88 protein-coding genes (1 of these 88 only partly in view) are annotated in these 97,770 nt (G+C 61.6%); 51 read left to right on the forward strand and 37 right to left on the reverse strand.

Annotated elements, in window-relative coordinates; all coding sequences use genetic code 11:
- Positions 1-93 carry the 3' portion of a glycine--tRNA ligase subunit beta gene (gene glyS / locus G533_RS0110860; RefSeq protein WP_027949971.1) on the forward strand. Its footprint begins 1,995 nt before the window's first position, so only the last 93 of its 2,088 coding nucleotides appear in the window; its start codon lies beyond the left edge, outside the window; its stop codon occupies positions 91-93.
- Positions 94-147: 54 nt separating this feature from the next.
- A complete protein-coding gene (locus G533_RS21615) occupies positions 148-1,449 on the forward strand; it encodes a DNA recombination protein RmuC (RefSeq protein WP_084638932.1) in 1,302 nt (433 codons plus the stop codon).
- On the opposite strand, the gene G533_RS0110870 is transcribed toward G533_RS21615, so the two are convergent.
- The 11 genes from G533_RS0110870 to G533_RS0110920 form a co-directional block, all read right to left on the reverse strand.
- Positions 1,450-1,785, reverse strand: a complete 336-nt coding sequence (locus G533_RS0110870) for a hypothetical protein (RefSeq protein ID WP_144079855.1) — start codon at positions 1,783-1,785, stop codon at positions 1,450-1,452.
- A gap of 270 nt (positions 1,786-2,055) precedes the next feature.
- The gene (locus G533_RS0110875) at positions 2,056-2,439 is read right to left on the reverse strand and encodes a hypothetical protein (protein WP_027949973.1); all 384 of its coding nucleotides are present in this window, start codon (positions 2,437-2,439) and stop codon (positions 2,056-2,058) included.
- A 1-nt stretch (position 2,440) separates the two neighbouring features.
- Entirely contained in the window at positions 2,441-5,638 is a 3,198-nt protein-coding gene (locus G533_RS21620; protein ID WP_027949974.1) for a hybrid sensor histidine kinase/response regulator, read from the reverse strand.
- A complete protein-coding gene (locus tag G533_RS0110885) occupies positions 5,628-7,763 on the reverse strand; it encodes an Hpt domain-containing protein (protein WP_027949975.1) in 2,136 nt (711 codons plus the stop codon). Before G533_RS0110885 ends, G533_RS21620 begins: the two co-directional genes overlap by 11 nt.
- Positions 7,756-8,865, reverse strand: a complete 1,110-nt coding sequence (locus G533_RS0110890) for a methyl-accepting chemotaxis protein (RefSeq protein WP_027949976.1) — start codon at positions 8,863-8,865, stop codon at positions 7,756-7,758. Before G533_RS0110890 ends, G533_RS0110885 begins: the two co-directional genes overlap by 8 nt.
- On the reverse strand, positions 8,862-9,422 hold the full coding sequence (locus G533_RS0110895; RefSeq protein WP_027949977.1) for a chemotaxis protein CheW: 561 nt from the start codon (positions 9,420-9,422) through the stop codon (positions 8,862-8,864). The genes G533_RS0110890 and G533_RS0110895 overlap by 4 nt, the downstream gene beginning before the upstream one ends.
- 1 nt (position 9,423) lies before the next feature.
- A complete protein-coding gene (locus G533_RS21630; protein ID WP_084638934.1) occupies positions 9,424-9,834 on the reverse strand; it encodes a response regulator in 411 nt (136 codons plus the stop codon).
- A gap of 105 nt (positions 9,835-9,939) precedes the next feature.
- The gene (locus G533_RS0110905; protein ID WP_027949978.1) at positions 9,940-10,575 is read right to left on the reverse strand and encodes a hypothetical protein; all 636 of its coding nucleotides are present in this window, start codon (positions 10,573-10,575) and stop codon (positions 9,940-9,942) included.
- On the reverse strand, positions 10,568-11,824 hold the full coding sequence (locus G533_RS0110910) for an AAA-type ATPase lid domain-containing protein (protein ID WP_027949979.1): 1,257 nt from the start codon (positions 11,822-11,824) through the stop codon (positions 10,568-10,570). The genes G533_RS0110905 and G533_RS0110910 overlap by 8 nt, the downstream gene beginning before the upstream one ends.
- A gap of 6 nt (positions 11,825-11,830) precedes the next feature.
- Positions 11,831-12,538 carry a TSCPD domain-containing protein gene (locus G533_RS0110915; RefSeq protein ID WP_027949980.1) on the reverse strand — a complete coding sequence of 236 codons (708 nt, stop codon included), beginning with the start codon at positions 12,536-12,538 and terminating at the stop codon, positions 11,831-11,833.
- Between the two features lie 14 nt (positions 12,539-12,552).
- Positions 12,553-15,825, reverse strand: coding sequence for a ribonucleotide reductase barrel domain-containing protein (locus G533_RS0110920; protein ID WP_051230212.1), 3,273 nt, complete (start codon positions 15,823-15,825; stop codon positions 12,553-12,555).
- 377 nt (positions 15,826-16,202) lie between these two features.
- Between G533_RS0110920 and G533_RS0110925 the strand changes: the two genes are divergently transcribed.
- Together G533_RS0110925 and G533_RS21635 are read left to right on the forward strand one after the other, a co-directional pair.
- Positions 16,203-17,414 carry a thiolase family protein gene (locus G533_RS0110925; RefSeq protein ID WP_027949982.1) on the forward strand — a complete coding sequence of 404 codons (1,212 nt, stop codon included), beginning with the start codon at positions 16,203-16,205 and terminating at the stop codon, positions 17,412-17,414.
- Positions 17,415-17,416: 2 nt separating this feature from the next.
- Positions 17,417-17,818: a Zn-ribbon domain-containing OB-fold protein gene (locus G533_RS21635; RefSeq protein ID WP_035527717.1), complete on the forward strand. Its 402-nt coding sequence runs from the start codon at positions 17,417-17,419 to the stop codon at positions 17,816-17,818.
- 1 nt (position 17,819) lies between these two features.
- Here the strand turns inward: G533_RS21635 and G533_RS0110935 are convergent, their stop codons facing one another.
- The 6 genes from G533_RS0110935 to dnaA all read right to left on the reverse strand — a co-directional run bounded on the left by G533_RS0110935 (position 17,820) and on the right by dnaA (position 25,442).
- Positions 17,820-18,593, reverse strand: a complete 774-nt coding sequence (locus tag G533_RS0110935) for a sulfite exporter TauE/SafE family protein (RefSeq protein ID WP_035527654.1) — start codon at positions 18,591-18,593, stop codon at positions 17,820-17,822.
- Complete coding sequence (locus tag G533_RS21640) at positions 18,590-19,078, reverse strand: MOSC domain-containing protein (protein ID WP_205622600.1); 489 nt, start codon at positions 19,076-19,078, stop codon at positions 18,590-18,592. Before G533_RS21640 ends, G533_RS0110935 begins: the two co-directional genes overlap by 4 nt.
- Positions 19,079-19,119: 41 nt before the next feature.
- The gene (gene gyrB, locus G533_RS0110945; RefSeq protein WP_027949984.1) at positions 19,120-21,537 is read right to left on the reverse strand and encodes a DNA topoisomerase (ATP-hydrolyzing) subunit B; all 2,418 of its coding nucleotides are present in this window, start codon (positions 21,535-21,537) and stop codon (positions 19,120-19,122) included.
- A 166-nt stretch (positions 21,538-21,703) separates the two neighbouring features.
- A complete protein-coding gene (recF, locus tag G533_RS0110950) occupies positions 21,704-22,810 on the reverse strand; it encodes a DNA replication/repair protein RecF (RefSeq protein WP_027949985.1) in 1,107 nt (368 codons plus the stop codon).
- A 9-nt stretch (positions 22,811-22,819) separates the two neighbouring features.
- Complete coding sequence (dnaN, locus tag G533_RS0110955) at positions 22,820-23,926, reverse strand: DNA polymerase III subunit beta (RefSeq protein WP_027949986.1); 1,107 nt, start codon at positions 23,924-23,926, stop codon at positions 22,820-22,822.
- Between the two features lie 25 nt (positions 23,927-23,951).
- Positions 23,952-25,442: a chromosomal replication initiator protein DnaA gene (dnaA, locus tag G533_RS0110960; RefSeq protein WP_027949987.1), complete on the reverse strand. Its 1,491-nt coding sequence runs from the start codon at positions 25,440-25,442 to the stop codon at positions 23,952-23,954.
- Between the two features lie 529 nt (positions 25,443-25,971).
- Here dnaA and rpmH point away from each other — a divergent pair.
- The 34 genes from rpmH (at position 25,972) to G533_RS0111130 (ending at position 61,909) form a co-directional block, all read left to right on the forward strand.
- Positions 25,972-26,106, forward strand: a complete 135-nt coding sequence (gene rpmH / locus G533_RS0110965) for a 50S ribosomal protein L34 (protein WP_027949988.1) — start codon at positions 25,972-25,974, stop codon at positions 26,104-26,106.
- A gap of 15 nt (positions 26,107-26,121) precedes the next feature.
- Complete coding sequence (gene rnpA, locus G533_RS21645) at positions 26,122-26,526, forward strand: ribonuclease P protein component (protein WP_051230213.1); 405 nt, start codon at positions 26,122-26,124, stop codon at positions 26,524-26,526.
- Entirely contained in the window at positions 26,526-26,753 is a 228-nt protein-coding gene (yidD, locus tag G533_RS0110975) for a membrane protein insertion efficiency factor YidD (RefSeq protein ID WP_027949989.1), read from the forward strand. Before rnpA ends, yidD begins: the two co-directional genes overlap by 1 nt.
- Positions 26,754-26,770: 17 nt before the next feature.
- The gene (gene yidC / locus G533_RS0110980) at positions 26,771-28,501 is read left to right on the forward strand and encodes a membrane protein insertase YidC (protein WP_027949990.1); all 1,731 of its coding nucleotides are present in this window, start codon (positions 26,771-26,773) and stop codon (positions 28,499-28,501) included.
- Positions 28,502-28,546: 45 nt separating this feature from the next.
- Positions 28,547-29,908, forward strand: coding sequence for a tRNA uridine-5-carboxymethylaminomethyl(34) synthesis GTPase MnmE (mnmE, locus tag G533_RS0110985; protein WP_027949991.1), 1,362 nt, complete (start codon positions 28,547-28,549; stop codon positions 29,906-29,908).
- Positions 29,909-30,402: 494 nt separating this feature from the next.
- Positions 30,403-32,301 (forward strand): tRNA uridine-5-carboxymethylaminomethyl(34) synthesis enzyme MnmG, encoded by a 1,899-nt coding sequence (mnmG, locus tag G533_RS0110990; RefSeq protein WP_027949992.1) that lies wholly within the window; start codon positions 30,403-30,405, stop codon positions 32,299-32,301.
- 1 nt (position 32,302) lies between these two features.
- A complete protein-coding gene (gene rsmG / locus G533_RS0110995; protein ID WP_027949993.1) occupies positions 32,303-32,956 on the forward strand; it encodes a 16S rRNA (guanine(527)-N(7))-methyltransferase RsmG in 654 nt (217 codons plus the stop codon).
- A gap of 25 nt (positions 32,957-32,981) precedes the next feature.
- On the forward strand, positions 32,982-33,785 hold the full coding sequence (locus G533_RS0111000; protein ID WP_027949994.1) for a ParA family protein: 804 nt from the start codon (positions 32,982-32,984) through the stop codon (positions 33,783-33,785).
- 12 nt (positions 33,786-33,797) lie between these two features.
- Positions 33,798-34,691: a ParB/RepB/Spo0J family partition protein gene (locus tag G533_RS0111005; protein ID WP_027949995.1), complete on the forward strand. Its 894-nt coding sequence runs from the start codon at positions 33,798-33,800 to the stop codon at positions 34,689-34,691.
- A gap of 210 nt (positions 34,692-34,901) precedes the next feature.
- A complete protein-coding gene (locus G533_RS21650) occupies positions 34,902-35,300 on the forward strand; it encodes an ATP synthase subunit I (protein WP_158413413.1) in 399 nt (132 codons plus the stop codon).
- 3 nt (positions 35,301-35,303) lie between these two features.
- Positions 35,304-36,182, forward strand: coding sequence for a F0F1 ATP synthase subunit A (gene atpB / locus G533_RS0111015; protein ID WP_027949996.1), 879 nt, complete (start codon positions 35,304-35,306; stop codon positions 36,180-36,182).
- A 39-nt stretch (positions 36,183-36,221) separates the two neighbouring features.
- A complete protein-coding gene (gene atpE, locus G533_RS0111020; protein WP_027949997.1) occupies positions 36,222-36,458 on the forward strand; it encodes a F0F1 ATP synthase subunit C in 237 nt (78 codons plus the stop codon).
- A 72-nt stretch (positions 36,459-36,530) separates the two neighbouring features.
- Entirely contained in the window at positions 36,531-37,001 is a 471-nt protein-coding gene (locus tag G533_RS0111025; RefSeq protein WP_027949998.1) for a F0F1 ATP synthase subunit B, read from the forward strand.
- Positions 37,002-37,014: 13 nt separating this feature from the next.
- A complete protein-coding gene (locus G533_RS0111030) occupies positions 37,015-37,551 on the forward strand; it encodes a F0F1 ATP synthase subunit delta (protein ID WP_027949999.1) in 537 nt (178 codons plus the stop codon).
- A 16-nt stretch (positions 37,552-37,567) separates the two neighbouring features.
- Positions 37,568-39,112, forward strand: a complete 1,545-nt coding sequence (atpA, locus tag G533_RS0111035; protein ID WP_027950000.1) for a F0F1 ATP synthase subunit alpha — start codon at positions 37,568-37,570, stop codon at positions 39,110-39,112.
- Positions 39,113-39,127: 15 nt separating this feature from the next.
- Positions 39,128-39,991: a F0F1 ATP synthase subunit gamma gene (gene atpG, locus G533_RS0111040; protein ID WP_027950001.1), complete on the forward strand. Its 864-nt coding sequence runs from the start codon at positions 39,128-39,130 to the stop codon at positions 39,989-39,991.
- A gap of 77 nt (positions 39,992-40,068) precedes the next feature.
- The gene (atpD, locus tag G533_RS0111045) at positions 40,069-41,466 is read left to right on the forward strand and encodes a F0F1 ATP synthase subunit beta (RefSeq protein WP_027950002.1); all 1,398 of its coding nucleotides are present in this window, start codon (positions 40,069-40,071) and stop codon (positions 41,464-41,466) included.
- 23 nt (positions 41,467-41,489) lie between these two features.
- A complete protein-coding gene (locus G533_RS0111050; protein ID WP_027950003.1) occupies positions 41,490-41,918 on the forward strand; it encodes a F0F1 ATP synthase subunit epsilon in 429 nt (142 codons plus the stop codon).
- Between the two features lie 175 nt (positions 41,919-42,093).
- A complete protein-coding gene (gene glmU / locus G533_RS0111055) occupies positions 42,094-43,461 on the forward strand; it encodes a bifunctional UDP-N-acetylglucosamine diphosphorylase/glucosamine-1-phosphate N-acetyltransferase GlmU (RefSeq protein ID WP_027950004.1) in 1,368 nt (455 codons plus the stop codon).
- Between the two features lie 3 nt (positions 43,462-43,464).
- A complete protein-coding gene (gene glmS / locus G533_RS0111060; protein WP_027950005.1) occupies positions 43,465-45,294 on the forward strand; it encodes a glutamine--fructose-6-phosphate transaminase (isomerizing) in 1,830 nt (609 codons plus the stop codon).
- A gap of 173 nt (positions 45,295-45,467) precedes the next feature.
- Positions 45,468-46,253: a metalloregulator ArsR/SmtB family transcription factor gene (locus G533_RS25360; RefSeq protein ID WP_035527658.1), complete on the forward strand. Its 786-nt coding sequence runs from the start codon at positions 45,468-45,470 to the stop codon at positions 46,251-46,253.
- A gap of 146 nt (positions 46,254-46,399) precedes the next feature.
- Positions 46,400-47,437 carry an ACR3 family arsenite efflux transporter gene (gene arsB, locus G533_RS0111070; RefSeq protein WP_027950007.1) on the forward strand — a complete coding sequence of 346 codons (1,038 nt, stop codon included), beginning with the start codon at positions 46,400-46,402 and terminating at the stop codon, positions 47,435-47,437.
- 61 nt (positions 47,438-47,498) lie between these two features.
- Complete coding sequence (locus G533_RS0111075; protein WP_027950008.1) at positions 47,499-48,500, forward strand: ArsJ-associated glyceraldehyde-3-phosphate dehydrogenase; 1,002 nt, start codon at positions 47,499-47,501, stop codon at positions 48,498-48,500.
- On the forward strand, positions 48,501-49,730 hold the full coding sequence (gene arsJ / locus G533_RS0111080) for an organoarsenical effux MFS transporter ArsJ (protein WP_027950009.1): 1,230 nt from the start codon (positions 48,501-48,503) through the stop codon (positions 49,728-49,730).
- A 69-nt stretch (positions 49,731-49,799) separates the two neighbouring features.
- A complete protein-coding gene (locus G533_RS0111085; protein ID WP_027950010.1) occupies positions 49,800-50,483 on the forward strand; it encodes a response regulator transcription factor in 684 nt (227 codons plus the stop codon).
- Positions 50,473-51,747: a sensor histidine kinase gene (locus G533_RS0111090; protein ID WP_084638936.1), complete on the forward strand. Its 1,275-nt coding sequence runs from the start codon at positions 50,473-50,475 to the stop codon at positions 51,745-51,747. Before G533_RS0111085 ends, G533_RS0111090 begins: the two co-directional genes overlap by 11 nt.
- Before the next feature lie 119 nt (positions 51,748-51,866).
- A complete protein-coding gene (locus G533_RS21655; protein ID WP_084638937.1) occupies positions 51,867-53,549 on the forward strand; it encodes a phosphoethanolamine transferase in 1,683 nt (560 codons plus the stop codon).
- A gap of 38 nt (positions 53,550-53,587) precedes the next feature.
- Positions 53,588-55,540 carry an LTA synthase family protein gene (locus G533_RS0111100; RefSeq protein ID WP_027950012.1) on the forward strand — a complete coding sequence of 651 codons (1,953 nt, stop codon included), beginning with the start codon at positions 53,588-53,590 and terminating at the stop codon, positions 55,538-55,540.
- Positions 55,540-55,941 carry a diacylglycerol kinase gene (locus G533_RS0111105; RefSeq protein ID WP_051230215.1) on the forward strand — a complete coding sequence of 134 codons (402 nt, stop codon included), beginning with the start codon at positions 55,540-55,542 and terminating at the stop codon, positions 55,939-55,941. The genes G533_RS0111100 and G533_RS0111105 overlap by 1 nt, the downstream gene beginning before the upstream one ends.
- Before the next feature lie 138 nt (positions 55,942-56,079).
- A complete protein-coding gene (locus G533_RS0111110) occupies positions 56,080-56,472 on the forward strand; it encodes a disulfide bond formation protein B (protein ID WP_027950014.1) in 393 nt (130 codons plus the stop codon).
- A gap of 118 nt (positions 56,473-56,590) precedes the next feature.
- On the forward strand, positions 56,591-57,421 hold the full coding sequence (locus G533_RS0111115) for an enoyl-CoA hydratase/isomerase family protein (RefSeq protein ID WP_035527661.1): 831 nt from the start codon (positions 56,591-56,593) through the stop codon (positions 57,419-57,421).
- Positions 57,422-57,432: 11 nt separating this feature from the next.
- The gene (locus G533_RS0111120) at positions 57,433-59,064 is read left to right on the forward strand and encodes an acetate--CoA ligase (RefSeq protein WP_084638938.1); all 1,632 of its coding nucleotides are present in this window, start codon (positions 57,433-57,435) and stop codon (positions 59,062-59,064) included.
- Positions 59,065-59,107: 43 nt separating this feature from the next.
- Positions 59,108-60,925 carry an acyl-CoA dehydrogenase gene (locus G533_RS0111125; protein ID WP_027950017.1) on the forward strand — a complete coding sequence of 606 codons (1,818 nt, stop codon included), beginning with the start codon at positions 59,108-59,110 and terminating at the stop codon, positions 60,923-60,925.
- A 69-nt stretch (positions 60,926-60,994) separates the two neighbouring features.
- Positions 60,995-61,909: a hydrogen peroxide-inducible genes activator gene (locus G533_RS0111130; RefSeq protein ID WP_027950018.1), complete on the forward strand. Its 915-nt coding sequence runs from the start codon at positions 60,995-60,997 to the stop codon at positions 61,907-61,909.
- Positions 61,910-61,964: 55 nt separating this feature from the next.
- Here the strand turns inward: G533_RS0111130 and G533_RS0111135 are convergent, their stop codons facing one another.
- Positions 61,965-62,333 carry a hypothetical protein gene (locus G533_RS0111135; RefSeq protein WP_027950019.1) on the reverse strand — a complete coding sequence of 123 codons (369 nt, stop codon included), beginning with the start codon at positions 62,331-62,333 and terminating at the stop codon, positions 61,965-61,967.
- A 73-nt stretch (positions 62,334-62,406) separates the two neighbouring features.
- Positions 62,407-63,429 carry an SPOR domain-containing protein gene (locus G533_RS23530; protein WP_027950020.1) on the reverse strand — a complete coding sequence of 341 codons (1,023 nt, stop codon included), beginning with the start codon at positions 63,427-63,429 and terminating at the stop codon, positions 62,407-62,409.
- A gap of 127 nt (positions 63,430-63,556) precedes the next feature.
- Here G533_RS23530 and uvrD point away from each other — a divergent pair, with 127 nt between their 5' ends.
- Both uvrD and G533_RS0111150 read left to right on the forward strand, forming a co-directional pair.
- A complete protein-coding gene (gene uvrD / locus G533_RS0111145; RefSeq protein WP_027950021.1) occupies positions 63,557-65,707 on the forward strand; it encodes a DNA helicase II in 2,151 nt (716 codons plus the stop codon).
- 89 nt (positions 65,708-65,796) lie between these two features.
- Positions 65,797-66,966, forward strand: a complete 1,170-nt coding sequence (locus tag G533_RS0111150; protein ID WP_027950022.1) for a TRAP transporter substrate-binding protein — start codon at positions 65,797-65,799, stop codon at positions 66,964-66,966.
- On the opposite strand, the gene G533_RS0111155 is transcribed toward G533_RS0111150, so the two are convergent.
- Genes G533_RS0111155 through G533_RS0111165 form a run of 3 tightly spaced genes read right to left on the reverse strand, consistent with a single transcriptional unit; the run spans position 66,967 to position 69,279 of the window.
- Positions 66,967-67,359: an acyl-CoA thioesterase gene (locus G533_RS0111155; protein ID WP_027950023.1), complete on the reverse strand. Its 393-nt coding sequence runs from the start codon at positions 67,357-67,359 to the stop codon at positions 66,967-66,969.
- Positions 67,360-67,405: 46 nt separating this feature from the next.
- Positions 67,406-68,767, reverse strand: coding sequence for a TRAP transporter large permease (locus tag G533_RS0111160; RefSeq protein ID WP_027950024.1), 1,362 nt, complete (start codon positions 68,765-68,767; stop codon positions 67,406-67,408).
- Positions 68,767-69,279 (reverse strand): TRAP transporter small permease subunit, encoded by a 513-nt coding sequence (locus tag G533_RS0111165; RefSeq protein WP_027950025.1) that lies wholly within the window; start codon positions 69,277-69,279, stop codon positions 68,767-68,769. Before G533_RS0111165 ends, G533_RS0111160 begins: the two co-directional genes overlap by 1 nt.
- A 101-nt stretch (positions 69,280-69,380) precedes the next feature.
- On the opposite strand from G533_RS0111165, the gene yaaA reads away from it, so the two are divergent.
- Together yaaA and G533_RS0111175 are read left to right on the forward strand one after the other, a co-directional pair.
- Complete coding sequence (yaaA, locus tag G533_RS0111170; RefSeq protein WP_027950026.1) at positions 69,381-70,160, forward strand: peroxide stress protein YaaA; 780 nt, start codon at positions 69,381-69,383, stop codon at positions 70,158-70,160.
- A 42-nt stretch (positions 70,161-70,202) separates the two neighbouring features.
- On the forward strand, positions 70,203-71,666 hold the full coding sequence (locus tag G533_RS0111175) for a flavin-containing monooxygenase (protein WP_027950027.1): 1,464 nt from the start codon (positions 70,203-70,205) through the stop codon (positions 71,664-71,666).
- A 6-nt stretch (positions 71,667-71,672) separates the two neighbouring features.
- Here G533_RS0111175 and G533_RS0111180 read toward each other — a convergent pair whose 3' ends face one another.
- Genes G533_RS0111180 through G533_RS0111190 form a run of 3 tightly spaced genes read right to left on the reverse strand, consistent with a single transcriptional unit; the run spans position 71,673 to position 74,380 of the window.
- Positions 71,673-72,851 carry a GNAT family N-acetyltransferase gene (locus G533_RS0111180; protein WP_240472415.1) on the reverse strand — a complete coding sequence of 393 codons (1,179 nt, stop codon included), beginning with the start codon at positions 72,849-72,851 and terminating at the stop codon, positions 71,673-71,675.
- Positions 72,848-73,720 (reverse strand): 4-hydroxybenzoate octaprenyltransferase, encoded by an 873-nt coding sequence (gene ubiA / locus G533_RS0111185; RefSeq protein WP_027950029.1) that lies wholly within the window; start codon positions 73,718-73,720, stop codon positions 72,848-72,850. The genes G533_RS0111180 and ubiA overlap by 4 nt, the downstream gene beginning before the upstream one ends.
- 33 nt (positions 73,721-73,753) lie before the next feature.
- A complete protein-coding gene (locus tag G533_RS0111190; protein ID WP_027950030.1) occupies positions 73,754-74,380 on the reverse strand; it encodes a chorismate--pyruvate lyase family protein in 627 nt (208 codons plus the stop codon).
- Positions 74,381-74,612: 232 nt separating this feature from the next.
- Between G533_RS0111190 and G533_RS0111195 the strand changes: the two genes are divergently transcribed.
- Both G533_RS0111195 and G533_RS0111200 read left to right on the forward strand, forming a co-directional pair.
- Positions 74,613-75,983 carry an FAD-dependent oxidoreductase gene (locus G533_RS0111195; protein WP_027950031.1) on the forward strand — a complete coding sequence of 457 codons (1,371 nt, stop codon included), beginning with the start codon at positions 74,613-74,615 and terminating at the stop codon, positions 75,981-75,983.
- 11 nt (positions 75,984-75,994) lie between these two features.
- Positions 75,995-76,558 (forward strand): DUF1415 domain-containing protein, encoded by a 564-nt coding sequence (locus tag G533_RS0111200; RefSeq protein WP_035527665.1) that lies wholly within the window; start codon positions 75,995-75,997, stop codon positions 76,556-76,558.
- A 6-nt stretch (positions 76,559-76,564) separates the two neighbouring features.
- On the opposite strand, the gene recG is transcribed toward G533_RS0111200, so the two are convergent.
- The gene (gene recG / locus G533_RS0111205) at positions 76,565-78,652 is read right to left on the reverse strand and encodes an ATP-dependent DNA helicase RecG (RefSeq protein ID WP_027950033.1); all 2,088 of its coding nucleotides are present in this window, start codon (positions 78,650-78,652) and stop codon (positions 76,565-76,567) included.
- Positions 78,653-78,809: 157 nt separating this feature from the next.
- Between recG and G533_RS0111210 the strand changes: the two genes are divergently transcribed.
- Positions 78,810-79,688, forward strand: a complete 879-nt coding sequence (locus G533_RS0111210; protein ID WP_027950034.1) for a Rossmann-fold NAD(P)-binding domain-containing protein — start codon at positions 78,810-78,812, stop codon at positions 79,686-79,688.
- Between the two features lie 6 nt (positions 79,689-79,694).
- Here the strand turns inward: G533_RS0111210 and G533_RS0111215 are convergent, their stop codons facing one another.
- The 9 genes from G533_RS0111215 to G533_RS23535 all read right to left on the reverse strand — a co-directional run bounded on the left by G533_RS0111215 (position 79,695) and on the right by G533_RS23535 (position 88,318).
- A complete protein-coding gene (locus G533_RS0111215; protein WP_027950035.1) occupies positions 79,695-80,078 on the reverse strand; it encodes a RidA family protein in 384 nt (127 codons plus the stop codon).
- On the reverse strand, positions 80,075-82,228 hold the full coding sequence (spoT, locus tag G533_RS21665) for a bifunctional GTP diphosphokinase/guanosine-3',5'-bis pyrophosphate 3'-pyrophosphohydrolase (RefSeq protein WP_051230216.1): 2,154 nt from the start codon (positions 82,226-82,228) through the stop codon (positions 80,075-80,077). The genes G533_RS0111215 and spoT overlap by 4 nt, the downstream gene beginning before the upstream one ends.
- 35 nt (positions 82,229-82,263) lie before the next feature.
- The gene (rpoZ, locus tag G533_RS0111225) at positions 82,264-82,524 is read right to left on the reverse strand and encodes a DNA-directed RNA polymerase subunit omega (RefSeq protein ID WP_027950036.1); all 261 of its coding nucleotides are present in this window, start codon (positions 82,522-82,524) and stop codon (positions 82,264-82,266) included.
- Between the two features lie 117 nt (positions 82,525-82,641).
- Positions 82,642-83,262 carry a guanylate kinase gene (gene gmk, locus G533_RS0111230; protein ID WP_027950037.1) on the reverse strand — a complete coding sequence of 207 codons (621 nt, stop codon included), beginning with the start codon at positions 83,260-83,262 and terminating at the stop codon, positions 82,642-82,644.
- Between the two features lie 110 nt (positions 83,263-83,372).
- The gene (locus G533_RS0111235) at positions 83,373-84,362 is read right to left on the reverse strand and encodes an LLM class flavin-dependent oxidoreductase (RefSeq protein WP_027950038.1); all 990 of its coding nucleotides are present in this window, start codon (positions 84,360-84,362) and stop codon (positions 83,373-83,375) included.
- 25 nt (positions 84,363-84,387) lie between these two features.
- Positions 84,388-85,617, reverse strand: coding sequence for a sulfotransferase family protein (locus G533_RS0111240; RefSeq protein ID WP_027950039.1), 1,230 nt, complete (start codon positions 85,615-85,617; stop codon positions 84,388-84,390).
- 32 nt (positions 85,618-85,649) lie between these two features.
- Entirely contained in the window at positions 85,650-86,483 is an 834-nt protein-coding gene (locus G533_RS0111245) for an SDR family NAD(P)-dependent oxidoreductase (RefSeq protein WP_027950040.1), read from the reverse strand.
- 39 nt (positions 86,484-86,522) lie between these two features.
- Positions 86,523-87,719, reverse strand: a complete 1,197-nt coding sequence (locus tag G533_RS0111250) for a DUF1214 domain-containing protein (protein WP_240472417.1) — start codon at positions 87,717-87,719, stop codon at positions 86,523-86,525.
- Positions 87,716-88,318, reverse strand: coding sequence for a TetR/AcrR family transcriptional regulator (locus G533_RS23535; RefSeq protein ID WP_051230217.1), 603 nt, complete (start codon positions 88,316-88,318; stop codon positions 87,716-87,718). The genes G533_RS0111250 and G533_RS23535 overlap by 4 nt, the downstream gene beginning before the upstream one ends.
- Positions 88,319-88,546: 228 nt before the next feature.
- Between G533_RS23535 and G533_RS0111260 the strand changes: the two genes are divergently transcribed.
- Both G533_RS0111260 and G533_RS0111265 read left to right on the forward strand, forming a co-directional pair.
- Positions 88,547-89,437 (forward strand): transketolase, encoded by an 891-nt coding sequence (locus tag G533_RS0111260; protein WP_027950042.1) that lies wholly within the window; start codon positions 88,547-88,549, stop codon positions 89,435-89,437.
- On the forward strand, positions 89,437-90,417 hold the full coding sequence (locus G533_RS0111265; RefSeq protein WP_051230219.1) for a transketolase family protein: 981 nt from the start codon (positions 89,437-89,439) through the stop codon (positions 90,415-90,417). The genes G533_RS0111260 and G533_RS0111265 overlap by 1 nt, the downstream gene beginning before the upstream one ends.
- A 75-nt stretch (positions 90,418-90,492) precedes the next feature.
- On the opposite strand, the gene G533_RS0111270 is transcribed toward G533_RS0111265, so the two are convergent.
- Both G533_RS0111270 and G533_RS0111275 read right to left on the reverse strand, forming a co-directional pair.
- On the reverse strand, positions 90,493-91,650 hold the full coding sequence (locus G533_RS0111270; RefSeq protein WP_144079858.1) for a helix-turn-helix transcriptional regulator: 1,158 nt from the start codon (positions 91,648-91,650) through the stop codon (positions 90,493-90,495).
- A gap of 93 nt (positions 91,651-91,743) precedes the next feature.
- Positions 91,744-92,595 carry an SDR family NAD(P)-dependent oxidoreductase gene (locus G533_RS0111275; RefSeq protein ID WP_027950045.1) on the reverse strand — a complete coding sequence of 284 codons (852 nt, stop codon included), beginning with the start codon at positions 92,593-92,595 and terminating at the stop codon, positions 91,744-91,746.
- A gap of 479 nt (positions 92,596-93,074) precedes the next feature.
- Here G533_RS0111275 and G533_RS0111280 point away from each other — a divergent pair, with 479 nt between their 5' ends.
- The 4 genes from G533_RS0111280 to G533_RS23980 all read left to right on the forward strand — a co-directional run.
- Positions 93,075-95,567, forward strand: coding sequence for a TonB-dependent receptor (locus G533_RS0111280; RefSeq protein ID WP_027950046.1), 2,493 nt, complete (start codon positions 93,075-93,077; stop codon positions 95,565-95,567).
- Between the two features lie 26 nt (positions 95,568-95,593).
- Positions 95,594-95,779 carry a hypothetical protein gene (locus G533_RS24540; RefSeq protein ID WP_144079859.1) on the forward strand — a complete coding sequence of 62 codons (186 nt, stop codon included), beginning with the start codon at positions 95,594-95,596 and terminating at the stop codon, positions 95,777-95,779.
- Entirely contained in the window at positions 95,766-97,361 is a 1,596-nt protein-coding gene (locus tag G533_RS0111285) for an FAD-dependent oxidoreductase (protein ID WP_027950047.1), read from the forward strand. Before G533_RS24540 ends, G533_RS0111285 begins: the two co-directional genes overlap by 14 nt.
- A gap of 136 nt (positions 97,362-97,497) precedes the next feature.
- A partial coding sequence (locus G533_RS23980) for a helix-turn-helix domain-containing protein (protein WP_144079860.1) occupies positions 97,498-97,770 on the forward strand: 273 nt, incomplete at its 3' end.

The following is a 97,770-nucleotide window of genomic DNA, read 5'->3' on the forward strand; positions in this document are numbered from 1 at the left end:
CGCAGCAACCGCCTGAACCTGCTGCACAGCCTGCGCGAACGCTTCCTGCGCGTGGCAGATATCTCGCTGCTGGCGGTGCCGCGCCAGAGCTAACGGAGGTCGCCCATCAGCCCCCTGGAAAGCCCCTGGTTCCTGCCCGCTGTCGGCATGCTTGGCGGCTTGACGGCAGGCCTGATTGCGGCGTTACTGTGGCGGCTGCGCCTGCACCGCCAGCAGCAGGCGGAGCAGGCACAACAGCTGGCCCAACTTGGCCAGCGCCATCAGAGCCTGCGTAGCGAGTACGACCGCCTGCTCAGCCGTCAGCGGGAGCAGGCACGCCAGCACGCCGCACAACTGGAACTGCTCAACAACAACCGGGAACAGTTGAAGCTGGAGTTCGAACACCTGGCCCACCGAATCTTCGAGGCGCGCGGACGTCAGTTCAGCGACAACAGCAAGGCGGAGCTGGGGCAACTGCTACAGCCCTTTCGCGAACAGATCAGCCACTTCCAGCAGCGCGTTGACCGCGTGCACTCGGAGTCCGTGCAGGGGCAGGCGGCCCTCGAGGCCGAGTTGCGCAAGGTGCTGGAGATCGGCCTGGCCATGAGCACCCAAGCGAGCAACCTCGCCTCGGCGCTCAAGGGCGACAAGAAAACCACCGGAAACTGGGGCGAGGCGCAACTGGAGCGCACGCTGGAAGCGGCTGGGCTGTTACCCGGTGAACACTACGTCCTGCAGGCGGCACTGCGCGACGAACAGGGTCGGCGTCGACTACCCGATGCCCTCATCCTGCTGCCCGACAGCCGCCATCTGGTGGTGGACAGCAAGGTGTCGTTGGTGGACTACGAAGCGGCGGTTGCCGCAGACACCGAGGCGGAGCGCGACGCGCGTCTGAACGCCCACGGGCGTGCGGTGCGCCAACACATCGACGATCTCGCGGGCAAAGAGTACGCCAATCTGCCGGGCCTGGGCAGCCCGGATTTTGTGCTCATGTTCATGCCCATTGAACCCGCCTGGATTGAGGCGATGCGGCACAACCGCGACCTCTTCGGTTACGGCTACCAGCGGGGCGTGGTGCTGGTGTCGCACAGCACCTTGATGCCGGTGCTGCGCACGGTCGCCAACCTGTGGATTGTGGAGCGCAGCAACCGCGAGGCACAGGAAATCAGTCGCAGTGCCGGTGACCTGTACAACCAGGTCTGTACGGTGGCCGAACGCCTGCAACGCCTGGGTAACACGCTGCAAACCGCAGCCAATCAATACAACAGCACGGTCTTGGGCCTTAGCGGGCGGCAGGGTCTGGCGGGCAAGGTCGATCGTTTCCAGCACCTGTCCACAGCCACCAGCAAGACGATGCCAACGCTGGACCCGCTGCATCTGGATATCGACGTGGACCGGCTTACCGCTATCGACCGCGGCTCACGCACGGATGACACGGCACCGGAAAACGGCGATGAGACCGCGGGTTAGTCAGGCCGCATCGTCCGCCGGGCGGCGCTCACCATTGCGAGCCACCATACGAATGGTGCGCTGACAGGTTTCCAGCCAGGTAGCCGCCGGCTCGGTTTTCAGTACCCGCACGCAGCCACGCTCCGTAACGCAGGCAATACTCGTTTTATTCGGGGTCCAGTCACCTTCGGAGAGGCGCGGTTTCCGCTTGCTGTAGAACCAGAGTCCGCGACGATCCTGCATAACATAGCGCGCGTCTTCAGGCAGGAAGACCTTGCGCCCGTCAATCACCGCAAAGACTTCCAGGTCATCCCGCTGGCTGGACCCCAATGTGGCCGTAGGTGTGATAGTAAACATGGCTGCGCCCCCCGCAATGAACTGAAATTCCTTCCAACGCTGCACAAACTGCCGACAGACTCCCCAGGCCGGCCCGGCCGCGTCGCTGCACAATGGCAACGCGCCCAGTTATAGGCAGGCAACCCGGACCTGACAATGCGCGGAAAAGCGATCTTTCGTCACATTTGGAAAAATGTGGCATTTTTCGCCCATTTCTTTACGTAGGAGGGATTTTTGACGAGGAAAATGGGGTGTTATCGTGCCATTTTTTTACATAGCGCTGGAGTGCACTCAGCCTACTCGCGGCAGATCTGACTCCGCCGCAAGCAGGTCAGGCACCTGGCAGCGCCGTTCATCGATCACGGCCACAAGCACCGCGTCTTCGGTCAATTCATCGGTCAGCTGGTCTGCAGTCAGGCGACGATACACCAGCGGCAGAGGGGCCAGCGGCAGGGCCCAGTAGCGGACATCCTGCCCCCGCAACACCGCACAGGCCCGGGCCGACTGGGCGGGGCCGAGCACTGGAATCGGCTCGCCGCGCCAGACCACTGTCTGCGAGGACAGCTCGGGCACCGCTATTACCTCTGCCAGGCAATTCAGCGGCAGCACCCAGGTGGTGCCATCGGCACGCGGCAGCAGCACACTGGGTACACCGTTGTCGGCCTGCGTCTCCATATCAGGACAAGCGCAGCGGGTAGCCGGTCAATTCCGCAATCTGCTCAACCAGCAGTGGGAAGTTGAACGGTTTACCCATGTAACCGCTGCAGCCCGCCTGTTCGGCGAGCGCACGGTGTTTGGGCCCGGTGCGCGAGGTCACCATGATCACGGGGATGGCCTGCAGCCGCGGGGAGCGGCGAATCTCGCGCAGAGTCTGGATGCCGTCTTTCAGGGGCATCTCGATATCCAGCAGAATCACATCCGGCAACCGGTGCAGGCCCGTCAGCAGCTCAATCGCGGCGAGACCATTTTCCGCCGTGACTGTCTCCACGCCGAGGCTTTGCAACTGGCTGGTTGCCACCATGCGCTGGGTGCGCGAATCGTCCACCACCATCACCAGCAGGTTGACATCGGCCACCGGCTCCAGCGACAGGGCAGGCACCGATTCAGCGGCCTGTCGGGTCACCAGCTGATTGAGGTTGAGCGCCACAATGGCCTTGCCGTCGGCACTGGTGGTGCCACCGACAACCCAGGGCAGGTTGGCAAACTGGCTACCGAGCGAACGGATCACCAGCTCCAGTGCCTCCTCGACCCGATCTACTGCAATGGCCATATGCCGTTGCCCCGCGCCCGCGACAATAACCGGTACCGTGGCACCCCAGTTATCGCGGTCTGGCAGCGGCACACCCGAGCACAGCCCCGCCAGATACGCGGGTTCGCAACGACGCCCCAACAGGGGCAGGTCGGTCTGCTCCTGCACTGCCTGCAGAAATTCATCCACCGGTACATGCTCAACGCCAATCAGGCCGTCGAAGGGAATGGCGTAAGCCGTGTCGGCAACCGTTACCAGCAGCGCACCGTTGACGCTGATATTGGAGGGCATGCGAATGCGGAAGGTAGTGCCGCGGCCGAGGTTGGACTCGATCTCGATATCGCCACCAATACGCTGCAACTCGCCCATCACGATATCCATGCCCACACCACGACCGGAGATCTCGCTGATCTTGTCCGCCGTGGAAAAGCCGCGATGGAACACCAGGCGCTGGGCCTCGCGGTCGCTCAGGCTGTCTACATCCACGTCCAGGCCCTTTTTCCGCGCCTGTTCACGCATGCGCTGCGGGTCGATGCCGCGGCCATCGTCGCTGAGGGACACCACATAGTCCGTGCCCTGTTTGCGCACATCAATGCTGATGACGCCGGTGTCCGACTTGCCGGCACTGATGCGCTCCGCGGGGGGCTCGATACCGTGATCCAGCGCGTTGCGTACCATGTGTTCGAGAATGATCTGGCAGCAGGCGTGGCTGTCGCGGTCGAGCTTGCCCGCTTCGCTGATAACCCGGAAATTGACCGCCTTGCCCAGCTCCGCACTGACCGTGCGCACGATGCGGCGCAAGCCGGGCATCAGTCGGGACACGGGCACCACCCGCGCCGCGCGGATGGACGACCCCAAGGAGGCGACCATGCCGGCCTGCTGTTTCAGCAGTGCTTCCGCCGCCGACGTATGCCGCCCCGCCAGTCGCGCCAGTTCATCGAGGTCGTCCACCGCTTCCCGCAGGATGCTCGCCGCCTCATGGATGTCGGAGTACTGGTCCATTTCCAGTGCATCGAGTTCAGCATCAGGCCCGCTGCGTGTGTCCGTGGCGCTGAGCAGTGCGCGATCGGAGATACGCCCGATGTGGGTGCGCAGCGAACCGAGCCGGCTCAACAGCTCGCCGGTGGCGCGCTTGCTCTGCAAGGTGCTCTGGGAGGCGCGCACACCGAGCTTCTGCACCTCGTTGCCCAGGTTGAGCAGGTAATCGAGGGCGTCGGGGCTGATGCGGATAGTCTGCTGCGCGCCGAGGGCCTGGGCGCCGGCATCGGCGATTTTGCGGTCCTCCCGGCGCTGACCGGGTGCCAGTGGCTGCAGCTGCGCCGCGCCGCTGCTTGCGCTGCCGCCGTCGCTGGCGGCTGGCGCAGGCGCGTCCTGCTGCAGCGGCAGCTCGCTGGCAACGTCGTTGCGGGTGTGCTGGATATGATCATAACCACGCACTGTCGCGTCCAGCCAGGCGTTGATAATGCGAAAGTACTGCACCTCACCGCCGGACTCACAGGGCAGCCGGTCGAGCAGGGTTTCGAAATTGTGAATCAGCGTACCGTAGCGTTGCAGGCCCACACCCTTGGCGATGCCCTTGAGGGTATGCAGGACCCGGGATACCTGCCTCGGCGCATCGGCCCCGGCCGGCTCGCGCTCCCAGGCGCCCAGCCCGTCCTCCAGTTTCTCCAGCTCGGTGCCGGCTTCTTCAATGAACGCATCGAGAAAATCCTGGAACAGTTCGCTGCCACCGCGTGTGCTGAAGTTGAAGGTGATATCCCGCGGTACGCACCAGGACAACTCCGGCGACGCCGGATCGATGGGCTCGGGGACCGGCGCTGGTTCTGAGGCCGCTTCCGGTTCGTGCTCCAGTTCTGACTCCACTTCCGGCTCCAGTTCCGGCTCCAGTTCCGGCTCCGAGTGTGGTTCCAGCTCCGGTTCCGGCACGGGCTCGGCGGCGGCCGGTGGCGGCGGTGGCGCAAACTCTGGGGCAGGCGTTGGTGTCGATGGTTCGGCGGCAAACGCCGTCACAGCGTCCGGCTCCGCTTCCTGAGTTGCGGGCGGCACGGCCTTTACGTCCTGCTCGACGGCAACGGCAGCGGACTGTGGCGAAGCCGGCGCGCCGGATGCCTCCACCGCAGCCGACAAATCAGCCTCGTCGCGCTGTATCGTACTGGGCAGGGCAGGGGGCGGCCCCAGGTTCAGGACGTCGGCCCCTGCCAGATGCGCCAGTGCAGCGCTATCCGCCAGTGGGTCGGCACCCCGGGCGTGGCGCACGGCAATAAACTCCTGTCGCGGCGCCTCGGATCGCCCGGCACCGCTGTCTCCGCCGCGACCGCCGTAGATGCCACTGGAGTCACTGACCGAGGTCAATACAATTTCTTCTTCGATGAAGTCCGAGAGATCATCCGCTACCGCGCCACCCATCATGTGACGCGCGCCCAGCTGGGCTTCCTGATCGCTGAGCGCGGCACCCGGTCGATGCAGGCGCTCGCCGGCCACGGCAAACAGTTTTTCCTCGGGCTCATCCAGGCGCCGGCTCAGCAGCCAGCGCAATGCATGCTCGCCCCACTGCGCGAGCAGCGGCTGTGTCCAGGGTTCCCGGAGCAGCTCCTCGACTGTGGGCTCGTTCTGCTTATTGTCCATCCGCGCCCCCCCGGCCAAGGTTCATACAGCGATTGCGTAAATCGCGCACCCGCCACGCATCAAAATCGCCGGCACCGCCGCAGGTGGCGACCAGCTCCGGCAGTGCCTCCAGCACTTCCTCGAGCAGGCCCGGCAGCGCGGGATCCATGGGATGCTGGCCTTCCAGAACCCGATCGAGAAGATCCTGCACGTCCCGGCCCAGGTCACCGAGGGTAAACAGGCCGACGGCGTTACCGTTGCCCTTGAAGGTGTGGAAATGGCGACGGATTTCCCGCAAGCGATCGTCGCGTGCCGGCGCTTCCACCCAGGCTGGCAGCTCGCTCTGCAAACGCGCGATAATCTCCTGCGACTCTTCCAGAAACACTTCGCGGAAGGCTGCGGGGATAGTTTCAGTCGGTTCTTCAGGCGCAGGTTCGGCGCTCGGTTGTGACGGGGCGGCGTCTGCCGCTTCCCGCGCGGGCTGCAGACAGCCCGCCTCGCGCTCCGCGGCGTCCAGCAGGTTTTCGTGCAGTTCGGGGGCCGCCGCCTGATCCAGGCCAAGGCGTTCAAAATACAGCGACAGCCAGGCCAGTGACTGCGCAAAGTGCATGGCTGCCGGCTCATCAGTTGTGAAGGGTTCGCGCGCAACAGCCAGCCAGCGACCCAGCAGGCCGGCTACAGCGGCCGGTCGCGGCATACCCTGCAGCGCCAGCGCCTGCTCCATACTGTCGAGGTCGCCCGCCGCCGCCTGTCGCAGCTCATCGTCATCGCCTTGCTGCAGCTGCTCCTGCAGCTGGTCAAGGCGGGCAGACGTGGCAAATATCAAAGGCGCCTGTACGGCGAACGAAGGCGCGACGCTCGATTGCTCGCCGTGCAACAGCACGCGCCTGGACACCGCAAGGTGTGTCTCCACCAGGGTCCGCGCCAGGGTCAACACAGCCTGCCGACAGCGCCCGGGGTGCTCGGCAAGGCGCCCGGCGCAAAGCTGCTCCAGGAGGTCGCCCGCACCGCGCAGATCCTCGGCGAGCTGCTCCTCGCCCGCCGCGATCAAGCGCAGGCGGATGCCTTGCAGCTGCCCGACCGCCTCCTCGGGACGCGGTGCACGCCCCGTGGCAACCGCCTCCATGTCTGCCTGCTCCAGCGTGTCAATCAACCCGGCAAGCCGCGCGGCTGCCGCGTTGCAGGCGGCCAACAGGGCGTCGCTGTGAATCAGGCCGCGTTGTGCATCGCGCAGGGTGTGCCCGGTCAGGCCAAACACCTTCCACACGTGCGCCACATAAAGGGGCTGTACCGGGCAGGCGGCCATGTAATACAGCCCCTGTTGTATATACGCGGGGTAATCCATCGCCGGGTCCGCCGCGCTGCCGTGCTCCCGCGCGTATTTCACCATGAAGGCGCCGGCCTTGAAGATCTGCGCGATGCTCTCGTCCGGCTCGGCCAACTCCGCGGCCAGCGCTTCACACAGCGCAATCAGCAACAGCCAGAACGGCTCCTGCACAGTGCCCCTCATGAATCCATGCATTTTTTGCGCGATGCGCGCCAGCGTGCGCGCACTCTCTGCACCGGGTCGCGAACCCAATACACCCTTGGCGCCCTGCAGGTAGGGGGCCAGCATCACATCGGCGCCGCGCCGGATTGCCTCTTCGCCCGGCCGCTGCGCGTTGCTGGCGATACCGCAGTCGACCGGCAGCGGAAAATGGAAAAACAGGGCCGGGGGCCGCAGCACTTCCCCGGCCCAGCGGCGCAGGTCATTGACGCAGGGCTCCAGGCCGCGCCCACTGTCCAGGCGCAGCTGCTCAACGTGGTCGAAATAGGCGGGCAATGTTTTGATCGCCCGCATCAGGCCACCCATGACCAGGTTGCGGCGCTCTGCAACCACGTCACCGCGTAACAGGCGCAGGAACCCGCGTTCCATCTCCAGTGCGAGCATCTCCGCCTTGTGCAGCCGCAGGGCACCCAGTGCCGCCGTTATATGGTGTACCGACCACAGGCAGTGCAGCAGGGGTTCGCGACGCTGGATATCGCGGCTGTAGTCGATCAGCGCCGCCTCTGCCGCATCCAGCGACGTCTGCAGTGGCTCGCGCAAGCGGCGCAGATCCACCCGGTCAATGCCCTGGCGCGCGGTGTTTGCCTGCTGCTCAGACATTCAGGGCACTGCCCGCGCTGTCAACGCGCAACCGGGCCAGGTTGCGGCCGAGGGTAGAGAGTGTCTGTTGCAGTGTGGCAATCCCCTGCTGGGTGGCCTCGGCACCTTCACGCAGGGCACGGTTCTGCTCCCGCACCTCACCCAGCAGTCCGTGCAGGCGCCGCACGGTATCGGCAGACTGCTGCGTGGTATTGCCGAGCGAGTCGACCTGATCGAGCAGGTAGGCGGCGCCATGGTTGATGTCTTCCAGCGATGCATCAATACGCTCCACAAACTCGAGGATCGTGACAACGGCGCCCACCGTGTGCTCCAGGCTGTTCAGGTTCTCCGCCGACAGGTTCTGCAGCATGCGCACTTCCGAGGTGATCTTGCGTCCCTCTTCTTCCGCTTCGCGCAACAAGTCGCCAATCGCCTCGGCGATACCGAGAAAGGGCCGCCCGTGCTCACCGGCGCGCTCTGCCTCAATGCGCGTATTGATGGCGACCACCGATATGCGCGTGTTCAGCGACTGGATGTATTCCGCCGCCGTGGTCACTGACTGGATCAGCTCGCCCTGACGCTTGGCGGATTTGGAGGTCTCCTGCATGGATTCGCGGACATCCGAGGAGGCGCGCGCCATGTCCGTGGCGAGTGTCTGTCCGCGGCTGACCAGCTGACGATGCCGCCCCATGGCCTCCCGCGCCTGTTTACTGATGCTGGTCATGTCCTCGGCTGCCTGTACCTCACGCGACAGCGCGGATTTCACTTCCTCCAACTGACGCCCCATACCAGCGCTGGTTTCACTGTGCCCGAGGCTGTTCTTACCGAGCTTGTGCAGCTCCGCCGCAAGCCCCTCGAATGGCACCCGCAGTTCGGAGACCAGCTCGCGCTGCCGGGACAGCGCGGTATTCAGTTGCTCGGCAATCGCTGCGGTCGCCGGCGCGGCGCTTTCGGCGCGCGCGGTGAGGTCGCCGTCTGCCAGCCGACGCAAGGCGACGAGCACACCCTCGTCAGCGCCCCCCGCTGCACCGGCACCACGGCGAGCCTGCCACAGCAGAAAACCGGTAAGGCCCTGGGCAATCAACAGGACTATGACAACAACGAGCAAAACGGTCTGACTCATGGTACAGCTTCCTCAACAGGGTCAGCGGGCAGGGCACTGGTATCAGCGAGCGCGCCACTGGCAAGCAATCGGGCGCCGTCCAGCAGGCCGAGAAATTCCTCGCCACGCTGGAACCCGCCGTCGCAGCATTCCGCCAACAGGCCCTCAAGCGGCATCGCGCTGCTGCGCTCTGCCAAGGGCAAGGTGATGTTGCCGCGCACGTGGCTCAGGGTGACACCGAAGTGCAGGCCGGGCTGGCGAAAGACCAGGCAATACTCGCGGCGTCTGCCCGGTGACAGGCGCTCGGCGAACAGGGTATCACCACAGAATACCGGCAGCAGCTCACCCTGGTGGGCCGCCACGCCAAGCACCCAGTTGCAGGTGCCCGGAATACGGGTCAACGGCGGCAGGGCAATCACGGTATCCACATCGCCGTGGGCAATCACCAGCGGCACGCCGGCGATGCCGATTGCCGCGCCGGACCAGGTTGGTTCTTCCGCCGCCACGGGGGGCAGCACCGGAGTACGCTGGGCATATCGCTGATGCAACGCCTGCAGGGCAGTGAAGGCCCCGTCCATCTCAGGCCGCCTCGTGCGCCCGGGTGTGTTCATGAATCAACTGGCGCAGCACCGGGTCAGGCGGAATCTTGCTCACGTGTGCGTTGGCGCCGCGCGCCTGGCCTCGGGCAATATCGAAAATGCCGTCGGAGGAGGAGAGCAGTACCACCGGCAAATCGCGGGTGTCCTCTGCGTGACGGATCAGGCTGCAGGTCTGGTAGCCGTCCAGCTCCGGCATGGTGATATCCAGAAACACGATATCAGGCTTGAAGCGTCGCAGCAGGGCGAGCCCCTGATAGCCATCCTCGGCGGTTTCCACCTCGCAGCCCATCTGCTTGAGCGTATGCGACATCATCATGCGGATGGTCTTGGCATCGTCGATGATGGCCACGCGGATGCCACTGACATCCTGGGCCTCATTGTGATCAGGCATAACTTCTCTCGCTTGTTACTGTGCGTCACAGTATTTTAGTAGTGCCTCCGCGACTGCAAGCACTAATTTGCCTTTTTTCGGTAAAAGGCGCAGCTCGCGTACGTTTCAGGAGGTTTCCGGGAAAAGCACGCTGCGAAACGGCTCCATGTGGCCGGCCTGGAAGTCTTCCCACTCGTAGATATTGAATTGCTGCATGAGCTTGAGGCAGCGCTGGAAGACCAGGTCGGCGTCGTAGCTGGAGGGGGGAATGGCGTACTGCTCTGTCAGCAGGGCAAAGATGCGCGAGGCGATGTCGCGGCGCCCGCGGTCCTCGCGATACAGCAGGTGTTCGACGGGTGAGCCCACAATCGGCGAGCCGTAAACCAGAAACGCCTCCCAGCGCAAAGCGTCGTGTTCCGGCCCCAGCTGTGCGACAAGCAGCTTGACCAGCCGGCGCAGTTCAGCGCGATCGGGCAGCTGGTCCTGCTGCAGCCAGCGGCGCACTTCGAGCTCTTTCCACGCGGGATTGATCGCGAGCACACCGAGCACACGGCCTTCGATGCGCGCGGGCACCACCGCCGCCAAATCCAGCAACAAGTTCAGCCGTGCGGAAAAACCCAGGGGAGGGGCAGGCGGCTCCTCACCCAGTGTGGCGAACGCGCTCGCGAGTGCCGCCGGCGTCGGGCTGTCGCTGCCCGGTGTGGGCTTCGGCGCATTGCCGCCGGTGGTGGGCGTACTGTGGACCCGCGGCTTTCTAGCCATGGGCCACCGCCTGCGCAGCGTGACCTTGCGCCTGCAGACGGCGACTGTAGGTCGGGCGGGAGACCCCGAGCAGGTCGGCGCGCTGCGCCATGGTCGCCTGCTCACGGCAGTCTTCCAGAAGCGTCAGCAACAGCGCCTCGGCTTCGTCGAGCGGACTGTTCCCGCCCTGGCCCAGGCCGCGCACCCAGTCCGTTACCAGGCGGGCCGGCTCCACCCACGCCGCGCAGCCGCTGCGCTGCGCCTGGCGGCCTTCTATACCCGGGCGCCAGCGCGACAGCTTGCGCCGCGGCACCTGCAGGAAACGGGCCGCGAGCCCGCTGTCGCCGGCGTAACGACCCAGCGCGGCAAGCACCACCTCGTCCTGCAGCCAGCTGCCCAGGGGCAGAGCCTGTTCATTGTGCACACACTGCTGCAGCAAATCAGCCAGGGCCTGCCTCAGCTCTTCCAGCGCACTCGGCGTGTAACCCTCCGTCTCGCGGTCGCGCCGCCGCAGCGGTGACGCGACGCCGGCACTGCGCGAGCGGTCACCAAGCGCCAGCTTCAGTTCCACCGGCGTCAGCCAGGCGCCGCCGGGGCGACGCTCCAGCGCGTGCACCACCCGCTGGCGAATCTCGCTGATATTGCCGTGCCAGGGGTGTTCACGCAGTGCCTGCTCCGCTTCCGGCGTAAAGCCCTTGACCACCACATTGCGCAGGGCGCACTCCTGGGCAAGGATCTTGTGTGCCCAGCGCAGAATGGCCTGCTGGCGGTGGCGCATGGGCGGCACCCGAATCGGGTAGGCCGCGAATACACTCGCCAGCCGCGGCTGCAACTCGCCGCTGGCGAGCAGGTTGCTGAGGCTATCCGGAAACAGCGCCACGAAGCGCATGGCGGGTAGGTAGGTCGGCGGCTCACTGTCCAGAACCTGACGCGTGGCAATCTGGCGGGCAAGGCGCAGCTGGGCATCGGCGCTCATCAACTGGGGCGATTTGAAAACCAGGGTTTTCCCCGCACCGCCCTGCAGGGCGTGGCGTATGCGCCGATTGGCATCGTCACGGTTGCGGAATTCGCGGCAATCGATGGCGACCAGCGTGTCCGGGCTCAACCCTGCGCGCGTATGGAAAATACGCGCGATATACATTTTACCGGTGCCGCGCGCTCCCACGATCGCCACCGGCGTGTCAGTACGTGCGAGAAAAGCCGCCAGGTCGACCGCGCCCTCCATGTTGTCGAGTACATAGCCATCCAGGTTGTCGCCCCGCCCCGGCAAGCGCGGTTACCCGCACTTGGAATCGGCACAGTTGAGACAGGTCATGCAGCCATCCATCAACACCACGGCCTGGGTGTTGCACTTGTAACAGAGGCTGGCACCGGGCGGGAAGGCGGGTGCATCGCCTGCCGCCTCGTCCGCGGCCCCATTGGCGCTCTCGCCCATGAGCTCGCGGCGTTTTTCCTCGAGGAATTTCTGCTGGTGTTCATCCAGCTTGCTGTCGATAAGGCCGATGTGCTTCATGTGGTCTTCGATGGCATAGCCAATCTCCGCCACGATCGATGGCATGAACACCCCGCCTTTCTTGAAGTAGCCGCCGCGCGGATCGAACACCGCCTTCAATTCCTCTACCAGGAAGGTGGCATCGCCACCTTTACGGAATACCGCGGAAATCAGGCGGGTGAGGGCAACCACCCACTGAAAGTGCTCCATGTTCTTGGAGTTGATGAACACCTCGAAGGGCCGGCGCAGCTCATGCTCGGTACCCTCGTTGAGAATCACGTCGTTCACCGTAATGTAGAGCGCATGCTCGGACATCGGCGTCTTGACCTTGTAGGTCGACCCCACAAGACGCTCGGGGCGCTGGAATGCCTCGTGCATGTGCACCACGTTGCTGGCCGGCACTGCCTCGCGGTCGCCGGACACCGGTTCCGGCGTTGCGCCCTTGGGCACCACCTTATAGCCTACTATTTTGCTGCCAATCTTGACCGTCATCGCTGTCTCCGGGCTCAGAACTTGCCGTAATAACCTTCTTTCAGGGCATCGAACAGATTCGCGGCCGTGTGCATTTCGCCGTCGTACTCCACCTGTTCATTGCCTTTCAGCTCCACCGTGGAACCATCCTCCAGTGTGAACTGGTAGAGCGTATTCTCGAGGTCCTGCTCTTTCACCAGCACGCCCTGGAATGCCTCGGGGTTGAAGCGGAACGTGGTGCAGCCCTTCAAGCCCTCGCCGTGGGCGTACAGGTAGATGTCCTTGAAATCCTCGAAGGGATAGTCCGTGGGGACATTGGCGGTTTTGGAGATGGAGGAATCCACCCACTTTTGCGCCGCCGCCTGGATATCCACGTGCTGCTTGGGGGTCACGGCGTCGGCCACGATGAAGTAGTCGGGGAGCTTCTCCTCGTCATGCTCGCTGTAGGGCATGGCGCGGGGGTTCACCAGGCTGCGATAGGCCAGCAGTTCGAAGGAGAACACGTCCACTTTTTCTTTTGTCTTGCGCCCGGAGCGAATCACGTTGCGGGCGTAGTGGTGCGCGAAGCTGGGCTCGATGCCATTGCTGGCGTTATTTGCCAGCGACAGTGAAATGGTGCCCGTGGGCGCAATCGACGAGTGATGGGTAAAGCGCGCACCGCGCTCCGCCACGCGCTCCACCAGCTCCGGCGCCACCGCGGCAACGCGCTGCATGTAGCGGCTGTAACGCGCATGCAGGACCCGCCCTGGCAGGCGGTCACCCACGGCAATGCCGTCGCGCTGCATTTCCGGGCGCGCCGCCAGCATTTCGGGTGTGACCTCGAACAGGTCGTCCATGATCGGCGCAGGGCCTTTTTCCTCGGCCAGTTGCACACCCTGTTCCCAACCCACCAGCGCCATTTCTCGCGCCACTTCCTCAGTGAAGGTCAGGGAATCTTCATCGCCGTAGCACATGCCGAGCATGGTGATGGTAGACCCCAGGCCCAGGAAACCCATACCGTGACGACGCTTGTAGGCGATCTCATGGCGCTGCTGCTCCAGCGGCAGACCGTTGATCTCCACCACGTTGTCAAGCATGCGGGTAAACACGGCGACCACATCGCGATAGCGATCCCAGTCGAACCGGGCCTTGTCGGTGAACGGGTCCAGCACCAGGCGGGTCAGGTTGATGGACCCCAGCAGGCAGCTGCCGTAGGGGGGGAGGGGTTGTTCGCCGCAGTTGTGGGCGTGCAGGCCATTGGCGTCAAAGGTATTGATGCCCGGAACCTGCACGTCGTACACATCCTCCACGCCATCCGCTTCGACAGCCGCCACAGTGGCGACAAAGCGCTCCCTGTTCAAACGCCGTTCGTAGCGCGCCAGCGCCTCGTCCAATCGCGCCTGTTTGGCCGTGTCGGCAAAACCTACGCGTTGCGCGAATTCAGCCATGTTGGCGCCGCTGATCACCAATTCGTGCTGCGCACGGGTGGGATACAGAGCACTGCCGCCACGACCGTCGGGCAGCAAGGCCTCGCCCGCGGCTCGGCGCTCGCGGTACAGGGTAGAGTTGATACCCAGACGCAAAAGCATGCGCTGCACCGCCTCCAGTGTGGCAACGTTCGACTGTGCCAGCCGCACGCTGACACCCTTGGCCTGAGAACCCTGGACCGAGCCATCGGCATCAAACAGGCCGCGCAACAGGCCGCAGTGGAAATCGCTGGAAGACGTCTCCACCTGCGGCGTAATGGCTTTTGCGCCCGGTGTCATGCCGAGCCCATGTGCCAGTTGGCGCAGTGCGCCGGTCGCAAGCCGGTATTCGTCGCGCCCTGCCACTTTCTGCCAACCGGCAAAATCGGCGCGGTGCGGCAGGCTGCGCGCAGCTGCCAGCGCTGCGGCCATGACCCCTTCCACCCCGTCGGCGCAGCCACCCTCATTGACTGCAAGGGGGCGGGTCCACACCGAGAGCACGGCCTTGTCCGCCTTCAACGTGCCATCGCCAATCAGCAGCCCGATCAGGTAACCCTCGTCACGAGTATAAGCGCCGGGCCACTGTGCGGCACTGCGGTGGTCGTTGAGCAACACCTGGTCGCCGGGAGACAGTTCGCCCGCTGCGCACCATTCGGTTTCCACGCGCCAGCGATTCAGGCTGGAGACGCGACGCACACGGTGGTCGGCAGTAAGGCGCAGCGCCGGCCCTTCCCGGGTCTGCAAACGAACAACGGGTTTGGTTGCGGTGCGGAAAAAGCCTTCCGCGCCACTGGCGTGGTCACAGCCGTCCACACGCGCAAGAAAAGGAGAGCCTGTGAGCGCGGCAACCTGCCGGGGACCTTCGCCGGTCTGCACCCAGGTATCCGCAGTGACACAGGGATTGGTCGCGCGGATATCTTCCAGCCACCAGTTGTTGTTCATCTGGTTGACGCGGTCGATGAGAATGAAGCCCGGCTCGGCGAAGTCGTAGGTCGAGGCCATGATCATGTCCCACAGCCGGCGCGCCGGGACGGTCTTGTAGATGCGGCACGCCACCTCACCCCGGTCATTGCTGACGTAACCCTGGGTGACCGGGAAGTGCCGCCACACAATGCTGCTGTCGTTCTGCAGGTCGAGCCCGGCGCCCTCCACTTCTTTCACCGTCATGGGGAAGCTCAGCGCCCAGTCCGCCTCCGCCTTCACCGCTTCGATAAACTCATCGGTAATCAGCAGGCTCAGGTTGAACTGCCGCAACCGGCCGTCTTCGCGCTTGGCGCGAATAAAGTCCATGACATCGGGGTGGTGGATATCGAAGGTGCCCATCTGGGCGCCGCGACGCCCGCCGGCCGAGGAAACGGTAAAACACATGCGGTCGTAGATATCCATGAAGGACAGCGGGCCAGAGGTGTAAGCCCCTGCACCACTCACGTAAGCACCGCGCGGACGCAGGGTGGAGAACTCGTAGCCGATGCCACAGCCGGCCTTGAGCGTCATGCCCGCCTCGTGGTTTTTCTGCAGGATGTCATCCATGGAGTCAGTGATGCTGCCAGACACCGTGCAGTTGATGGTGGAGGTGGCGGGCTTGTAGGCCTCGGCGCCGGCATTGGAAATGATGCGGCCGGCAGGCAGTGCACCATTCTGCAGAGCCCACAGGAAGCGCTGGTACCACTGTTTGCGTGCAGCGTCGGTGTCTTCAACGTCCGCAAGCGCACGGGCGATGCGTTTCAGGGTGTCGGCGATGTCCTTGTCGACCGGCTCGCCAGTGCGGTCCTGGAGGCGGTATTTCTTGTCCCAGATATCCAGCGATGCGTCCTGCAACCCGATATCGACCACCGTGTGTAACGCCTTGACCACTTCTCCCATGACCTCTTCCCCGTGTGTGCTGGCAGCGTTACTAGTGTGCGGGAAGGCGGCGGCCAAGAGCAAGGCAAAAGCCCCATATGGGGGGCACTTTTTTAGGGCGGACACCAGATATAGTGTTACGCGGGGTGGACAGACTGGCCGGAATCGACCGCATCAGAGGTTGGCAGTCCACAGGGCAGCGGCCCTGCGCCATGCGCGAGGTCAAGAAAACGGCGCCCCGCCGGGCCCGGCGGGTTTTCTCCACGATCGGTTCATTGCGTCAAGCCGACCGGGCCTTTTACCGGTCCACCAGGGCCGCAGGGCTTGGGTGCGGTGCGGTTCTGTCCCATGATGCCCCACGGAATCAACCGCGGCGTGCACCGGGAGGGGAGACGCGAGTGAGCTTGACAGGCAAGGCGGCGATTGTGGGCTGTGCCCAATATCGGCCGGAAAAATACACAACTGCGCCACAGATGTTTCACCTTGAGCAGATGGCGGACCTGGCTCGCATGGCATTGATTGACGCCGGGCTTGCGCTGCAGGACATCGACGGCCTGGCGGTGAACGGCGCGCACTTCAACGAGGCCACTGCCTTCGTGCCAGCGGTGGTGGCAGAGTACCTGGGGTTGCAGGTTGGCTTCGCCGAGACTGTGGACCTTGGCGGTACCAGTGCCGTAGCCATGGCCTGGCGCGCCGCCGCCGCCATTCAGCTCGGGCTGTGCCGCGCTGTTCTCTGCGTGATACCCGGGCGCCTGACGCCGCCGGACCCGGACGCCGACCCTGCCGCCTTCGCGGCGGCAATGCAGCTGGGCGGCCACAGCCAGCGCTTTGGAGCGCCCGAGGCGGAGTTCGACCTGCCGTACGGACACATGGGCCAGAATACCGGCTACGCCATGATCGCCCAGCAGTATGCACACCGCTACGGCTACGACGTCGCCGCCATGGCGGGTATCGCGGTGGCCCAACGCAGCAACGCGCAGGCCAACCCGGATGCGCTGTTCCATGGCCAGCCCATCACCGTGGACGATGTACTGAACAGCAAGGTGGTGGCAGACCCACTGCATATTCTTGAAATCGTCATGCCCGTTGCCGGGGGTGCCGCTTTTATCGTCGCCGCCGACGACCTGGCGCGCGATTGCCGCCACCGGCCCGTGCGCATTCGCGGTTGTGGCGAACAGCTGGACTTCAAGTCACCCAGTTACGCCCGGGACATGACCGTGACCCCGATTGCCCGCGCGGCACAGCGCGCTTTCGGTATGGCGGGGCTGACGCCCGCCGATATGGACATGGCGCAAATCTACGACTGCTACACCATCACCGTGTTGCTGAGCCTGGAAGATGCCGGGTTCTGCACCAAGGGTGAAGGCATGGCGTTTCTGCGCGAGCACGATCTCACCTGGCGCGGCGACTTTCCCCTCAATACCCACGGTGGCCAGCTGTCCTTCGGCCAGGCAGGCGCGGCCGGGGGTATGTCGCAACTGATAGAAGCGGTCACCCAGATTCGCGGCGATGCCGGTGAGCGCCAGCTGCGTCAACACGATACCGCCTTCGTCTCCGGCACGGGTGGCGTGATGAGTGAGCAGGGTGCATTGATCCTGACAGGAGCCTGAAGATGAACGCTATGATCCCCCGGCCCACCGACATTAGCCGGCCATTCTGGGATGGACTGCGCGAGCAACGCATTCTCATCCCGCGCTGCCAGCGTTGCCGCGGCTGGGTCTTTTATCCGCGCCGCCACTGCACACATTGCGCCTCTCACGACCTGGCCTGGACGCCAGTATCCGGCGCGGCAACCCTGTGCTCCTTCACTATCGCGCGGGTCCCCACGCTGCCCGGGTTCGCCGGCCCCGAGCTGCAGAACCTCGCCATCGTCACGTTCAGCGAGGGGTTCAACATGAACAGCGCACTGACCGGCGTGACGCCGGATGACATGTGTATCGGTATGCCACTACGCCCGGTGTTTGACGTGATGGACGACGCAGGTCACGCGCGCCTGTTGTTCACGGCGGCCTGAGCTAGACCGACAAACCCGCGCTGCTGCCGAGCAGCGCATCGACCGCCTGCCACAGCAGACGCAAGGCCAATACTGTCAGCACAACATTAAGCAGACGGCTGAAACGCCGATCACTGACAGTGCCCAGCAGACGCACGCCGAGCCAAGTGCCCGCAAAGCCCGCGGCGATCATGGCCAGGGCGAACGCCAACCAGTCGCGAAAAATAAAACCAGCGGTGCCGAACACCAGCAACTTGGGCGCGTGTTGCAGCACCATGGCAAGCGCAAAGGTCGCCACCGTGCGGTAGCGGTCTGTCTGGGTCTGCTTCACGAAGGCGGCCACGAGAGGCCCAGTAGCACCGACAAACAGGCTGGCGAAGCTGGTGAGGGCGGCGGCGGCAAAAGTGCCCGTGGCCCCCAGCGCGGCGCGGGGCAGGGGCGGGCCCCAACAGAGGTACAGCACGAACAGGCCAATGCTGAGCTGCCAGATCGCAGGAGGCAAGGTGACCAGCAGCAGGGCGCCCGCCAGTACACCCAGGGCAACACCCGGCGCGAATGCGCGCAGCAAGCGCCAATCGATATGGCGCCAGGTGAGTGCGGCGCGTCCACCGTTGGAGCCGAGCTGGATGAGACCGTGCACGGGGATGATGATGGCGGGCGGCAACCACAGTGAGAGCAGCAACAGCAGCAGTACGCCACCGCCGGCACCCAGCGTTGCGGTCAAGAGTGACGTCAGGGTGGAGCAACCCAGTAGCAGGACGGTTGTGGCAACATCGAGCCCGGGGGGAATGATCACGTCAGCTGCAGGGTGCCCTGTGCGGGTGCAGGCGCAAACCGGCCCTGTTGCCCCACCTCCAGTGCGCCATCACTCAACACGCGACAACACACCCCCCCTCGCCAGTCTGGCCTGAGCGCCGCCTGCAGCCCCTGACAGGCGGCGTCCATGCGCCGGCACGGGTCCGTCTCGCGGGTTATCTCCAGGGTCAGGCTGCCAAAATGCAGCAGTTGGCCCACCGTCTCCGGCCCGAACACCATACCACTTACCAGAAGGTTGGCGCGGCGCTGTGTCCAGGGGAGCAGGGTACCGAGTTCCGCACAGGCCGCTTCCCAGCTTTCCAGGCTGAGCACGGTGACCTGCCGTTTGCCGGGGCGGCCACGGGCGTCACCCTGGACACCGGCGAGACAAGTGACAGGGGCGCTGGGTATGGTTGCCATCGGTGCGCCGGACCGCGCGCGAATGGCAATACCGCGAACCTCGATTGGCGTTGTAGTCGCAGTCATGGGTGCTCCCGTGTTGGTCCCACCAGCCGCGGGGTGGGCCGTTAGACGTCCAGGTTCGCCACCGACAGCGCATTCAGCTCGATGAACTCGCGCCGGGGCTCCACGTGGTCGCCCATCAGCGTGGTGAAAATCTGGTCCGCCGCGATGGCATCCTCGATCGTCACCTGCAGCATGCGACGGGCTTCCGGGTCCATGGTGGTTTCCCACAGCTGCTCCGGGTTCATCTCACCCAGGCCCTTGTAGCGCTGGATGTTATAGCCCTTGCGTGCTTCTGCCATCAACCAGGTGAGGCCCTCCTCGAAACTGCGGGTGGGGAAGGTCTTGTCGCCGCGCTGGAAGTAGCCGTCTTCATCAATCAGCGTGTTCAGGGTTTCACCCAGGGCGACCAGACTGCGGTATTCGCCGGAGGAGAAGAACTCGTGCCGGTACTCGGTTTCCGTTTCCACACCGTGTGCCAACAGCTTCACCACAGGGTAGTGGGTCTGCCGCTCCTGATCGCGCCGCACACTGACGGTATACACTGCGCCCTTGGGCGCCACGGTTTGTAAGCACTCACTTAACCTTTGCGCAAAGGTGATGACAGCGGCCTCATCGCGCATTTGGTCCAGGGTCAGGCTGGCGCCGTAGACCATCTGCCAAAGCACCGGCGGGGCATACAGGCGGCCCAAGCGGTCGATGGTGGCCGCGACCTTGCGGAACCGCTCCACCAGCTCTTCCAGGCCCGTACCGGTAATGGGCGGCGCCTCGGGGTTCACAACAATGGCGGCACCGTCCAGTGCAGCCTGTGTCAGGTAGCGGTTGAGCGCTTCGTCATCTTTCAGGTACTGCCCCTGTTTGCCGCGCGAAATCTTGTACAGCGGCGGCTGGGCAATGAAGATATGCCCGCGCTCAATGAGTTCGCGCATCTGGCGGAAGAAGAAGGTCAGCAGCAGGGTGCGGATGTGCGAGCCATCAACGTCCGCATCGGTCATGATGATGATGCTGTGGTAACGCAGCTTCTCCGGATTGAACTCGTCCTTGCCGATACCACAGCCCAACGCCGTAACAATAGTGCCGACTTCGGCTGAACCCAGCATCTTGTCGAACCGGGCCTTCTCGACGTTGAGGATCTTGCCCTTGAGGGGAAGAATCGCCTGGAATTTGCGGTTGCGGCCCTGCTTCGCAGAGCCACCGGCCGAGTCGCCCTCTACCAGATAAATTTCCGACAGCGCCGGGTCCTTCTCCTGGCAGTCTGCGAGCTTGCCCGGCAAGCCGGCAATATCCAGGGCACCCTTGCGCCGCGTCATCTCGCGGGCTTTGCGCGCCGCTTCCCGCGCACGGGCCGCATCGAGCATCTTGCCGACAACGGCACGGGCTTCACCGGGATTTTCCAACAGGTAGTCGTTGAAGAAGGTGTTCATTGCCTGCTCAACGGCTGTTTTCACCTCGGAGGAGACCAGTTTGTCCTTGGTCTGAGAGGAAAACTTGGGGTCCGGCACCTTCACCGAGATGATCGCGGTCAGGCCTTCTCTGGCGTCGTCACCGGTTGTAGACACCTTGGCCTTCTTCGCCATGCCCTCGCGCTCGATGTAGCTGTTCAGGCTGCGGGTGAGCGCGGCGCGGAAGCCCGCCAGGTGGGTACCACCGTCGCGCTGGGGAATATTGTTGGTGTAGCAGAAGATGTTCTCTGCAAAGGCATCATTCCACTGCAGTGCCACCTCAACACCAATCCCGTCCTCCAGGTCCACCTGGAAATGGAACGGTTTGTTCACCGCGGTCTTGTTGTTGTTCAGGTAGTCGACGAAGGCGCGCAGGCCACCGTCATACTGGTAGTTCTCTTCGCGGCCCGAGCGCTCATCTTTCAGGCGAATATTGACGCCGGAGTTGAGGAACGCGAGTTCGCGCAGGCGTTTAGCCAGCTGGTCGAAGTGGAAGAGGATGTTGGTAAAGGTGTCGGGGGAGGGGTGAAAACGTACCGATGTGCCCGTACCTTCCGTATCTCCGATAACCGCCAGCGGTGCCTGGGGCACACCGTGGTGGTAGATCTGTTCATAGCGCTTGCCCTCGCGGCGAATGGTCAGCACCAGTTCCCGGGACAGGGCATTCACCACTGACACACCCACCCCGTGCAGGCCCCCAGAGACCTTGTAGGTATTGTCGTCGAACTTGCCGCCCGCGTGCAGCACGGTCATGATCACTTCCGCCGCGGAAACACCTTCCTCATGCATTTCGGTGGGAATACCGCGGCCGTCGTCACTCACGGTGACCGACTCATCCGGATGAATCACGATATCCACCCGGCTGCAGTGGCCTGCCAGGGCCTCATCGATAGAGTTATCCACGAGCTCAAAGACCATGTGGTGCAGGCCAGTGCCGTCGTCCGTGTCGCCGATGTACATGCCCGGACGCTTGCGGACGGCATCAAGGCCCTTCAGAACCTTAATGCTGGAGGAATCGTAGTTTTGCTCATTGTCAGTCATTGGATAACTCTCTTCTCTCTGCTACCGACGCGCCAATGCGCACTCGGCTTATAATTTCGACGCCGGATCCCGATCCCGTTGCGCGCCGCTTTGAACCCGTAACTCCAGCCCTGCGCGACCTCGCGGAATCCAGATCGCCCGCGCCCCGGGGAGCGGAGCTTTCGATCTAACTCGCAGCAACCGACTTCAGCGAAACACTGCCCTGTTCCACGTGGAACATCAGGGGCTTTACGCCATCAGGCCACATACCCGCAAGGTCGGAGGCATCGACGCAGGTGATGAACACCTGCGCCTGCAGCGCCGTAAGCGCCTCGCAAACCTGCCTGCAGTGCTGTGCATCCAGCTCCGACGGCAAATCATCCACGAGGTATACGCATCCCCGTGGCTGTGCCTCGGACATAATTTGCCCTTGAGCCAGCTTCAGGCCGCACACCACCAGCTTTTGCTGGCCCCGCGACAAGGTTTCCGCCGCTGAATACCCAGACACCGTAACACGAAGGTCAGCACGCTGGGGGCCGACATGCGTGTACCCTTGCTCTCGGTCGGCGACCTCACTGGCAGCGAGGGCCGCCGCATACGCAAGTGACTTATCCCACCCCTTGCGATAACGCAACTCCAAGCCCTCCAGCGCGGGCGAAAGTTCGGACATGATCGCCCGAAACCGCGGCGCGAGCGCCTCAAAGTAAGCCTGCCTGAACGCGTGAATCTGTTCACCGGAGGTGGCCAACTCACGGGTCCATACCGACAACTCGGACTGCTCCAGTTTACCACGCCGCAAGAGCTTGTTGCGCTGTTTTACGCACCGCTGAAATCGCTGCCATTCAGAAAAAAAGCGTTGTTCCACGTGGAACACACCCCAGTTCAGGAACTGGCGGCGCGCGGCAGGGCTACCCGTGAGCAAGTCAAAGGACGCGGCGTTCAACACCTGGAGGGGTAAATGGGCAACCAGCTCCGCGACCGACCGTACTTTTTCACCCGCTAGTTTGATCTGTAACTCACCGCTGACATCGCGCTGCACGGCAACCGCGGCGCGCTGACCCGCAGTGGAGAACTCGGTAACCCCATACACCGTGCAACGTTGCTCACCGTGGGCAACCAGAGTGCGGGGTGTGCCGGTGCGAAAGCTGCGCGACATGCCCAGCATGTGCACAGACTCCAGAATACTCGTTTTGCCACTACCGTTGGGACCGAAGAATATATTGACCTGTCCCAGCTCGCGGAGCGCGACCTGGGACAGATTTCGGATATGGTGAATCTGCAGCTGGGTTAACAAAAACGCCTTTTACAACCGCATGGGCATAACAACGTAGAGCGAATCGCCGTCTTCCGATTCCTCCAGCAATGCGCTGCTGTTCGGGTCAGAGAGCGAAAGTTTGACTTGCTCACCGCTGAGCACGCCCAGTACGTCTAGCAGGTAGCTGACGTTGAAGCCTATCTCTACCGAATCACCCTGGTAATCAACGGATACCTGTTCCTCCGCCTGTTCCTGCTCAGGGTTGTTGGCGACGATTTCGATGACGTCGGGGGCGACCTTCAAGCGCACACCGCGGTATTTCTCGTTGGAGAGAATCGCGGTGCGGGTAAAGGCCTGTCGCAGCTCCAGGCGCGAACCCAACACGATCTTGTCGGCCGCGCGGGGAAGTACACGCTCGTAGTCGGGGAACTTCCCATCGACCAGCTTCGATGTGAAGGTGAAGCCGTCGGTGGTGGCTCGCAGGTGATTGCTGCCCAGCACCATCGCGATGTCCTGGTCTTCTTCGAGGAGGAGACGCGACAACTCAAGCACGCCCTTGCGCGGGAGGATGACCTGGGTGTCCTCGTCCACTGGAACGGGGGAGGGCAGAGTGCACATTGCAAGCCGATGCCCGTCGGTGGCGACCACGCGCAAGCGACCACCCTTGAGTTCCAGCAGCATCCCGTTCAAGTAATAGCGTACATCCTGCTGTGCCATCGCGAACGCGGTACGGTCAATCAGGCGCCGCAATTGACCCTGCTTGACGGTAAACCGGTGCGTACCAACACCTTCTTCGACGGCGGGAAACTCTCTGGCGGGTAGCGTGGACAAAGTGAAGCGGCTGCGCCCGGAGCGCACCGTCACCTTGCCGTCTTCAACGGTGAACTGTATTTCGCTGCCTTCCGGCAGCGACTTGCAGATATCCACCAGCTTGCGGGCCGGTACGGTGACTTCGCCTGGCGCAGAGACCGGGGACGGCAGTGCTACGCGCCCCACCAGTTCAACTTCCAGGTCGGTCCCTGTGAGTGACAACTGGTCACCTTCCAACACCATCAACACGTTGGACAGAATCGGCAGCGTCTGTCTCCGCTCAACCACACCGGCAACCAGGTTAAGGGGCTTGAGCAATGCATCCCGTGAAATCGAGAACTTCATAAATCCAGGTTCCTTCCGTACGCGCCTACGTCGTGAGTGAGCGCAGCAAGTTTTTGTAATCTTCCCGAATATCAGAGTTGGTTTCGCGAAGTTCCTTTATTTTACGGCATGCGTGCAATACTGTCGTGTGGTCTCTGCCACCAAAACTATCGCCGATTTCCGGCAGGCTGTGGTTGGTCAGTTCCTTGGCCAGCGCCATAGCCACCTGCCGTGGCCGTGCCACCGAACGGCTGCGACGCCGCGACATGAGGTCGGCAACCTTGATCTTGTAATACTCTGCGACCGTGCGCTGGATGTTATCCAGGCTGACTTGCTTGTCCTGCAGTGCCAGCAAATCCTTGAGGCTCTCCTTGACCAGGTCAACATCGACCGGCCGACCGGTGAAGTTAGCGCTCGCTATCACTCTTTTAAGCGCGCCCTCAAGCTCCCTCACATTGGAACGAATACGCTGGGCGATAAAGAAGGCGGCATCCGGGGGCAGGATAATGCGCGACTGGGCGGCCTTGTTCATGAGAATCGCGACACGGGTTTCCAGCTCGGGTGGCTCGACAGCCACGGTGAGCCCCCAACCAAACCGCGACTTCAGGCGCTCTTCAAGGCCGTCTATTTCCTTGGGGTAGCGGTCGCAGGTGAGGATCATCTGCTGACCCCCTTCAAGCAGGGCATTGAAGGTGTGGAAGAACTCTTCCTGGGAGCGATCCTTCTTGGCAAAGAACTGGATATCGTCGATCAACAGGGCATCAACCGAGCGGTAATAGCGCTTGAAGTCGCTGATCGCATTCAGTTGCAGTGCCTTCACCATGTCCGCTACGAAACGCTCGGAATGCAGGTACACCACCTTGGCCTCGGGGTTCTGGTGCTTCAGTGCATTACCGACAGCATGCATCAGGTGGGTTTTACCCAGGCCCACACCTCCGTAAAGGAACAGGGGGTTATAGGCCTCACCCGGGTTTTCAGCCACCTGGCGCGCCGCCGCCAGAGCAAGCTGGTTGGATTTGCCTTCCACGAAATTGTCGAAGGTATAAGTGTCTACCAGGTTCTGCTGCTGTGTGTCATCCGGGGCCGACCGACCGCGCAGGGCAGGCGCCGCCAGGCCAAACTCCTGTCGCGGTGACTGTGGCGCAACCGCCTGCATTCTCGGCGCCGCTACACTGCGCAGCGCGGTGGCACCGCCACTCACCGCATAGCCGGATACTGCCGGCGCCACAAAAGCATTATCACTGTCGACGGCGCTGCGCGCTGGCTGCACCGCGCGAGCCTGTTCAAGATCCCGACCCTGACCAATTTCCAGCGCCAACCGGGGCACCTCGGCAGGCGCGATCTGTTGCAATAGCTCCCTGATCCGCGGCGCAAACTTGTCGCTGACAAAATCCTTAATGAATCGGTTGGGCGCAAACAGTGTCAGTTGTTGACCGTCCTGGCTGCTCTGCAGCGGGCGAATCCAGGTGTTGAACTGCTGGCTTGGCAACTCGTCCTGAAGACGACTGATACACTGCTGCCATATGACGTCTGGCAAAATACTCCCCTTTGAAGGCCCTTAACTGACCCTCACAACAACTTACTCGCAAATCGCGCGGCGTGTATCCGCGCGTTGGTGGCACTTCGGGCTTTTCGATCCCGATGCCGAGATAATACTCTCCCACGGGTGAGTTATCCACACCTCAACGCGTTTTTTTTAAAACCAATTTATTCTTATAAATCATATACTTAATAAATATATGCCTATTTTTTAGGCGCAGTTTATGAATCGTTAATGTGAATACATGATCTGTGTATAACCTGTGCGTATCTTTGGGGCAACGTGTGCGCTGTTTACTACAAAGCCCGCCACCACTGGCTTTCACAGCTCGCTCTGGGGCCCGCATCAGAGCGGTTATCAGGCGTGAAAATAAAGCTGCAGGTGAACATTGAATTCAGGGCGCCCTTTCTCTAGAATACCCAACCTTTTTGCGGCCCGGTACTCCACCGTGCTTGCCGTGCAGCACCATCCACGGGGCAGGCGGAGAATCAGCCTTCTATTTATTACTTCCTACTGGAACAGAGTCATGAAGAGAACATTTCAGCCCAGCGTCCTGAAGCGCAAGCGCACCCACGGCTTCCGCTCCCGCATGGCCACCAAGAACGGTCGCCTGGTACTCAGCCGCCGTCGTGCGAAAGGCCGCAAGCGCCTGTCTGCCTGATGCCGGAGAGCCTTTGTGGGCGCAGCCACTGAGAGCGAACCGACACCTGCGGCTTTCGGCAAATGCCGGCGCCTGTTGAATGCGGCCCATTATCGGGCCGTTTTCGATGGAGCCACAGTGAAAGCTTCGCATCGAAACCTGCTACTATTGGCGCGTCCCGCGGACGGAGCAAAGAGCCGGCTGGGGTTGGTGATTGCCAAGAAGAACGTGCGCAAGGCTGCGCAACGCAATCGCATCAAACGCGTTGTGCGGGAATCATTCAGGCACCTGCCCGCTACAGCCCAGCCTCTTGATATCGTCTTTCTGGCGCGCCGCGGCCTGGACGATCTGGATAACGCTTCACTGTTCGCCACGCTGGAAGCACAATGGCAAAAGCTGTCACGACACACCGCCACCGCCCCACGGGCGCGAGACCACTGATGCGTCGTCTTTTTATTGCCCTGATCTCCCTGTACCGGTATGCCATCAGCCCATTTCTGGGCAATCACTGCCGATTCTATCCGAGCTGCTCGCACTACGCTCAGGAAGCCATCGAATTGCACGGCGTGGTGCGGGGCTCCTGCCTCACGCTGCGCCGGCTTGGCAAATGCCACCCCTGGCATGAGGGCGGCGCCGACCCGGTGCCGCCCTGCAAGCACACTCACTGACAAAGCTGATACCCGCTATGGATTTCCAACGTACTCTGCTGATCGGCGCCATCGCGCTACTTTCGTTCATGCTGCTGACCGAGTGGGTCGCGTTCAAGGATGCCAAAACCACTGCAGCGCAGCCGACTGCCAGCCGCCTGATCAGCAGCGAACCCGATGGGCTGCCCGCAGCGAACAGTGAGCTGCCACTCGCCCCTTCGGTCACCGCGCCAAGCACTGGCGACGAAGACCTGCCGCAGGCGCCTGAAGCCATTGCCGACCAGCAAACCGCTGCACCCGTGGTAACCGAGGGCGGCACCGGCAGCGACATTATTACCGTGCATACAGACGTCCTGCAGGTTGCCATCGATCTACAGGGGGGTGACATCGTGGAACTCGCCCTGCCGGAGCACCTGGAAGACATCGACACACCTGATCAGCCCTTCGTGCTGCTGGAACAGAACGAACGCCGTATTTATGTCGCGCAGAGCGGCCTGATCGGGCCCAACGGCATCGACAGCGAATCGCGCGCGCGCTTCACAGCCACGCAATCACGCTACGAACTGCAACCCGACGCCGACGAACTTCAGGTCGACCTGGTGTGGCAGAACGCGCAGGGGCTCTCGGTAACCAAGCGCTTCACCTTGCGTCGCGGCGACTACTTGATGACCGTCAGCTATATTGTCGACAACCAGACTGGCGAGCGTTGGCAGGGGAATCTGTTCGGACAGATCAAGCGTGACAGCAGCAAGCCTTCTACCGTCGATTCCAGCGGCATGGGTCTGCAACCGTTTTTGGGTGCCGCCATTACCCAACCGGAAGAGCGCTTTACCAAGTTCACTTTCAAGGACATGCAAGAAGAACCCTTCCGCGAGCAACTGCCCGGCGGCTGGATAGCCATGATCCAGCACTACTTCCTCAGCGCCTGGATTCCGGCAGCGGACCAGAGCCACACCTACAGTACCCGGGTCACTGCCTCCGGCTTCAACATCGCGGGCTTCACCAGCCCGGCGCTGGTCGTTGATTCGGGTGAGCAAGGTGCCGTAAGTGCGGGTTTCTACGCCGGCCCCAAAGATCAATACCGACTGGCAGAAATTTCTCCCTATCTGGATCTGAGCGTCGACTACGGGTGGCTGTGGTGGATCGCGCAGCCGCTGTTCTGGCTGCTGGTCAAGATACACGGCTTGGTCGGCAACTGGGGTGTCGCGATCATCCTGCTTACAGTGCTGATCAAGACCGTGTTCTTCAAGTTGTCCGCCACCAGCTATCGCTCCATGGCGAACATGCGCCGCGTTGCACCCAAGATGCAGGACATTCGCGAGCAATACGCGGAAGACAAGGCCAAGCAAAGCCAGGCCATGATGGAGCTCTACCGCAAGGAGAAGATCAACCCGATGGGGGGCTGTCTGCCGGTGTTGGTGCAAATGCCGGTGTTCATCTCGCTGTACTGGGTATTGATGGAGAGTGTCGAACTGCGCCACTCACCGTTCTTCCTGTGGATCGAAGACCTCTCGGTGATGGACCCCTACTTCGTACTGCCCCTGTTGATGGGCGCCAGCATGTGGTTCATGCAGAAGCTTAACCCGCCACCGCCGGATCCCATGCAGGCGAAGATCATGCAGTGGCTGCCGGTGATTTTCACCTTCTTCTTCCTGTGGTTTCCGGCAGGCCTGGTACTGTACTGGGTGGTCAACAACCTGCTCTCGATGGCCCAGCAGTATGTTATTACCCGGCAAATTGAAAAGTCGGACGCCAAAGTCAAAGCCTAGTATCGCCCCCTGCGGGGCGCTGCACGGCTGGCGTATACTGCCGCTGTGACCACCGAGCACGACAATTCGGAAACCATCGCCGCTATCGCCACCGCTGCCGGTCGCGGTGGCATCGGCATCGTGCGCCTGTCGGGTCCCGCGGCCGCCGCTATCGCGGAGCGCATTACCGGCAAACAGCTGATGCCGCGGCATGCGCATTTCAGTGTCTTCAGGGATTCACAGGGCGAGCCCCTCGACAGTGGAATCGCTGTCTACTTTCCGGCACCTCATTCCTTCACCGGCGAAGATGTTGTGGAACTGCAGGGGCACGGCGGCCCGGTAGTGCTCGACCTCATTGTGGCTGCCTGTCTCGCCGCAGGGGCGCGTCAGGCACGAGCCGGTGAATTTTCCGAGCGCGCCTACCTCAACGACAAGCTGGACCTTGCCCAGGCCGAGGCCATCGCAGACCTCATCAACAGCACCACGGCACAGGCTGCACGCAATGCACACCGCTCTCTGCAGGGGGCATTCTCAGCGGAAATCGATCACCTGGTAGCGGAGGTAACACGCCTGCGCATTTACGTCGAAGCCGCCATCGATTTCCCGGAAGAAGAAATCGATTTTCTCGCCGATGGACACGTCGCTGACTCCCTGCGAGCGTTGCAACAACAGCTGGCAGCGGTAATGGCCTCGGCACAACAGGGGAGCCTGCTGCGCGAAGGCATGAAGGTCGTGATAGCAGGAAAACCCAATGCGGGAAAATCGAGCCTGCTGAACGCGCTCGCCGGCCAGGACAGCGCCATTGTCACGGCCATTGCCGGAACCACCCGGGATATCTTGCGCGAGCATATCCAGATTGACGGCATGCCGCTGCATATTGTGGATACAGCGGGGCTCCGGGCCAGCGAGGACGCGGTCGAACAGGAGGGAATTCGCCGTGCCCAGCGGGAAATCGCCAGCGCCGATCGCATACTCCTCGTAATCGATATGAACGACCCCAGTCCACTGCCGGATGACCTCTGGCCCGGTTTTCCACAGACGTCGGTACCCATCACGCGTATCCACAACAAATGCGACCTCGCCGGGGAGCCGCCAGCGATTACCGGCTCCGGTGATGACGTCACTCTGCAGCTGTGCGCGCGCTCCGGCGCCGGCATCGACCTGCTGCGTGACCACCTGAAACAATGTATCGGCTACACCGGTGCGTCGGGAGATGCCTTCAGCGCGCGGCGCCGGCATCTGCAGGCGTTGCGGGAGGCCGCCGATCATCTGGAAAACGGCCGGCTTCAACTGGAAGAGGCGGGCGCCGGCGAACTGCTCGCTGAGGACCTGCGCCAGTGCCACGACGCCCTGGGAGATATCACCGGCAGGATGACCAGCGATGCATTGCTGGGAGAGATTTTTTCCAGCTTCTGTATTGGCAAGTAAACCCGGCGCCATTCCCTGTATCTGTACACCCCACTGCACACGCTATACACAACTTATACAGAGCATCGCCGCATAGAGGATGTTGAGGGTATAAACCTGTTGATAACCCGCGGTAGAAAACGGGCATGAGCTGGGGACAACCGCCTGTGTACAATTACGGTGACGCCACCAGGGTTGTTTGGTCCCCAGCCCGTACACAGTGACAGCACGCCAGGAACAGGGTTTGCAACGGTGCTTTTCATTGCGGCAAGTGAATGAAAAATAGGGATTAATTGCCGTTACACACAGAAACGGTCGGCCTATACAATAACTACATCAGTTCTATTCTTTCATTCTCAATACCTATTTACTTAATTATTTATAAACACTGTTTTCAATCGCGAAAGCATTCAAGCACCGCGAACAAAAACACAGAACATCTTTTGAACAACCGGGTTCCCGGACGTATAATCGCCGGCCCGGAGACGAGCTGCCGGGCCAGGAGGCGCACAGGCGTGGAATACCAGCAGAACTTTGATGTGATTGTGATCGGTGGCGGCCACGCTGGCACCGAAGCCTGTCTGGCCGCCGCGCGCATGGGGTGTCGCACCCTGCTGCTGACCCACAGTGTGGATACGTTGGGACAAATGTCCTGTAACCCCGCGATCGGTGGCATTGGCAAAAGCCATCTGGTGCGGGAAGTGGATGCACTGGGTGGTGCCATGGCGCGCGCTACTGATCGCGCCGGCATCCAGTTCCGCGTTTTGAACGCGCGCAAGGGGCCCGCCGTGCGCGCGACACGCGCCCAGGCCGACCGTGTGCTGTATCGCAACGCCATTCGCGAAATCATTGAAGCCCAGCCCGGACTGTCGGTTTTTCAGCAGCCCGTGGATGACCTGCTGGTCGAGCAGGGCCGCGTGGCCGGCGCGATAACCCAGATGGGCCTGATTTTTCGTGCGCCCACGGTGGTCCTGACCACTGGCACATTCCTCGGTGGAAAAATCCACATTGGGTTGCAGAACAGCTCTGGCGGCCGGGCAGGTGACCCGCCCTCCATTGCCCTGGCACAGCGTCTGCGCGAAATGCCCTTCCGCGTCGATCGCCTGAAAACCGGAACACCGCCGCGCATTGATGCGCGCAGCGTGGATTTCAGTTCACTGGAAGAACAGTGGGGCGATAGCGATGCGCCCGCCATGTCGTTCCTCGGCAGTGTCAGTGAGCGGCCGGAGCAGCGCTGCTGCTGGATCACACACACCAACGAGCACACCCACGACATCATTCGCGGTGGCCTGGACCGTTCGCCCATGTATTCCGGCGTGATTGAGGGCGTGGGGCCACGCTACTGCCCGAGCATCGAAGACAAGATTCACCGCTTTGCCGATAAAGCCTCGCATCAGGTTTTCATCGAGCCAGAGGGCCTGACCACCAGCGAACTCTATCCCAATGGCATTTCCACCAGCCTGCCTTTCGATGTACAGCTGGCGCTGGTACGTTCCATTCAGGGCTTCGAGAATGCACACATCACACGGCCCGGTTACGCCATCGAGTACGACTACTTCGACCCGCGTGACCTCAGCTATTCGCTGGAAACCAGAGCGCTCCCGGGCCTCTATTTCGCGGGCCAGATCAACGGCACAACCGGCTACGAGGAGGCTGCGGCCCAGGGCCTGCTGGCCGGCCTGAATGCCGCGCTGGCCGTGCAGGGCAAGGCGCCGTGGTGCCCGCGGCGCGATGAAGCCTACATCGGCGTACTGGTGGATGACCTCATCACCATGGGGACACTCGAGCCCTACCGCATGTTCACCTCCCGCGCCGAATACCGTTTGCTGCTGCGGGAAGACAACGCGGACCTGCGCCTGACGGAAACAGCGCACAGCATGGGCCTGGTGGATGACCAGCGCTGGGCACGTTTCGCACGCAAACGCGACGCCATTGCCAGCGAAACCCAGCGCCTGGCGACCACCTGGCTGCATCCGGGAACGGCTGAAGCGGCAGCGCTCGCGCCCAAACTGAAAGCGCCGCTGTCGCGGGAATACTGCCTCGCGGATCTGCTCAAGCGCCCCGGTATAGGCTATGCCGATATTGCCAGCCTCAAGGGGCAGGCGCTGGAGGATGAACAGGCTGCTGAGCAGGTGGAAATCCAGGCCAAATATGCCGGTTATATCGACCGTCAGCAGGACGAGATTGCGCGCTTGCGCCGCTATGAGGAAACGCCATTGCCGGCATCCCTGGATTACCAGGCGGTGGATGGCCTGTCTCACGAGGTGCGTCAGAAGCTCACCGATGCCCGTCCCGAAACCCTCGCCCGCGCCGGCAGGATTCCCGGTGTGACCCCGGCTGCTGTGTCGCTGCTGCTGATTTACCTGAAGAAGCGCGGCGCCCTCGAGCGCAGCAGCGACCGTATAAGCGCCTGACTTGGACGCTGCACTCGCGCGCCAGCTGACCTCAGGGCTCGACAGCCTGGGTGTAGCAGCCAACTTTGCGCAGCAGCAATTGCTGCTGGATTACCTCGCACTGCTGACGAAGTGGAATCGCGCCTATAACCTGACGGCAATACGTGATCCCGCCGCCATGGTGACGCGCCATCTGCTCGACAGCCTGGCGGTGGCACCCTGGCTCACGGGAGATCGCTGCATTGATGTGGGTACCGGTGCCGGATTACCCGGTATACCCCTGGCGATTCTGTTTCCCCAGCGTGCGTTTGACCTGCTGGACAGCAATGGCAAGAAAACCCGCTTCCTGTTTCAGGCCAAAACCGCTCTCGGTCTGGAGAACGTCACCGTGCACCACGCGCGGGTGGAAAGCTTTTCGCCAGACTGCTGCTATGATGCGGTGCTCTCCCGGGCGTTTGCGTCACTCTCCGATATGCTGGCCGGAACCCGACATTTACTCTGCCCGGGCGGGGTTTTGCTTGCCATGAAGGGCGCGCGCCCCGATGATGAACTGGTATCGATCGAGCGCCACTGCGCGGTGCGCCATATTCGGCCCCTGTCGGTGCCGGGGCTTGACGAGCAACGCCACTTGGTAGAACTTGCCCTGTTGCCGTCAATCGACAATCTGCACCGGTAATAGGCGATTAAACGGGGAGTGGGCCTTGGCACGAGTTCTTGCAATTGCAAACCAGAAAGGCGGGGTGGGGAAAACCACCACCTCTGTCAATTTGGCCGCATCCCTTGCCGCAATGAAAAAGCGCCTGTTGCTGGTGGATCTCGACCCGCAGGGCAACGCCACGATGGGCAGTGGTATCGACAAGCACGCTGTTGAGCGCAGTATCTACGACGTGTTGGTGCACCGTGCCCCGGTGCATTTGATCACCCGGCGCGTACCCGAAGGTGGCTTTGATGTGTTGCCATCCAATGACGACCTCACTGCGGCCGAAGTGGAGCTGATGGGAGTGGAGCAACGCGAGCGGCGACTTAACACCGCGCTACGTGAAGTGGCATCAGCCTACGATTACATTCTTATCGACTGCCCTCCGTCCCTGAACATGCTCACCCTCAACGGCCTGGTTGCGGCGGATGGCGTCGTGATCGCCATGCAGTGTGAGTACTATGCCCTTGAGGGCCTCTCGGCATTGGTCAATACCATTCGCCGCGTGGCGGAGTCGGTGAACCCGTCGCTGCAGATCGAAGGCATCCTGCGTACGCTCTACGACCCTCGCAACAGCTTGACCAACCAGGTATCTAACCAGTTGCACGAGCATTTTGGTGAGGCGGTCTACCGCACGGTGATTCCACGCAACGTGCGACTGGCCGAGGCACCGAGTCACGGCCTGCCGGTTATGTATTACGACCGCCACTCGCGGGGCTCGCGTGCCTATATGGCCCTGGCGGGTGAGCTCATTCGCCGCGAAGAGAAGCGCAGCATCGCCACCGGCAGTGCCGCGACCAAGGTATAGGAGAGCTAGACGATGTCAGCCAGAAAACGGGGATTGGGGCGCGGGCTGGATGCGCTGCTCGGTGCCGGTACCCAGCCCCGCGAACTGCCTGAAGGGGACGTGTCGGCCGCCGATGGTGATACGCCGCAACAGGTGCTGAAAGATCTGCCGGTGGACCTGATACAGCGCGGTAAATATCAGCCGCGGCGCGATATTGACCCGGAATCCCTGCAGGAACTGGCTGACAGCATTCGCGCCCAGGGCATCATGCAGCCCATCGTGGTGCGCCCCGTTGCCGAACGCAAGTACGAAATCATTGCCGGTGAACGCCGTTGGCGGGCCGCACAGCTGGCTGGCCTCGACCACGTACCGGCGGTAGTTCGTGACGTCAGCGATGAAGCAGCCATTGCCATGGCGCTGATCGAGAACATCCAGCGCGAAGACCTCAACCCGATCGAAGAGGCGATCGCGCTGCAGCGCCTGCAGCAGGAATTCCAGCTGACGCAGCAGGAAGTGGCTGACGCGGTGGGTAAATCGCGCTCCACCGTGACCAACCTGTTGCGCCTGATGTCGCTGCAGAGTGATGTGCGCCTGTTGCTGGAGCGCGGTGACCTGGAAATGGGCCACGCCCGTGCGCTGCTCGGCATCGAGGGTACGGCGCAATCGCAGGCTGCCAGAACCGTGGTGGGCAAAGGCCTCTCAGTGCGACAAACCGAAGCCCTGGTGCGTGGGCTACTGGCGCGACAGGACCAGCCGGCCGAAGAGCCGCCGCGCATGGACCCGAACATCCGCCAGCTGCAGGATGACCTGTCCCAAAAGATCGGTGCGCGCGTGCAGATCCAGCACGGCGCGAAAGGCAAGGGCAAGCTGGTGTTGACTTACAACAGCCTGGATGAGCTGGACGGTATACTGAGCCATATTCGCTAGCGCCCACCCTCATTACCACAGTATGTAGTGGCTCGCTGTGCGGGAACTACCAGATAGGGTGTGTGACCATCCAATCGCGGCAAAACGGGGCAAACTGGCGCCAACATGCTGCCAACGTCAGCGATATTTCGCACCGCGAACACTGTGATTCGGTTGAACCCGCCATCCAATGCCCCTATAATGCGGGCGCCCAAAACGAGGAACAATCGTGTGGCAGGCGTCCATCGCATAGCCCTGATGCAGTTGGCCACGCTCGTTCCTTCATGCCTGCTGGTCTGGCTGGCGCTTGATGAAACGACAGCACTGTCATGGATGTGCGGCGGTGTGGTGGCGGTGGTGCCGCAGGCGTGGTTTGCCCTGAAGCTGTTTCGCGCGCGCGGCGTGCAACCGGCAACGGAAATCGCGCGCTCTGCGCTGAGCGGCGAAGCCGGCAAGTTCCTCTTGAGCGCGGCGGGATTTGCCGCGGTATTCGCTCTGCTGCGGCCGATTGAGCCGGGGGCAGTGTTCGCCGGATACGGCGTGATGTTGGTAGTGCAAACGATAGGAAGCTGGCGGATGCTGATGTCCCGCGAGCAGAAACAAACCGAAACACCGAAACAAGAGTTGTGATCGATGGCAGGCGAGAACCAGACGGTTTCAGAGTACATTGTCCACCACCTGACCAACCTGACCTATGGCAAGCTGCCTGCCGGTTATGAGCGCTACGACGGCTCCATTGTGGGTGACGGCGGTGCGTGGGTCATGGCACACGGTGGCGCTGAAGCGGCCGACATGGGTTTCACGGCGATTCACGTGGATTCAATGGCGTGGTCGATCGGTCTCGGTATCGTGTTCAGCTGGCTCTTCTACAGCGTCGCGAAAAAAGCGTCTTCCGGTGTGCCCAGCGGCCTGGGCAGCGCTGTGGAAATGATTGTCCAGTTTGTCGATAACACCGTGCGCGATACGTTCCACGGTCGTAACCCGTTGATCGCTCCTTTATCTCTGACCATATTCGTCTGGATTTTCCTGATGAACTTGATGGACCTCGTGCCGGTGGATATCGTGCCGGAGTTGATGATGCTGCTCGGTGTGGAATACCACAAAATCGTGCCATCAACCGACCCGAATATCACCTTTGGTATGGCTATCGGCGTACTTATCCTGATTCTTTACTACTCCATCAAGGTCAAGGGGTTCGGCTTTGCCCGGGAACTGGCAATGAACCCGTTCAATCACCCCCTGTTCATTCCCGTGAACCTGTTCATGGAAATTGTCGGCTTGCTGGCGAAGCCTTTCTCTCTCGCACTGCGTCTGTTTGGCAACATGTACGCGGGCGAAATGATCTTTATCCTGATTGCAGCCCTGTTCAGCGCCGGTGTGGCCTGGATGGCGCCGGCAGGTATCCTGCAGATCGGTTGGGCGATTTTCCATATTCTGGTAATCACCCTGCAGGCTTTCATCTTCATGGTGCTGACGATCGTGTATCTCAGCATGGCCCACGAAGACCACTGATTCACCTTTAACTTTGGTTATTAACGCTAGGAGAAAATCATGGAATTAGTTCTTATTGCTGCTGCAATTATGATCAGCCTCGGTGGTCTGGGTGCGGCTATCGGTATCGGCATGCTGGGCGGCAAGCTTATCGAAGGTTCTGCACGTCAGCCTGAACTGGCTCCCAAGCTGCAGGTCACCTTCTTCCTGGGCGCTGGCCTGGTGGACGCGATTCCGATTATCGGCGTAGGTCTGGCTATGTACCTGATCTTCGTTGTTGCCCCTGGAATGGCTTGAGCACGACCCACAACGCAACCGTGAGCGGGGTAGCTCTATCGGCTGCCCCACCATATCTGTGAGGAGTATGGCGTGAATATCAACCTTACGCTTATCGGACAGGTCATCGCCTTCTTCGGCTTCGTCTGGTTCTGCATGAAGTTTGTCTGGCCGCCCATTATTGCGGCCATGCAGGAGCGCGAAAAGAAAATCGCGGACGGCCTGGCAGCCGCCGATCGTGCCAGCCACGATCTGGAACTGGCGCAGGAAAAAGCGCTGGAGCGTTTGAAGGAAGCCAAGCACGAGGCGGCCGGTATTGTCGACTCCGCCAATAAACGTGCCAGCCAGATTGTGGAAGAAGCTAAAACAGCGGCGGTAACGGAAGCGGAGCGGGTTAAAACTGCTGCGCGATCTGAAATCGAGCAGGAAACCAACCGCGCTCGCGAAGCCCTGCGCTCGCAAGTTGCCGTGTTGTCTCTGGCGGGTGCCGAGAAAGTGCTTGGTGCGACGATTGATCAGGACGCTCACGCGGACCTGGTCAACAAACTGGCTGCAGAGCTTTGATGGTGAGGACGTTATGGCCGAACTGACCACGCTGGCCCGCCCCTACGCGAAGGCGGCTTTCGAGTATGCTCGCGACAGCCAGAGCCTGGCCGAGTGGCTGCCGCAGCTGCAATTGGCCGCTGCCGTCAGTCGCGACAGCCGCATGCAGGCGCTGTTACGCAACCCGGAAAAAGACGGGCCGCAGCTTGCCAGCGCGCTGGCAGATGTCTGCGGTGAGCAGCTTGGCGATGCCGTGCGCAAGTTCCTGGGTGTGCTGGCGCAGAACCGGCGCCTGCTGCTGTTGCCACAGGTCACCGCGCTGTTTGCCGGTTACAAGGCGAATTTCGAAAAGTCAGTGGATGTAGAGGTTGTTTCCGCGTTTGATCTGGCGGACGACATGACCGACAAGCTGGCCTCCGCCCTGAGTACGCGTCTGGAGCGGAAAATAAACGTGCACACCACAACAGACCCCGATCTGTTGGGTGGTGTGTTGATCAGGGCCGGCGATCTGGTGATCGATGGTTCGGTACGCGGCAGGCTGAACAAGCTGGCCGCGGCAATGAATTTGTAGGATTGAGGAACAGAGCATGCAGCAACTGAATCCGTCAGAAATTAGCGAGATGATCAAACAGCGCATCGACCAGCTCGATGTGTCATCCGAGGCGCGCAACGAAGGTACCGTTGTTTCGGTAACCGACGGTATTATCCGTATCTACGGCCTTACCGACGTGATGTACGGTGAGATGATCGAGTTCGAAGGCGGCATCTTCGGGATGGCGCTGAACCTCGAGCGTGACTCGGTCGGCGCGGTGATACTCGGCGACTACAAGAACCTGGCCGAAGGCCAGTCTTGCCGCTGCACCGGCCGCATTCTCGAAGTGCCGGTGGGCCCCGAGCTGCAGGGCCGTGTTGTCGACGCGCTGGGTAACCCCATCGACGGCAAGGGTCCGATCAACGCCAAACTGACCGATGCACTGGAAAAAGTCGCGCCGGGCGTTATTGCCCGCCAGTCGGTAGACCAGCCGGTACAGATCGGTTTGAAAGCTATCGATGCCATGGTGCCGATCGGCCGCGGCCAGCGCGAGCTGATCATCGGCGACCGCCAGGTGGGCAAGACCGCCATCGCCGTGGACGCGATCATCAACCAGAAAGGTACCGGCATTAAGTGTATCTACGTGGCGATTGGCCAGAAGGCCTCCTCCGTCGCTTCGGTAGTGCGCAAGCTTGAAGAGCACGGTGCCATGGAGCACACCATTGTGGTGGCCGCGACGGCGTCGGACCCTGCAGCGATGCAGTTCCTGGCACCCTTTGCCGGTTGCACCATGGGCGAGTACTACCGCGACCGCGGTGAAGACGCGCTGATCATCTACGACGATCTGACCAAGCAGGCCTGGGCGTATCGCCAGATCTCCCTGCTGCTGCGTCGTCCGCCAGGCCGTGAAGCTTACCCCGGTGACGTGTTCTATTTGCACTCGCGTCTGCTGGAGCGCGCGGCTCGTGTCAATGCTGACTATGTCGAGCAGATGACTAAAGGCGAAGTCAAAGGCAAGACCGGCTCGCTGACCGCACTGCCGGTAATTGAAACCCAGGCCGGTGACGTTTCCGCGTTCGTACCGACCAACGTGATCTCCATTACCGACGGCCAGATCTTCCTGGAAGCTGACATGTTCAACGCGGGCGTGCGCCCGGCAATGAACGCCGGTATTTCGGTATCTCGAGTGGGTGGTGCTGCACAGACCAAGATCATCAAGAAGCTGTCCGGCGGTATTCGTACTGCACTGGCCCAGTACCGTGAGCTGGCGGCCTTCTCCCAGTTCGCATCCGACCTGGACGAAGCCACCAAGGCCCAGCTGGATCAGGGCGAGCGCGTTACCGAGTTGATGAAGCAGGGCCAGTATGCGCCGCGCTCCATCGCCGACATGGGTATTGTGCTCTATGCGGCCAACGAAGGTCACTTGCGCGACGTGGAAGTGAACAAGATTCGTGACTTCGAAGCGTCTCTGCTGTCGTTCATGCACAGTGAATACGCCGACCTGATGAAGAAGATTGTCGACACCGGCGATTACAACGACGAGATCGAATCCGCCTTCAAAGCGGCGATCGAAAAGTTCAAGGCCACGCAAACCTGGTAACCCCGAGGACAGCAGATGGCAGTCGGAAAAGAAATCCGGACCAAGATACACAGTATCCGGAGCACGCAAAAGATCACCAGCGCCATGGAAATGGTGGCGGCGAGCAAAATGCGCAAAGCCCAGGAGCGTATGTCCTTGGGCAAGCCCTATGCGCGGCGGATGCGGTCGGTGGTAGGTCATATTGCCAACTCCGCACCGGAGTATCGCCACGCCTACATGATCGAACGCGAAGTCAAACGCGTCGGTTTTGTGGTGGTGTCAACGGATCGCGGGCTGTGCGGTGGCTTGAACATCAACCTGTTCAAGGCCACGGTGAAAGCCATGAAGGGCTGGGCCGACCAGGGTGTGGGTATCGACCTTTGTCTGATCGGTGCCAAGGCGGCAGCGTTCTTCAAGAGCTATGGCGGTAACGTCACGGCAGCCGTGCGCGACATCGGCGAGGAGCCCACACTGGGCGACCTCATCGGCAGCGTGAAAACCATGCTCGATGCCTACGAAGATGGGCACATTGATCGCCTGTTTCTGGTCAGCAACGAGTTCGTCAACACCATGACACAGAGCCCCAGTGTCGAACAGCTGTTGCCGCTGCTGGCAGAAGACAGTGCGGAAATGAAGCACCACTGGGATTACATCTACGAGCCGGATGCGATGCAGCTGCTGGAAAGCCTGCTGACGCGCTACATCGAATCGCAGGTGTACCAGGCTGTAGTCGAAAACGGTGCCTGCGAGCAGGCGGCGCGGATGTTGGCGATGAAGAACGCAACCGACAACGCCGGTGAGCTGATAGACGACCTGCAGTTGATCTACAACAAGGCACGGCAGGCGGCGATCACGCAGGAATTGTCAGAGATTGTCAGCGGCGCGGCGGCTATTGGCTAAGACGTAACCTATTCGGTAGCGCCGCGAGTTCGCGGCACTGCCACCCAGAATTGAACTTTGATGCAGAGGATCCGAACATGAGCAGCGGACGAATCGTACAAATTATCGGTGCCGTGATCGACGTGGAGTTTCCACGCGAAGACGTACCCAAGGTTTACGATGCACTGTTGGTTACCGAAAAAGGCCTGACCCTGGAAGTCCAGCAGCAGCTGGGTGATGGCGTTGTGCGCACCATTGCCATGGGCTCTTCCGAAGGTGTGAGCCGGGATCTGGCGGTGGAAAATACCGGCGCCCCGATCAATGTGCCCGTCGGGATAGAGACGCTCGGCCGCATCATGGACGTGCTCGGCAACCCTATCGACGAGTGTGGCCCGATTGGCGAACAGGAGCGCGCCTCGATTCACCGCAAGGCGCCGGCCTATGACGAGCTGGCCGCTTCGGAAGAACTGCTCGAAACCGGCATCAAGGTTATCGACCTGGTCTGCCCGTTTGCCAAGGGCGGTAAAGTCGGCCTGTTCGGCGGTGCCGGTGTGGGCAAGACCGTGAATATGATGGAGCTCATCAACAACATCGCCACCGAGCACTCGGGTCTGTCCGTGTTCGCGGGTGTCGGTGAGCGTACTCGTGAAGGTAACGACTTCTACCACGAGATGCAGGAAGCGGGCGTGGTTAACGTCAAGGACTTTCCCAAGTCCAAGGTAGCGATGGTTTACGGCCAGATGAACGAGCCGCCCGGTAACCGCCTGCGCGTTGCCCTGACCGGCCTCACCATGGCCGAGAAGTTCCGCGATGAAGGCCGCGATGTACTGCTGTTCGTCGACAACATCTACCGCTACACGCTGGCCGGTACCGAGGTGTCCGCACTGCTTGGCCGTATGCCTTCTGCGGTGGGTTACCAGCCTACGCTGGCAGAGGAAATGGGTGTGTTGCAGGAACGCATCACCTCGACCAAGACCGGCTCTATCACCTCTATCCAGGCGGTTTACGTGCCTGCGGACGACCTGACTGACCCGTCTCCGGCAACCACCTTCGCCCACCTGGATTCCACCGTGGTACTGTCGCGCGACATCGCCGCCAAGGGTATTTACCCCGCGGTAGATCCGCTGGACTCCACCAGCCGTCAGCTCGACCCCCTGGTGATCGGCCAGGAACACTACGACGTGGCCCGTGGCGTGCAGACAGTTCTGCAGCGCTACAAGGAACTGAAGGACATCATCGCCATTCTCGGCATGGATGAACTGTCTGAGGAAGACAAGCAGACGGTTGCCCGCGCGCGGAAAATCGAGCGCTTCCTGTCCCAGCCTTTCCACGTTGCGGAAGTGTTCACCGGCGCCCCCGGCAAATATGTCTCCCTGAAGGATACGATTGCCGGCTTCCAGGGCATTCTCGCGGGTGAATACGATCACCTGCCCGAGCAGGCCTTCTACATGGTCGGCGGTATCGACGAAGCGATTGAGAAAGCGAACAAGCTGTAAGGCTTGCGCTAGAGGGTCTGGAGATGGCAATGACAATTCACTGCGATATCGTCAGCGCGGAGGAAGAAATTTTCTCCGGGCTGGTGGAGATGCTGGTGGCGACTGCCGAGCTCGGTGAGATGGGTGTCAGCTACGGCCACGCGCCGCTGTTGTCCTCGCTGATCCCGGGCCCGATCCGTATCGTCAAGCAGGGCGGCGACGAGGAAGTGTATTACGTCTCGGGCGGCTTCATTGAAGTGCAGCCCGGCGTGGTATCCATTCTGGCCGACACCGCGCTGCGTGCCGGTGATGTTGACGAAGCTGCCGCCGAGGAAGCGCGCCGCGAAGCCCTGCACACGCTCACCAATCAATCCGGCGATTTCGACTATGGCCGGGCGTCCGCGCAGTTGGCTGAAGCTGCGGCGCAGCTTGCCGTGCTGCGCAAAATGCGCAACCGCGCGGGCCGCGGTTAAGCACGCCTTCCAGGCCCTGTTCAACAGGGCCTTTTTGTTCCACTTCACACTTTTTGGTATGGCCTGAACAATCAGGTTGTTTCCATTTTCCCTCGCGTTAACATGCGTGTTGTTCGGTAGAGCCGCAGCTTCGGCTATTGGCTGGCTGCCTACGCTATAACAAAGGGAATCCGCTATGACTCTGGAAGTTATCATTCTGGCTGCCGGCCAGGGGTCACGCATGCGCTCCAGCACACCCAAGGTATTGCACCTCCTGGGCGGCAAGCCGTTGCTCCAGCATGTTGTCGACGCTGCCCGCAGCCTCGAGCCCTCGGCTGTCCATGTGGTCGTCGGGCACGGTGCGGAAGCCGTGCAGGAAGCCATGGCAGGCAATGCGCTGAACTGGGTGGAACAGACCGAGCAGCTGGGCACCGGGCATGCCGTGCTGCAGGCGTTGCCTGCGCTGGGTGCCGATAGCACCGTGTTGGTGCTCTACGGGGATGTGCCTCTGGTGTCGTCGGCTGTGCTGCAGCAACTGGTCGATGCGGCACAGCAGTCGCCCGCGTTGTTAACCGCCGTGCTGGAAGACCCAAGCGGGTATGGCCGCGTACTGCGCGATGCCCAGAACCGCTTCCGGGCCGTGGTTGAACACAAGGACGCCAGCCCGGATGAGCTCGTGGTCACAGAGGTGAACACCGGCATTCTCGCTGCGCCCGCGACGCTTCTGCAGCGTTACCTGCCCAGGGTGGGCAACAGCAATCAGCAGCGCGAATATTATCTTCCGGACGTACTGTCACTCTCGGTTGCCGATGGCATCGCCGTGTGCACGGCAAGCGTTGCCGACCCGCTGGAGGTGCTGGGGGTCAACGACCAGTTGCAATTGAGTCGACTGGAGCGTGAGCTGCAGCGCCAGCGGGCTGAGGCGTTACTGATATCGGGAGTGCGGCTGGCAGACCCCGCGCGCATTGATATCCGCGGCGAACTCACCTGTGGGCGGGACGTCTTCATTGATGTGAACTGCGTGTTTACCGGTGATGTGGTGCTGGGCGATGGTGTGCACATTGGTCCCAACTGCGTAATTTCTGACAGCCAGATAGCCGCCGGCAGTGAGGTGTGCGCCATGAGCCATTTACAGCAGGCTCGTGTCGGTGATTCCTGTCATGTGGGGCCCTACGCAAGGCTGCGACCCGGCACAGAGCTGGCAGCCGGTGCGCGTGTGGGCAACTTCGTGGAAACCAAGAAAGCGCGCATTGGCGCCGGCAGCAAAGTGAACCACCTGTCTTATATCGGCGATTGCGAAATGGGCGAGGGCGCCAATATCGGTGCAGGCACCATTACCTGCAATTACGACGGCGTCAACAAGCATATTACCCGGATCGGCGATGGCGCCTTCGTTGGTTCCAACGCGACACTGGTGGCCCCTGTGGAAATCGGTTCGGGCGGGTTTGTCGCAGCCGGTTCCACCATTACTCGTGAGGTTCCCACCGCGGAGTTGGCGGTAGCGCGGGGCAAGCAGCGCAATATTTCCGGCTGGCAACGGCCTGGCAAAAAGAACAAGGACTGAATCATGTGTGGAATTGTGGCGGCGGCAGCGCGGCGTGAAGTGTCGGAGATTCTGCTTGAGGGCCTGCGGCGCCTGGAGTACCGCGGCTACGACTCGGCCGGCATGGCGCTGGTGGATAACGAGCACAACCTGCTGCTGCACAAGCGGCAGGGCAAAGTGGCGGAGCTAGAACAGGCCCAGGCCATGGACCCGAAGTACGGCTGTGTGGGTATAGCCCACACGCGCTGGGCGACCCACGGTGTGCCATCGGCGGCCAATGCGCACCCGCATATTTCCGGGGAGCGGGTTGCAGTGGTGCACAACGGCATCATTGAGAACCATGAAACGCTGCGCAAGGAGTTGCAGGACGCGGGCTACAGCTTCCAGTCCGGCACGGATACGGAAGTCATCGTGCACCTGCTGCACCAGCAACTCGACGACGGCTGCAGCCTGCTGGAGGCGTTCCGCGCGGTGGTCCCGCGCCTTCAGGGTGCCTACGCGCTTGCCGCTGTCGATACGCAACACCCGCATGAGGTGGTGGGTACCCGGGAGGGCAGTCCGCTGGTTGTCGGCGTGGGGATTGGTGAGTACTTCCTCGCCTCGGACCAGCTCGCCTTGCGTCAGGTTACCGACCGCTTTATCTATCTGGAAGAAGGCGACCTGGTGCGTATAACCCCGACCTCACTGGAGATCATGACCAGTGCGGGCGATCGGGTGGAGCGCCGCATGACACAGATTTCGGCGCTGGAGGAAACCACGGGGCTGGGTGACTACGAGCACTACATGCTCAAGGAGATTCACGAACAGCCACGGGCTCTGGCCAATACCATTCCCGTGGCGGGCACCCGCGACATTGACGACAGCGTGTTCGGCAGTGAGGCCGGCGCATTGTTCGATCAGGTTCGCGCTGTGCAAATAGTCGCCTGTGGTACCAGCTATCATGCCGGTATGGTGGCGCGGTACTGGCTGGAGGAGCTCGCCGGGTTACCCTGCACGGTAGAGGTGGCTTCCGAGTTCCGCTACCGCAAGCGGGTGCCCCTGCCCGGCACGCTGCTGGTGACGGTTTCCCAGTCCGGTGAAACCGCGGATACACTCGCCGCCCTGCGCGATGCCACGGAAGAGGCCTACATCGGCAGCCTTGTGATCGCCAATGTCGACCACAGTTCACTGGTGCGCGAATCAGACCTGGTTTTCCTCACCCGCGCCGGTGCGGAAATTGGTGTCGCCTCCACCAAGGCCTTCACCACGCAACTTGCGGCCTTCCTCATGTTGACGCGGGTGCTGGGCCGCCGGCACGCACTGTCTGCGCAAGCGGCAGACGAGCTGGTATCCGCCCTGCACAAGCTGCCCGATTACGTGGAACAGACCCTCCTTCTGGACCCGGTCATCAAGCACATGGCCACCGCGCTGATCATGAAGCACCATGCGCTGTTTCTCGGCCGCGGTATCCAGTACCCGATTGCGCTGGAAGGGGCGCTGAAGCTCAAGGAGATCTCCTATATTCACGCGGAAGCCTACCCGGCGGGTGAGCTCAAACACGGCCCCCTGGCCCTGGTGGATGCCGACATGCCGGTGATCGCCGTGGCGCCGGGTGATGCCCTGATGGAGAAGCTCAAGTCGAACCTCGAGGAGGTGCGCTCGCGCGGCGCCGAATTGTATGTGTTTGCCGACAACGCAGCGCATTTTGCCGAGGAGTCGCGGGTGCATGTTATTGCTCTGCCGAGCTGCCCGGAGCTGCTCAAGCCTATCGTGTACACCGTTGCCCTGCAGTTGCTGGCCTATCATGTTGCGGTGCAGAAAGGCACCGACGTGGACAAGCCGCGTAACCTGGCGAAGTCGGTCACCGTGGAATAAACCTGCCGGGGCTTTGGCGGAGGCCCCACCAACCCGTCAAAGCCGCCCATAACGCCCACACCTCCACGATATGATCGCTGTCGGGTATGGGGTCATATGCGTAAAAAACATATATGTTTTATCGTATATCTGATTTATGATATATCTTCGCTGTGTGGGCATCGAGGGCTGTGATGAAGCGCGTTCTGTTCGTGTGTAGCGGGAACTCCGCTCGCTCGCAAATGGCCGAGGCCCTGCTGCGGCATTTTGCCGGCGACCAGTTTGAGGTGCACAGTGCGGGCACCCGCCCCGCCGAAGTGGACCCGCGCACCCTGTCGGCACTGGAGGGCTTCGGCCTGGAATCAACCGGGCTCGAGTCCAAATCAGTTGAGCGCTTCGCAGACCAGCCGTTCGACTTCGTCATCAGCCTTTGTGATAAGGCGCATCGTGAATGCCGCCACTGGCCGGGTAGTGGCGCGGTGATGGCGTGGGACTTCCCCGACCCCAAGGCCAGCAACGAGCCCAAGGCATTTGCGCGCTGTCTGCATGAAATCAGCGAACGCATACGCCTCTTTGTGCTGGTCAACAGCAAGAACGTTCATGCAGAGACCAGGACACCTCAGCCACTCGTCTTCTACAAGTCTCTGGCCGAGGAAACGCGGCTGCTCAGCGTACTGTTGATAGAACAGGAGGGAGAGCTTTGCGTCTGCGAATTGATGGAAGCCCTGGAACAGTCACAGCCCAAGGTGTCCCGGCACCTGAGCCAATTGCGCGAGGCTGGCCTGTTGCTGGATCGGCGGCAGGGGCAGTGGGTGTTCTATCGTCTGCACCCGCTGCTCGACGACTGGATGTGCACTATTCTCCGAGAGACCCGCGAGCACTGTCCGCGACTGCTGGAGCAGCCTCTGCGGCGCCTGCGTGCGATGAAGGCGCGCCCGTCCCGAGGCGCCTATGCCTGTGACGTGGGGGTTGTAGCATGAGCGATGTGTCCGGCAGTCTCCCCAATCGGTCCCCAGTTGCCAGGGCTGTTATGGCGTTTGATGACCACGACGCCGAGCGGGTAAAGAACGCCGAACAGCGGTCCGCCCCTGTGAATCAGCGCGCGATATAGGGAGGGACAAACGCCGTGGGTATTTTCCAGCGTTACATGAGCCTGTGGGTAGCATTGTGCATTGCCGCCGGGGTGATTCTGGGTGTGCTGGTGCCCAATGTATTCGGCGCTATCGCGCGATTGGAATTTGCCCACGTCAACCTGGTCGTCGCGGTCTTAATCTGGGTGATGATCTACCCGATGATGGTGCAGATCGACTTCCGTTCCATGCGGGAAGTGGGTAGGAAGCCGAAAGGCCTGCTGCTGACCTTGATCGTTAACTGGCTGATCAAGCCGTTTACCATGGCGGCGCTGGGCTGGCTGTTCTTCCGTGTGATTTTTGTCGACTGGGTCGATCCACAGAGTGCGGGTGAGTTCATCGCCGGCATGATCCTGCTCGGGGTTGCGCCCTGCACGGCGATGGTATTTGTCTGGAGCCAGCTAACCCGGGGCGACCCCAATTACACGTTGGTGCAGGTTTCCGTGAATGACATCATCATGGTTTTCGCGTTCGCGCCAATCACCGCGTTCCTGTTGGGTGTCAGCGATATTCACGTGCCGTGGGCAACCCTGTTGCTGTCGGTGGTGCTGTATGTGGTGCTACCCCTGGTCGCCGGCGCCCTGACCCGTTACCGGTTGGAGCGTGATGGCGATGGAGAGCGCCTGGCCGGCTTGTTGCAAACCCTGAAGCCGTGGTCAATTGTAGGCCTGCTGGCCACGGTGGTGCTGTTGTTCGGGTTTCAGGCCGAGACCATTCTCGCGCAGCCACAGACGATAGGCCTGATCGCCATTCCCCTGCTGATCCAGACCTATGGCATTTTTGTGCTTGCCTATGCCGCCGCCTACTGGCTGCGCTTGCCGCACAATATTGCGGCGCCGGCGTGCATGATCGGCACGTCCAATTTCTTCGAGTTGGCGGTCGCCGTGGCCATCTCCCTGTTTGGCCTGCACTCCGGCGCAGCTCTGGCCACCGTGGTGGGTGTGTTGGTGGAGGTACCGGTCATGTTGTCTCTGGTGGCCATTGCCAACAAAACGCGACACTGGTTTGACGGTCGAGTGAGCACAGCCGCGTGAGCGGCGGCTGCTGGCGCGCAGGCCTCCGCCTATCTTTCCGTTCCCAAGCTGAGTAACTGCCATGTCTATCAAAATTGGAATCAACGGCTTCGGGCGCATGGGGCGCCTGACCCTGCGCGTCCTCTGCGAACAGCCCGACGTGCGCATTGTGCAGATCAATGATCCGGTGGCTGATGCGGCCACACACGCGCACCTCATGAACTTCGATTCCGTGCATGGCCGCTGGCAACGCGAGGCAACGTCCGTTAACGAGACGCTGATCATCGGTGACCAGCGGGTCGCTGTCACTGCCAACACGGCGATCAGTGCAACCGACTGGTCCGGCTGTGATGTGGTGATTGAAGCGTCCGGAAAGATGAAAACCAGGGCGCTGCTGCAGGCGTACCTGGACCAGGGCGTGGAGCGAGTGGTCGTCACCGCGCCGGTAAAGGATGAAGGCGTGCTCAACGTGGTCATGGGGGTCAATGATCACCTGTACGACCCCGCACGGCACCATATTCTGACAGCCGCTTCCTGCACGACCAACTGTCTTGCACCGGTGGTGAAAGTGATCCACGAGCAACTGGGTATACGGCACGGCAGCATGACCACGATTCACAGCCTGACCAACACCCAAACCATCCTCGACGCGGCGCACAAGGATCTGCGTCGGGCGCGCGCCTGCGGCGCGAGCCTGATACCCACCACGACCGGCTCTGCAACGGCAATTACACAGATCTTCCCCGAGCTTCAAGGCAAGCTGAATGGCCATGCCATCCGGGTGCCGCTGACCAATGCCTCGATTACGGACTGTGTCTTCGAGGTCGAACGCGCAACCACCGCGCAAGAGGTCAATGCGCTGCTGCAAGAGGCTGCCGCGGGCGAGCTGCAGGGCATTCTGGGTTACGAGGAACGTCCACTGGTTTCGATTGATTATAAGACTGACCCGCGCTCCAGCATCATCGATGCCCTCTCCACTCTCGTGGTAGGCGGCACGCAGGTGAAACTCTATGCCTGGTACGACAACGAATGGGGGTACGCCAATCGCACCGCCGAGCTGGCGCTGAAGGTGGGTCGTCGCTGAATGCTGAGACCGGTGTCCCCCGCCATACGCCAATACCTGGTGGTAACGGGCAATTATTGGGCCTTCACACTAACTGACGGCGCACTGCGCATGCTGGTGGTGTTGCACTTCCACGGCCTCGGCTATTCGCCGCTGGATATTGCGCTGCTGTTCCTGTTCTACGAAATTTTCGGGGTGATCACCAACCTGGTGGGCGGTTGGCTGGGGGCGCATTGGGGGCTCAACCGTACCATGAACATCGGCCTCGCCTTGCAGGTGGGCGCACTGTCAATGTTGCTGGTGCCTTCCACCTGGCTGACGGTTCCCTGGGTGATGGCGGCGCAGGCGTTGTCGGGTATTGCCAAGGACCTCAACAAAATGAGTGCCAAAAGTGCGATCAAGCTGCTGGTGCCGGCAGATGCGCAAGGCCAGCTCTACCACTGGGTGGCGGTTCTCACCGGGTCCAAGAACGCGCTCAAGGGGATCGGATTCTTTCTCGGCGGCGTGCTTCTGACGTGGCTTGGGTTTACGGGAGCAGTGGCGGCGATGGCATCGGCGCTGGCTCTGGTCTGGTTGCTGAGCCTCATAATGCTGCGCCAGGATCTTGGCAAAGCCAGTAGTAAACCCGCCTTCCGCGATATTGTGTCCACAAGCCGCGCGATCAACATTCTGTCAGCCGCGCGGCTGTTCTTGTTTGGCGCGCGCGATGTCTGGTTTGTTGTCGCCCTGCCTGTTTTCCTCTCCCAGACCCTGGGCTGGAATCACGGCCAGACAGGTGGTTTTCTCGCTCTCTGGGTGATTGGCTACGGCCTGGTGCAGAGCCTGGCACCGCGTATAACCGGCACCAGGTCGGGAGTGGTTGCGGATGGTCGGGCCGTAACGGGGTGGGCGGCTGCGCTCACTCTCCTGCCCGGGTGCATTGCGCTCGGCTTGCTCTACAACCTCGATCCTGCCCCCCTGCTCATCGGCGGCCTGCTGTTGTTCGGCGCGGTATTTGCCGTCAATTCAGCGCTACACAGCTATCTGATTATCAGCTATGCGCGCAGCGACGGGGTGTCGCTGGATGTGGGCTTCTACTACATGTCCAATGCCCTGGGGCGCTTGCTTGGCACGCTACTCTCTGGCTGGCTCTTCCAGGTTGCAGGGGAGGGCAGCGTCGGCCTGCAGGCGTGTTTGTGGGCCTCGCTGGTTCTTCTGTTGCTGGCCACGGTGATTTCCGCACGCTTGCCGCAATATCCGCGGCCGGCTTGATCGGGTATTGTGGTGCATGGAACAAAGTAACCTTGCCGCAGACGCTGCGGCAGTTCTTCCGAGGTGACCATGACCGATCGCTTACTCATCGTTGAAGATAACCGCGACATTCTGGCGAGTGTGGTCGATTACCTTGAGCTGAAGGGGTTCAGCGTGGATGCGATTGAAAACGGCCAGGCTGCCCGTGCGCTGATTCAGGCGAATCACTACGACTTGGTGGTGCTGGATATTGGCCTCCCGGGAATGGACGGCTTCACACTTTGTGCGGAGTTGCGCCAGCGCGACAAAAGCCCGCTTCCGGTCATCATGCTCACCGCCCGCGATGCCGTGGAGGACCGTGTGCTCGGCTTCGAAGCGGGCGCTGACGATTATCTGGTGAAGCCCTTCGCGCTGCCCGAGCTGTACCAGCGCATCAAAGCGGTACTGAAGCGGACACAACGCCGTTATGAACCTGTGCTGCAGGTGGGGGATCTGGTGCTGGACACCGAGACGCGGCAGGTGACGCGACAGGGACGGCCCGTGAAGCTGGACCGCAAAGGTTACGCCTTGCTTGAACTGCTGATGAAGCGTTGTCCGGAGGTGGTTCCGCACGAGGATCTCACCCACACCCTGTGGGGTGATGAACCGCCGGACAGCGACGCGCTGAAGTCGCATATCTACCGTTTGCGGCAGGCGGTGGATGGCGCGTTTGACCGTGCGCTGATCCGCACCGTGGCAGGTACCGGTTATGCACTAGTTTCCGATGCCCAGTAGATTCCGCTACTCCATTCGCGCGCGCCTGCAATGGAGTGTGATGGCGCTGATCGTGGCGATCACCGCGCTGTGCGGTATTTGCATGGTGCTGTTGGTGTTCTGGTTCGAGCGCACACTGTTCTACAACCACCTGGTAGGCGATCTCGAGCGCTACATCGACGAGTACCAAAGTGCGCAAAATGCCATGCGTATACCGCGCGGGGATATCACGTTCTACAAGTTGCCAAGCACTGATCACACGCTGCTCCCGGAGGCGTTTCGCTACTATCCGGAGGGCAATTTTGAGGTGCTCAGCGGGCCTGGCGCCTACAGCCTGATCGTGCGCAACCGAAGCCCCTGGGTGTATGTCCTGGCGCAGGACCAGAGCGACTTCGAACGGCTGGAGTTACTCGCGGTGGCCGGTATTGTGTTCGGGTTCCTGCTCATCTCGGGGCTGGGTTACTGGCTGTCGCGTTACATTGCCTCGCAAGTACTGCTACCGGTTATGACGCTGGCCGCTGCGGTGAACGCAGATCCGGGGTCGGGACGCAGTCCGGGGTTCAATCCCGACCACTACTCGAGAGACGAAGTGGGTGACCTCGCGCAGGCCGTGCAGGGCTACGCCGACCAGGTGGCGGACCTGCTTGAGCGGGAGCGTCAGTTCACCGCAGACGTCAGCCATGAATTGCGGACGCCGATGATGGTGATTCAGGCCGCCTCCGATGTGCTGGCGGAAAGCACCAATGACAACCCTGCACAACAGCGAGTGCTGTCGCGCATTGAGCGCGCGATCAAGGACATGCAACAACAGATAGCGCTCTATCTTGAGCTGGCGCGCGAACCCGGGGAGAGCCAGCGGGATGACGACTGCACCTTGCCGGAAGCAGCCAATGCGGCGCTGGAGCTGTGGAAGAGCAGGGCGGATGAGCAGGGCATTGCCCTGAGGTGTTCGTGTGAGCCGGGCTCCAGTGAAATGCGCGTGTCTCGGGTACTGATCAGCGCGGTGCTTAATAACCTGCTGCACAACGCCCTGAACCACACACGGGCGGGCTCCGTGTCCATAGAAGTGACCGGTCGGAATGTTGCAGTTCGCGACACGGGCAGTGGAATCGATCCTGGCGTTGCCGCACACATTTTCGAGCGCGGGGTGCGCTCCCCTCAGGGGCCGGGCTCGCGCTACGGGCTGGGCCTGTCCATCTCCAAACGTATCTGCGACCACCAGCGCTGGCAGCTGGATGTACAGCCCAACAGTCCACAGGGCACAACCTTCACCCTGACCGTGTAATTCCTTCCCGGCCGCGTGCTGTGACTTTTTTGTCACTCCGCGGTTTCTAGACTCTTCTCCAGCACTGCACCTGTGGCTGCCGACCCGGCACCCACCTGCAGCCTCGAGGAGTCATGGAAATGCTCGCAAAGCCTCTCGGCATGAGTCGGTTCACGTTGCTGCTGGCGGCGTATTTTGTACTGGTTATCAATATTCCCCTTGCTGCGCGGCTGGTCACGATACTGCAGCACACCGAGGGCCTGAGCCTGGGCATGGTGCTTTCCCTGCCGCTGTTCTTCGGATCGGTGTTCTACCTGCTGTTCAGCGTCTGGACCTTTCGCTACCTCGCCCGGCCGTTTGCCGTTGTGCTGCTGCTCGCTTCTTCGCTGGTCAGCTACGCCATGTATTACTACGGCACCGTGTTCGACATGGACATGATCCGCAATCTGGTGGAAACCAACCCGGGTGAGGCGCGGGCCTACCTGAATGTGAACCTCGCGCTCTGGTGGCTGTTCACCGGGGTTGTGCCTGCAATAATTTTTGCCGTGTTGCCGCTGCGCAGCCAGTCCCTGACACGCGAGCTGGGCAGCAAGCTGTTCTCCATGACACTTGCGGTCGTCGTTGTACTGGGTATTGCCGCGCTCTATTACAAGGATTACGCATCCCTTGGGCGGAACAACCACGAACTGAACAAGCTCATTATTCCCACACATTATCTCTACAGTGCCGGCAAGTTCGTGAGCCGTACCTACCTTGCGCCACCCAGGGCGCATCAGGCGCTGGGGGAAGATGCCCTGGTGGCGGACCGCGAGCATACGCGGAAAAAGCGCCTCACCGTGCTGGTGCTTGGTGAGACGGCACGCGCCCGCAACTTTGAATTGAACGGCTACCCGCGCCCCACGAACGCGTTCACCCGGGACCTCGGTCTGGTGTCCTTCAGGCGGGTCTCCTCCTGCGGGACTGCCACTGCGGTGTCGGTGCCCTGCCTGTTTTCCCGGCTGGACCGCAGCGACTATGACCCGGCGTTGGCGAAAACACAGGACAACCTGCTGGATGTAATGCAACACGCCGGAATCCAGGTGCGTTGGCTGGAGAACGACGGCGGCTGCAAAGGCGTGTGTACGCGAGTGCCGACGAAGGCGTTTGAACCCCACCAGGGTGAGCCCTTCTGTGAAGGCGAGTATTGCCAGGACGAAGTCCTGCTCGGTGGGCTGGAGGCGCAACTGGCAGCGCTGGAACAGGAGGATACGCTCATTGTGCTGCACCTGGCCGGCAGCCATGGCCCCACCTACAACCAGCGTTACCCGGAAGCCTTTCGTCGCTTCACGCCGGACTGTCCGCGCAGTGACATACAGAACTGCTCAGACCTGCAGATCGTCAACAGCTACGACAACACACTGTACTACGACGATTACGTGATGAGCCGGGTGATTGCCCAGCTAGCCGAACAAACACAGTGGCAGACCAGCCTGCTGTATGTCTCCGATCACGGGGAGTCTCTGGGGGAAAACGGTATGTACTTGCACGGTATGCCCTACGCGCTGGCCCCCGACGAGCAAACCCAGGTCCCGATGCTGCTGTGGATGTCTGCGGAGTTTTCTTCGACGCAGGGTTACGACGGTGGTTGCGTGGCACAGGTTGCCGCGCAGGCAAACCTTTCGCATGACAACGTATTCGACACCATGCTCGGCCTGATGCGGGTGCAAACCGGTATCTATCGGCCGCAGCAGGACATGCTCAACCCCTGTCGACAGGCGGCGTTGGTCGCACAGGCCGACCGTAGCCCGGGTGCCTCACCCGCGCTTGATGGCAACCGGAGTTGATCCCTTCCGCACGCCTTACCCCCTGCAGGATGCTACCTATGGCTAACTGGTTACCCGCCGCCGTCGAGCGCCTGATTCGACCGCTCTGGTTGTTCCTGCTCGGTGGCCTGTTGCTTACTACCGGCAGTCGCCTGGGCCTGATGTCGTGGCAGATGGAGCGCATCACTGATGCATCTACCGCGCTCACTGTGCTCGGCTTCGGCATTCGCATCGACCTGGTAATGCTCTGTTACTGGCTTATTCCTGCGGTGTTGCTGTTGCTGCCCCTGCCTTCCCGTTACCACCGTACGCCGCTCTATCTCTGGCTGGCGGCGGGCTTCGGATTGCTGGCCTTTATGGAAGCCGTTACTCCGGGGTTTATTGCCCAGTACGATTTGCGTCCAAACCGCCTGTTCGTTGAATACCTGCAGTACCCGCAGGAAGTGTTCGGCATGTTGCTGGGTGGTTTTCAGGTGGAGCTGGTGTTCGGGTTGCTGGTTCTGCTGGCGGCGCCGTACCTGGCGTATGTCACTCTCCTGCGCTTTGCGCCCTCGGGTGGGCAGCCTGTCGCCATCGGCGTGCGGCTTGCGGTCATCGTATTACTGTTGCCACTGCTGGTCCTGGGCGCACGGGGTACACTGCGGCACCGGCCGATCAATCCCGGCTTCACCGCGTTCAGCAGTGATGCGCTGCTCAACGACCTGACCCTGAACTCACTGTATTCAGTGGCCTGGGCCGTGCGCGCGCTGCGCGCAGAAATCGATGCCTCCCGCTTGTATCCCCAGTTGCCAGATGCCGTGCTGTTCACCGAGGTGCGCAAAGCGATGGGCCTGCCGGAGGCGCAGTTTCTGTCGGCGCGTTACCCGACCTGGCACGCACAGAGGCCCTCGGTGGTAGCACCGAGGTTACGCAACCTTGTTATCGTGCTTGAAGAGAGCCTCGGCGCACAGTACGTGGGCACGCTGGGCGGCGACACGCTGACGCCGTCCTTCGATGCGCTGGCGGAGACCGGTTGGCTACTGGAAGAGCTCTATGCCACCGGAACCCGTTCCGTACGAGGCATTGAAGCAGCGGTGACGGGGTTCCTGCCGACGCCCGCGCGCAGCGTGGTGAAGCTGCCGCGCTCGCAGCAGGACTTTTTTACCCTGGCCTCACTGTTTGGGACCCGCGGCTACGACACCTCGTTCATTTATGGCGGCGAAGGACATTTTGACAACATGGCGAGCTTTTTCCTCGGCAACGGCTTTCACCGGGTTGTTGACCGGCGACATTATGATAACCCCGAGTTCACGGGCTCCTGGGGTGTTTCCGATGGCGACCTCATGCGCAAGGCGCACGATGAGTTCACCCGCTTGCATGCGGAGGGCAAGCCTTTCTTTAGCCTGGTATTCAGCTCATCCAATCACACACCCTATGACTATCCGGTAGATGCGATAACACCGGTAGAGCAGCCCCCCAACACCAAGCGCAATGCCATCCGTTACGCCGATCACGCCCTGGGTGAGTTCTTTGCTCTCGCCCGGGGCAGTGACTACTGGGACGACACCCTGTTTCTGGTTGTGGCAGACCACGACGACCGTGTCTTTGGGCGCCAGCTGGTGCCTATCGAACATTTCAGAATTCCGGGGCTGATTCTCGGTAAAGGTATTACACCGCGGCGTGACCCGCGGGTGTTCAGCCAGATTGACCTGCCTCCCACGCTACTGTCCCTGTTGGGTATTGCATCACAACACCCGATGTTGGGTCGCGATATCACCACGCTGCCTGAGGCTTACGAGGGTCGCGCCATAATGCAATACGGTGCCAATCAGGCGTACTGGCGGGGGCAAGAGGTGGTGGTAACCCAGCCCGAGCGCCCAGTCACCACGTATCGCATGGACCGTGAGCACTTTTCCCTGATGCCCGCGCCTGCAAACCCGGAGCTCGAGCGCGAGGCCCTGGCTCATGCCCTGTGGGGCAGCCTGGCCTATCGGCGCGGCTTGTACCCGCCGAGCATCAACGGAGAAGACTAGTGCCGGAGCCCGCGGTAGTTGACACACCTGATTACACGCCGGGGCAGACCCCACGCACCGGTCTTGCGCGGGTGCTGAAAGCGTTTGTGCATTCCGGGCGTGGCCTGCGCTATGCATTCCGCCACGAGGCGGCCATTCGTCAGGAGTGCGCGGTGCTCGCCCTGGGCACAGTCATTGTTTACTGGGCAGAGCTGCCGTTCTTCAAGGCGGGCCTGTTACTGTGCAGCCTGCTTTTCCTGCTGGTGGTGGAGCTGCTGAACTCCGCTGTAGAGGCTGTGGTCGATCGCGTGGGGCTGGAGTATCACCCCTTGAGCGGCGCCGCCAAGGACATGGGCTCGGCGGCGGTTCTGCTGTGTTCGCTGGGGGTGGCGTTACTGTGGGTGCTTACGCTGCTGGGGTGAAGGGGGCGCTCATCAAGCCAGGACAACCTGATGCTACTGTAGCCAAGTGCCAGCAGGTGTTTATATACTCGGGTGTCGCTGTGTGCCGGACTTTGGCACACACATTTCTCCAACGTTGCGCCTGCAGGATCTGCCTAGATGTTCAATTACGCGTTCTACCAGAAGAATATTCGCGCCCTGGGGGGCATAGCGATCCTTGTCAGTATTGGCGCCTGGGCGCTGGACTGGTTCGATGTGGTGTATGCCTGTCCCTTCTGCCAGGTACAGCGCACGGTAATCGGTCTGCTCGGTGCGTTTATGCTGCTCGGGAGCAGTCATTTCCTCGTCAAGTATTTCGCCACCGTCATCGGCTTCTTTGGCGCCGGCGTCGCGATGATGCAACATTTCCGCGGCTGGGTGAAAATCCACAAGGGCGAGTTCAGCTGGTACGAGCCAATCTACCTCGACGCGTTTCTGTTGTCGTGCTTTGCGCTGTTCATCATTATTGCCCAAGTCTGGTTGCTGTGTTTGCGCAATGTTAAAGAACCGTAACGGGTTTCTGCTGTGTAACAGGTCCACTGTGCGTTGCGCGCGCTGGCCATCGACAGACCGCACAGGTATTGTATCGGGCTCACTAACGATAGTTAATTAGCCTGACCGGGAGCTGTGCATGAAGACGCTGGAAACCCTGCTGACGGAGACTTCGGAGAAAATATTCACCATAACGCTGAACCGCGAGAAAAACCTCAACGCGCTGTCGTCTCTAGTGCTTGAGGAGCTGGAATGCGCGCTCAATTCGGTGCGTTCGGACCCCGCGGTGTCGGTGATTGTGATCAAGTCGAAGGGCCGGGCTTTTTCGTCGGGCTACGAACTGGGTGGGGATAACTGGGTCACCTCGCAGTATCCCGGTAACGCAGACCCGATCGATCTACAGGCAGACCGCCGTGATATTCATGAACTCGTGGATTACTGGATGCGGATCTGGCGCTATCCCAAACCCATCGTGGCCCAGGTGCAGGGCGACTGTCTTTCCGGGGCGGGCGAACTGCTCGCCGTCTGCGACCTCGCCATCGTCAGTGATCGTGCGCGCTTCGGCCACCCGGCAGCCTGTGATCTGGGGATTCCACCCTCCATCATGTTCTGGCCCATACTTATTGGTCTGCGCAAAACCAAGGAGTTGCTGCTGACCTCCAAGCTGATTGACGCCCAAGAGGCCCTGAGCATTGGCCTGGTCAACGAGGTGGTGCCCCACGATGAGCTGGAAGCGCGTGTACAGGCAGTTGCGGCCAAGGTCGCGAAGGCGCCTTCTGACAACTCCATTTTGTTGAAGAGCATCTCCAACACGTGGTTCGAGAACATGGGCATGCAGCAATCAATCCGCACTGGCGCCGACATTGATGCCATCTATCACCAGAACCGCAGCTACACGGACTTCTTCAAGACCGTGGAAGAAGAGGGTGTGAAGGCAGCCTTCGCCAAACGCGCACGGCTGTACAGCTGAGGAGGACCGACATGAGCGTGGCAATGAATGGCAGCCTGCCGATATGCAGCAGTTACGAAACGTTGTGCGAGCAGTTTTCCTGGTCGATTCCGGAAATGTTCAACATTGCGGATGCGATTTGCGACCGCTGGGCGGCTGACGAAGAACGCGTTGCCATCACCTTTGAAGATCCCGACAAGCAGATCCACCAGTTCACCTACCGCCGCCTGCAGCGCGATGCCAACCGCCTCGCGAACCTGTTTGCTTCCCTGGGCCTTGCCCGTGGCGACCGGATCACGGTGTGTCTGCCGCAGCGGCCCGAATGCGCCATTTCGCATATCGCCTGCTTCAAGTCCGGTATTGTGTCCTGCCTGGCCTCGGTGCTGTTTGGCGAGGAGGCTTTGAAGCACCGCATCAACGGTAGCCACTCGCGCTTGTGCATAGTCGATGCCGACAATTACGCCAAGATCGAGGGAATCTTTGACCAGTGCCCGTCGCTGGAACACATCGTGGTCGTTGGCGAGGTGGATGCCGATCTGCCACTGGGCTTTTACGCCGCAACCCGTGAGCTCTCTGATGAGTGGGTCAATGTTGCCACGCGTGCGGAAGAGCCCGCCTGGATCAACTACACCTCCGGTACCACGGGTCTGCCAAAAGGTGTGGTGATGCCGCACCGCGCCGTCCTCGGCAATGTGTCTGCCTTCGGGTATCTGTTTGACTACTTTCCGCAACCGGGTGATGTACTGTGGTCACAGGCAGACTGGGCCTGGGTTGCCGGGTTTGCCGATATTTTTCTCGTTGGCACCTTCCACGGCTGCCGCATCGTGTCCACCAGCATGAAGGGTTTTGATCCGGTCGAAGGTTTCCGCATTCTGTCAGACCACAAGGTGACGGTTTCACTGCTGACACCCACCATGCTGAAGCTGATGCGTGAGGCCAGTGCGCGGGTGGAAACGGACAAGGTGCAGCTGCGCGTGGTGCTGTCAGGGGGAGAGGCGGTCGGCGCCGAGCTGGCTGGCTGGGCAGACGAGCATTTCAACATGACCATTAATGAAGGTTTTGGACAGTCCGAGTGTAACGGCATGATTGGCAGCAACCCCAAGCTGATGTCGGTGCGCCACGGATCACTGGGCAAGCCTACGCCTGGTGCGGTGTGCGCAATTGTCGACGAGGACGGGAATGAAGTTGCCGATGGCGAGCGTGGCAATATCGCGATTCAGCGACCTCACCCGGCGATGTTCCTTTACTATCTGGATGATCCCGAGGCCACCAGCGCGAAGTTCAGCGGTGACTGGATGCTCACCGGCGACATAGGCAGCCGCGATACAGAGGGTTACTTCTGGTTTCACGGGCGCTCGGACGACGTGATCACCAGCTCGGGATATCGCATCGGCCCCACTGAAATCGAGGATGTTCTGCTCTCTTCGCCGGCAGTCAAGATTGTCGCGGTGGTGGGAGTACCCGATGAACAGAGAACCGAGCTTATCAAGGCCGTGGTCGTCCTGGCCGAGGGCGAGCAGCCTTCGGATGAGCTCACAGCGTCGCTGAAGGCGCTGGTCAGGAACAAGCTGGCCAGACACGAGGTGCCGCATATCATCGAATACGCCGACAGCCTGCCAATGACTGCCACAGGAAAAATCCTGCGGCGGGAACTTCGGGGCTAGCACGCCACCGCTGAGTGGTGATCTTTTTTGTTAAGGATGAGTGATGCACGTTGCGTTATTGAATGACCGCGATATTGAGTTTCTGCTTTTCAAGGTATTTGACACCAACGACGTGTTACACCGTGAGCGGTATAGCGAGCACACGCTGGAAACGATCAACATGACCTTGCAGACCGCCAAAAGCGTCGCGGAGAAGTACTTCCTCAATCACTACGCCAAGGGCGATGCCCAGGAACCGGTTTTCGATGGCAAAACCGTTACCACTGTCGAGGAGACCAAGCAGGCCTGGTCTGCGTTCGCAGAGGCGGGTTTCTTCGCCGCCACCTGTGATTTCGAGGATGGGGGCATGCAGCTTCCCTACATTGTGATGCGCGCGGCCAATGCCTATTTTTATGCGGCCAACCCGGGCACCGCGGGCTACTGCCTGCTCTGCATTGCGGCGGCGGACCTGCTGGAAACCTTCGGCTCCGCGGAGCAGAAGAATACCTACCTCGCGCACATGCGCTCGGGTCGCTTCACCGGCACTATGGCGCTCACCGAGCCCGCGCAGGGGTCGGCGTTGCAAGATATCTCCACCCGGGCGAAACCGTCAGGCGATGGCAGCTACCGTCTGTTCGGCCAGAAGATGTACATTTCCGGTGGCGATCACGACCTGACCGAGAACATCATCCACATGGTTCTGGCCAAGACGGTGTGCCCGGACACGGGCAAAGAGGGCATTTCGCTGTTTATTTGCCCCAAGGTGCACGTGAACGCCGACGGCACGCTGGGCGAGCGCAACGATGTCGCCCTTGCCGGGCTGTTGCACAAGATGGGGTTTCGCAATGCCACCTCGACCGTGCTCAACTTCGGCGAGAAGGACGGCGCGGTAGGCTACCTGTTGGGTGAGCTGAACAGAGGCCTGGCGCACATGTTCCAGATGATGAACGATGCGCGCATCGCGGTGGGGTTGTTTGCCACGGCGCTGGGCTACCAAGGCTACAACTACTCCCTGCTCTATGCGCAGCAGCGCAAGCAGGGCAGAACGTCGCGCCCTGCCAAACAGCAGGACCGGGGTGCGCAGGTTGAGATCATTGAACACGCGGATGTGCGCCGCATGTTGCTCACCCAGAAGGCCTACGCAGAAGCGTCTCTGGCGATGACGTTCTATGCCAGTGTGCTGTTTGAAGACAGCCGCTCGGCTCCGTCCACCGTTGCGCGTGAAGAGGCCGCTGCACTGCTGGACCTGGTCACTCCGATCATCAAATCCTGGCCGTCCAAATATTGCCTGGCGGCGAACGACCTGGCGATACAGGTGCTTGGCGGCGCCGGCTACACGCGGGATCATCTGGTGGAGCAGTACTATCGGGACAACCGCTTGAATCCGATTCACGAGGGCACGGAGGGCATTCAGGCCATCGACCTGCTGGGGCGTAAAGTGGGTGCCGAAGATGGCGCAGCGTTCCAGCGCCTGATCGCGGTCATCGAGGGGGACCTGCAGCGTGGTGAGCAGGATGCGCATGCCACGGTTGTTGAGGTCACCGCGGCACTGCAGCAAGGCGTCACTGCCCTCGTTCAGGTCACTGAAGCACTGCTGCCCGAAATCGGCCGCGACCGAACGGCTGCGCTTGCCAATGCGACGGTGTATCTGGATATGTTCGGACGGGTGTTTGCTGCCTGGATGTGGTTGAAGCAGGCGCTGGCTGCTGCGGAGTGCTTGCGCACTGCAGGCACCGCGGCAGCAGAAGCAGATTTCTGCCAGGGTAAACTGCAAGCCGCAAGGTTCTTCGCCCGCTGGGAGTTACCCAAGTACCAGCATGAGGCACAGATACTGCTACAGCGCTATGATGAACCCCTGAGCATGCCGGCTGAGTGGTTCTAACCTGTTGCGCCTGCGCAGTCGAGCGTGTCTGCGAGGCGCAGGCACAGGTTGGAGGGCAGCTAAACGCCAGTGATTTCTTTCAAGCAACTACGCTACGCGCTCGCCGTCGCCCACACGCTGCATTTCAAGAAGGCGGCGGAGCAGTGCGCGATCTCCCAATCAGCGCTCAGTACGGCTATTGCTGAACTGGAATCGCAGCTGGGCGTACAGCTGTTCGAGCGCGACAACAAGAAGGTGCTGGTGACCCCGGTGGGTGAGCAGATTCTGGCACGCGCTACCGCCATTTCCCTCGAGATCGATGATATCTACCGCCTCGCCACCATGGCTCGGGAGCCGCTGAGCTTTCCCATGACCATGGGGGTTATCCCCACGATCGGGCCTTATCTGTTGCCCAAGGTGCTGCCCGCCGTGCGCCGCGAATACCCGGAGTTTCGCCTGACCATTGCCGAAGAGCAGTCTCATGTGCTGGTGGACAAGGTGCGCAGCGGCGAGCTGGACACCGCTGTGCTCGCGCTGCCCTATGCGCATGAAGGCCTGCTGGACTTTCCGTTCTGGGACGAAAACCTGGTGGTGGTGACCCACCGTGATAATCCGCTGCACCTGCCGTCTCCGGTGCGCGCAGTGGACCTGCGCGAGGCGCGCCTGATGCTGCTGAAAGACGGGCATTGCCTGCGGGACCATGCGCTGGCCGCCTGCCATTTACAAGCGTCCAGCCTGGATGAAACCCTGGAGGGCGCCAGCCTCTACACCTTGATCCAAATGGTCGCGGGTCACATGGGTTCCACTCTGGTACCGGAGATGGCGCTGGACCAGTTGCTGTCGGGCAGTTCGGAACTGGCCGCTATCCGCCTCGAGGAACCGGGCCCTCACCGCAGCATTGCGTTTATCGCGCGGCCCAATTTTGGTGGTGTAAGCAATATCATGTCATTGCGCGTTCTATTTCGGACCGCACTAAAAGAGCACGCCAAGTCACTGTCGGCCTGAGCTGGCCGGAGGAGAGGGTGCCGCGGCGTGTCAGCCTGCGGCACCCGGTCGTCTATCAGCCGGGGTTGGCTGCGCGGAATTCGCGGATCTCGGTGTTGAACTGCCCTGCCAGTGCCTCTTCGGCAGAGACCGCTTCGTTATAGGCTGCCACATCTGCCTCATAAGCCGCTTTCAGTGACTCGGCATCTTTCGCCTTGCCTTCCTCAATCGTCTTTTTGGCCGCAGTGAACTGCGTCTCCAGGCATGCCATGTATTCCAGGTTGGCGGCCTGGAAGGTCTTCACCGCCTGTTGGCCGGCAATCATGTCGTCCATGGTGGCAGAGCCACCGTCAGGCAGGGTCGGGGACTCTGGCTGCACGCATTCGGCCATCGCCATGGAACTGCCCAGTGCCAGCACTGCCAGCAGGGATTTTGCAACGTTCATGCTCGTACTCCTTTTATTGGATGGTGGGCAAACCTTAGCAGCCCGGCGGGTCACTGCCAAGATGGTGCCCGGTTCATTCCTTGCCGACCCAGAGTTTGGACAGGTCATACTCACGTTCCAACTGCCGGGCAACCGTCTGCGCTGCACTGTCTGATGCCAGGCCGATAACGCGCACACGGTAGAATGTTTCACCGTCGCGTTGGGCGCTGCTTACCGTCACGCGGCCGGCACCGGGCTTGATGCGCGTGGACCAGCGCTCGGCCACGCTGCGTTCACTGTAGCTGCCGAAGTTCACGAACCAGTCGCCGCTGGCAGCGGGCGCCGGTTTGGCGGCGGCAGGGGCCGGTTTTGGCGCCGCCGGCTTGCTCGCAGCGGCTGGTGTGGCCCGAGCCGTGGCCGCGCGCTGCGCCGTGAGCTGTTGTTCAAGGCCGGCCAGCGTGTCGCTGAGCTGACGGTTTTCATCGCGCAGGGCCGCCAGGTTATCCGACAACTGGCTGTTCTCGGCCTGCAGGGTCTCCAGGCTGGCGCGGGCATCGCTGACATCATCCGGTTTCGCTGCCACCGCCAACTGCGCCTGCAGTTCGCGAATCTGCTGCTCCATTGCCGCGCGCTGTTTCATCACGCCGTAGCCACCGGCTGCCAGCAACACCAGTGCCAGGGCGGCAACCGCGATCAGCCCAATCGGCCAGGTATCCGTGAAGCGTGCGGGTTGGGTGTCGTAGCGGACCTCTTCCTCGAACTCATCCTCTTCCCAGCCATCTTCATAATCGCTGTTCTCGGGGCTGGCATCGTCACCGGCATCAACGTCCGGATAGCGAGTGGTTTGTGGCAGCGGCCTGGTTTGCCCGGTAACGGGCAGCACCGGTGGCACGGGCGCTATGGCGGGTGCCGGTGGGTCATCGCTGTCGTACTCGGCGAGGTCATCCAGAATGTCGTCCTCGACCGCATCGCGACGGCCCGCGTCTCCGGTGTCGTCCTCACTGTCGTGGGAGAAGCTGGGCAGGTCGTCATCGCTGGCATCGTCATCCATCCAGGGCGTCCAGTCCTGATCCGCGGAGTCTTCCTGGTTGGGATCGTCGCGCCTGTTGTCGTTCATCTACTCACTCCGCTGTGCCGCCTGGCCTGTGCGGATAATACCAGAGGCCTGCCCGCAATGCGCTCGGCGATGCAATCTACGGGCAGGAGTTCGTTCGCGCGCGGCAGAATTTCGGTAGAATAGTGCGATGGACGTATCCGATATTCTCTCCCCACTGAATGCCGCCCAACGTGAAGCGGTTGCTGACGAAAGCCCCAATCTGCTGGTGCTGGCGGGCGCCGGCAGCGGCAAGACCCGCGTGCTGGTGCACCGTATTGCCTGGCTGATTCGCGCCCAGGATGTGTCGCCCTGGTCCATTCTCGCGGTAACGTTTACCAACAAGGCGGCGCGCGAGATGCGCTCGCGCCTCGAGGAAGTGCTGCGGCTACCTGCCCACGGCATGTGGGTGGGCACTTTCCACGGCCTCGCTCACCGGTTGCTCAAGGCACACTGGAAAGAAGCTCGCCTGCCGCAGAACTTCCAGATTCTCGACAGTGACGATCAACTGCGCCTGGTCAAGCGCGTCTGTCGGGAACTGGATCTGGATGAGTCCCGCTGGCCGCCGCGCCAGGCGCAGTGGTTCATCAATGCGCAGAAAGACGAAGGGCTGCGTGCCGCACACGTGGAAGTGCCGGCGGGCGACCTGTTCGGGCAAACCATGGTGCAGGTGTATCGCGCCTATGAAGCCGCCTGCGAGCGCGCCGGCATGGTGGACTTCGCCGAGCTGCTGCTGCGCGCGCACGAGCTGTGGCTGCACAGCCCGGCGGTATTGAACCACTATCGCGATCGCTTTCGCCAGATCCTCGTCGACGAGTTCCAGGATACCAACACCATTCAGTACGCCTGGCTGCGGGTGCTCGCCGGTGATCGCATTCCGGTGGTTGCGGTGGGCGACGACGACCAGTCCATCTACGGCTGGCGCGGGGCCAAGATCGAGAATATCCAGCGCTTCGGTGATGATTTTGCCCACACCCACACGGTGCGGCTGGAGCAGAACTACCGCTCGACGCAGACCATCCTGCGCGCTGCCAACGGCGTTATCGCGCACAACGCCGGACGGCTGGGGAAGGAGCTGTGGACGGACGGGGAAGAGGGGGATCCTATCGCGCTGTATGCCGGGTTCAACGAACAGGATGAAGCGCGTTTCATTGTCGAGCAGGCGGAGTCCTGGATCAATGAAGGCCGCGAACGCGCCTCGGTGGCGATTCTGTATCGCTCCAATGCGCAGTCGCGGGTGCTTGAGGAAGCCCTTATTCGCAACGCGATTCCCTACCGTATTTACGGCGGCCAGCGCTTCTACGAGCGCCTGGAAATACGCAACGCGCTGGCCTATATGCGATTACTTACTAACCGGGGAGACGACGCCGCGCTTGAGCGCGTAGTGAACACTCCGCCCAGAGGCATCGGCAGCAAGACGCTGGAAACCGTGCGCGAGATCGCGCGCGAACGGGACGTACCGATGTGGCGGGCCATCGACATCGCGCGGGAGGAAAAGCGCCTGCCACCGCGGGCCCTGGGTGCGCTGGAGGGCTTTCAGGTACTGATCAACGAGCTGGACTCGGGTACCGATGAACTGACCCTGGACGAGCTGGCGGAACAGGTGATCACAGGCTCCGGGCTGGTGGAGTTTCACCGCAACGAGAAGGGCGAAAAGGGCCAGGCCCGGGTGGAAAACCTGGAGGAACTGGTGAGCGCTGCGAAGCAGTTCGGCCCCCAGGGTGACGAGCTTTCGCCCCTGCAGCAGTTTCTGGACAGCGCTGCCCTCGATGCCGGCGACGCCCAGGCGGACGACTTTGAAGACAGCGTGCAGCTGATGACCCTGCACTCCGCCAAGGGCCTCGAGTTTCCTCTGGTGTTTCTCGCGGGCATGGAGGAGAACCTGTTTCCGCACCGCATGTCGCTGGAGGAGCCCGGGCGGCTGGAAGAGGAGCGACGCCTGGCGTATGTGGGCATTACCCGGGCCATGCAGCGCCTGGTAATCAGCTACGCCGAGTCACGCCGCATCCACGGCAGCGAAAGCTACAACACGCCCTCGCGCTTCATTCGGGAAATCCCTGTCGACCTGCTGCAGGAGGTGCGTCTGCATACCAGTATCAGCCGGCCGGTGAGCAGCCTCACGCAGGCCACGGTGCCGGACACGGGGCTGAGCCTGGGGCAGCGGGTCTACCACCCGGTGTTCGGCGAGGGCACCGTGCTCAACTTCGAAGGTGGCGGCAACAATGCCCGGGTACAGGTGAACTTTGACGCCGAGGGCAGCAAGTGGCTGGTGCTGCAATACGCCAAGCTGCAACTGCTGTGAGCGCTACGCCGGGCAGTTTGTTCGCACCGTCATGGGTGCTATGCTCCCTGCCCCCAGGCAACTGATTTTCCAAACATAAGCAGAACAATATGCCGCAGTCCCGCACTGAACGTCGCTACACCCCCGCAATCATTCTGTTACTGCTGGCGGCCTTGGTGCTGGTGATTGGCTTGTGGGCCGCAGAGCGCGCCGGGGGTGTGAGTGCCCTGGCGGGGCGCGATGGCGTACAGGTGGGCAGCGGTGGCGAACAGGCCCACTACAGCTGGAAAATCGTCACCACCTGGCCGAAGAACTTTCCCGGCCTGGGTGCGGGTGCCGAGAATTTCGCACGCATGGTGGCCGAGATGAGCAACGGTCGCCTCACGGCACGGGTGTACGGTGCTGGTGAGATGGTGCCTGCATTTGAAGTGTTTGATGCCGTCAGCCAGGGTGTGGCCGACGCCGGGCATGGCGCCGCCTACTACTGGAAGGGCAAGATCCCGTCTTCAGTCTTCTTCACCGCCATCCCCTTTGGCATGACTGCCCAGGAAATCAACGCCTGGTTGCACTACGGTGGTGGCCTGGAGCTCTGGCGGGAGGCCTACGCGCCGGCCAATATCATTCCCTTTGCCGGCGGTAATTCCGGGGTGCAGATGGCGGGCTGGTTCCGCACGGAAATCAACTCACTGGCGGATTTGCAGGGCCTGAAAATGCGCATTCCGGGCCTGGCGGGCGACGTGTTTACCGCTGCCGGAGGTACGTCTGTGCGCATATCGGGCGGTGAACTCTATACGTCGCTGCAGACCGGCGTGATCGACGCCGCCGAGTGGGTAGGCCCCTATAACGACCTGGCACTGGGCCTGCACGAGGTGGCCAAGTATTACTATTACCCCGGCTGGCACGAACCGGGTGCCATGCTGGAACTGATTATTAACAAGGATTCCTACGAGGCCCTGCCGCCAGACCTGCAGGCCATTGTGACCGCGGCGGCACGCGCGGCCAACCAGATGATGCTGGACGAGTTCACCGCGCGCAATAACGCGGCGCTACAGGAACTGGTTGATAAACATGGGGTGCAATTGCGGCAACTGCCCGACGATGTCATGCGGGCGCTGCAGCGGGCCAGCGAGCAGACCATGCAGGAGCTGGTGGCCAGCGATCCGCTGGCGGCGCGCATTTACGCCTCGTTTCTCACGTTCTATGAGGGCGTAAGAGCCTACCACCACATTTCCGAGCAGGCCTACATCAACGCCCGGGATGAGGTGCTGGAGGCGCAGTGATCAGCGCTTGATGGCGCGGGTGCGGCCCTTTTCGTCGATCGCCACGAACACGAACTCGCCCTCGGTCACTTTTATCGGCTCGCCATCGTGCTTGGAGTTGATCCACACCTCGACCACGATACGCACCGAGCTGCGCCCCACTTCCAGCACATCGCTGTAACAGCTCACCACCGCGCCCACGTGCACCGGCGTCAAAAACGCCATGCCTTCAATGGCCACTGTGGCAACGCGGCCACCGGCCACGTCGGCAGCGGTGATGGCACCGGCCATATCCATCTGCGACAGCAGCCAGCCGCCAAAAATGTCGCCCTCGGCGTTGGTGTCCTTGGGCATGGCCACGGTCTGGATGGACAGTTCGCCCTGGGGTACCGGTGTGTCGTCTATGTCGTTCATGTGTTGCCCGAGTTCGTTTGCCAGAAAAGTGTATACGCAGCAGGCGCTATTTCAGCACAGCCGGCAACCAGGTCGCCAGCGGTGGCCATATCCAGAGGGCGGCCAGTACCAGCAGCTGGATCAGTATAAAAGGAATGACTCCGCGGTAGATAGCGCTGGTGTGCAGAGCCGCCGGTGCGACCCCTCGCAGGTAAAAGAGGGCAAAGCCGAAGGGGGGCGTGAGGAAAGAGGTCTGCAGGTTGAGGGCGATCATGATGCCCAGCCAGATGGGGTCCAGCCCCATCATTAGCAGCACTGGCCCCACAATGGGCACCACCACGAAGGTGATTTCGATAAAGTCGAGAATGAAGCCGAGCAGGAAGATGACCAGCATCACAATGAGCGTAGCGCCGAACACGCCGCCGGGCATGCGATCAAACCAGTGATGGATGAGGTCCTCACCGCCGAAACCGCGGAACACCAGTGAGAACACCGCGGCGCCGATCAGGATCATGAAGACCATGCAGGTGACCTTCATGCTGTCGATAACCGTCTCCCGCAGCCGGGCGAAGGGCATCTCGCGCTTGATCCAGGCCAGCAGCAGCGCGCCCGTTGCCCCCACACCGGCGGCTTCCGTGGGGGTGGCGGCGCCGGCGAGAATCGAACCCAGCACCAGGCTGATCAGCGCCAGCGGCGGGGCCAGGCTGCCCAGTATCTCCGCGGTCGAAACCGGCTCCGTTTCCACATTGGGTGCCCGCCTCGGGTTCAGGTGGGCAACCGCGATGATATAGGCCAGGTACAGCGCCACCAGCAACAGGCCAGGCAGCAGCGCGCCCATGAACAGGTCGCCCACGGATACGGTTTTCGGGTTGAAGATACCGACGTTGAGCTGCGCCTGTTGATAGGCGTTGGAGAGCACGTCCCCCAGCAGAACCAGCGCGATAGAGGGCGGAATGATCTGCCCCAGTGTGCCGGTGGCGCAAATGGTGCCTGCCGCCAGCGCGGGGTCGTAGCCCCCTTTGAGCATGCTCGGCAGCGACAACAGCCCCATGGTCACCACCGTGGCCCCGACAATGCCGGTACTCGCCGCGAGCAGCATGCCCACCAGCACCACGGCAATGCCCAGTCCCCCGGGGAAAGCGCCGAAGCTGCGCGACATGGTGCCCAACAGTTGCTCCGCAATGCGCGACTTTTCCAGTATCACGCCCATGAGAATGAACAGGGGGACGGCAATCAGGGTGTCGTTGTTGATGGTGCCGAATATCCGCGCGGGCAAGGCGGCAAGAAAGGCGGGGTCAAAATGTCCGGCAATAATGCCTACCGCAGCGAAAGCCAGCGATGCCCCCGCCAGCGTGAAGGCCACGGGAAAGCCCAGCATGAGCAGCAGGCAGATGCAGGCAAACAGGTACAGCGCGATGGTACCGTCCACTACTCGCTCTCCCCGACGAGGTACAGAGTGTTGCGAACGGTTTCCGCCAGTGCCTGCAAAAACAGATTTACCGCCAGCAATGGCAGCAGGGATTTGAGCAGGAAGACCGCCGGAATCCCGCCGGGTTCCGGCGACGTTTCACGGATAGCCCAGGCAGCCGCCACGTAGTCCCAGCTCATGAACAGCATGAAGGCGCACAGGGGCAACAGGCAGGTGACACCCCCCACGCTGTTGATCCACGCTTTGCCGCGGGGGGAAAACTGCCGGTAGAAAATATCCACACGGACATGGGCATCATGCTTCAGCGTGTAGGCGGCACCCAGCATGAACAGGCAGCCGTGCAGGTACATGATGGCTTCCTGCGCCATGATCGAACCGGTGTTCAAGCCGTAGCGCAACACCACGACAGCCGTGGTTAGCAGGGCCATCGCCAGTATCAGCCAGGCGAGCAGGCGCCCGGAGGCTTCGGTAAACCGGTCGATGAAATGGGCCACACGGGCGAGCAGACGCATCTGTTATTGGTCTTTTTGAACAAACCGGTGCAGGGTATCATAGGCCGCTGTTTCAGGCGAAAGCTGTGTTCCCGGCACGCGCCATCCACGGATAACGTTCCATGCTGACACTCATCTCACCAGCCAAAACGCTGGATTTCGAAACACCCCCACACACCCGCAAGACGACGCAGCCCCAGTTCCTGCAGGAGGCCGCTGCGCTGGTTGAGGATGCCCGCAAGCTCGCCCCGGATGATATCCGAGAGCTGATGGGGGTAAGCGACAACATCGCCCAACTCAACCATGCCCGCTTTCACGATTGGGCGCCGCCTTTCACCCTGGACAACGCCAAGCAGGCGTTGCTGGCATTTCGCGGAGATGTCTACACCGGCCTTGATGCGGATACGCTCACAAGTGCCCAGCTGGCCTTCGCGCAGCAGCATCTGCGCATTCTGTCTGGCCTGTATGGACTGTTGCGCCCGCTGGACCTGATGCAACCCTACCGGCTTGAGATGGGCCTGCGCTTTGCCAACCGTGGCGGCAGCAACCTGTACCAGTTCTGGGGCGATGCCATCACGCGCAATCTGAATGCCCAGTTGGGCAAGAGCGGCAGCCCGGTGCTCGTGAACCTGGCGTCCAACGAGTACTTCAAGGCCGTGCGGCCGCGTGCACTCGACGCGGAGGTGATCACGCCGCAGTTCAAGGAGCTGCGAAACGGCAAGTACAAGGTCATCAGTTTTTATGCCAAGAAAGCCCGCGGGCAGATGGCGCGCTTCATCATCGAGAACAGCCTGAACGAGCCCGAGGCGCTACGCGATTTCCGGGCCGATGGCTACCGCTACAACCGCAAGGAGTCAGGGCCGCGCGAGCCCGTGTTCACACGCGAGGCGGCGCCGAGCTGACGGCACACGGCCGCTGTAAAAAAAGCATAACAGGAACAGTGCATGAGTCACTCGAACAGCCACCAGGTCATTATTATCGGCGCGGGCATGTCCGGCATCTGCATGGGCGTGCGCCTCAGGGAAATGGGCATCGATGATTTCGTGATTCTGGAAAAATCCGCGGGCGTGGGTGGAACCTGGTACGACAACACCTACCCCGGCGCCTGCTGTGACGTGCCCTCGGTACTTTACAGCTACTCGTTTGAGCCGAATCCGAACTGGTCGCGCAAATATTCTCCCCACGATGAAATTCGGGCCTACTTTGAACACTGCGCGGACAAGTACGGCCTGCGTGACCGGCTGCGCCTGTCGACTGCAGTGCACAGTGCCGAGTTCGACGAGGCCGCCGGCGGGTGGCAGGTGACGCTGGAAGGCGGCGAGGTGCTGCGTGGCCGGGCGCTGGTCAGCGGCCTGGGTCAATTGAACATTCCCAGTACCCCGGCGTTTGCCGGCGCTGAAACCTTCGTCGGCGAGCAGTTCCACTCCGCGCGCTGGCGCCACGATATCGACCTGCAAGGCAAACGCGTCGCGGTCGTCGGCAACGCCGCCAGCGCATTGCAGTTCATTCCGCATGTGGCGCGCGAGGCGGCGCAGCTCTATGTCTACCAGCGTAGCGCGAACTATGTGGTGAAACGCAACGACAGTGATTACTCCGAGGGCGCCAAGCGTCGCTTTGCACGTTGGCCCTGGCTGCAGAAACTGCACCGGGCCGCTGTGTATCTGCGCGGAGAGCTGCTGTTCTACCCGGTGTTGCGCAATAGCCGCCTGCTGCGCCCCCTGTGGGAGAAATGGGCGCGCGATCACCTGCAGGAACATATTGATGACCCCACCCTGCGCCGTAAGCTGACGCCAGACTACCCGGTCGGCTGCAAGCGCATTCTGGTTGCGGATGATTACTATCAGGCATTTGCCCGCGACAACGTGGAGCTGGTGACTGCGGCAATCACCGGTGTGGATGTCGACGGCGTGGTGTCGGCGGATGGCGAGGCGCGCCCTGTCGATGTGATTATCTACGGCACGGGTTTCAACACATCGGCCATGTTGTCTGGCGTCAACTTTGCGGGCAGCGGCGGGCGCAGCCTGGCCGAGGCCTGGGCGCAGGGCGCGGAAGCCTACCGCGGCGTGTGTGTGGCGGGCTTCCCCAACCTGTTCATGCTCTATGGCCCCAACACCAACCTCGGCAGCAACTCGATTATCTTCATGGTGGAGCGCCAGGTGCGCTACGCGGCGGCCTGTATCGAAAAACTCCTCACGCATGATCTGCATTCACTGGACGTGAACGCCGCGGTGATGCGTGCCTACAACGACCACATGCAGGGAGAGCTGGCGGGTACGGTGTGGGTAGCCAATTGCGACAGCTGGTACAAGAACGCGGCGGGTAAGGTGGTCAACAACTGGCCCAATTCCACGCTTTATTACTGGTGGCATATGCGCGGGCCGGACTTCGCCGACTTCGATATGCGCTGACGCGCATCAACGCTCGCGGCGAAACGGCAGCAGGCTTGCGGCGTCTTCCCGGTAGGCCTCGATATGCGGACGCTCCCGGCGGGTGAAATCCGCGACCGCCTCGGCCAGCCGCGGGTCTGCTATCCAGTGGTTGGAGTAGGTGTGTACCGGCTGAAACCCGCGCTGAATCTTGTGCTCGCCCTGGGCGCCCGGGTCAAAGCGCTGCAGCCCCTCGGCAATACAGTACTCGATGCCCTGGTAGTAGCAGGCTTCGAAGTGCAGGCAGTCGAAGTCTGCGCTGCAGCCCCAATAGCGGCCATACAGCGTGGTGGAGGAGCGGAAGTAGAGCGCGGCGGCCACCGCCTGCCCGCTGTGCCGCGCGACCACCATGATGGCCTGCTCCCCCAGCGAGGGCGCCGTTTGCAGAAAGAAGTCCCGGGTGAGGTAACCGCCGTGGCCGCTGCGCCGCGCGTAGGTGGTCTGGTAGAAACGGTGAAACTGTTGCCAGTCGGCTGGCGATATCTCTGCGCCGCGCAGCAGTTGCAGGCTCAGCCCCTGTTGCGCCACGCGCTCGCGCTCGCGGCGCAGGTTCTTGCGTTTGCGGCTGGCAAATTCGGCGAGGAAATCATCAAAGCTGCGGTAGTTGGCGTTGAACCAGTGGAATTGTGTGGTCATACGCTGGGGCAACCCGGCCGCCAGTAGCCGGTTGGAAGTGTCCTCATCCGGGAACAGCAGATGCCAGGAAGACAGGCCACGTGCGCTGGCGAACTGCTCGATAGCGGCCCTTGCGGCTGGCCACAGGTTAGCGGCATCTTCCCCGTCGGCCACACACAAGCGCGGCCCGGTGGCCGGGGTGAACGGTACGGCAGACACCAGTTTGGGGTAGTACTCCAGTCCCGAACGTTGCCAGGCGTCCGCCCAGGACCAGTCGAAGACGTATTCGCCGTAGGAGTGCGCCTTCAGGTACAGCGGTAACAGGCCAACCAGCTTTGCGCCACGGCGCAGCAGCAGGTGGCAGGGTTGCCAGCCGGTGTCAGCGGTTGTGCAGGCGGTTGTTTCCATGCCGTATAAAAAGCGGTGTTGCAGAAACGGGTAGTCGCTGCCGGCCACCGCATCCCACTCGCTGGCGTTGACCCGCTCAAGGCTGTCAATGAACTCCGCGCCTGGCGGTGGGGGTGCTGCGCCTTCGGTGTTCACCTCGCTCACGCGGCGGCGCTGAGGAAATAATGCAGTGCAATGCCCATGAATATTGCCAGCCCTACCCAGTTGTTGTGACGGAACGCGCGGAAGCAGGCGGCGCGGTCGCGCCCGCGTATCAGGTACTGGTGATAACCGAATAGCAACGCGGCGACAAGGACGCCCAGGTAATAGGCAGCGCCCAACCCGAAACGCTGCCCGGCCAGCAGCCAGGCGAGCAGGCAGAGCGCCTGCAGGGCACCGATGACCAGTCGGTCCGCCTCACCGAACAGGACCGCTGTGGATTTGATGCCCACCTTGATATCGTCGTCCCGGTCGACCATGGCGTACTGGGTATCGTAGACCATGGTCCACAGCAGATTGGCGAGATAGAGCAGCCAGAGCGCCGACGGCAACGCCTCCAGCTGGGCGGCAAACGCCATGGGAATGGCCCAGGAAAACGCCGCCCCCAAAACCACCTGTGGCCAGTAGGTGTAGCGTTTCATAAAGGGATACGTCGAGGCGAGCAGCAGGCCGACCACCGAAAGCAGGGTGGTCAGGGTATTGGTCAGTAGCACCAGCCCGAAGGAGGCCAGGCACAGCAGCAGGAACAGGGCTCGAGCCTGGGTCACCGTCACCGCACCGGTGACCAGCGGACGCTCGCGGGTTCGCGTGACGCTGCCGTCCCAGTGGCGATCTGCTAGATCGTTGACGATGCAACCCGCCGAGCGCATGAGCAGCGTGCCGAGACAGAAGATGACGACCAGGCGCGGCTCGGGCGTGCCCTCTGCGGCGATCCACAGCGCGCCGAGGGTCGGCCACAACAGAAGCAGGGTGCCGATGGGCCGATCGAAACGCACGAGTTTGAGCAGGGCGGAAGTGGAAACGGTTACGGGCATGCTGCGCGGGCTGTGGCGGGTCGAGCGGCAAGCTTACTGCTTTATGCGGTGGATTGCAGCGCTCACTGTGCCGCGCCGGCTGCGGTGTACCGCCAGCGAGGCGTCCCAGGGGGTAAACCCCTGCAGGAAAACTTCACTGACCAGCAGGCGTTTGCCCCTGATATCGAAGCAGGAGCGCCGCGCCCAGGCGGGCACTTCCTGGCGCACCCAGGGCGCCATGTAGGCACTGTGGCCGCTGAGTCGCGCCAGCTCGAACGGGCTTCTTTGCATACCGGGGTAACGAAACAGAATCGCGCCCAGCGAGCGATGCTGCAGTTTGCGCAGGTGGGCAAGCTCGCCGTTCAGGCTGCTGATCGGGAATACGCTGCGGGCAAATACCACGGCCTGCCCGTCGAGCCGCAGCAGCACTTCGCGCACCAGTGCGCGTTGGCGTGCCGGAACCTGCAACAGGCGCTGCTCGGACGGCAGCGGCACCTGCCAGCCCTGATAGAGCCTGTGCACGCTGAACGCGCCGGCGTCGAGGTCGACCAGACGCGCGGTCAGGGAGCCATCGTCAAGCAGCCAGCGGCGGCGGGGCGCCGCAAGCTGGGTACTGGAGAATTGTTGCTCTGGGCGCCACAGTGGGTCGCGGCCTGAGTCTGCCGGCAGGGGGGCGGGCACGATAACCGGGTCTCCGGAGATGCAAAGGCGCGAGCATGCGCCAGCAGCGGTGGGCATGCAAGGGCGTTCAACCTGAGCGAAGTTCTGTCCAGCCCCCGCGCCCAAAGCGCTTGCACAATTTTCCGGTAACTTTATAGTGTTCTGCTCCTAATCAGGTCGTCTTCCGCCGCCGGCAATTGCGCGTGGCACTGGCGCTGACGACCCGCACAACCGAACGAGAGTGAGTGTCATTATGAGCAAGTGGGAATGCATAGTCTGTGGCCTGATCTACGACGAGAAGGAAGGCTGGCCGGATGATGGCATTGCGCCGGGCACCAAGTGGGAAGACGTGCCCGAAGACTGGCTGTGCCCCGACTGCGGTGTGGGCAAGGAAGATTTCGAATTGATCGAGGAAACCCCGGTCGACGAAACACCGCACCACGAGGAGCCGGTTGCGGACAAGGTCCACCCGCCCGTGGTGATTATCGGCACCGGCCTGGCCGGTTATGGTGTGGCCAAGGAGTTTCGCAAACACGACAGCGAAACCCCGTTGATCCTCATTACCTCGGACGATGGGCGCTCCTACTCCAAGCCGATGCTGTCCACCGGCTATACCAAGGACACCAGTGCGGACGACCTCGCCCAGCTGGACGCCGGGTCCATGGGCAAGCAGCTGAAAGCCAGCGTGTGGACCATGACCCACGTCGCCGGCATCGACACCGCCAACCAGATTATCAAGGTCGGTGATGCGGAAACCGTGATTCACTACGGCAAGCTGGTGCTGGCACTGGGCGCGCAGACCATTCAGCCGCCCATCGAAGGCGATGCGCTGGAGCTGGTCTACTCAGTGAATGACCTGCTCGACTACGATGATTTCCGCACGGCGATGCAGAAAAACAGCGTGCGCAAGGTGTGCATCATCGGCGGTGGGCTGATCGGGTGTGAATTCACCAATGACCTGCTCAATGGCGGCTACGAGGTGGAGGCGGTTGACCCGCTGGGCTACTGCCTGCCCACGCTGCTGCCCGAACCCGCTGGCAAGGCGGTGCAGGCGGCACTGGAGGCCAAGGGCGCCCGTTTCCATTTCGGCCCGTTGGTCACCGCGGTCAATCGGGGCGAAGAGGGCGTTGTGGTGAGCCTGAACAATGGCGAGCGCATTACCGCCGACATCGTGGTGTCCGCCGTGGGTGTACGCCCACGGGTAGACCTGGCGAAAGCCGCCGGCCTCGACGTAAACCGGGGTGTGGTGACCAACCGTCTGCTGGAAACCAGCGCAGCCAACGTCTACGCCCTGGGCGACTGTGCCGAAGTGGCGGGCCATGTGCTGGTCTACGTGGCACCGCTGGTGGCCTGTTCGCGCGCGCTGGGCAAGACCCTCGCCGGCGAGCCCACGGAAGTGGTGTACCCACCCATGCCGGTTACCATCAAGACGCCGGCCTGCCCGGTTGTGGTGGCACCACCCGCGGCGGGCGCCGAGGGCGAATGGCAGATCGACGCTGATGGCAGCGATGTGCGCGCGGAGTTCCGCAATGCCGCGGGCGAGCTGCTGGGCTTTGCACTCACCGGTGATGCCACCAAGGCAAAAATCGAGCTGCAGAAAGCCCTGCCGGCCATTCTGCCCTGAGCCACGGCGCGCTGGACGCCGGGCGAGCCCGGCGCCAACTACAGGCCTGGCTGGAAACGGGCGTGGTCGGTCTCAACCTGTGCCCCTTTGCGCGACCCCTGCTGGGGTCGCCGGCGTTGCGTCTGGTGGTCTGCGAGGCGGATGACAGCGCGGCGGGGCAACGCGTTATGGCGAGTTGCCTGCTGGCAGAATTCGACTTGCTACTGCGCAGCGACGAGGATGAGGTTGCCACCACTTTGCTGGCCTTCAGCGGGGGGCTGGCTTCCTTCGACGACTACCTGGATTTTCTCGACCACGCCAATGCGCTGCTGGTGGCCGCAGGGCTTGAGGGCATTGTGCAGTTGGCGAGTTTTCACCCGGAGTACCAGTTTGCCGGTGAGCCTTCCCAGGCCGCGAGTCATTTCAGCAACCGCGCCCCGTTGCCGGTGATACACCTGCTGCGGGAGGAGATGCTGGAACGGGCCCTGGCCTCCTGGCCAGACCCCGAGCGCATTCCCGAGGCGAACGTTGCACGCCTGAACAGCATCGGCCGCGCGGCGCTGGCGGCGCAGCTGGCCGCGTGGCAGGCGCTCTGAGCGGATCTACACCTCGGCAAATTTCTCGCGATTCGCTGTCCAGCGCTGGATCAGGGCGTCGATGATCTCCGGGTCACCCTGCTGCAGCGTGTGGGCAATGGTGTGCACAGCGTCCAACAGGTGATTGTGTGCCGGCAGCTCGGCGATGCGAAAGGCGAGCAGGCCGGTTTGTCGCGTCCCGAGCACTTCGCCGGGACCGCGCAGTTCCAGGTCTTTCTCGGCGATGTAGAAGCCGTCGTTGCTTTCCCGCATGGCTACCAGACGCTGCTGGCCGCTGCGCGACAGGGGTGACTGGTACAACAGCACACAGTGGCTGGCACCGCCGCCGCGGCCCACGCGTCCTCGCAGCTGGTGCAGTTGCGCCAGCCCCAGCCGCTCCGGGTTCTCGATTACCATGAGGCTGGCGTTGGGCACGTCCACGCCCACCTCGATTACCGTGGTCGCTACCAGCAGTGCAATCTCGCCGCTCTTGAAAGCCGCCATCACGGCCGCTTTCTCGGTGGGCTTCATGCGTCCGTGCACCAGGCCGACCTGCAGTCCGGGCAGGGCTTCACGCAGGAGTTCGGCCGTGGCCTCCGCTGCCTGCGCCTGCAGCGAGTCACTCTCCTCGATCAAGGTGCACACCCAGTAGGCCTGGCGCCCGCTGGCGCAGGCGCCGGCAACGCGGGCGACAACCTGTTCGCGGCGCTGGCTGTCGATCAACACCGTGGTCACCGGCTCGCGGCCCGGCGGCAGTTCATCGATGACAGAGAAATCCAGGTCGGCGTAGGCGACCATGGACAGTGTGCGCGGAATGGGTGTGGCGGTCAGCACCAGCTGGTGTGGCCGGCCCTCGGCGCCGGCTTTCTGGCTCAGGGCGAGGCGCTGGTGCACGCCGAACTTGTGTTGCTCATCGACCATCACCAGGCCCAGGCGCTGAAAAGCCACACTCTCCTGAAACAGGGCGTGGGTACCCACAGCGAGGGCCGCCTCGCCAGCGGCGAGCCGCGCAGTCGCCGCTGCACGCGCTTTACCTTTCACCCGCCCACTGAGCCACTCCACACCAATACCGAGGGGTGTGAACCACGCCTCGAAGTTCAGTCGGTGCTGCTCGGCAAGGATTTCCGTGGGCGCCATGAGCGCCACCTGAAAGCCGTTGGCGATGGCCTGCAGGGCAGCATGGGCGGCCACCAGGGTTTTCCCGGAGCCGACATCACCCTGTACCAGACGCAGCATGGGCACGGGCCGGGCCAGGTCCGCGGCGATTTCCGCCATGACCCGTTGCTGTGCCCCGGTCGGGCTGAAGGGCAAACTCTGCAGCAGCCGGTGCTGCAGGCGCTGCCCTGCGTCGCTCGCCAGTGCCGGCGCAGGGGTGGACTGCTGGCGCGCACGCAGGCGCAGCAGTGACAGATGGTGGGCGACGAGTTCCTCCAGGGCCAGGCGCAGCTGCGCCGGGTGTCGACCCTCCAGCAGGGCGTCCAGCGGGGCATCCGCTGGCGGCGCGTGCAGGTATTGCAGCGCGTGCACCAGCGTGAAGGGTTGCCGGCTGCCGGCGGGTAGCAGGTCGCGCGGCTGGGCGCGCTGCAGAAAGCCCAGGGCCTGGCTGCACAGCTTGCGCCATTGCGCCTGGCCAATGCCGGTGGTGGTCGGATAGACCGGTGTGAGCGTTGCCGGCTGCGCGCCACCCGTGGTGCTGCCGTGTTCTCCCGGCTCCAGCACGCGGTACTCCGGATGAAAGATCTCGAAGCCGTTGGCGCCGCGCCTCACCTGGCCGAAGCAGTGCAGACGCGCGCCAGGCTGCAGGCTGTTCTTCTGCGCGGCACTGAAATGGAAGAAGCGCAGCGTCAGGGTGCCGGTACCGTCCTGAATGCGCGCGACCAGGCTGCGCCGCCGGCCGAAGACGATATCCGCCAGACGCACCTCCCCCTCTACAGAGACTTCACTGCCTTCCTGCAGGCCGGCAATGGGGGTGATACGTGTGCGGTCCTGGTAGCGTAAGGGCAGATGGAAAAGCAGGTCCTCGACCTGGGTGACGCCGTAGTCTGCCAGTTGCTGCGCCAGCTTGGGGCCAACACCGCGCAAAGCCGTCAACGGAATCGGCTCAAGCACTGCCATCGTGGGTGTCCTTCGCTGCCCGCGGGCACTGGCCTCGCCGCGGTGTACAGGGCGCGTGTGGGTGGGCTCGTCGGTGAAGACTACAGTACACTGGAAACACGCAGGCGAGCCCGTTGGGGGTGAAAGCCCGTTAGTGTAACCAGTCAGGGAAGGCAAGATGAAGAGCAAAAGTGTGCTGATTGTGGGCTGCGGTGACCTGGGCGAGCGCGCGGGGAGTCTGTTGCTGGACGCCGGCTGGTCCGTCACCGGCCTGCGCCGGGACACCAGCAGGCTCCCCGCGGGGTTTGCCGGCCTCGCAGCCGACTACGCCGCAGCGGATGCCGATCTCTCCGCGCTGGAGGCGCTGGCGCCCGATTTCCTGTTGTTGACCCTGAAACCGGCAGGTGGTGGTGTTGAAGGCTATCAGGCCGGTTTTACCCACGCCGTGCGCACCGTGCTTGATGGCCTGGGCTCGCATCGTCCCGCCGGCATCCTGATGGTGTCCAGCACGCGCGTGTACGCGGAGGCAGAGGGGGACTGGGTGGACGACGACAGCGCGCTGACGACCGATGACCCCGCCGCACTCGCTATCATCGAAGCCGAGCGCCTGTTATTCGATTCGCCGCACCCTGCCAGTGTTGTGCGCAGCTCGGGTATCTATGGCGACCCGGACGGTTTTCTGCTGCGGCGTATCCTGCGGGGTGAGTTGTGCCCCGAAAGCCCGGTGCGCTACGGCAATCGCATCCACCGGGATGACCTGGGTGGCCTCCTCGCCTGGTTGTTGCAGCAATGGGCTGCCGGTATAGCACCGGCGCCGCGCATGATCGCAGTCGATAACAGGCCGGCACCGCAGTTCGAGGTGGAGACCTGGCTGGCGCAGGCGCTGGGGCTGACCAGATGGCAGGCAGGGGCGTCAACGCCGCGCGGCGGAGGCCACAAACGCTGCCGCAATCTCGCACTGACAGCGTGCGGGTACGTGCTGCGCTACCCCGACTACCGCGCCGGCTATTCGGCGGTACTGCAGGCGCGCAAAGCCGGTGATCCCCAACGGCCTTGACTGTGCTCAGAGGGCGAGTATCGCCTCCACTTCAATGGCGACGCCCTTGGGCAGGCCGGCCACCTGCACGCAGGCGCGCGCCGGGAAAGGGGGTTGCAGGAATTCCGCCATGACCTCGTTCACGGCCGCGAAATCAGCCATATCAGTCAGGGAAATATTGATTTTCACCGCGTTGCTCAAATCGCCACCGGCGGCCTCGGCGACGGCGGCGAGGTTGCTGAACACCTGACGCGCCTGCTCCTGGATGTCGCCGGCGACCAGCTCCATGGTATCCGGTACCAGTGGGATCTGGCCCGACAGCCACACCGTGTTGCCGACCTTGACAGCCTGCGAGTAGGGCCCGATGGCCTCGGGTGCGTTCGGGGTGGAGATGATGGCTCGATTGGTCAACGATTTGCTCCGTTTTTCGGGCGCCGCGCAGGCGCCTCATTCTTCAGTCGTGATACGCGACGCACCGAGTTTACCGTGCGCAGGCGCTTCATGATATTGGCCAGGTGAATGCGGTTGTTGACCTGCATGGCGAGGTCGACGTAAGTGAACTGGTAGTCCTTGTCTTCGGTCGAGATCTTTTCGATGTTCACGCCCATGCTGTTGATACGGGTGGCGAGCACCGCGATCATGCCGCGGCGGTTTTCCACTTCGATGCGCAGCTCGGTGAGGTATTCCCCCTGCACATGGTCATCCCAGCGCAGTGCCACCAGGCGCTCGCGGTTCTCACGCATTTCCGTGAGGTTCTTGCAGCGCTCCCGGTGCACGACCACCCCTTTCTCGGAGCTGAGGTAGCCTTCGATGGGGTCGCCGGGAATGGGGTGGCAGCAGCGCGCATAGGTGACCATGAACCCCTCTGTACCGCGAATCGCCACCGGTTGCTGCTTGCGCTTTGCGGGCTCGGAGGGTTCGGCGAACTCGCCGAGGATCTGTTGCGCGGTGATGGGCGGCAGGCGGTTGCCGCGAGCGATATCTTCCAGTAGGTCGTCCAGGGCGCTGTAGTCATGGCCGGAAAGGTAATCCTGCAGACGATCTGCGGGCAGCTGCTCCAGGCTGCTGTCGAAGGCTTGTAACGCCCTTTCGAGCAAGCGCTTGCCCAGTGCGATGGAGTCTTCCCTCGTCTGATGCTTGAGGAAGTGGCGAATATTGGTACGGGCCTTGGCCGTCACCGCGTAATTGAACCAGGAGGGGTTCGGCCTTGCGCCAGGGGCGGTGAGGATCTCCACCGTTTGCCCACTCTGCAGGGGCTCCGACAGTGGTGCCAGGCGCCGGTTGATCCGGCAGGCCACACAGCTGTTGCCAACGTCGGTGTGCACGGCGAAGGCGAAATCCACCGCCGTGGCGCCGCGTGGCAGCTCGAGAATGCGCCCCTTGGGCGTAAACACGTAGATTTCGTCGGGGAACAGGTCGATTTTGACGCTCTCGATGAATTCCAGTGAGTTGCCAGCCCGTTGCTGCATTTCCAGCAGGCCCTGCACCCACTCGCGCGCCCGTGCGTGGCTGCCGTTGGCGGATTGGCTGTCGCTCTTGTAAAGCCAGTGCGCGGCAATGCCGTTGTTGGCCATTTCCTCCATTTCGCGGGTGCGAATCTGGATTTCGATGGGCACACCGTGCATGCCCATCAGCACGGTGTGCAATGACTGGTAGCCGTTGGCCTTGGGAATGGCGATGTAGTCGCTGAATTCACCGGGTACGGGCTTGTACAGGCTGTGCACCGAGCCGAGCACTCGGTAGCAGGTATCCACTGAGTCGACGATGATGCGGAACGCGTAGATATCCATGATTTCCGAGAAGGACTTCTTCTTGGATCTCATCTTGCTGTAGATGCTGTAGAGGTGCTTCTCGCGCCCGATCACCTCGACATCGTGCCCCTCCTGCTCCAGCGTGGACTCGATCTGGTGGCGAATCTTGTCCACCAGTTCCTTGCGGTAGCCGCTGCTGGCGCGTATCGCCGCCTGGATGCGCGAGGCGCGCATGGGGTAGAGCGCACTGAAGCCGAGGTCTTCGAATTCCATGCGCACGGCATTCATGCCCAGGCGCATGGCGATGGGGGCGTAGATTTCCAGGGTTTCGCGGGCGATGCGGCGCGCCTTGTCCTGTGGCAGCACGCCGAGCGTGCGCATGTTGTGCAGGCGATCGGCCAGCTTCACCAGAATCACGCGAATGTCGCGCGCCATGGCCAGCGCCATTTTCTGGAAGTTTTCCGCCTGCTTTTCTGCCAGCGAGCCGAACTCCATCTGCGTGAGCTTGCTCACGCCATCGACCAGCTCGGCGACCGCCGGCCCGAACTGGTTGCCGATGGAGTCCTTTTCGATGCCGGTGTCTTCAATCACGTCATGCAGCATGGCGGCCATCAGGCTCTGATGGTCCATATGCATGTCGGCGAGGATGCCGGCTACCGCCAGGGGGTGGGTGACGTAGGGTTCACCGCTGCGGCGGATCTGGCCGAAATGTGCCTGCTCGGCGAAGTAATAGGCGCGGCGCACCTGCTGCGCCTGCCCAGGGTTCAGGTAGCTGCGCAGGGTGGAGTCGAGGGCGTCTATGGTTTGCATGTTGTGTTACCTGCTTACCACGGAGGCCCGAGCCATTACAGCGACTCGTGGGACCCCATGACTTCAGCGAGCTCGTCTTCCGCATCGCGCTCTTCTTCGCGGGAGAGAATGGAGGAATTGATCAGCCCTTCGGCAATTTCGCGCAGCGCGATCACAGTCGGCTTGTCCGACTCTTCCTCGACCAGCGGGTCCTTGCCGCCGGTGGCGATCTGGCGGGCGCGCTTGCTGGCGACCATGACCAGTTCGAAGCGGTTGTCGACGTTTTCAAGGCAATCTTCTACGGTTACGCGTGCCATGTGCTGGTGTTTCCTGTCAGGGTGAACGAACCCTCAATTATACCCGGATACTCCCCCGGAGTGTACAGCGCGCTGGCGCCCTGTGGCGGTGTGAATAATGCGGCTGTGGGGGGCGGGTCAGGCTTGCAGCAGCCCCTGCAGCAACGCACTGAGAGTCTGTTGCTGCCGCGGCGTCTGCAGGCAGTGGCTGAGGACGATGGCTTCCAGCTCGGCGAGGGCGGTCTCGAAGTCATTGTTGACCACGAGGTAGTCGGATTGCACGTAGTGCGACATTTCTTCCACCGCCTCCGCGAGGCGGCTGGCAATCACGGCGGGGTCGTCCTGGCCGCGGCCTGTGAGCCGCTGCTCCAGCGCTTCGCGCGAAGGCGGCAGAATGAAGATGCCGCAGGTGTCGGGCAGCAGGCGCTTGACCTGGGCGGCGCCCTGCCAGTCGATTTCCAGAATGACGTCGGTGCCCGCAGCGAGCTGTGTTTCCACCCAGCCCTGCGAGGTGCCGTAAAGGTTGCCGAAGACCCGGGCGTGCTCGAGAAATTCGGTCTTCTCGAGCATCCCCAGAAACGTCGCTTCATCCACGAAATGGTAGTTGACGCCGTCCTGCTCACCCGGGCGCTGGGCGCGGGTGGTGTGCGACACGGAGACCTGCAGCGCCGGGCTGCGGGCCAGCAGGGCGTTGACCAGGCTGGTTTTGCCGGCACCGCTGGGTGCGGAGACGGTGTACAGGGTTCCGGTGGCGTTCATGGGGGGCAGATGTCCTTGTATCGTCGCGCGGGATCAAGGGCATTTTACACGTTGCGAAAGGTAAATGGGGCGTGTATCCGGCGCGGATTATCGGTCACCTGTGGTATTGGCTACAGCGGTGTGATGGCGATATTCGGTGCTACCTGACGGAAGAAATTGCGCAACAGCTGCCAGCTGAGACGGGTTTCCAGCGCCCCCACAAGGGGGTGCAGGACCAGGGCATCGTTGTCTTCCATGGCAGGGGCTCTGTGCAGCACCTGCTCTGCGGTGGTGACCTGGTAGGTGCCCAGTGCCTTGAGTGCGTCGGCGTCCAGTGCACTGCTGAACATCATGTCCTGGTCGCTGTCCTGCTGCCACTGCGCATAGCAGTTGGTTTCATACAGGGCGTAGCGGGCCAGTGCCGCCCAGTCCTGCTCCGGTTGCTCGGACACATACAGGAACGAGAAAGGCATCTCTGCCTGATAACGTGGTGTTTTGCCCAGACGTTCGCACTCGGCGGCATACACGGCGTTGAGCTGTGGCATGCCACCAATAAAACCATCCCCTTCCCGCGCGGCTCGACGTGCGGCGGGTGCCGAGCTGCCGCCCATAAAGATTGTGGGGTGCGGCGCCTGCAGGGGCCTGGGCGTTACCCGTGCGGCACGGCCACGGTACTCGAATACCTCGCCGCGCCAGGCCTGTTTGAGCGCTCTGACGCCTTCTTCCATCAAGCACCCGCGCTGGTTCGGTTCCACACCGAACATCTCCAGTTCCCGCCCGACATAGCCCCCCAACAGCAGGACCTCCGCGCGTCCGCGGCTGAGCTGGTCCAGCACCGCCACATCTTCCGCGACGCGCAGCGGATCGCTGAACGGCATGATCACGTTCACCTGCAGGCGCACATTGCGCGTGATGCGTGCGGCGGCCGCCGCGAGCATCATGGGGCTGGGCAGATAGCCGTCTTCGCTGCCGTGGTGTTCACAGAAATTGATGGTGACCGGGTACCCCTGAGCGTCAATCCAGGCAATTTGCTCCAGAGTCAGATCGTAGGTATCCGCAAAGGAGAGGCTGGTCGTGGCGGCCGGTGCTCGGCATTCGTACTTGATCATGACGGAAGGCATGGGGTGATCTCCGTTTCTGGCCGACTCAGACTTCGTCCGGTACGCCAAAGAAATTCTGGTAGCGCTGATACAGCTCGCGTTGACCGCTGCTCAGGCTATATTGGTGTTTGCCGAACTTGCCCTGCGGTTTGCGCGCCAGATAAGCCTGCATGGCATCGCGTCCGGTTGCGTCCAGGGGTGAGCCCATTTCACGGTAGAGCGTCTCCAGCGCGGCGAGCGGTTGGTTGATGAGGTCGTGATAGAGGAAGCTGTGGACCTGATCCGACGGCAGCTGACCCTGCTCCAGCTGCTCCACCACGGCGTCAAGCCGTGCCGCACTCGCGTCGGGTGTCATCAGGCTTTCGAACGCACGTGCATCGAAGGCCTTGCTGCTGCGCATCCAGTACAGTGTACCCAGCAGGTTGGTAACCGAGGCCTGAGCCACAACCGGGTCGCGGTGCGTAATCACGACCCGTGCATCCTGGAATACCCGGAACAGCACCGACAGGTTACCGAGGTGTGAGGGGGCCTTGAGTAGCCAGTGTTGACGCGGATTCCTCCACTGCAGCACTTTCAGCATGCGCTTGTAGTAGCGATAGGCCGGTTCCAGGTCCTGTTGATAGTACCAGGCGTTATAGCTCGGTATCTGGTATTGACCGGGCAGGTTTTCGCTGCGAAAGGTGCAGCTCATGGCGACGATGCATTCATTGGGAATTTCCGCGCCCATTTCGTGCATGGTGGCGTAGCTGGGAACCACCCGGTTCCACTGGGTTACCAGATGTTCGCAGCGCTCGATGCGGGGATCACTGTGATACTGAGCCGCTTCCGGTGGCGGATAGGGAAACATGATTTCCCAGTTGCGCGGCGAACCGAAGCGGCTGTCCTCGGCGAGCAGCTCAAACAGAATCGAGGTACCGGAACGCGGCAGGCCGGTAATAATGACCGGCTGGTCGATGATTTCGTCCTCGATTTCCGGGTGCTGCGCATAGGCGGCTTCAATGCCGAGCCTGGCTTCCAGCCAGCGCAGGATATCGGAGCGCGTCATCAGTCGGCCGAGCAGGTGCAGGTCTGCTTCGTCCTCCAGCGCCTGCAGGAACACGTGGAATCCCTCCTGCCAGTTGTCGCTGCCAAAATCGTTGAAACCCGTATTGCGCCGGGCCGTCTCCATCAGCTCGTCGGCGCGCAGCGGCACCAGACTGCGGATGTCCATGTGACGCCCTTCGTCGATCACGCGTGTGACCCACTCGGGGCGCTCTGGCGGTGTCCACTCACTCATAATTTCCCTCCCGGCTCCGGCACCTTGCGGCGTCAGGGCATGTAAGCGCCACCACTCACCGAAATAAGCTGGCCCGTGACATAGCCAGAGCGCGCGGAGGCCAGGAAAAGTGCCATCCACGCAATATCTTCCGGTCGGCCGAGTTTGGGGATGGGCAGACCGCTCATGTTGTACAGGGTGCCATCCTGCAGAGCTTTCTCCATCTCGTCCGGCTTGCCCATCGTCTCGAATCCAAAGCGGTTCCAGAAGCTGCCCTCACCCACCTCACTGGCCTCATAGGGGACGATCCAGCCGGGACAGATGTTGTTGACGCGTATGCCTTTACCCGCCCATTCCCAGGCGAGACCCTTGGAAAAGCTGTTGACGAAGCCTTTCACTCCGCCGTAATGCACCACGTTGGCCGCGGCTTCGCCCAGCAGGGAGGAGTTGGAGGAAATATTGATGATGCTGCCGGCTTTGCGGGACAGCATGTCTTGCGCAACCGCCTGGCAGCAGTTCACGACACCATCGATATTGAGGGCAATTTCCCACTGACGCGAGCTCGCATCAAGGTCTTCCAGGTTGGATGGCTGAGCGACACCGCCGGCGTTGTTTACCAGCACATCCACTGGACCGAAAGCCTCGTTGGCTCGTGTGACCATCGCATCGACGCTGGCGCGGTCGGTGACGTCGGTGGCGACAGCCAGAACCCGGCCCGGCAGCCCGAGGCTCTCAGCCTCGGCAGCGAGCTTTTCGCCGGTGGCGATATCGCGTGAGGCACTGACAACATTCAATCCCTCGCGGGCAAACTCCAGCACCAGCCCGCGCCCGATGCCCCCGCTGCCGCCGGTGATGATTGCGGTCTTGCCCTGCAGCTCTAAATCCATGATGTAGCCCTCTTGATTAGGTCAGTTCAGTCCAATGGGTCAGACGCCGAAGCGCTGGATGACACCGCGTCGCCTGGCGGCGATTTGAGCGGCGCGACCTGCGGCATCCACGCGCTGCACGTTCGCTGGCAGTACGGCATCCAGCTCGTGCAATTTCACTTGTTGGGCCCGGGGCCTCGGATAATGATCTGCCTGCATCCAGCGTACAGTGATGTAACCCTCGTTGAATCCGGCCGGATCCAGCCAGTTGGCGTGGCCGGTATCAACGTGCGCAATGACCAGGATCAGTTCACCGTCGTCCTGTAACCGGGCATAGTGGCAGTTGGTGTTGCTGAGCACGCTGCGGTAGTCCATGGAGCACCACCAGTAGTTGCCGAACTCCACGGCCCAGTAATGCGCGGTGGGTGGCGTTACCCGCACCACGAGCGCCTCGTCTGCCGGCAGCTGCCAGTAGGAGACCAGCGGTTCACCGCCAGGCGTGGCATCAATCGCATTGTCATCGAGCTGTCGGTAGGAGAGGAACGTATTGGGCTGCGATTTCCAGCGTTCAATCATGTCGGCCCAGTAGGCCAGTGATTCGCCCACCCAGCTCGACACCTTGGCCAGGCCGCGCTCCAGCCGTGCAGCGTCCATCACCGGTGCGCCCGCAGGCTCGCCGCTGATGCGGTCGATGCTCGCATGCATGGGGCGCTCGTGCTCCCAATCGGCGAAGAACTGCCGGAAGGTGACGCGGAACGTGTTGGGGGAAGTTTGCAGCCAGTTCCCCGGATGGGGGTCTGGGCTGCAGATCAATTCGAAGCTGCCATCCGCCGCCACATCCAGGTCCTGGCCGAAAAGTGTGTGCACCGCGGCGCCACCCCAGGGTGTGTCCCCGTGTTCGACCGCGGTAACGGCAAAGTAGCGCGCACTGCCGCGGTTACCGTGAATGCGATAGGTGTCGGTACCGTTGATCGGACCACCGACGTACACGGCATCGGGGTTGTCACCGCCCTGTTTGCGAATGGGGTCGAAATAATGCAGCAGCTCCGGACGCAGCGGGTCGTCATTCTCCAGGAAGAACTGCATGCCCAGACCAATGTTCTGTGCCAGGCAGCGGAAGCCGGCAGCACGGCTCAGGTCGCCAGTCGGAACACCGGGGCTGAAGGGCAAGCGTCCAGCGGACTTCAGCTGATCACAGAACTGATGCCAGGCCTGGGTGAGCATCTCGTCTTCGCTGCGTGTGTCGTGCATGGTCATGATGCGTGCTCCCGGGTCAGGTTGTTCAAGGTGCGTTCTATCAGGCTACGAAGGTACCGGGCCGAGTAATAGCGTGAGTCGAGCAACGCGGCGCAGCACGCTCCGGCCATGGAGAGGGTGAGGTCGCCGGCCAGTTGCGTCAGGTCGGCTTGCGCGCTGATCTCGCCGTTCTTCACCGCCTCTTCCAGGTCACCCTGGTAGCGCCTGCGTGTCAGTCCCAGGCGCTTTTGTTGTTCCCGGCGATGTTCCGGTTCAATGGCCGCCACGCTCCAGAAACAGAGGCGAATTTTCCATTCATCGCGGGCCTCCGAGCTGAGCGGCAGAATAGCGTGCAGGCGTGCGCGCAGCGCATCCAGACCGGAGAGCCCCGCCGTGAGCCGCTGCTCGCGGCGCACGTAACGGAGGTTCATCTGTTCCAGTGCAGCAGCAATCACGGCATCTTTGTCAGTGAAGTAGTGCTCGACAATGCCTTTTGAGACACCGGAGGACAGGGCAATCGCGCGCATGGTGGTGCCTTGCAGGCCATTTTCCGCAATACAGCGGGCCGCTGCGGAGGCGATCATTGCGCGACGTTGTTCATGGTCGACTTGTTTCGGCATAGTGCTCTTTAGCCCTTTTCCATATTCAGTGTGCGATAGCTGAAAATTTATTGCAAGCCAAACGGCTTATTATAAATGCGCCAATGCACGCGGTGGTGCTCATACAAACGCAGGAGTTATCCGGTGGCAGTATTCGCTAGGCTTGTCGCCAATGGCCATGGTTCACCCGAGAAATTTCGGGTTGCCTGACGCATAAACGTAAAAAACAGATCGATGAAGGTGACCACGGTGACACAAAGCGACGAAAATGACGGTGATGCAAGCAAAGCGCAGATTGAACTGCCGCGGTTCAGGCCTGTTACGGCCAGCGCACTGCATGAGCGGGCGAGGCAGCTGCGCCTGGATATTCTGGAGGTTATCAGCCATGCGCCGATGGGGCACTATTCAAGCAGTTTGTCCTGTGCCGAAATACTGGTAACCCTGTACCATCATGTGCTGCGGCTACGCCGGTCCGATCCGGACTGGCAAGACCGCGACCGCTTCCTGCTCGGGAAAGGTCACGTGGCTGTTGCCCTCTGGCCGCTGTTTGCTGAGCTCGATTTTTTCCCCCAAGCGTGGTTGCAGACCTTCGGGCAGTTGGGCAGCAAGCTTACCGATCACCCCGATATGCACCGCGCGCCCGGTGTAGATTTCAGCTCCGGATCCCTGGGCCATAATCTTTCGGTTGGGCTGGGTATGGCGTTAGCCGCACGTCGCCGGCAAAGAGATCACCGGATCTATGTATTGCTTGGTGATGGAGAGATCCATGAGGGACAGGTATGGGAAGCGGCGATGGCTGCGGCTCATTACAAGGCGGCCAACCTTGTCGCCATCGTTGACGCCAACGGCTCCTGCGCGGATGGCCCCACGGAGTCCGTGATGGGGATAGAGCCGCTTGCGGAGCGATTTGCCAGCTTTGGTTGGCACAGCCTCGAAGTGGATGGACATGACGCCGCGACGTTGATGGGCGCCTTTGCGCAGGCCAGCCAGTGCGTTGACAAACCGGTGTGCATAGTGGCGCGAACGCTCAAAGGGAAGGGCATTTCCTTCATGGAGGCGTCACCGCGTGAGTGGCATCTGGGTGCCTTGAATGGTGCCGATCTGGAGCGCGCCAGGCAAGAAATCAGGGAGGCAGAATAATGAGCGGCATGAGCGATCCTTTCAGCTTCAATGCGGGTGCAGTGGAAAGCAGCTACGTTGGCAATCTGGGCGAAGCGTTTCGGCGCTATGGCGAGCAGGACGAGGAAGTCCTGCTGATTTCGCCAGACCTGGGGGCTGGTCCGGTCACCGGCGCTTTTGTGCAGCAGTTCCCTGAGCGCTTTATAGACGCCGGTATTGCTGAATGTAACGCCATGTCCATGGCTGCGGGTATGGCGACCTATGGTTACAAGGTTTTCGTTTTGCAAATGGGCGCGTTTGGCGCCCTGAAGTGCGCGGAGCAGATCCGCACAGATATCGCCTTTTCCCGGGTGCCCGTGCGGATTCTCTCCGCCTGGAGCGGACTGGCGATGGGCTTTTTTGGTACGACACACCATGCGCTGGAGGATATTGCCATTACCCGGGCCATACCCGGCCTCACTGTGTTGGCACCGGCTGACGACAATGCCGCCTCTGCTATGCTGGCCGCCTCGGAGCAGGTTGCAGGCCCGGTATTCATTCGCCTTACCGACGCGAATGTGAATCCGGTATACGATGCGCCACCGGAAGTCAGGATCGGACGCTTTGGCCGCGTACGTGACGGCAGCGATGGCACAATTATCGGCACGGGCCTGGGCGCGCAACTTGCGGTGGGCGCGGCGGATTTGCTGGCTGCGGAAGGGCTGTCGATCCGGGTACTGGATGCCTACAGCCTCAAGCCGCTGGACGAAGATGCGATTGTGCTGGCGGCGCGAGAAACCGGAGCCCTTTTGACCGTGGAGGAGCATCTGGTGACGGGCGGCCTGGGCAGCGCTGTGGGAGAGGTACTGGCGCGCAACGCCCTGCCGACAAAATTCTCCATTCACGGTCTACCCGATGAGACCCTCACCGTGGGTATGCCCGATGAGTTATACGTGCATTACGGTTTGACCATCGAAGAGACCGCGCGGAGGATGCGTGTGCTGCTGGCGGGCAAGTGCTAGGGTGACCGCAAGAACCGGTTTGCGCCGCGGAGTGGGTGCACCCAGCGCTGTGGACCAGTAGCCGACATAGCGCCGCTACAGGCCGTAGATAGCACGAATGACATGGCTGACCAGCGATGACTGCTGCGACACTCCGACCTTGCGGAAACTCGCATAGAGGTGTGTTCTCGCCGTGTTCTTGCTGATGCCTGTGTCAGTCGCAAAGCCTTCCAGCGTGCCGCCATTGGCAAGTGCAATGACCAGTCGTGCTTCCTTGGGCGTAAGACCGAATGCGTCCATAACCAAACGGGTCTGGTCAATCTGGCGCAGCTCCGGATCTGTCATGTAAAGTGCGATGTGTTGGGTATCATCCAGGCGGTCCTGTCGCGAAAGTCGGCGCAGGGTGATAAAAAGCGGCGACTGTCCGCTTTCACGCTCCAACGGTATCACGTGAGGAACTGCCTGCTTGCTGTCAGCGAGGAGATGTCTCACGGTGTGTTGCAGTTGTTGATGTTCCCGATGACGCATTACCCGCAGCTTGTCACCCACCCTGGCGATAGTGCTGTTGTTCTTGAGGAGTTGCTCCGCAACGCTGTTTGCGTGCTCGATATGCAAGTCCGCGTCTAGCATAACCGTGCCCAGGGAAAGGCTGGAGAAGGCCTGCTCATGCAGATCGTGTTCGCGCGCCAGGCTGCGCCCGTTTTCCAGCCAGACAGCAAGCTCCCTGAACTGGGGTTCGAGCAGACCCAGAATATCGCGTTCTCGCGTGCTGAAGTCAGGCTCACCATGGCCTCGTATCAGACGAACGAATAGCGCTACTTTGCCATCCCGGTGTATATCGAAGCCCATAATCTGTTCCTGATCGAACGGCTTCATAAAGGCGTTGTAGTACACAGTTTCGCGCAACTGCTCGCGCGAGATCAGCTCATCCAGGGCAACGGTCTCCCCGTCTGGCAGGTCCACCAGTGGTGCCAGCGCGGAATAGTTGTTGGCGAAATTCATGAGGTCCTGTTGCGAGTAGGTGGCACCACCCACGTAGGCAATCCCGGCATCCCCCGGCGTCGGCAGCCGGAGTCCGATCACCGTCAGGCAGGGCCAGCACAGCTCGCGCAGTTCATGCAGGAAGTCATGCCAGGGATGCTGTTCCTGAAAGCGACCGCGGTATAGTGCCGCGACCAACGAGGCATACTGGTCCAGTGTGGGTGCACGCGACATGGTGATAGCCTGCGATGAAGAGCCGTCGATTTGCCGCATGCTGAGCCTGTGCTGGTGTCAGCTACGGATCCGCAGAATGCTAGCAGAAAACGACGTACAGCGTTTGCGCTCCCATTTACACCCAGGCGCTTCTCAACGATCGAAGTCGACCCTGGTGTTGACGTCCGGGTTACGCTGTTGCGCGATGTCAGCGGTGCGCTCCTCAAGCATTGGCATGAACCCGGTGTCAGGGATCAACCAGAACTGGCCGGCCTCGATACCCTTGAATACCTGAGCGGCGAATTCGTCGGGGGTCGTGCCGGCGGCCACGTTGTTGGCAACCACATCGTGAAACGCCTGCTCCGCTGCCCCCAGCTTCACATGCTGATCGGCCGGTCGCAGCCGATCGGAGTGCCAGATCCCGGTGGCCACTTCGGCCGGGCACAGTACTGACGCGGTTATCTCTCCTGGCTCTTGCGCCAGCTCTTTGTAGAGGCTTTCGGTTAATACGGTGACAGCGTGTTTGGTGGCCTGATAGGGGCTCATGAACGTGCCTCCGCCCAACAAGCCTCCAATCGACGCGGTATTGATGATTCGACCGGGCTCGCCCTGCTGCAGCATGCGCGGTACAAAGTGATGCAGCCCATGCACAACCCCCATCAGGTTGACATCGATGATCCAGCGCCAGTCGCGCAATGGGCGCTCCCAGCTCTTGCCGTCCACCAGCACACCTGCATTATTGAACAGGAGGTTCACCTTGCCATGCTCGGCATACACCCACTCGGCAAAATCCGCTACAGCATCGGTATCTGTAATATCCAGCATGCGCGTACTGAGCCTGTCGCGATGCCCCGAGTTACCAGCTGCCAGCTTTTCCAGGCCGTCGGCATCAATATCTGCGCCGATCACCTGCATGCCATACTGCAGCGCGTAGCGCGCCAACCCTGCGCCGATCCCACTACCTGCGCCGGTTATGACGCAAACACGCTTTGTCGAAGCTGTCATGAATTTGTCCTTCTGCTGCAGAGAGTTGCTGTGATTAACTCGCATGCCAACACGCAAGTCAAAAGAGTTTTGAGCAGGCTGCGTACGTTACTGGTGCGTTATTAACGCAAACAAACCAGCAGGGGTGTTAGAGCGCAAAAAAGATTATTCCTATTTATGAATAGTTCGCATCATACAAATGTATTAGCTTTCAAAAGTTATTTAATCCAGCGAGATAAATTATTTTCTGGAAATAAAAGGAATGCTAAAAATAGCGCATAAACCTATTGACCATAAGCCAAACGTCCTATAATAATTCGCGATAACTACTGTATTTGCAGTCCTTAAAAACCATTTTGGCGTGAGGCGAAATTTTTCGGGAAATTTGAACCTGTTAAAAAGCGTGCGCTTTTATCTGTCAAATTTTCAAAGATGTATGCCTGCCAAATTTAAATAACAACGGGAATATTATGCATATGTCAAAATTCAGAATTAAATCAATGTCGCTCGCTGTCTCACTGTGCGTAGGAGCTGGTTCTGCGACGATTGCCGCAGCGGACCCTGCCGGAGCCCTGGAAGAGATTGTGGTCACTGCCCAGAAGCGGGAGGAAAATATCCAGGAGACGCCCATTTCAATCACTGCGCTCAGTGGCAGCGCAATTGAAAAACGCGGCATCACCAACTCCGGAGATCTGATGGGTGAAATACCCGGTGTGGCTGGTTTTGAGGCGCCCGGCTCTCGTGGCACCACCGGGCTCACCATCCGCGGTATGGCCAGTGGAGGACCTAACAATCTGTCGCTGGACCCCGCAATTGGCCTGTACCTGGATGGTGTTTTCATTGGCAAGAACGTCGGCTCTGCCATGGACGTCGCGGAACTCGAGCGCATTGAGGTGCTAAGAGGGCCGCAGGGCACACTTTACGGTCGCAACTCCACCGGTGGCGCGGTGAACTTCATTTCCAGGAAGCCTTCAGGCGAATCCGGTTTTCGTGCTACCGGTGCCATGGGGAATTATGATTACCGCAGCCTGAAGCTGAACATCGATTCCGCCTCATTTGGCGAGGTGGGTGAGGGTCTGGGTCAGATTGCCTTCAGCGCAGGATACCAGACGCGACTACGCGACGGCTTCCAGGAAAACGACAGCCCTGGAGGTGCGGACTTCAACGACCTCGATAGAGAGGCCTGGCGAGTGTCCGCCAAATGGGATCTCACAGAGAGTTTCTCAGTTGATTACAACTATGATCACAGTGTTCTGGATGAGTCCAACGCACTGGAACAAGTCGTGGGCTTCAACTCCGTGGATGCCGCTGGCCTCGTCGACAGAGTGGGCGCAATGCAGGGAATTCTGGCTGGCGCGCGAGCCTGGGCTGCCACCCCGGGCACTGACCCGCGCATTGGTGACCGCTGGATACCGTCACTGGAGCAAACCATCGCGGCCTATCAGGGTGTCATTGAGCGCGGCCCTGGCCGTCAGGACCGGGGATTGGCAGATTTTTCTCCCTCCACAAACACCGAAACCGAGGGGCATGCGCTTACCCTGACCTGGGAAATCGGAGACATCGTTCTGAAGTCCATCACGGCCTACCGAGAGATGGAGTCGTATGTCTTCGGTGACATCGAGGATCTTGATAGCAGCCTCGATAGTAACGGCATCGGCGCCTACAACGACCTGCTGCACCTAACGCTGGGTGGACTGTACGGGGCGACGGGCGGCTTCGACCCGGGCATTCCGCAGTTACCTTTCGACGCGATCTGGAACGGCATTGACGAAATAGGCGCCTTTCACACCAAGCAGGACACCGACAACTTCTACGAGCAGTTTTCCCAGGAACTCCAGCTGGTGGGGTCTTCAGATTCACTGCAGTATGTTCTGGGGCTGTACTATTTCGAGGATGACGCAGAGTACAGCCGACGGGCGATTTTCGTCGCGCCCATCTCCGGTGCCCCAACCCAGAACTACGCGCTGAGCACTGAAGCAGCGGCAGTGTACGGCCAGGCTACTTGGCAGCCCGGCTGGCTGCAGGATCGCTTGTCCCTGACCTTCGGGCTGCGCTACACCGAGGAAGACAAGGACATTATCTGGGACTACCTCGCCTATTCCACGCCCTTTGCCGGGCAGATACCGCGCCAGACCCAGGCCAACGCCGAGAGTTTTGACAACCTCAGCGGCAACTTTACCGCAGCGTTTCAGGCGACGGACGATATCAACGCCTTTCTGCGCTACGCAACTGGCTACCGCAGTGGTGGCTTCAATGGAGAACAGATCGGTACACCGTCCTTCAACGAGGAAACCGTGGAGCAGTGGGAAATCGGTTTGAAGAGCGATTGGTGGGATGGCCGCCTGCGCATCAACGGCTCGCTCTACACCTACGTCTGGGAGGATATTCAGCTCGCCAACACCGATTCAAGTGGCGGCTCAGCCACCACGCGTATCATTAACGCGGGCGAAGCGGATCGCTGGGGTGGAGAGCTGGAAGTGTTGGCGGCACCCATCGACAACCTGGTGCTCGGGCTCAGCTATGCCTACATCCACGGTGATTTTGATAAATTTCCCGATGTTTGCGGCACCGCCGTGCCACAGAGCTGCATTGATGGTGTGAGCTCGGCCCTGCGGCCCTATTCCCCCAGCAATCAACTCAACCTGACGGCGGACTACACGTTCGCCGAGACAGCCTACGGTGACGTCACAGGCTTTATTCGTGTCAACTGGCAGGATGAGTGGTATGAGAATGCATTGTGGAATGGCGTTGTCGATGGCCAGCCCGTGGTCTACCCCTCAGCGGTTATGGATGAGCGCATGGTAGTGGGTGCTCGCCTGAGCCTGGAGAACATCAAGGTGGGTGACGCGATGATGCGAGTCACCCTGTTCGGAGAAAACCTGACGGACGATGACTACCCCGTCTACTCCATCAACTTCGGTGCATTGGGCTTGATCTCAGAGCAGTATGGCGCACCGAGAACCTGGGGCGTGGAACTGGCTTACGACTACTAGCGCGACGACGCTGATCGATTACACCCGTGTCCGACAGCAGATCCATCGGCAGGCTCTACGCCCTGATAGCGGTGATTGCCACCGGTGGCCACAAGGTGCTTGGCAGCGACGTGAATGATACCTTGGTGGCGTATGCACTCACCGAGTGCAACGACGACCACGCACGTGACGACCTTTGGCTGACAGGAAGGACTCAGAATGAAACGACGTAACTTCATTGCCGGCAGTAGCGCCCTGCTGGCGAGCTCCGGTCTCGGTGTGGCGGCCGCTACGACCGATGCCGGCCGACAAGCGCGTTTCGACCATGAGGTCGACCTGGTCGTTGTGGGTTCTGGCACCGGTCTGGGAGCTGCACTGATCGCCGCCAGTCGTGGGCTGAAGGTTCTCGTGGTTGAGAAAGCCGATGCCATCGGCGGCACCACACTGGTGTCCGGCGGTGTGCTCTGGGTGCCCATGAATCGGGTGATGCAGCAGGAAGGGCTGACGGATGACCGCGATGACGCCAAGCGCTACCTTACCCGGCTTGCCCGCGGTCAGGCCAGTGAAGGCTTGATCGATGCCTTTATCGATAACGGTGCCGATATGCTGGAGGCCGTGGAACATCACAGCCCTATCAGCTGGCGGGTTTCCCGTTTTATGGGCGCTATGCCGGACTATCATGCCGAATGGCCCGGAGCCAGGGTCAGGGGGCGCTCGGTGGAAACGGCTGTCGAGGCTTCCGGTGCGCTCGGTGGGCACCTGATTTCGCTTCTCTACGAGGGCTGTCAGGCTGCGGGTGTGGAGGTGTGGACATCGTCCCCAGCAGAGCGCTTGATCACTACGGAAATAGATGGGCAGCGGCAGGTGAGCGGCATTCAGGTGCGCCGTGGCAATACCCTGGCTAGGGTGCGTGCCCACCGCGGGGTCATTCTTGCCAGTGGCGGCTTTGAGCGCAATGCGGAGATGAAGGCACATTTTCTGCGGGGCCCATCGCCCTACACGCTGGGAGCGCCGGGTAACGCAGGTGACGGGATACGCATGGGCATGGCGGTCGGGGCGGATCTGCGCAACATGAATGAATGTTGGCACCTCGTTGTGTACAAGGCGTTGGCGGAGGCCGAGGGCCATGTCGCCGGCGGGGCGGGCCTGTTCGGCCAGGTCGACAAGACCCAACCGGGTGCTATCGTCATCAATCGGCACGGTAGGCGATTCTTCAATGAGTCCGGTTCCTACGACGCATCCTGGCAGAGTTTTCATACCTGGGAAAACTGGGGTGACTTCCGCTACGGCAACCTGCCAGCCTACACGCTGTCGGATCATGCGCTGCGTCAAAATGGCTTTGTTGCCGGCTGCCGCGCGGGCGAGCCGCTGCCGGATTGGGTGCTGCAGGCAGATAGTCTGGAGGGGCTCGCGGAGCAAGCGGGTATCGACGCAGCAGAACTGCAGCGCACGGTGGAGCGCTTCAACCGCTACGCTGCCGAGGGGCGGGATCCCGATTGCCACCGCGGTGAAAGCCTGATGGATACCCTGGGCTCCGGCAAGCCCGAGGACACGCTGCGACCGCTGGGTGATGGGCCCTACTACCTTGCCGAAATCAGCCCGGCAGATCTTGGCACCAGCGGCGGTCTGCGCGTCAACGGTAGCGCCCAGGTGGTGGACGTATTCGACCAGCCGATACCCGGCCTTTATGCGTCGGGCAACACGGCCGGTGTAGGCGGCCCGGGAGTCCTGTATGGCGGCGGCGGCGGCACGCTCGGGCCTGCGATGACTTTTGCCTATATTGCGGCCAGGCATGCGGCTGGCGATGGTGCATGACAGTATCCGCTATCGATTATACTGCCTGCGGGAGCGTCTGATTTAGCTCGCCAAGGAGCTCGAAGTGGCCAACATTCCCCTAGTGGGCCGCTTGATAAATAGAGTAATTTAACGGGAAAAGGTGTACTATGCCGGTATGCGTAGACCTCAAGAATTCTCCATCGATGCTTCCAGTGCGCGTACGTTGCGTGGCTGGTTACGCTCCACCACATTGCCCCAGGGTCAGATTACTCGGGCGAAGATTGTCCTGGCGTTACATGCAGGGAAAACACCCAGCGAGGTCGCAGATGAGCAGTTCGTATCCTGCAAGACAGTGCACAAATGGCGCAATCGGTTTGTGGAATCCGGAGTGGACGGTCTGCTCGACGAACAACGCCCCGGGCGACCGCCAACGCTGGATCGGAAAACC

This window comes from Haliea salexigens DSM 19537 (assembly GCF_000423125.1).
GTDB classification, from domain to species: Bacteria; Pseudomonadota; Gammaproteobacteria; order Pseudomonadales; family Halieaceae; genus Haliea; species Haliea salexigens.

Excerpts from the sequence above, each read along its gene's own strand:
- yidD (WP_027949989.1), top strand. The coding sequence starts at position 26,526 with ATGCGTCGTCTTTTTATTGCCCTGATCTCCCTGTACCGGTATGCCATC.
- glmU (WP_027950004.1), top strand. The coding sequence starts at position 42,094 with ATGACTCTGGAAGTTATCATTCTGGCTGCCGGCCAGGGGTCACGCATG.
- arsJ (WP_027950009.1), top strand. The coding sequence starts at position 48,501 with ATGCTGAGACCGGTGTCCCCCGCCATACGCCAATACCTGGTGGTAACG.
- G533_RS0111265 (WP_051230219.1), top strand. The coding sequence starts at position 89,437 with ATGAGCGGCATGAGCGATCCTTTCAGCTTCAATGCGGGTGCAGTGGAA.
- G533_RS0111155 (WP_027950023.1), bottom strand. The coding sequence starts at position 67,359 with ATGAACGACATAGACGACACACCGGTACCCCAGGGCGAACTGTCCATC.
- ubiA (WP_027950029.1), bottom strand. The coding sequence starts at position 73,720 with ATGCCCGTAACCGTTTCCACTTCCGCCCTGCTCAAACTCGTGCGTTTC.
- G533_RS21630 (WP_084638934.1), bottom strand. The coding sequence starts at position 9,834 with ATGCCTGATCACAATGAGGCCCAGGATGTCAGTGGCATCCGCGTGGCC.
- yaaA (WP_027950026.1), top strand. The coding sequence starts at position 69,381 with ATGCTGACACTCATCTCACCAGCCAAAACGCTGGATTTCGAAACACCC.
- G533_RS0110905 (WP_027949978.1), bottom strand. The coding sequence starts at position 10,575 with ATGGCTAGAAAGCCGCGGGTCCACAGTACGCCCACCACCGGCGGCAAT.
- spoT (WP_051230216.1), bottom strand. The coding sequence starts at position 82,228 with ATGCAAACCATAGACGCCCTCGACTCCACCCTGCGCAGCTACCTGAAC.
- yidC (WP_027949990.1), top strand. The coding sequence starts at position 26,771 with ATGGATTTCCAACGTACTCTGCTGATCGGCGCCATCGCGCTACTTTCG.
- atpG (WP_027950001.1), top strand. The coding sequence starts at position 39,128 with ATGGCAGTCGGAAAAGAAATCCGGACCAAGATACACAGTATCCGGAGC.
- G533_RS23535 (WP_051230217.1), bottom strand. The coding sequence starts at position 88,318 with ATGCCGAAACAAGTCGACCATGAACAACGTCGCGCAATGATCGCCTCC.
- G533_RS0111195 (WP_027950031.1), top strand. The coding sequence starts at position 74,613 with ATGAGCAAGTGGGAATGCATAGTCTGTGGCCTGATCTACGACGAGAAG.
- G533_RS0110895 (WP_027949977.1), bottom strand. The coding sequence starts at position 9,422 with ATGGACGGGGCCTTCACTGCCCTGCAGGCGTTGCATCAGCGATATGCC.
- G533_RS0111210 (WP_027950034.1), top strand. The coding sequence starts at position 78,810 with ATGAAGAGCAAAAGTGTGCTGATTGTGGGCTGCGGTGACCTGGGCGAG.
- gyrB (WP_027949984.1), bottom strand. The coding sequence starts at position 21,537 with ATGACTGACAATGAGCAAAACTACGATTCCTCCAGCATTAAGGTTCTG.
- G533_RS0111235 (WP_027950038.1), bottom strand. The coding sequence starts at position 84,362 with ATGCCTTCCGTCATGATCAAGTACGAATGCCGAGCACCGGCCGCCACG.
- G533_RS21655 (WP_084638937.1), top strand. The coding sequence starts at position 51,867 with ATGCTCGCAAAGCCTCTCGGCATGAGTCGGTTCACGTTGCTGCTGGCG.
- G533_RS0111270 (WP_144079858.1), bottom strand. The coding sequence starts at position 91,650 with ATGCGGCAAATCGACGGCTCTTCATCGCAGGCTATCACCATGTCGCGT.
- G533_RS25360 (WP_035527658.1), top strand. The coding sequence starts at position 45,468 with ATGAAGCGCGTTCTGTTCGTGTGTAGCGGGAACTCCGCTCGCTCGCAA.
- uvrD (WP_027950021.1), top strand. The coding sequence starts at position 63,557 with ATGGACGTATCCGATATTCTCTCCCCACTGAATGCCGCCCAACGTGAA.
- G533_RS0111150 (WP_027950022.1), top strand. The coding sequence starts at position 65,797 with ATGCCGCAGTCCCGCACTGAACGTCGCTACACCCCCGCAATCATTCTG.
- G533_RS21615 (WP_084638932.1), top strand. The coding sequence starts at position 148 with ATGCTTGGCGGCTTGACGGCAGGCCTGATTGCGGCGTTACTGTGGCGG.
- G533_RS0111125 (WP_027950017.1), top strand. The coding sequence starts at position 59,108 with ATGCACGTTGCGTTATTGAATGACCGCGATATTGAGTTTCTGCTTTTC.
- G533_RS0111030 (WP_027949999.1), top strand. The coding sequence starts at position 37,015 with ATGGCCGAACTGACCACGCTGGCCCGCCCCTACGCGAAGGCGGCTTTC.
- G533_RS0111090 (WP_084638936.1), top strand. The coding sequence starts at position 50,473 with ATGCCCAGTAGATTCCGCTACTCCATTCGCGCGCGCCTGCAATGGAGT.
- G533_RS0110885 (WP_027949975.1), bottom strand. The coding sequence starts at position 7,763 with ATGTCTGAGCAGCAGGCAAACACCGCGCGCCAGGGCATTGACCGGGTG.
- G533_RS0111075 (WP_027950008.1), top strand. The coding sequence starts at position 47,499 with ATGTCTATCAAAATTGGAATCAACGGCTTCGGGCGCATGGGGCGCCTG.
- gmk (WP_027950037.1), bottom strand. The coding sequence starts at position 83,262 with ATGAACGCCACCGGAACCCTGTACACCGTCTCCGCACCCAGCGGTGCC.
- G533_RS0110890 (WP_027949976.1), bottom strand. The coding sequence starts at position 8,865 with ATGAGTCAGACCGTTTTGCTCGTTGTTGTCATAGTCCTGTTGATTGCC.
- G533_RS0111110 (WP_027950014.1), top strand. The coding sequence starts at position 56,080 with ATGTTCAATTACGCGTTCTACCAGAAGAATATTCGCGCCCTGGGGGGC.
- G533_RS0111050 (WP_027950003.1), top strand. The coding sequence starts at position 41,490 with ATGGCAATGACAATTCACTGCGATATCGTCAGCGCGGAGGAAGAAATT.
- dnaN (WP_027949986.1), bottom strand. The coding sequence starts at position 23,926 with ATGAAGTTCTCGATTTCACGGGATGCATTGCTCAAGCCCCTTAACCTG.
- G533_RS0111285 (WP_027950047.1), top strand. The coding sequence starts at position 95,766 with ATGAAACGACGTAACTTCATTGCCGGCAGTAGCGCCCTGCTGGCGAGC.
- atpB (WP_027949996.1), top strand. The coding sequence starts at position 35,304 with ATGGCAGGCGAGAACCAGACGGTTTCAGAGTACATTGTCCACCACCTG.
- G533_RS21635 (WP_035527717.1), top strand. The coding sequence starts at position 17,417 with ATGAACGCTATGATCCCCCGGCCCACCGACATTAGCCGGCCATTCTGG.
- G533_RS0110870 (WP_144079855.1), bottom strand. The coding sequence starts at position 1,785 with ATGTTTACTATCACACCTACGGCCACATTGGGGTCCAGCCAGCGGGAT.
- G533_RS21640 (WP_205622600.1), bottom strand. The coding sequence starts at position 19,078 with ATGACTGCGACTACAACGCCAATCGAGGTTCGCGGTATTGCCATTCGC.
- G533_RS0111250 (WP_240472417.1), bottom strand. The coding sequence starts at position 87,719 with ATGACCATGCACGACACACGCAGCGAAGACGAGATGCTCACCCAGGCC.
- rpmH (WP_027949988.1), top strand. The coding sequence starts at position 25,972 with ATGAAGAGAACATTTCAGCCCAGCGTCCTGAAGCGCAAGCGCACCCAC.
- G533_RS0111115 (WP_035527661.1), top strand. The coding sequence starts at position 56,591 with ATGAAGACGCTGGAAACCCTGCTGACGGAGACTTCGGAGAAAATATTC.
- G533_RS0111240 (WP_027950039.1), bottom strand. The coding sequence starts at position 85,617 with ATGAGTGAGTGGACACCGCCAGAGCGCCCCGAGTGGGTCACACGCGTG.
- G533_RS0111245 (WP_027950040.1), bottom strand. The coding sequence starts at position 86,483 with ATGGATTTAGAGCTGCAGGGCAAGACCGCAATCATCACCGGCGGCAGC.
- G533_RS0111280 (WP_027950046.1), top strand. The coding sequence starts at position 93,075 with ATGTCGCTCGCTGTCTCACTGTGCGTAGGAGCTGGTTCTGCGACGATT.
- G533_RS0111005 (WP_027949995.1), top strand. The coding sequence starts at position 33,798 with ATGTCAGCCAGAAAACGGGGATTGGGGCGCGGGCTGGATGCGCTGCTC.
- G533_RS21620 (WP_027949974.1), bottom strand. The coding sequence starts at position 5,638 with ATGGACAATAAGCAGAACGAGCCCACAGTCGAGGAGCTGCTCCGGGAA.
- G533_RS23530 (WP_027950020.1), bottom strand. The coding sequence starts at position 63,429 with ATGAACGACAACAGGCGCGACGATCCCAACCAGGAAGACTCCGCGGAT.
- G533_RS0111275 (WP_027950045.1), bottom strand. The coding sequence starts at position 92,595 with ATGACAGCTTCGACAAAGCGTGTTTGCGTCATAACCGGCGCAGGTAGT.
- glmS (WP_027950005.1), top strand. The coding sequence starts at position 43,465 with ATGTGTGGAATTGTGGCGGCGGCAGCGCGGCGTGAAGTGTCGGAGATT.
- atpD (WP_027950002.1), top strand. The coding sequence starts at position 40,069 with ATGAGCAGCGGACGAATCGTACAAATTATCGGTGCCGTGATCGACGTG.
- G533_RS0111120 (WP_084638938.1), top strand. The coding sequence starts at position 57,433 with ATGAGCGTGGCAATGAATGGCAGCCTGCCGATATGCAGCAGTTACGAA.
- G533_RS0111165 (WP_027950025.1), bottom strand. The coding sequence starts at position 69,279 with ATGCGTCTGCTCGCCCGTGTGGCCCATTTCATCGACCGGTTTACCGAA.
- G533_RS0111175 (WP_027950027.1), top strand. The coding sequence starts at position 70,203 with ATGAGTCACTCGAACAGCCACCAGGTCATTATTATCGGCGCGGGCATG.
- G533_RS0110915 (WP_027949980.1), bottom strand. The coding sequence starts at position 12,538 with ATGACGGTCAAGATTGGCAGCAAAATAGTAGGCTATAAGGTGGTGCCC.
- atpE (WP_027949997.1), top strand. The coding sequence starts at position 36,222 with ATGGAATTAGTTCTTATTGCTGCTGCAATTATGATCAGCCTCGGTGGT.
- rpoZ (WP_027950036.1), bottom strand. The coding sequence starts at position 82,524 with ATGGCACGCGTAACCGTAGAAGATTGCCTTGAAAACGTCGACAACCGC.
- atpA (WP_027950000.1), top strand. The coding sequence starts at position 37,568 with ATGCAGCAACTGAATCCGTCAGAAATTAGCGAGATGATCAAACAGCGC.
- G533_RS0111135 (WP_027950019.1), bottom strand. The coding sequence starts at position 62,333 with ATGAACGTTGCAAAATCCCTGCTGGCAGTGCTGGCACTGGGCAGTTCC.
- G533_RS0111085 (WP_027950010.1), top strand. The coding sequence starts at position 49,800 with ATGACCGATCGCTTACTCATCGTTGAAGATAACCGCGACATTCTGGCG.
- recG (WP_027950033.1), bottom strand. The coding sequence starts at position 78,652 with ATGGCAGTGCTTGAGCCGATTCCGTTGACGGCTTTGCGCGGTGTTGGC.
- G533_RS0111100 (WP_027950012.1), top strand. The coding sequence starts at position 53,588 with ATGGCTAACTGGTTACCCGCCGCCGTCGAGCGCCTGATTCGACCGCTC.
- G533_RS0110875 (WP_027949973.1), bottom strand. The coding sequence starts at position 2,439 with ATGGAGACGCAGGCCGACAACGGTGTACCCAGTGTGCTGCTGCCGCGT.
- G533_RS0110920 (WP_051230212.1), bottom strand. The coding sequence starts at position 15,825 with ATGGGAGAAGTGGTCAAGGCGTTACACACGGTGGTCGATATCGGGTTG.